Here is a 111,858-nt window from a genome sequence, read left to right as displayed (position 1 = left end):
ATCATTGCCATCACTTACCTGCTGGCCATGGGTGGCCTGGAGTGGGTGACCTTCACCGGCAATATCGGGCTGGTCAACAGCTTCCATCGCCTGGGTCTGAAACCGGTAACGCTGTGCGCCGCCGACCCGGAACGCCTGGGCGATGACCGTCACCACTGGGGCAGTTACTACGAAAGCAAACCCTGGGTGCACGTGGGCAATATCCGCGCCGGTTTCATTCATCTGCGCAACATCGGTCTGTTCAGCCGGCTGGGATTGCCGACGTCTGTCGAAGGAGCCTGCCATGTCGCTTGAACGGCAACGATTCCAGGAAACCCTGCGCAGCCATGCAGGGCGCAATGACAACGCCCTGGCGTTGTGGGGCGACACGCTGAAAATCAGCTACACGACGTTGTACGCCGAGGTGATGTACCGCCAGCAGCGCTTGCGCGATGAAAACGTGAAGGTTATCGCCCTGGCGCTGGACAACGGCGTCGAAGCCATACTCTGGGATCTGGCGGCGTTGTTTGAAGGTCTGGCCTGCGTGACGCTGCCGCCCTTTTTCAGCCCCGCGCAGCGTGCCCATTGCCTAGAGCAAAGCCAAGCCGAGCGAGTGATCGCCGAACCGGAGTTGGAGCCAGAATTGCTCGCCGCCGGTTATGAACAACGCGGTGAATTCTGGTGCCGCACTTTTGAAGGCCCGAACCGCCTGCCAGTCGGCACCGCCAAACTGACGTTCACCTCCGGCACCACCGGTACACCGAAGGGCGTGTGCCTGAGCGCCGACAGTCTGCTGCGGGTCGCTCGGGAGCTGGAAGAAGCCAGCAAACCCACAGCCCCTCAACATCACGTGGCGTTGCTGCCGCTGGCGATCCTGCTGGAAAACCTCGGCTGTTACGCGGCGCTGTACGCCGGCGCGACGCTGAGCGTGCCGAGCCAGAAAACCCTGGGCATCCAGGGCGCCAGCGGCGTCGATCTGCCGCGCTTGCTCGGTTGCCTGGCCAACCGAGCGCCCGAGAGTCTGATTCTGGTGCCGCAATTGCTGTTGTTGCTGGTCAGCGCCGCCGAACAGAAAGCCTTCGATCCGCAATCGCTGCGATTTGCCGCCGTCGGTGGCGCACGGGTTTCCGAGGATCTGCTGCACCGCGCGCAACGGGTCGGTCTGCCGGTCTACGAAGGCTACGGCCTGTCCGAGTGCGCCTCGGTGGTCTGTCTCAACCGGCCCGGGGCCCGGCGTCCGGGCAGTGTCGGGCGACCCCTGCCCCACGTCGACGTGCGCCTGGCCGAAGACGGAGAGGTGTTGATCAAAGGCTCGACCCTGCTCGGTTACCTTGGCGAACCGGCGTTCAGCGATGAATGGTGGCCCAGCGGCGATCTGGGGGAGTTCGACCCGGAAGGTTTTCTCTACCTCAAGGGCCGCAAGAAGCATCAGTTCGTCACCAGTTTCGGGCGCAACGTCAACCCGGAATGGGTCGAGTCCGAACTGACCCAGCGCCAGCACATTGCCCAGGCCTTTGTGTATGGCGAGGCCTTGCCGCACAACCACGCCCTGCTCTGGCCGCACCGTCCGGACTGCACCGATGCACAGCTGGCCGCCGCTGTCGCCGCTGCCAACGAGGCTTTGCCCGATTACGCCCAAGTGCATCACTGGACACGTCTGCAACAACCTTTTACCGCCGCCAACGGCCTGCTCACCGCCAACGGTCGCCCGCGCCGCGATGCCATCGTTGCGCAGTACCGCACCGTGCTCACCGAATCCGTCCTTTGCGAGGAATCCGCACCATGAGTTTTTTCGACACCCTGCAAGAAGCCACACAACAGGAACGCCACGAGCTGTTCAACCTGCCGATCATCCTCGATGCGCTGCAAGGCAAGGTCAGCCTTGAAAGCTATCGCGCGTTTCTCGCCCAGGCCTACTACCACGTTCGTCACACCGTACCGTTGATGATGGCCTGCGGCGCGCGCCTGCCGACGCACCTGGAATGGTTGCGCAAAGCCGTGTGCGAATACATCGAGGACGAATACGGCCATGAGCAGTGGGTACTCGACGACATCGAGGCCTGTGGTGGTGACCGGAATGCAGTGCGTGACGGCCAGCCGTCGCTGCCGATCGAGCTGATGGTCAGCTACCTCTATGACCTGATCGCCCGGGGCAACCCGGTCGGCCTGTTCGGCATGGTCAATGTGCTCGAGGGCACCAGCATCGCGCTGGCCACCCATGCGGCGGGCAGCATCCGCGATCGTCTGGCCCTGCCGGAAACGGCGTTCAGCTACCTCAGCTCCCACGGTTCGCTCGACATCGAGCACATGCAAACCTATCGCCGGCTGATGAATCAGCTGGAAGATCCGGCCGATCAGGCGGCGGTGATCCATGCCTCGAAAGTCGTCTATCGGCTCTACACCGACATGTTCCGTGGCCTGCCCCGCGACGCGGAGGCACACCATGCAGCTGCATGAAGCCCGTGTGGTGCTGACGGGTGCCAGCGGTGGCATCGGCTTGGCCATCACTCAGGCCCTGTGCGCCGCCGGAGCAACGGTGCTGGCGGTGGCGCGGCACCAGGAATCGCTGCGTCCGCTGCTCGAACGTTACCCGCAGAACCTGCGCTGGGTCGCCGCCGACCTGACATTCCTCAGCGACCGGCGCAACGTATTGGCCGCCGCCGAGGCCATCGGCGGCATCAACCTGCTGATCAACGCCGCCGGGGTCAATCACTTCGCGATGCTGGAACAGCTCGACGACAGCGACATCAATGCCATGCTCGCGGTGAATATCAGTGCACCGATCTGCCTGACCAAACTGTTGCTGCCACTGCTCAAACAGGCCGACAGCGCCATGGTGGTCAACGTCGGCTCGACCTACGGTTCGATCGGTTATCCCGGCTATGCCAGTTATTGCGCCACGAAGTTTGCCTTGCGCGGGTTTTCCGAGGCCTTGCGCCGGGAACTGGCGGACACCCGGGTCGGCGTGCTGTACGTCGCGCCGCGCGCCACCCGAACGACCATGAACAGCCCCGCTGCCCAAGCGTTGAACGATGCGCTCAAGTCTAGCGTCGACGACCCGCAAGCTGTCGCCGCCGCTGTGATCCATGCGATTGCCGGTGATCGACGCGACCTTTATCTGGGCTGGCCTGAGCGTTTTTTCGTGCGCCTCAACAGCCTGCTGCCCAATCTGGTGGATCGCGGTCTGCGCAAACAATTGCCGTTGATCCGTCGCCTGAGTGAAAAACCCGCAAACGAGACGCCAAAACCATGAAAAAACTCTTCGCCTGCCTGCTGCTGGGCGCCCTCAGTCAAAGTGTCTGGGCGCTGGACGCCGCCGATCAGCAACGCCTCAACAGCATCCAGCAGAGCTGGGCGCACATCCAATACGAGACCCCGGAAAAACAGCGGGCCGCTGCGTTTGAACAATTGGCCACCCAGGCAACGCACTTTGCTACCGAACGTCCGGCTGTCGCCGAGGCCTGGATCTGGAAAGGCATCGTCACCAGCAGTTGGGCCGGTGCCGAGGGCGGATTGGGGGCTTTGGGCAAAGCCAAGGACGCCAAGGCTGATCTGGAAAAATCCCTGACCCTCGACCCCAAGGCACTGCAAGGTTCGGCCTACACCAGCCTCGCTGCGCTGTACGACCGGGTGCCGGGCTGGCCGATCGGTTTCGGCGACAGCGACAAGGCTGAGCAACTGCTCAAACAGGCCCTGCAACTCAACCCCGAAGGCATCGACAGCCTGTACTTCTGGGGCGATCACCTTTACCGTCAAAAACGCTACGCTGAAGCCAGGGCAGCGCTGCAAAAAGCCCTGCAGGCCGCGCCGCGTCCGGGCCGGGAAAGTGCCGATGCCGGGCGTCGCAAAGAGATCGCCGCGTTGCTGGTGGACGTGAACAAGAAACTCGACTGACAGGAGTCCGTGTGCGTTTATTACTGATCGAGGATGACGTGGCCCTCGGCGAGGGCATTCATCAGGCGCTGGGGCGCGAGGGCTACACCGTCGACTGGCTCAAGGACGGCAGCAGCGCTCTGCACGCCCTGCTCAGCGAGACCTTTGATCTGGCGGTGCTCGATCTCGGCCTGCCGCGCATGGACGGGCTCGAGGTGTTACGTCGGCTGCGCGCCAGCGGTTCGAACCTGCCGGTGTTGATTCTCACCGCCCGCGATGCCACCGAAGACCGCATCTCCGGGCTGGACGCCGGCGCTGACGACTACCTGATCAAGCCCTTCGACCTGGCCGAGCTCAAGGCCCGTCTGCGCGCCCTGCTGCGGCGCAGTGCCGGACGCGCGCAGATGCTGATCGAACACGCCGGCATCAGCCTCAACCCCGGGACCCAGCAAGTCAGCTATCTGGGCCAGCCGGTGGTGCTCACGCCCAAGGAATATAAATTGCTGCACGAACTGCTGTCGCCGCCAGGCCGGGTCATGACCCGCGACCACCTGACACAACTGCTCTACGGCTGGAACGAAGAAGCCGAAAGCAACACCCTGGAAGTGCACATTCACCACCTGCGCAAGAAATTCTCCACCGACCTGATCCGCACCATCCGTGGCGTGGGCTATCTGGTGGAGGAGCGTCGATGACCTCGATCCGGCGCCGCACCCTGACCCTGATCATCGGCCTGATGCTCGCCGGACTGATGGTGCTCAGCCTGTTCAACCTGCACGACAGCAACCACGAAATCGCCGAGGTCTACGACGCGCAACTGGCGCAGAACGCGCGTCTGCTGCAAGGCGTGATGCGCATGCCGTTGCCGGGGCAGGAACACGCGGATCTTTATCGGGCGTTCAACTCGGCACTGGCAGAAGCCGTGCCCAAGGGGGACGGCCATCCCTACGAAAGAAAACTCGCCTTTCAGGTCTGGAATGCCAAGGGCGAAGTCCTGGTGCATACCGCCAGCGCGCCCTCTTTCAGCGCACCGCCGATCCAGCCCGGCTTCAGCGATGTGGTGGATCTGAACAAGCGTCACTGGCGAGCGTTTGTCCTGGAAGACAGACAGAACGGTTTGCGCATCTGGGTGGGTGAGCGCGGTGACGTGCGGGCGGATCTGGTTGACCGGATCGTCCGTCATACCCTGTGGCCGAACGTGATCGGCAGCCTGATCCTGGCGGCGATGATCTGGCTGGCCATCGGCTGGGGGCTCAAGCCCCTGGCCAACATGGCGGCGACCTTGCGCGCCCGGCACAGCGGCTCCCTCGAACCGCTGCAATTGACACCCCTGCCCAGCGAGCTCGAACCGATGCAGGCTGCGCTCAACCGCATGCTTGCGCAGATCCAGGAAGTACTCGGTCGTGAACGCCGTTTCATCGCCGACGCCGCCCACGAAATGCGCACCCCGCTCGCAGTGTTGCGGGTGCATGCGCAAAACCTGCTGGAGGCCGGCACCGAGCGGGAACGTCGTGAATCACTCGAGTTTCTGATCGCCGGCGTGGATCGCACCAGCCGTCTGGTCAATCAGCTGCTGACCATGGCGCGCCTCGAACCCACGGCCAACGCGCCTGCCAGGCAGCGTATCGACCTTGGCGAAACCGTGCGCAACAGTCTGGTGCAACTCACGCCATGGCTGCTGAGCAAGCATCTGGAACTGGCCTTCGACGTCAGCGACCAACCTTTCCCTGCGCTCGCCGATGCCGCCACCATCGATATTGCCCTGAACAACCTCATCACCAATGCCGCCAACTTCTCGCCCGAGCATGGGGTGATCAGCGTGCAATTAACCCAGGCCAACGGGTTCTACCACTTGAGTGTTGACGATCAGGGCCCGGGTATCGATGAAGCGGACCGGGCGCGATTGTTCGAGCGGTTCTACAGCCGGGGCAATCCCGAGGGCGCGGGTCTGGGGCTGACCATTGTCAATACCATCGCGACCCGCCTGGGTGGGCGGATCACACTGCAGAACCAGGTTGAGGGTGGCCTGCGGGCGACGCTGTCGATTCCCGTCGGCTGAACAGCTTCTGCGACCGTTGAGTCAAGGCGCAACCATCGGTGGCGCCTCGTTTTGCAGTGCCATCGAATGGGCATTGGCACCCGACACCGTCTCCGGCACTGCCACCCAAAGCAGCACCAGCGCCGCCATCGCCACCGCCGCCAACGTCAAAAACGCAGCGCTGTATCCCGCCTCCTGAACCACGATACCCGCCAGGCTGTTGCTCAACGCCGCCCCCAAACCAAACACCGTCGAAATCGCCCCGAGGCTGACATTGAAATGTCCGGTCCCCTGCGTCAGGTCTTTCACCACCACCGGAAACAGCGCGCCGAAGATCCCCGCGCCGATGCCATCGAGCAACTGCACCGAAACCAGCCACCAAGGATCGTTCGACAGCACATACAACACGCCGCGCAACGGCAGGATCAGAAACCCCGCCAACAGCAACGGCTTGCGGCCCCAAGGATCGGCCTTCGCCCCCACCAGCAGCGCGACCGGCACCATCACCAGTTGTGCCGTGACGATGCAGGCGGACGTGAGCGGCGTGGCCATCTGCAGATTGGCCTGCGCCAGTTTCTGACTCACCAGCGGCAACATCGCCGCGTTCGCCAGATGAAACAGTGCGCAGCAAATCGCGAACATCAGCAGCGGTCGGTTGGTCAGCAATACGGACAAGCCCGAAGGCTGCTTGCCCTGCCCCGTTTTGCTGGGTTCCAGGCCTCGGGCGAGATCATGGTCAATGGCGTCGGCCGATACGAACGAGACGGCAATCACGCTGGCCAGCGCCATGACCGCCATCAAATAAAACACCGCGACCGGACCGAACAGGTACGCGGACAAACCGGCCAGCAACGCGGCGCAGGCGTTGCCGGCGTGATTGAAGGTTTCGTTGCGCCCGGTCCTTCGCGTGAAGGCGCGCGGCCCGGTGATGCCAAGCGTGATCGCGCAGATGGCGGGCGCGAAGATCGAAGCGGCAACGGCGCTGATCGCCTGCGTCAGGGCCACCAGACTGAACGACGTCACAAACGGCAGCAGCAGACAACTCCCGGTGACCACCAGCGCAGCAATCGCGATCAGCGCCCGTTTGAAGCGCGTGCTGTCGACCAGTGCGCCTGCCGGGGTCTGCGTGATGAGCGCGGCGATCCCGGCCATCGTCATCACCAGTCCGATGCTCGCCGGCTCCCAGTGGTGAACCGCCAGCAGGTAAATCGCCAGATAGGGACCGAGCCCGTCACGCACGTCGGCGAGGAAGAAATTCAGGCTGTCGAGAGACAGGTTGTTACGGCGATCGAGGTGAGTGGCCACGGGTAACGTCTTCGTTGTCGAGGTTCTGCGAAATGACTCAACCTCCGCAAATCGAATGACCTTTTGCCGGGCGTTTTAGTTGCATGAAACAGCCGTCCGTTACTGCCCCATCAATAACTCGCGCTCGCCTTCACACAAACCCACGACGTAATCCCAGACCACCCGCAATCGCACCGACTTGTGCAACTCGCGCCGCGTACTGATCCAGTAACTGCGCTCGATGCTTTCATCCGGCAGCAGCGCCACCAGCTCCGGGTCCGACGCCGCCATGTAGCAAGGCAGTACCGCAATCCCCAGCCCCGAGCGCGCCGCCTGCTGCTGGGCAATCACACTGGTGCTGTGAAACACCACCCGTGGATTGCGGCAGAAACTGTTGAGGAACATCAGTTCCTGACTGAACAGCAAATCATCGACATAGCCGATCCACGCATGCCGGCCTAGATCTTCGCGGCTGCGCAGTGGCGGCGCATGGTCGAGATAGGTGCGGCTGGCATAGAGCGCGAGCCGGTAATCGGTGAGTTTGCGAGTGACCAGCATGTCCGCCGCCGGCCGTTCCAGATGAATGCTGATTTCCGCCTCGCGGTTGAGGATGCTGACGAAGCGCGGCACCGCCACCAGTTCCACTTCCAGACCCGGATAGCGCTCGAACAGCCCGATCATGCGACTGGCGAGAAACATGATGCCCAAGCCTTCGGTGACGCCAACGCGGATCTTGCCCAGCGGCGCCGTGGACTGGGTGATCTCTTCCTGAGCCAGCAGCGCGACGTTTTCCATGGCTTCGGCGTGTTTGAGCAGCGCCTCCCCCGCCGGGGTCATTTCGTAGCCCTGGGCGTGCTGGACGAACAGCGCGGTGCCGAGGCTTTTTTCGATGGCCTCGATGTGCCGGGCAACGGTGGCGTGCGTAGTGTTCAAGCGGCGGGCAGCGGTCAACAAGCGGCCGCTGCGCTGCAACTCGAGAAAGAATCGCAGGTCGTTCCAGTCGAACATGGCGTGTCCTTGTCGGCTATCGTCAGGGAGCGCTGTTTGAAAACGCACAGCGGCTGCGCAAAAACTAACATTCTTTTGACGAAAGCTAACAACTAGGATGACCGACAACAAAAACAATAAGCGAGGTCAGGGAATGCAGGCTTCCCTCGATGAATTCGATTACATCGTGGTCGGCGCCGGGCCGGCCGGGTGTTTGCTGGCCAATCGGCTGTCGGCCGATCCCCGGCAGCGCGTGCTGTTGCTGGAGGCCGGCGGGCGCGACAACTATCCGTGGATTCATATCCCCGTGGGTTACCTGTTCTGCATCGGCAATCCGCGCACCGACTGGTGCTTCAAGACCGAAGAACAACCAGGCCTCAATGGCCGCGCGCTCAGTTATCCGCGCGGCAAAGTCCTGGGCGGCTGTTCGTCGATCAACGGCATGATCTACATGCGCGGCCAGGCCAACGACTATGACGGCTGGGCTGCAGAAGGCAATCCGGGCTGGGCCTGGAACGATGTGCTGCCGCTGTTCAAGCAGAGTGAAAACCACTTCGCCGGCGCGGCGGCGTTTCATGGCGACCAGGGCGAATGGCGCGTCGAACGCCAGCGTCTGTCGTGGCCGATTCTCGATGCCTTTCGCAGCGCTGCCGAACAGAGTGGAATCGCCAGCATCGATGACTTCAACCAGGGCGACAACGAGGGTTGCGGCTACTTTCAGGTCAATCAGAAGGCCGGCGTGCGCTGGAACGCGGCGAAGGCGTTTCTGAAGCCGATTCGCAATCGGGCCAATCTCACGGTATTGACTGAAGTCGAAGTGGATCGTGTTCTGTTCGAAGACGGCCGTGCCTCGAAGGTCAGTACCCGTTGGCAGGGTCAGCAAAAGAACTTCAAGGCGCGCAAGGAGATCGTGTTGTGCGCCGGCGCCGTGGGCTCGCCGAGCATTCTGCAGCGCTCCGGAATCGGCCCGCGGCCACTGCTGGAAAAGCTCGGCATCGGTGTGGTGCATGAGCTGCCGGGCGTCGGCGCCAATCTGCAGGATCACCTGCAACTGCGGCTGATCTACCAACTGGAAAACGCCCGCACCCTCAACCAGATCGCCGGCAGCGTGTGGGGCAAGATGGGCATGGGCCTGCGTTATCTGTATGACCGCAGCGGGCCGTTGTCGATGGCGCCGAGTCAACTGGGCGCGTTTGCCCGCTCCGGGCCGGAACAGACCTCGGCCAATCTCGAATACCACGTGCAGCCGCTGTCGCTGGAGCGCTTTGGCGAACCGTTGCACAGCTTCCCCGCGTTCACCGCGTCGGTGTGTGATTTGCGCCCGCAGAGCCGGGGCCGGGTCGAGATTCGTTCCGCCGATCCGCAAACCGCGCCGCTGATCCAGCCCAATTACCTCAGCCATCCCGAAGACTTGCGCGTGGCCGCCGACGCGATCCGCCTGACCCGGCGCATCGTCAGCGCCCCGGCCCTGCAAGCCTTCAACCCGGTGGAATACCTGCCCGGTGCCAGCCTGCAAACCGAAGAACAACTGCACCAAGCGGCGGCGAAGATCGGCACGACGATTTTCCATCCGGTCGGCACCTGCCGCATGGGCAACGACGCGAATGCTGTGGTCGATGCGCAATTACGCGTGCATGGGGTGGCGGGGCTGCGGATTGCCGATGCGTCGATCATGCCGCGCATTACCTCAGGTAATACCTGTTCGCCTACGCTGATGATTGCTGAAAAAGCGGCACAGCTGATTCTCAACCCCGGACCAAGGAACATCACACCGAAAACGGAAATGGCCCACACCCTGTAGACATCGCGCATCACCCGGACACGCAACACCAGTGGAAACAACAAAAACAATCACTGTGAGGGATACCGATATGTCAGAACACGTTCAGCCTCTGGACGCCGTGCGCAGCACGGATGCCAGCCCCGATACCCGAAAGGTCATCTTCGCCTCGTCTCTGGGGACGGTGTTCGAGTGGTATGACTTCTTTCTCTACGGCGCCCTGGCGGCGGTCATCAGCAAGCAGTTTTTCGCCGGGGTCAACGACACCACCGCGTTCATCTTCGCGCTGATGGCGTTCGCCGCAGGCTTCATCGTGCGACCGTTCGGGGCGCTGGTGTTCGGTCGGTTGGGGGACATGATCGGGCGCAAATACACCTTCCTCGCGACCATCATCCTGATGGGTGTGGCGACGTTCGCCGTGGGCCTGCTGCCGACCTACGCCAGCATTGGCATCGCGGCGCCGATCATTCTGGTGGTGCTGCGCATGCTTCAGGGCCTGGCCCTCGGCGGCGAATACGGCGGTGCTGCGACTTACGTGGCCGAACACGCGCCGATCGGCAAACGCGGTTTCCACACCAGCTGGATTCAATCCACTGCCACCCTCGGTCTGCTGCTGTCGCTGCTGGTGGTGCTCGGTTGCCGCTACTTCACCGGCGATCAGTTCGAAGTCTGGGGCTGGCGCATTCCGTTCCTGCTGTCGATCGTGCTGCTGGGCATTTCCACCTGGATTCGCCTGAGCCTGCACGAGTCGCCGGCCTATCTGAAGATGAAAGAGGAAGGCAAGACCAGCAAGGCGCCGATCCGCGAATCCTTCGGCAAATGGGAAAACCTCAAGGTCGTGCTGATCGCCCTGTTCAGCATCAACGCCGGCCAGGCGGTGACCTTTTATGCGGCGCAATTCTACGTGCTGTTCTTCCTTACCCAGTTCCTGAAAATGGACCCGGCGGTGGCCAACAGTCTGCTGATCATCAGCGTGGTGATCGGCGCGCCGTTCTTCATCATTTTCGGCTGGCTGTCGGACAAGGTCGGGCGCAAACCGGTGCTGATGCTCGGCCTGCTGCTGGCCACCGCGCTGTACTTCCCGATCTTCAAATCCCTGGCCCACTACGCCAACCCGGCCATCGACCGCGCCAGCCAGCAGGCGCCGATCACCGTTGTCGCAGACCCGGCGACCTGCACCTTCCAGTTCGATCCGGTGGGCAAGGCCAAATTCGACAGCCCGTGCGACAAGGTCAAGACCTTCCTGGTCAAGCAAGGCCTGCCCTACTCCAGCGTCGCCGCCCCGGCGGGCAGCACGGTGCAAGTGAGCGTCGGCGATGTGAAACTCGACGGCTTCGACGAAGCCGCCCTGCGCGGCGCCATCACCCTCGCCGGCTACCCGCAACAGGCCGACATGCAGCAGATCAACAAACCGATGATCGTGGCCCTGATCGTCGGCCTGATCATCATCTCCGCCATGTGCTACGGCCCGCTCGCGGCGCTGATGGTCGAACTGTTCCCGACCCGCATCCGCTACACCTCAATGTCCCTGCCGTACCACATCGGCAACGGCTGGTTCGGCGGTTTTCTGCCAACCGTGTCGTTCGCGCTGGTGGTGTACACCGGGGATATCTTCTATGGGCTGTGGTATCCGGTGCTGATAACCGGGGTGAGCCTGGTGGTGGGGATGATCTGTCTGCGTGAGACGAAGAATATCGATCTCGACAAGAACTGATTGATAGACGTGTGGCGGGGGCGCAATGCCCTCGCCACACGGCTGGATCTCAAACCTCCGCCTCCAGCAATTCAAACTTCACCTGATCGGGATAAAACGCCACATAGTCCTTGATCTGACTCACCGAAATCTTCGGATTTTCATACGTCCATACCGCGTTCGCGCTCTCATGTCCCGGCACTTGCAGACTGAAATAGTTGGCATCGCCCTTGTACGGGCAGTAGGTGGTGTGATCAGTGCGGGCGAAATATTTTTCGTCGATGTCCTCGCGGGGGATGTAGTAGACCGGCGGGTAATTGGCTTCGAGCAGCACCAGCGCTCGGGCCGACGCGGCAACCTGTATACCGTGAAATTTCACAAGCAGGCAGCCTGGCTGCTCGGCGATGGTGATAACGGGACTGGGACCGGACGTTTTCATCGGTTTCTCCTGACGGCGGCGAAAGCACCGGTTCAGGTATAACCCATGCGGGCAAATCTCGTCAGGTTCGCAGCCGAACGGCTTTTCCGCTTACACCCTGGAGGTGTTCGAGCAGCATCAGGACATCTGGCTGCAGCCTCTGCGCATCGCTTTCAGGCATATCCGCGAACGGGCGGCGCTGAAAAAAATCATCACGCTGGCAGTGGGGGTCAACCTGATTGTCGGGGTTACCCTGGCCACTTCGGCGGCCATGGTGCTCGGTCAGTACCGCGCCGGCAAGGACGACTACGCTGTGCTGCAAGCGGCTGGTGCGGTGACCACCATCGTGATTCTGTTTTTCCTCGCCCGGGTGGTATTGCCGTTGCGCGTACTGGGTGGGGTTGCCTATACGATGCTCGCCGCCGGCGCCTTCATCAGTGCCCTGAGCCCGAACCTGACGGGTTATGTACTGGGTTTCCTGCTGATTGTCGGCTTCGACAAAATGTTCAACGTCTACATGCGCAGCATTCGCCAGCGAGTCATTCCCCCTCAGGACTTCGGCAAGACCGTGGGCGTGATCACCCTGCTCAACAACTTGTCGCAACCGCTGGCCGGTCTGTTGGTTGCGCTGCTCGCTGCGCCGTTGGGAGCGCAACGTGTAATCCTGATCCTGGCCGTAATGGCGACGCTGCTGGGCGTGACGGCTCTCTGGTGGTTTGCCAGAGTACGTAATACATCCGCCGCTTCGATCCTCGAAACCGAGCAGTAGCGGACTCCACTGTCATAGAGTGATATCCGAAAACAAAAAAAACCGCAGCCTGTGAAGGACTGCGGTTTTTTCACGCTCAGATTACGCGACGATATCGCTCGCCACGGCCTGCCCCACCACACCCACGGCGAAGTCCACCGAACCCTGGCCCGTGAGGTCGATCATCAGGCTGGTCTGGTTGGTCTGTTCGAAGTAAGTAAGGATCGCGTCGCCGGCATGCCCGGTGAAGCCGCTGACGAAGTTCAGCGTGGCCGCGCCGGTAGCAAACCCGGCGATGCCCGACAGGTCGATCTTGTCCAGGCCGCTGGTGAAATCCATGATCCAGTCCGGCGCGGTCATGGTCGAGTCGCTGGCCGCGCCGAACACGAAGGTATCCGCGCCTTCACCGCCCCACAGCGAATCACCGCCGCCACCGCCGTAGAGGATGTCGTTGCCCGCGCCACCGATCAGGTCGTTGGCCGCCGCGTTGCCGATCAGCAAGTCATTGCCCGAGCCGCCAATGGCGTTTTCCACGGTCACGCCGTGAGCGATGGACACGTTGCCCACCAGCCCGCCGACATCGGAGAACGAACCTTCGTTAAGGTTGATCTTCTGGTTCTGGCTGAAGCCGGAGAAATCCAGGGTGTCGTTGCCGCCGCCATCCCACACCGAGAACACCACTTTGGAAGTGTTCGACGTGGCGCTGTAGAAATCGCGATCGGTGTTGGAGTTGAAGCCGTACACGGTGTTGTCGGCGCGGGTTTCGACGTTGGCGCCGTAGAGTTTCTGCACCGCGACGATGTCGTCCAGCAACGGCGCGGAGGCGTAGGCACCACTGCCGTCCTTGCTGAAGTTCTGATCGGTGTTGGCTTCGCTCCAGTAGCTCATCAGGCTGTAGCCACGGGTGTCTTCGGCGTATTTGGCGTCACCGTAGGTCGGGTTGCCGTTGCCGGCGTTGTAGGCGCCCGGGTGCGACAGGCCGAGGGTGTGGCCGATTTCGTGGGTCAGGGTCTGACGCCCGTAGTTATTGGTGTCCGGGGTCTTGTTGACCTGGTACTGATCGTTGATCAGGTACCACGACTGGCCGTCGTAGCTGCTGCCCTGCGGCAAATAGGCGAACGCCGCGCCACCGGTGCTGACGTCGTAGTTGCCGAAGGTCATGTGACCGTCGCCGCCCTTGCCTTCGGTGAAGGTCACGTTGGCCACGTCCGACCACGATTGCATCGCCAGCACGGCCTGGGCCTTTTGCTGGGCGCTGAACTCGCTGAAGTTGCCGAGTTTCGGGTTGTAGTTCGACGGCTTGTCGGTCAGGAAGGTGTAGGTCAGATCAATCTTGCCGTCGGCATTCTTGTCCTGCCACGACATGCCCTTGCGCAGGATTTCGTCGGCGGCCTGGTCGGCGGTGAACGACGGCTTGCCGTTGACGGTTCCGGTGCCCCGGTCATACAGGTGGCTGAAGGTGTCGACCGCGGTGAAGGCGCTGCTGGTCTGGGAGGAAGGTTGAGGCATGGTGTACGTCCTTGTTTTTAAAGAGTCAGTGTCAGACAGAAAAGCGGCGATCTTCTGGCGAGATCGTCCTGTCACTCGCCCTGGTAGGCAGATTGAACCTGCCACAGCCGCCAACGAGGGCGCTAATCAATTTCTCGATAGCGTCCCGGTTTGTCCCGACGCGCGCGGTCATGAACGGCAATCCTTTTATCTGTATATCCATACAGATAAAAGTTGCCCGATCGCCCGAGTCAGGCCATCCTGTGCGCCTCTTCGGGCAATGATCGACGACGGTGGTTATGCGGCTGTACCTCTGTGAAAAACCCTCCCAGGCCAAAGACATTGCGGCCGTGCTCGGCGCAAAGCGTCGGGGTGACGGCTGCTGGCTGGGAACGGATGTCACGGTGACCTGGTGCATCGGCCACCTGCTGGAAACCGCGCCACCGGACGCTTACGACGCTCGCTACAAGCGCTGGGTGCTGGCCGACCTGCCGATCATCCCCGACAAGTGGAAAATGACCGTCAAGCCGCGTACCGCCAGCCAGTACAAGGCGGTGAAGCGCCTGCTCGGCGAAGCCAGCGAACTGATCATTGCCACCGACGCCGACCGTGAGGGCGAGATGATTGCCCGGGAACTGGTCGAGCATTGCCGCTATCGCGGGCCGATCCGCCGCTTGTGGCTGTCGGCGCTGGACGAAGCGTCGATTCGCAAGGCGTTGGCGACGCTCAAACCGGGCGCCGAGACCTTCAGCCTGTATCACTCGGCATTGGGGCGCTCGCGGGCGGACTGGCTGATCGGGATGAACATGAGTCGCCTGTTCACCCTGCTCGGCCGGCAGTCAGGCTATCAAGGCGTGCTGCCGGTGGGCCGGGTGCAGACACCGACTCTGCGACTGGTGGTGGATCGCGACCGCAGCATCGCCGATTTCGTGCCGGTCGCGTACTGGGCCATCGACGTGCAACTGTTGCACGGAGGCACGCCGTTCACCGCGCAATGGCGTGCACCGAACGATGCCTGTGACGATCAGGATCGCTGCCTCAATCAGGCCCTCGCCCGGCAAGCGGCCGCCGCAATCGGCAGCGCTGCCAGCGCCCGGGTGGTCAAGCTGCGCACCGAGCGCATGCGTGAGGTGGCGCCCCTGCCCTTCGATCTGGGCACCTTGCAGGAAGTCTGCTCGAAGAAACTCGGCCTCGGCGCCCAGGAAACCCTCGACATCGCCCAGGCCCTCTATGAAACCTACAAGGTCATCACCTACCCGCGCAGCGATTGCGGCTACCTGCCCCTGAGCCAGCACAGCGAGGCGCCGGGGATTCTCGCGGCGCTGCGTCAGGCCGATCAGAGTCTGGAAACCTTGCGCGAGCATCTGGAGCCACAGCGCCGCTCCCGCGCGTGGAATGACGCCAAGGTCAGCGCTCACCACGGCATCATTCCGACCGCTGCCGCGAAAAATCTGGAGCGCCTGACCGGCAAGCACCGCGCGGTCTACACGCTGATTCGCGCGCGGTACCTGGCGCAGTTCCTGCCCAATCACGAATACGACCGCACCCAGGCCGATTTCGATTGCGCCGGGCAAGCCTTGCGCGCGGTCGGCAAGCAGATCATCGAGCCGGGCTGGAAACGCGCACTGCCCGAAGCGCTGGCCCCCGCCAAGGGCCGTGAAGCCCCCGCGCCGCAAACGCTACCGCCACTGACCCAAGGCGCCGAGTGTGCGATTGCTGACGTAAAGCTCAAGGACCTGTGGACGCAACCGCCCAAGCCCTACACCGAAGGCGACCTGATCAAGGCAATGAAGAACGTCGCCAAACTGGTGGAAGATCCGCTGCTCAAGCAGAAACTCAAGGACACCACCGGCATCGGCACCGAAGCCACCCGCGCCTCGATCATTCAAGGGCTGCTGGATCGCGGATATCTGGTGAAGAACGGCAAGGCGCTGTCCGCCACGCCTGCTGCGTTCAGCCTGATCGACGCCGTGCCGCGCGCGATTGCCGACCCCGGCACCACGGCGATCTGGGAGCAGGCGCTGGACATGGTGCAGAGCGGCGAGATGAGTCTTGAAGAATTCGTCACCAAACAGGCGGCGTGGATGAGCAAGCAAGTGACTCGTTGTGCTGGGCTGAGCCTGACCATCAGCGGCCCGCCGCCCGCCGGCAAGGCCGCTGCGCCGTGGAAGAAAAAGCGCAAGACCACACGGCGCAAAACCACCGGGACCAGCAAGCGCGCGGCGAAACCGGCAGCCAACTAGCCCGCTGCGCGCTACTGTTTCCGTAGTGATGGTCAGGAGGCAGCGGCATGTCTGTCATCGAACTGCGCGTCGCCCGGCGCGACGAACTGGACACCCTCGAAAACCTGATGCAGTTCTACACCTATGACTTCAGCCAGTGGCTGCCGCTGAAGCTCGGCGGGCATGGTTTCTTCCCGATCCAGTTGGAGGACGATTACTGGCGCCAGCCGGCAACCCGGCCGTTCCTGATCCACGTCGACGATGAGCTGGCGGGGTTCGTGACCGTGGATGACCACCTCCTCATCGAAGGCGCCGACTACAACATCGGCTATTTCTTCGTCAGCCGGCGCTGGCGTGGCCAAGGCGTCGCGCAGTTTGTCGCTTCTGCCCTCTTGAGCCACTTGCCCGGTCGATGGCAGATTTTCCATGTCGACGCCAACCTGCCTGCACAGCGGTTCTGGGCCCGACTCATCCCCGAGCTGAGCGGCGGCGACTTTACCCGCCAGACAAAAACCGTGGACGGCTATCCCTGCACGTTCTACTGCCTGCGCAGCCTTTCTCCCGCTGCCTGAAGTTCCCTTTTTTCATTCCAGAATGACTTTGTCCGACAATATGTAGTGAGCAAAAATAATCACTACAAAACCGTTGACGGCGTCGTTGGGCTTTTGCATGATGCAGACGTCTCCCCGATCGGGAGCACTGGCAACACGCTTGAGCAAGCTCGTCTGACCGCCGAGCTGTTTTTTCCGGATACACGCTGCCCACAAGGCAGATTGAAGAAGCTGACCTGGCCTGAACGTCCAGTACAAGGACGAGAAGCGCTGGCGAAAATTCTCAAGACGCTTGTGGTCGACACTGAAAACGTCGTCAAGGAGCCTCCCGGTTTTCGCTGCTTCTCCTCGTTGTGACGCTATTGCGTAGCAGTTATTCAACACGACTACATGCAACAGACGCATGACCCCGTGCTTCACACGGGCGACCGCTGACGTCCTGGTTTCGGTGCCAGGGATCAACTAACCGATGGGCTACCTGTATTAGCGAATCAACTTTGAAAGATCACCAGACTGGTCAAGGGGCAATATCATGAATCTGAACAATCAACCTACTATCGAAGAACTGGCTCGTATGTTCGCGGCACAAAAAGACAGCCACGACAGCCATATTCTGTGGATCAGCAAGTCGGGTCAGGTCCATATCGACTGCCTGTCGCCCCATGCTGGTGAAGAAGAGTTCGACCGGAACAACCAGAACCTGCTGGCCCGTCTGAAGATGTACCGCCGCGGCCACGGCTATGTCGGCAAGAAAGCCGCGGCCGACAAGGACTTCATCGGTAATGTTCTGCAGACGCTGAAACAGGCGTGGGACTCGATGCAGAACAAAAACGAAGTTCGGGTGATTGACCGGTTCTGCTAAGTTAAAAGTTCGATAAACAAAAGGGCCTGCGTCCGATAAAGACGCAGGCCCTTTTTATTGATCGTAAACCATGTTCATGAGCGGGTTTCCAGCACCAGCTTCATGAACGCCTCAGCCGCCGCACTGTGATAGTTATTCTGGCGCCGCAACAACGCCGCTCCCCGCTGCGGCGCCTCGCTCTCGATACGCAAACGGCGCAGTGCCCGGTCCTCGGTCGCAATCGCCTCCGGCAACATGGTCGCAATCGGCGAATGCCGGATCACTTCCAGCAACGTGCTCACCGAATTCACCTCGATCTGCACCTTGGGCGTGATGCCGTGCTGGCGGAAATATTCATCGATCGACAGGCGCGTGAAAAAGTCCGGCGCCAGCAAGGCGAAATCCAGTTGCGCAATGTCATCTGGCTTAAGCACCGATGAGCTGTCATACAGCGGGTGTTCACGCCCGACCATCACCCCCAACGTCTCGACAAACGCGGGTATGCACTCAATGTCCGGATGGCGCACCGGGCTAAAGGCAATCGCGATATCCAGCGAGTCATCCGCCAGCCCGGCCTCGATGTCATCCATCGACAACTCGAAAATCTCCAGGTGAATGCCCGGATACCGCGCCACGTAATCGCGCACCAATGGCCCGACCAGGTACGCCATGAACGTCGGGGTCATGGCCAGCCGCAGCGAGCCTCGGGACAGATCCTTCACGTCATGCAACGCGCGCTTGCCCGCCTCCAGCTCCACCAGCACCCGTCGGGCACATTCGATATAGGCCTGACCGGCATCCGTGGGTTTGACCGAGCGCGAGCTGCGATCAAACAGATCCACACCGAGGCTTTCTTCCAGTTGGCGGATCTGTTGCGACAGGGTCGGCTGGGACACATGCAGCGCCTCGGCCGCCCGGGTAAAACCGCCGTGATCGGCCACGGCCAGCAGGTATCGCAAATGTCGCAGCAACATGGGGACGCTCCATCTATAGGCAGTGCTTATGCTTTGCATTGTATATCGGTCTTGGACGCTATGGATAAATCGGCAGAAGATCAATCCCACACAGCAAGCCAACCCCGAAAGGAGAAGCACCATGCAATCCCAAGCCTACAACGACAGCCGCATTGCCCTGACCACCCGCGCCCTGGATGCCAAGGCACAGAAAAACCTGTCGTGGCAGGATCTGGCCGACGGTACCGGTCTGAGCCTGGCCTACGTCACCGCCGCCCTCCTCGGCCAGCATCCATTGCCGAAAGCGGCCGCCGAAGTGGTCGGCGACAAACTTGAGCTGAGTGCCGAAGACGTCGCCGCCCTGCAAATCATCCCGCTGCGCGGCAGCCTCGACGGCGTACCGACCGACCCAACCATCTACCGCTTCCACGAGATGATCCAGATCTACGGCACCACCCTGAAGGCGCTGGTTCACGAGCAGTTCGGCGACGGCATCATCAGCGCAATCAACTTCAAGCTCGACATCAAGAAAGTCGAAGACCCTGAAGGCGGCTCCCGCGCCGTGGTCACCCTCGACGGCAAGTTCCTCCCGCTGCGTCCGTTCTGATCCCTCCGGGCCCGCACACCGCGTGCGGGCCCATCCAAACCTCAATTGCCAAGTCGTCACCCCATCTGTCTGGAGGCTGCCCCATGCAAAAAATTCTGTTGACCCTGGCCCTGCTCGCCGGCCTTGCCGCCCAGGCCCAGGCTGATGAAGAGGCCGTCGCCTATCGCTACGGCATGTCGCTGGATATCGCTGAAGTCGTGAGCATCACCCCGGTCGCCGACGTCTGTGGCGTGGTGCCGGTCGAGATGACTTACCTCGACAGCCACGGCGTAAAACACATTCTTCAATACAGCGAATTCGGCACCGGCTGTTCGAACTGAGAGGACTACACCATGAAAAACCTGATCGAAGGCTTCCTGAAGTTCCAGAACGAAGCGTTTCCACAACGCACCGAGCTGTTCAAACACCTGGCGACGACCCAAACCCCAGGCACCTTGTTCATTACTTGCTCCGACAGCCGCGTCGTCCCGGAACTGCTGACCCAGCAAGAACCCGGCGAGCTGTTCGTGATCCGTAACGCCGGCAATATCGTGCCGTCCTACAGCCCGCATCCGGGCGGGGTTTCGGCGACGGTGGAATACGCGGTGGCCGTGCTCGGTGTGACCGACATCGTGATCTGCGGCCACTCCGACTGCGGCGCCATGACCGCCATCGCCCAGTGCAAGTGCATGGATCACCTGCCCGCCGTCAGCGGCTGGCTGCAACACGCCGAGTCGGCGAAAGTGGTCAACGAATCGCGGCCGCACGCCAATGACGCGGCCAGGCTGAGTTCGATGGTGCGGGAAAACGTGATCGCGCAACTGGCGAATATCCAGACGCATCCGAGCGTGCGCCTGGCCCAGGAGAAAGGCCTGCTGAACCTGCACGGCTGGGTGTACGACATCGAGACCGGCTCGATCGACGCGCTGAGTGCCGACCGTCGCACCTTTGTCTCGCTGGCCGAGCAACCGTCGACGTGCGCGGTGTACGGTCAGGCAGTCGATGCTGCTTGAAAACACAACGCCGCGCCCGTCATTGCGACGGACGCGGCGTTGTTCTGTTCAGCGTTTTACGCCCAGATCGAGTTGCGTCATGCGGCTGCGTACGGTGAACACACCGTCGCCGGAGAGGATCGCGCTGCGGGCAAACAACCGGCCGCTTTCCCAGTTCGAAAGCCCCAGTTCCGGCTTGTTCAGCGCGTATTGGCCATCGACCCAACGGGTAATGCCGTTACCCACGAACGGCGCGTTGACCGCGCTGTAGAAACGCTCCTGAACCGCCGCGTCTTCACTGATCAGCGACACCGTGAACTGCGGGCTGTAACGGTTGAACAGCGCAATCGCTTGATCCAGATCGTCGACGATCATCAGGCTGGTTTCAGGGGTTTCTTCCCATTCCCACTCGCGGCCCAGTTGAGCTTCGGGCAGCGGCTCGGCCAGGGCTTCGGTCTGGTAACCCTCGGCGCGATAGACCTCAACCGTCGCGTTCTGCCAGTCACTCGGCAGAACGCTTTCGCTGCCTTCGACAATGTGCAATTTGCAGCCCTGACCGCGTGCTGCACCGGCCTGTTGCAAGGCATCGAGGAACAACGGCACCAGTTCGGCAGCGCGGTCGCGCTGGATCAGGCAGACGTTCAGCGTGTTGCAGACCTTGCGATCCAGCGAGTTGCGCACCACGGCGGCGAAGCGTGTGGCGTCGGCATCGCGATCAGCAATCAGCCATGCGCCACCGGTGCCGTGCAGGCTGACGGCGGTGCCGGCCTGCTGGGCGATGCTGCCCAACTGGCTGACCGCACGCCCCGAACCACGGGCCACCGCCAGCGACAGACGCCGGTCGGCGAACATCGCCCAACCGGCGGCGTGATTGACGCTCTCCACCAGCGACACCGCACCCGCCGGCAGACCGGCATCGGCCAGCGCCGGGTTCAGGGCGTGGGTGACGATGGCTTGCGCGGTACCCAGCGCATCGCTGCCAATACGCAGCACGGCGGTGTTGCCGGTGCGCAACACGCCTGCGGCGTCGGCGAAGACGTTTGGCCGACCTTCGAACACGAACGCGACGATACCCAGCGGCGACACCACTTGCTCAACCTTCCAGCCGTCATGCTCGACGCAGCTGATCACCTCGCCGCGGGTGGCCGGTGCATCACGCCAGGCGCGCAGGCCGGCGATCATGTCGCGGCGCATGCGCTCGTCGGCGAGCAACCGGGTGGTGGAACGACCGCGCGCCTTGGCCCGTTCGATGTCGGCGAGGTTGGCGGTTTCAATCAGCGCCCAGGCGTCCGGGTTTTCCAGACGTTGAGCGAACAGATCGAAGAAGCGGCTGATGGCCTCATCCGGCACCGCAGACAACGCGGCAAACGCCGCCGCTGCACGCTCGATCGCCACCGACGCGGCCTGCTGATCCACGACCGGAATCAGCAACAGCTCGCCACTCACCTGCTCCACCAGCAGGTGGTCGCCGGGTCGGAAACGCTCGGCCAGTTCGGGGCTGACCACGGTGACGCGGTTACCGGCGAAAGGGATGGGCGTGCCAGCGACGAGACGTTCGAGCGCGAGAGACATGGAGCGGATTCACCATATTGAGGGCGGCCGGAAAATGTATAGGTTGGCCTCCCGCAAAGCAACACGGGCTCAGAACACCGACCAGCCAATCCGCGAACTGAGCATTTCCAGGGCCGCCATCCCCGCCAGCGAGTTGCCCGCCGTGTTCAGCTCCGGCGACCACACGCACACCGTGAACTGCCCCGGGACCACCGCAACGATGCCGCCACCGACACCGCTCTTGCCCGGCAGGCCGACGCGGTAGGCAAAGTTGCCGGCCTCGTCGTAGAGACCGCTGGTGGCCATGATCGAGTTGACTTGCTGGGTCTGGCGGCGGGTGAGGATCTGTTCGCCGCTGTGTTTGCAGAAACCGTCGTTGGCCAGGAAGCAGAACGCCCGGGCCAGGTCGATGCAGCTCATGCGCAACGCGCAGTGGCTGAAGTAGCTGCGCAGCACCGCTTCGACGTCGTTGTGGAAATTGCCGAAAGATTGCATCAGGTACGCCATCGCCGCATTGCGCGCACGGTGCTGGTATTCGGAGTCGGCGACCTTGCCGTCAACCATCACCTGCGGATTGCCCGACAGCCGCCGCACGAAGTCACGCATCGACAAGGCCGGTGCGGCAAAGCGCGACTGGTTGATGTCGCAGACCACCAGCGCCCCGGCATTGATGAACGGATTGCGTGGACGGCCGCGTTCGAATTCCAGCTGCACCAGCGAGTTGAACGGCTGGCCGGACGGCTCGTGGCCCAGGCGTTCCCAGATCGCCTCGCCGGAATGTTCGATGGCCTGCACCAGGCTGAACACCTTGGAAATACTCTGCACCGAGAACGGCGTCTCGGCGTCGCCGGCGCAATACATTTCGCCGTCGTTGCCATACACGGCGATGCCCAGTTGATTGGCCGGCACGGTGCCGAGGGCGGGAATGTAGTCAGCCACTTTGCCCTGCCCGATCAGGGGCCGGACCGCGTCAAGGATCTCGTTCAACAGCGCTTGCATGCCGGGTCTCGAAGTCTCGCCCCATGGGATTGCGGGGACACGGTGGCTAGACGCTGCGCCCGGCGATCGAATCACACCGGTTCTGTGTATCGCAGTGTGTACGGCCCGAGGTCCGACACATCCCGCGCACAAATCCGGCCCTTTGCGACACATCCGCGATACAGCCCGACGTTCAAATGAACCTGTCGATCGGCAACCCCGATCAAGCCTTTGAACTCACCTCTCACATCGGAGATTCACCATGACCCAGCGCTCGAAAACCTCCCTGACCGTCGGCCTGCTGCTTGCCGGTGGCCTGGCCCTGTCCAACGCGGCTTCGGCTGCCGAAACGTTCAGCGTCAAGCAACTGGATCACGGCTACAGCCAGACCCAGGCCAAGGCCGACACGGCGGAAAAAACCTCGGAAGGCAAATGCGGCGAAGGCAAGTGCGGCGCCGGTGAATAACCCTTTTCACGGGGCACTTACACGCCCCGCTTTCCCCTGAATGAATGGAGCCTTGCCATGACCACAGCTCTCTCGTCGGCCGTCAAAGGCCTGCACTGGAACCTCGACCGCGCCGGCCAGTGGCTCGCGCCGCTGACCTTGCGCCTGTTCATCGCCTGGGAGTTTTTCGAATCGGGGCTGGAGAAGTTCAACGGCCAGAACTGGTTCGAAGACATTCAGGAGCGGTTCCCGTTTCCCTTCGATCGTCTGCCGGCCTCGCTGAACTGGGAGCTGTCGATGTGGGCCGAGCTGATCTGCGCGCTGGCCATCCTGATCGGATTCGGCACGCGGATTTCGGCGATTTCGTTGATTGTCGTGACCGTTGTTGCCACCGCTGCCGTGCACTGGCCGGCGCACTGGTCATCGTTGAGTGAGCTGGCCCAGGGTTACGCGATCACCAACAAGGGCTTCGGCAACTTCAAGCTGCCGGCGATTTATCTGGCTGCGCTGGTGCCGCTGGTGTTTGCCGGGGCCGGCAAGTTGAGCGTGGATGCGTGGCTGGCGCGGTTTTTCTGGAAACGCGCCAGCCACTGAGGATCAATGCGCCCGGTCCAGCCCGGCCAGCAACGCACTGTCACGGCTGTAGATGTCCGGCGCGTAGAGCACACGCCCCTGGCCATCGACCTCGGCCGTCCAGTAAGTCATGAGGATCGGCACCGGATTGCTCAGGCGGAATTCATGGGTGGTGCCGGTGGCCAGCAAGGTGTCGGTGCGCGCCTTCTCCGCCGGACTGAGCAGGAAATCGCGCAGCTTCATCGGATGCTCGACTCGCACACAACCGGAGCTGAACGCCCGTGGCCCCTTGTCGAACAGCGCCTTGCTCGGCGTGTCATGCAGATACACCGAGAACGGGTTGGGGAAACGAATGACCATTTGTCCCAGCGGGTTGCGCGGCCCGGCGTCCTGGCGCAAGAGGATGTTGCCGGGGTTGTCCCAGTCGATGTCGGCGGCGGCCAGCGGCTGGCCGTTGGCGTCGAGCACTTGCAGGTTCTGGCGGCTGAGAAAGGTCTGGTCCTTGCGGATTTCCGGTAGCTTGTCTTCCTTCCAGATGGTCGGCGGCACGGTCCAGGTCGGGTTCAGGGTCAAGCGTGTGACCCGGGATTTGAGCAGCGGGGTCTGGCGTTCGGCGCGCCCGACCTGGGTGCGGGTCTGCCACACCGGCAAGCCGCCCTGATAAAGCGTCAGCTCGGCCGCGGCGACGTTGACCAGCAAACCGTCCGGCTCCATGTCCTGGGCCATCCAGCGGAAACGTTCGAGGTTGACCCGCAACTGTTCGCGGCGGGTCAGCGGACTGATGTTGAGTTCGGCAATCGTTCCCGGCCCCACCACCCCGTCGGCCTGCAACGAATGGCTGGCCTGAAAACGCTTCACCGCCTCCACCAATACGCCGTGATAAGCGTTGTCCGGGGTGCCGACCACACTGCTCAGGTAGCCTTCGCCGTACAGCCGCCGGGCCAGGTCCGGCACACGCTTGTCTTCCATGTCTGGACGCAGCGCCGGCCCGTTACCCACTGTTGTCCATTGGGGCAAGGCTTGCAGGCGTTGAGCTGCATAGTGATGACGCAGATTCTGGTACTGCGCCAGCTGCGGCCTAGCCAGATCGAAGGCGGCCGGGACGTTGTGCACGCCCGGCACGGCGATGGCGAGCAATTCGGCCTGACGGTCGCGCGGCGTTTGGTCGGCATGCCACAGGGGTTCGAAATGCGATTGCAACAGGCGGCCGTAATGCAGATCCTGCAGGGCTTGCAGGTAATAGCGGCTGATCTCGATGTCGGCGCACAGTTCGCCGTCCTGCGGGGCAGTGAGCGCCACCGGGTAGCGTTTCGGGTCAAGGCCATCGTCGGCCAACAGCTGCAATTGCGCATGCAAGGCCGGCAATTGCCCGCCATCGGCCCACACCGGCAGCCAGTCCTGCTGCTGGTAGAACGCCCGCAACTGATCCAGCGCCGGACCATTGAGGCGGGTGCCGATCGTCGGGCACGCCTGAGGCAGGCTGATCAGCGCAGCCTGCAACGGGCTCTGCGGTTCGATGGGCATTTGTGTCGGCACGGGCGGCAGCGTCGGGAGCCCCGGCAACGGCTCTTCGGCGCAAGCGACAAACGGCGCAGCGAGCAAACAAATGCTCAAGTAGCATGCGTACTTTTTGAACAACTGCTTTACTCCAATCCATGGCCGTCTTGATTGACGGTCAACCTTACCTCAGGTGCGGTGAACAGTCAGGCCCGATTCGCGGGCTTGCCGGGGATGACTGGACGTCAGGAGCCTAAGTGCCAAACAAGTAGCAAGTGGAGACTCACCTTAAATGTTGACGTTTTTGCGCCGACTTCTGCTGACTGCCACCGCCCTTGGCGTGCTGACCAGCCCAGCCTTTGCCGCCGGCACCTCTTCGCCGGTTCTGTACACCAGCCTCGCGCACGCCGCTCCGGAACTCAATCCCCAGGCGCTGAAAGGTGCCTTGAGCGCCATGCAATGTGCGATCAACAACGGCGCGAAGCGGTCTCGTCATCTGGCGATCATCGACTATTCGCAGCCCTCCACCGAGCGCCGGTTGTGGATCTTCGACCTGACCCGGAAAAAACTGGTGCTGCGCGATCTGGTCGCCCACGGTTCGAACTCGGGGGAAAACTTCGCCACCCGGTTCTCCAACCGTGAAGGCAGTTTTCAGTCCAGCCTCGGCCTGTTCCGGACCCAGGAAAGTTACCAGGGCACTCACGGTTATTCGCTGCGCATGGACGGTCTGGAACCGGGCATCAACGACATGGCCCGCGACCGAGCCATCGTGATCCACGCCGCCGACTACGTGAACCCGTTCTGGAGTAAACGTACGGGCCGTCTGGGCCGCAGCCAGGGTTGCCCGGCCGTGCGACCGCAAGTGGCCAAACGGGTGATCGACAGCCTGAAGAACGGCCAGTTCATGTTCTCCTGGTACCCGGATCAGCAATGGCTGAAATCCTCGCCGTACCTCAACTGCCAGCCACAACAGATCGCGAGCATTCTCAGCACCCACGCCAGCTGAACTCCCTGTGGGAGTGCATTGGCTCCCACAGATTCGGTTTATTACAGATTTGTCATCGAGTTGTCGGTTTGCCGAGCGGATCGCCCGGTAGCTTGAAGTTGTCCCGGCCAGAACGCCGATCAACTTCAACGACTCGAGTGACCCATCATGAAAACCCTGATCCTCGCCTTCACCGCCCTCCTCGCCACCGGTTCCGTGTTCGCTGCGCCTGCGCCGGACGCCGCCGTCATTCATGACAAAACCGGTTTCTTCGTGCACCTGGATGTCGACAAAGTCCTCTCCAGCACCGATATTTCCCAGGCTTGCGGCGTGATCCCCGCGCAGCTCAATTACCTCGACCACCAGGGCCGCGAACATGTGCTGGACTATCAAGTGCAAGGCAGCGGCTGCATCAATGACAATTGAGGCACAGTGCCCATGAATATCCTTGTTGTCGAAGACGAACCCAAGGCCGGCAATTATTTGCTCAACGGCTTGCAGGAACTGGGCTACAGCGTGAGCCTGGCCCGGGACGGCGCCGACGGTCTGCACCTGGCGCTGGAATTCGACTTCGACGTGATCGTGCTGGACGTGATGATGCCGAAAATGGATGGCTGGGAAGTGCTGCGCCGGCTGCGCAAGGAAACCGACACGCCGGTGCTGTTCCTCACCGCCCGCGACGACATCGCCGACCGGGTCAAGGGCCTGGAACTGGGTGCCGACGATTACCTGATCAAGCCGTTTTCCTTTGCCGAACTGGTGGCGCGCCTGCGCACCCTGACCCGGCGCGGGCCGATCCATGAAGAAGAGCAATTGCAGGTGGCCGATCTGCAGATCGATGTGCTCAAGCGTCGGGTCAGCCGCGCCGGCAACCGGATCACCCTGACCAACAAGGAATTCGCCCTGCTGCAATTGTTCGCCAGCCACACCGGGCAAGTGCTGTCGCGCTCGCTGATCGCCTCGCGGGTATGGGACATGAATTTCGACAGCGACACCAATGTGGTCGATGTCGCCGTGCGCCGCCTGCGGGCGAAGATCGACGATCCGTTCCCGCTCAAGCTGATCCACAGCGTGCGCGGCATCGGCTACCGCTTCGATACTCAGCCATGAAAATCGCCGGCACGTATTCCCTGACCTTGCGTCTGGCACTGGTCTTCGCCGTGCTCGCCTTCGCCGCGCTGGCAGGCCTGGGCGCCGCGCTTTACAACCAGCTGGAAACGCAGTTGATTCGTCGTGACGACATTCAACTGGTCAGTCGTGTCGATCAGTTGCGCACCTTCCTCAACGACAGCAACACCCTGGAGCTGATCAAGAACAAGCCGGCGCTGTTTCAGAACATGCTCGGTAACCGCGAAGCCTTGCTGACCATCGGCGCACCCGGCCAGCCGCCGTTGCTGGTGGTCAACCCCGGCAACCTTGCCACCCCGGACTTGCCCGCCGTACCGATCGATCATCCGATGGCCCTGAGCGATGTGCAGCACTTGCCGAGCGTCGACGGTGTGCCGTTTTCGGCGGTGGCGGCGACCATCGACTCGGGCGATCTGGGCAACCTGCAGGTGCTCACCGGCCGGCTGATGACCGAGCGCACGGCAATGCTCGCCAATTACCGGCTCAGCGTTTACGGCCTCGCTTCATTGGCAGCGGTCGTGTTGGCGCTGGTCGGCTGCCTGCTGGTCTATCGCGGCCTGCTGCCGCTGCGGCGGATTGCCCGGCATGCCCACGGAATCGGCATCGCCAACCTCGGCGAACGCCTCGATAGCCAAGGTACGCCTCGTGAATTGCAGCCGATGATCGAAGCCTTCAATGCGATGCTGGACCGGCTCGACAGAGGTGTCGCGCAATTGAGCCAGGTCTCCACCGACATGGCCCACGAACTGCGTACGCCGATCAACAACCTGCTCGGCGAAACCCAGGTCGCCCTGCAACAAAACCGCAGCGTTGACGCCTATCAACAGTTGCTCGCCTCCAACGTCGAAGAACTCGAACGCCTGGCGCGCATGCTCGACAACATGCTGTTTCTCGCCCGCACCGACCCGGCCAGCGCGCTGAGCCAGCGTCAGGAGCTGGACGCCGGCGATGAGATGCAGCGCATTGCCGACTACTTCGAAGGTCTGGCCGCCGACGTCGGCGTCACCATCGAGGCGAAAGGCAGCGGCGTCATCTGGGCCGAGCCGATGCTGCTGCGGCGGGCCCTGGCCAATCTGTGCGCCAACGCGATCAAGTACGGTGCCGCAGATTCGACGCTGCAGGTCGAGGCCATCGCCGAAGCGGACGGCAGCTATCTGCGGGTGCGCAATCGGGGCACGACCATTCCTGCCGAGCATCTGTCGCGCCTGTTCGAGCGTTTCTATCGCGTCGATCCGTCCCGTGAACGTTCGGCCCAATCCAACGGTCTGGGCCTGTCGATCGTGGCGACCATCATGCAATTGCATCAGGGTCGCTACAGCGTCAGCAGCGCTGACGGCATCACCTGCTTTGAACTGTTCTTTCCGGCACGGGAGACGCGAGACGCGGGTGTGTGAAGACGGCCAGCGCAAACGCCGCGAGCATCAACACCGTGGCCACACCGAAGGTCAGGTGCAACCCGCCCGCGATGACTGCGGCCGGCGCCAGGGTCGGATCGTCCGTGGCCAGGGCAAACACCGCGCCCATCGCCGCCGCCCCGGTAATCAACCCCAGATTGCGCGACAAGCCCAGCATGGCCGAGACCACACCGCGTTGATCCTGCGCAACGCCGGCCATCAACCCGGTGTTATTGGCGGCCTGGAACAGCGCATAACTCAAGGCCACCACCGTGATCGGCAGCACATACGCGAGCACTCCGAAGCTCATCGGCAACAGCGCCAACAGCGCGCAACCGCACGCCAGGCCGAGTAGCGCACCCGGCACCATCCGCCGCGCGCCGAAACGATCGACCAGACGCCCGGCCGGTACGCCGCTGAACGCCGCCAATAACGGCCCGACCGACAACACCAGGCCGACCTGCGTGCTGGTGAGGCCCAAGCCTCGGCTCAGATAAAACGGCCCGACCACCAGCGTGGTCATCATGACCGTCGTCACCAGCAAGGTCAGCGCCAGACTGCCGCTGGTGCGTCTGTCGGTGAACAATGACAGGTGAATCAGCGGCGCCTTGCTCCGCTTCTCGACCAGAATGAATAACCCCGCACCGAACAGGCTGATCAGCAGCAACGCCTGTTCGAATCCTTCAACCGTCATCGCCAGGGCATAGGCCGCCAGTGTCAGCATCAACACGGCGGTGCCGGGATAATCAAACGCAACACTTGTACATGCGGTTCGATCCTTCGGCAGGTAGCGATACACCAGCCACGCATTGAGCAAGCCCAACGGCACGTTGATCACAAAGATCGACGGCCAGCCGACATGCGCCATCAACAGCCCACCCAGCGACGGCCCGAGGGTGGTGCCGGTGGCCGACATCGTGGCCAGCAAGCCCATCGCGCTGCCGGCCCGGGATTTGGGCACCGCATCGGCCACCAGCGCCACGGTCAGCGCGAACATGATCGCCGCGCCGAGGCCTTGCACCGCCCGCGCACCGATCAGCCAGGCAAGGCTCGGCGCCAGTGCACACGCCAGCGAAGCAGCGGTGAAAATGCCGATGCCGATCAACAGCAAGCGCCGCCGCCCGACGCCGTCACCCAATCGCCCGACGCTGACAATCAGCGTGGTGACCGCCAGCAGATAGGCCAGAACGATCCACTGCACCTGTTGAAACGTCGCATCGAACGCCGCCGCCAGCGTGGGCAATCCGGCATTGGCAATGCTGGTGTCGAGTGACGGCATCAACATCGACAGCGCCAGACTGGTCAGCGCCCAGCGGGCGGGAGTGCTCAGGGGTTCTCGGGGCATGGGGTGGCTCACACGGCAGAGGTCATGGGACATAGCCTGAGCCTCGACAATACAAGGCGCAAGACGCATGCTTTGCACTTGATACCTGCATGGAACGCCATGTCATGAATACTCCGGATCTGAATCTGTTGATCACCCTCGACGTATTGCTGAGTGAAGGCAGCGTCGCTCGCGCCGCCGAACGCCTGCGCCTGAGCCCTTCGGCGATGAGTCGGGCGCTGGCCCGGCTGCGCGAAACTACCGGGGATCCCCTGCTGGTGCGCGCCGGTCGCGGTCTGGTGCCGACCCCGCGTGCGCTGGAGCTGCGCGACCGGGTCAGCTATCTGGTGCAGGAAGCCGAAGCGGTTTTGCGCCCGGCAGAAGTGCTTGATCCCGGCCAGTTGCAGCGCACCTTCACCCTGCGCAACACCGACGGATTTGTCGAAACCTTCGCCGCCGCCCTGCTCGCCCGCATCGCCGAAGAGGCGCCGGGCGTGCGCCTGCGCTTTGTGCAAAAGGCCGACAAGGACAGCACGCTGCTGCGCGAAGGCCGGGTGGATCTGGAAACCGGTGTGGTTGACGACAGCACCGACCCGACGCTGCACAGCCGCATCCTGTTCCGCGATCAGTGGATTGGCGTGGTGCGTGAGGGTCATCCGTTGAGCAGCGGCAAGGTCAGCGCCAAACGCTTCGCCGCCGGCCAGCACATTCTGGTGTCACGGCGCGGGCGCAGCAGTGGCCCGGTAGACGAAGCGTTGCTCGCCTTCGGCCTGACGCGAGACATCGTCACTTCGTTCGGCGGGTTTTCGGCGGCGCTGACGCTGGTCCGCGAATCGGACCTGATCGCCACCGTTCCGGAACGTCACACCAGCAAGCTGCGAACGGGCCTGCACAGTTTCTCCCTGCCCTTGCGCATGCCGGACATCAGCGTGTCGATGCTCTGGCACCCGCGTACGGACGCCGATCCGGCACATCGCTGGCTGCGCCATTGCGTGCGGGAAGTCTGCGCCTAACGCGCATCCCCGCCAGCGGGTTTATAGAACAGAAATTTCCTGGTCTCGGCGGTCTTGGTGTATTCCTTGGCCCAGCTCGGATGTACGTTGCGGTCGTGGAAGTACAGCGCGCCGTGAGTGCGATCGGTGAGCTGGCGGTTCAGCGCCTTGCCGGCGATTTCCTTGGCCAGGGCGTATTCGGCATCTTCCTTGACCTGATCCGGACGCCCGTCGCACCACCAGGAAAACTGGCAGCTCCTGGTTTCCGAGCCCTGCTTGACCACCTCGCACACCGTGCCGGGAAAGCCGTCATGCCCGAGGCGATTCATCACCACACTGGCCACGCCTTCCATGTCGGCAGTGTCCTTGCCCTTGGCTTCCCAATAGATACTGCGCGCCAGACAGGTGATCGGATCGTCCAGCGGTGCGGCGCCGGCGGGGTCGACCGCCTGCGCTTCGGTCGGGGTGATGGCTTCGGATTTGGGTGCAGGAGGTGCATCGGGTTTGTCGGCGGCCTTCTCTTCCAGTACCTCGGCTTTCGCTTCGGCCTTTTCCTTGATCGGCGCCTGATCGGTGGCCAGCGCCGTGCCGCTCAACAGGGTCAATACAAGACAGCAAAGCAACCCGTTCAATCCCATGATCATTCTTCCGGCAGGGCCCGCTGCGGGCAAAGTATTACGTGGTTGAGACGCCCGGTTTCCGGGGCCTTCGCAGAGTGTAGACGGCAAATTGCATGGAATCGTTCTGTAGAAAAAGCAGCGTCGTGAAGAAAAAGACATTGCACGAACCGGGGCCCTTTCGCGCATGATGTGCGCACTCAGCCCAAGGGAGATTTCCATGCGCTTCATGCCATCCTTTCTGCGATTCGCCGCGTTGTCCGTGGGCCTGACGCTGGCCACTTCGGCCATGGCCGCCGACGAGTCGCAATTGATCGAATCGATCAACAGCTACCGCAGCCAGCCGCAGCGTTGTGGCAGCCAGGCGTCCAGCGAATTGCCGCCGCTGTCGGCCGATCCGCGCCTGATTCTGCCGGCCAGCGGCGTGGTGGATTTGCAGCAGGCGATGTCCAGCGCTCGCTACCCGATGGTCAACGTGCAGGCAATCACCCTCAACGGCCCCCGGGATGCGGCGTCGGCGATGAAGGCGATTCAGGAGAGTTTCTGCCAGGTGGTGCTGGATCCGCAGTTCGTCGATATCGGTGTCAGCCGCGCCGACCGTGACTGGCGCATCACCCTGGCCCGACCACTGCTCTCCGCCCGCCTCGGCGACGGTCAGGCTGAGGGCCAGAAACTCCTCGAACAACTCAACGCGGCCCGCGCCCAACCGCGCCAGTGCGGCGGTCAGGCGTTTGCAGCGACTGCACCGCTGGCATGGAACGCGGTGCTCGGCGGCGTAGCCCAGGAGCACAGCCGCGAAATGGCCAACAACAATTATTTCGACCACAAGGACCGCAACGGCGGCACTCCCGGCGACCGCGCCGAACTGGCCGGCTACAGCGGCCAGCAGGTCGGCGAGAACATCGCTGCGGGACAAGACTCCGTGCAGAAAGTCGTGGCCGGCTGGCTTGCCAGTCCTGGGCATTGCGCCAATCTGATGAACCCGCAGTACCGCGAATTGGGCGCCGCTTACGCAGTCGATCCGAAGAGCAGCGCCGGCATTTACTGGACGGCGATGTTTGGCGGAGAGTAAACCTCAAGGCATCCTTCCATTGCCGCGCAGCCAATGCCTGGCCGCCGAAGCGCCGACAAAGAACGCCGTAGCAACGAACACGGCAATCGCCTGCAGCCAGTCAAAAAAACGAAAGGGTTGGATCGCGTGGTTCGGTCAGGTCACCAACTTAAACCCTTAAAATCCGGGCACTTGCAAAACCAAGAAGCGATAAATCCGAAATAACCATTTGGTCATCGACAGCATCAATCGGCCGTTCATTAAGAGTGATTGGACGCTGTTCAAAGTTGCTCATAACCTGCACCGCCCCGATCCCTTCAATAGTGGATTTCACCCCAGCGAGGCTGTCATGTCAGAGCGCGTCTTGATCGATGGTTACAACCGCCGCGTCGACTACCTGCGCATGTCGGTCACCGACCGCTGCGACTTTCGCTGCGTGTATTGCATGGCTGAAGACATGCAGTTTTTGCCGCGCCAACGGGTGCTGACGCTGGAGGAGATCTATCAACTGGCGCAGAGCTTCGTTGCGCTGGGCACCCGCAAGATTCGTCTGACCGGTGGCGAGCCGCTGATTCGCCCCGGCGTCGTCGGTTTGTGCAAACAGATCGCAGCCCTGCCCGGCCTGCGCGAACTGTGCCTGACCACCAACGGCTCGCAACTCGGCAAACTGGCCAGCCCGCTGTTCGACGCTGGGGTCAAACGCCTCAACGTCAGCCTCGACAGCCTTGATGCCGAGCGCTTCAAGCAGATGACCCGCACCGGCGACCTGGCCCAGGTGATCGACGGCATCGACGCCGCGCGCGCCGCCGGATTTACCCGCACTAAACTCAACTGCGTGGTGATGCAGGGCCGCAACGATCACGAGATCAACGATCTGGTGCAGTTCGCCATCGAGCGGGATCTGGATATTTCCTTCATCGAGGAAATGCCGCTGGGGATCATCAGCGAACACAGCCGCGCCGAGTCGTTCTTTTCCAGCACCCAGGTGCGCGAAAAGATCGCCGAGCGCTACACCCTGATCGACTCCGCCGAATCGACCCAGGGCCCGTCGCGTTACTGGCGGCTGGCGGAAGCACCGCACATCCGGCTGGGGTTCATTTCGCCCCACAGCCACAACTTCTGCGGCACCTGCAACCGGGTGCGGCTGACCGTCGAGGGGCGTTTGCTACTGTGTCTGGGGAACGAGCACTCGGTGGATCTGAAAGCGGTACTGCGCGCCCATCCGGGTCAACCGGAACGGCTCGAGAAAGCCATCATCGAAGCGATGAAACTCAAGCCTTACCGGCACAACTTTGAAGTGAACGACGACGTGCAAGTGGTGCGTTTCATGAACATGACCGGCGGCTGATCCGCCACGTTTTCAAGGCAGAAAGCCGCATGATCATTCGACCCAAGGTCAATCAATTCGCCATCCTCTTCACGCTCAAGGGCTCGATTGCCAAGCGCATCGCCTTGCGCGCCCTGATGGTCACGCTGCTGGCGTCGGTCATCGTGCTGGTGGAAATGCTCCACCCAAACAACTTCACCAAGGTCAACGCCACGCCGTTCACCCTGCTCGGCCTGTCGCTGTCGATCTTCATGAATTTTCGCAACAACGCCTGTTACGACCGCTGGTACGAAGCGCGCAAGGCCTGGGGCGAAGTGATCGTGCAGGTGCGCTCGGTGATCCGCGAAACCCATGTGATCCGCGAGTCGGCACAACGCCGCCTGTTGCTGCTCAACCTCTGCGGCTTTGCCCACGCGCTGAATGCGCGACTGCGCCGGGAAGACGAAGCCGCCGCCAGCGCCCAATGGATCACCCCGCAGCACGATGCGCGAGTGCCGGATTACAGCGGGCGGATTCTACAAACGGTGGGGCAGCAATGTTCCGATCTGCATGAGTCAGGCGCACTCAGCGAATGGCGCTACATGCTGCTGGCCAATCACCTGACCAGCCTGACCCAGGCGCAGGCGGTGTGCGAGCGGATCAAGAACACGCCGCTGCCCTTCCCTTACACCTTGCTGCTGCACCGCACGATTTATCTGTTCTGCATCCTCCTGCCGTTCGCCATGGCCGAACCGCTGGGCTGGCTGACGCCGTTGTTCACGGCGATTGTCAGCTACACCTTTTTTGGTCTGGATGCGATTGCCGATGAACTGGAAGACCCGTTCGGCCGGGATGAAAACGATTTGCCGACCGATGCGCTGGTGCGTGGTATCGAGCGGGATATTCTCTCGGCGCTGGGGACTGAGCCGTTGCCGCCGGCGCTGAAACCGGTGGACTACGTTCTCAGTTAATCGACTGCCGCCCTCTTCGGAGGAGGGAACGTTATCAATCCAGATGCGCCCAGGTCATGCGAAACGACGCCCCGCCCCATGGTGAATCGCCGACTTCGACCTGCCCGCCATGGGATTGCGACACCCGCCGCACCAGCGCCAGACCGAGGCCGAAACCGCCCGTGCGGCGGTCGCGGCTGGCGTCCAGGCGCGAGAACGGTTCGAAGATTTTCTTCCGGCCTTCCAGCGGCACACCCGGCCCGTCGTCGTTGACCTGCACTTCGTACTGATCGCCGATGCGCACCAGCGACACCTCGACCCGCTGCTCGGCATAGCGAATGGCATTGCGCAGCAGATTGATCACCGCCCGCGCCATGAAGCGTGGTTCGATCCGCACTTCATCGACCCGGCAATCAACGATCAGCAACTGCACCCCGGCCGCCTCGGCCTCCAGGGCTACGCTGCCGACTACGCTGTCCAGCCAGTTGGCAGCCTGAATGTTCTCGCGGGTAATCACCGTCGCGCCGCGTTCGAGGCTGGCGTAGGTCAGCAGCTCGGAAACCATTTCTTCCAGCTCGCCGAGGTCGGCGTACATGTCGGCGATCAGTTCGCGGTGCTGGCTGGCATCCGGTTGCTGCTTGAGCTGATCGAGTTCGAACGACAACCGGGCAATCGGCGTACGCAATTCGTGGGAGACGGCGTTGGTCAGCTCGCGCTGGTTGGCGATCAGCCCCTCGATGCGCGCCGCCATCAGGTTGAAGTGACCGGCCAGGTCGCGGATGTTCGAGCGTTTGGACAGCTGGATCCGCACCGAGAGGTCGTTGTCGCCGAAACGCTCGGCGGCCAGCCGCAGTTTTTCCAGATCGCGCCAGTGCGGGCGAACCCAGAAGTACAGGACGATGCCCAGCAGCACCGCCAGCATCAGGTAGGCCCCGGCAATGTAGAACGGCATCAGGCTCGGCTCGGGCGGCAGCTTGATGCTGAGCAACTGCGAACCACCGTCAATGTCGCTGATGAACTGCGTGTAGTCATCGCGGATCACCAACAGATCCTGAGCCAGTTCGGCTTTCTCCTGATCGTTGAGATTCAGTTGGTCAGCCTCGACCAGGCTCAACGTCAGCCCGTAGTGCGGACGCAACGCCTCCAGTTGCGCCTCGCGCGCCGCGCCCTGCTGGTCGCGCATGTGTTCGACCAGCGACCAGGCCTGACCGCGCACCGCTTCACGGTTGTAGGCCTGCATCTGGTTGTCGAGCAAGGCGTTGAAGGTGTGTTCAACTGTTTGCAGCGCCGCCACCAGCCCGACGGTCATCACCAGAAACAGCCCGAGAAATAACCGCAGCATCTACAACTCCCACGCGAACGGATTGAACAGGTAACCCTTGCCCCACACGGTCTTGATGCAGACCGGCTCGCGAGGGTTGTCCTTGAGTTTGTTGCGCAACTTGCTGATGTACACGTCGACGCTGCGGTTGAGGCCATCGAACGCGATGCCGCGCATGCGGTTGAGAATGTCATCGCGCGACAGGATCTTGCCGGCGGCGCTGGCCAGCAGCCACAGCAGCTCGAATTCCATGGTGGTCAGTTCGATCAGCTCGCCCGTCAGACGCACTTCGCGGCAACTGCGATCGATGATCAGGTTGCCGAATTCCAGCGAACTGACCACGCCGCTGTCCGGCACCTGCCGGCGTTGCAGGGCCCGCAGGCGTGCGAGCAGGACGGGCGGCTTGATCGGTTTGATCACGTAATCGTCGGCGCCGGACTCCAGGCCCAGAATATGGTCGAGGTCGTCTTCCTTGGCCGTCAGAATGACAATCGGCGTGTCCGACACGCTGCGGATTTCCCGGCACACGTGCAGACCACTCTGCCCCGGCAGCATCAGGTCGAGCACCACCACTTTGGGCCTGAATTCAAGAAACGCGGCCACGGCCAGGTCGCCGCGATGCACCGTGCGGACCTCATAGCCGTGTTGTTCGAGAAAGTGGGCGATCAGCGCGGCCAGTCGCTCATCGTCTTCCACCAGCAGGACTCTGCCAAAACCCAGGTTATCCATAACAACCGCCGCCAACCGCTTTGTGAAGTGGGCGCCATTATGGCGGCATTCGCGGGCGAGTCGTTTATCGCAGGCAGCAAAAACCGGCCTCCGGGGCCGGTTTTCGTTGATGTTTCATACTCTTAAGAGTTTTTAACAATTCATGCCGCGACAGGTACGCCGCTGTGGAAACGGAATTCCTCGTCCGGCGATTCGATCAGCTCCTGCTCGGCGGCGCGCACTCTCTCGATCACCTGGGCGATGTCCTTGGCGTCACCGTACTGGTAAGCCAGTTTCAGGTAACCCTGAAAATGCCGGGCCTCGCTTTTCAGCAGGCCGAAGTAGAACTTGCCGAGTTCTTCGTCCAGATGCGGCACCAGCGCTTCGAACCGCTCGCAACTGCGCGCTTCGATAAAGGCGCCGACCACCAGGGTGTCGACCAGTTTCACCGGTTCGTGGCTGCGCACGACTTTGCGCAGGCTCGAGGCATAACGGCCGGCGTGCAGCTGGCGCAGTTCGATCTTGCGCCGTTTCATGATGCGCATCACCTGTTCGTGGTGCACCAGTTCTTCCCGGGCCAGACGCGACATCATGTTGATCAGATCGACATGGGAATGGTATTTGGCGATCAGGCTCAACGCGGTGCTGGCGGCCTTGAACTCGCAATTCTTGTGGTCGATCAGCAGGGTTTCCTGATCGGCCAGCGCGGCCTGGACCCAGGCATCAGGCGTGCGGCAACCAAGGAATTCGTGGATTTCGGGAAGGATCATGGGGCTCACGGTCAAAAGGTGTTCGAGCGAAGGGCGCCGATTATACCGGCCTGTCCGCAGACCACCAGCGGCCTGGATTGATATGCATCAAGTCGCAGGCACGGCCGCAGCAACTATAGTTGTGCAACGCCGTGCCTTTTCATTGCTGGAGACTCCGCTCATGCAAGCCATTCGCAGCATTCTGGTGGTCATCGAACCCGAACACGCGGAAAGCCTGGCGCTCAAGCGCGCCAAGCTGATCGCCGGTGTGACCCAGGCCCATCTGCACCTGCTGGTCTGCGACAAGAAGCACGATCACGCCGGCATGCTCAGCGTGCTCAAGGCCGCGCTGCTGGCGGACGGCTACAGCGTCACCACCGAACAGGCGTGGAACGAGAGCCTGCACGAAACCATTATCGATGTGCAGCAGGCTGAAGGGTGCGGGCTGGTGATCAAGCAGCACTTCCCCGACAGCCCGCTGAAAAAGGCCCTGCTGACCCCGGCAGACTGGAAACTGCTGCGCCACTGCCCGACCCCGGTGCTGCTGGTGAAAACCGCGGGCTCATGGAAGGACAAGGTGATTCTGGCGGCGATCGACGTGGGCAATGCCGACGGCGAACACCGTCATCTGCACACCACCATCATCGACCACGGCTATGACATCGCCAGCCTGGCCAAAGGGCATCTGCACGTAATTACCGCCCATCCGTCACCGATGCTCTCGGCGGCCGACCCGACGTTCCAGCTCAAGGAAACCATCGAGGCGCGCTATCGCGAGCAATGCCGGGCGTTTCAGGCTGAATTCGATGTCGACGACGAGCATCTGCATGTCGAGGAAGGTCCGGCGGACGTGCTGATTCCATTCATGGCGCACAAGCTGCAGGCGGCGGTGACCGTGATCGGCACCGTGGCGCGCAGCGGCGTGTCCGGTGCGTTGATTGGCAACACGGCCGAACAGGTGCTGGATCAGCTGGAGAGCGATGTGCTGGTGCTCAAGCCGCAGGAGGTTGAAGACCATTTGGTCGAGTTGGCGGTGAAGCATTAAGCACTGTTGTCATCCGGTGGCGAGCATGCTAGCCACCGGAAATGCTCACTCGCCCAGTGCATCCTTCAGAAAACCTGGCGCAATGTAGCGCTGATAGTGCGCTTCCGACAGCAGGAAGAATTCCCGATCAATGGCATCGCGCAGTTCCGGCAGGTTCCAGTCGCGAAACTCCGGCAGCAGCACCATCCCGTAGGCTTCCAGATTAATGATCACCCGCGCGCCCCGGGCGATCAGCTGATACGCCCAGCAATATTCCGACTGATGCGGCACGAAGCGGATCTTGCGCTGTTCCAGCTGATGGCGCAGTCGCGCCGGATCGAAGACCTCGACCTTGCTGGCCATCACTTGTGACAGCAATTGCTCAAGACGCAGCCACACCGCGCGCTTTTCTTCCTCGTTGTAACCGTTCCAGTGGATCACTTCGTGGTGGAAACGCTTGCAGCCACGGCACACCAGATCACCGTAAACGGTGGAGCAGAGGCCGACGCAGGGGGTCTTGATGGTCTGATTGGGCATAAATGGGCAAAACACTTGAAACGCGGAACAGGTCGGCATGTTAGCCCTTTGTCCGGCATTCATCACCCCTCAAACGTCAGGGGCAAGCGCTGGATCAGGGTTGGCCCCGCCCGCGCACAACGCAACCAAAGTCCAATAGAGCGCGACTTACCTTTAAATTTTTTTTGCCGTAGAATCAGCCAGCCTTTTTAGGCGCCAATGTCCGTTAGAAGCTGTTTTCAAAGCGTCACGAGCACAGTCGTTCCTTCAGAGCGGTGTTGGCGAAGGGTTTTTCCAGCGGGGAAAAGCCCAGCGCCAACCCTCATCAGCTCCCCGTTCTGCAGGCGTAAAACTTTGAAAGCAGCTTCTGTAAGGAATTGCCGGTAATTCTGGCCGAACGACCCACAACGTCGTGAGGAGCATGAGTACGGCAATTTCGGGATGAGCGTCCCGGACACCCATTTGGGACCACTGATGAGGGTAATAACTGTGCTTGAAGCCTACCGCAAACATATCGAAGAGCGTGCAGCCCTGGGTATCGTTCCCCAGCCGCTTAACGCCGAACAAACTGCAGGCCTGGTCGAGCTGCTGAAGAATCCTCCGGCTGGCGAAGAAGCTTTCCTCGTTGACCTGATCACCAATCGCGTACCACCAGGAGTGGACGAAGCCGCCTACGTCAAGGCCGGTTTCCTCTCCGCACTGGCCAAGGGCGAAGTCTCCTCCCCTCTGCTGGACAAGAAGCGCGCTGTAGAACTGCTCGGCACCATGCAGGGCGGCTACAACATCGTGACCCTGGTCGAACTGCTGGACAACGCCGAGCTGGCGCCAGTGGCTGCCGAGGAACTCAAGCACACCCTGCTGATGTTCGATGCCTTCCACGACGTGGCTGAAAAAGCCAAGAACGGCAACGTTCACGCCAAGGCCGTGCTGCAATCCTGGGCTGACGGCGAGTGGTTCAAGAAGCGCCCTGTGCTGGCCGACAAGATCAGCCTGCGCGTCTTCAAGGTGACTGGCGAAACCAACACCGACGACCTGTCCCCTGCGCCAGACGCCTGGTCGCGTCCAGACATCCCGCTGCACGCCCTGGCCATGCTGAAAATGGCCCGTGACGGCATCGTTCCGGACGAGCAAGGCAAGACCGGCCCGATGAAGCAGATCGAAGAGATGCGCGGCCAGGGCTTCCCTATCGCCTACGTCGGTGACGTGGTCGGTACCGGTTCCTCGCGTAAATCGGCGACCAACTCGGTCCTGTGGTTCTTCGGCGACGACATCCCTTACGTGCCGAACAAGCGTGCTGGCGGTTTCTGCTTCGGCAGCAAAATTGCCCCGATCTTCTACAACACCATGGAAGATGCCGGCGCACTGCCGATCGAGTTCGACGTGTCGAACATGAACATGGGCGACGTGATCGACCTGTACCCGCACGCTGGCAAAGTCTGCAAGCACGGTACCGACGAAGTCATCACCACCTTCGAAATGAAGACCCCGGTTCTGCTGGACGAAGTCCGCGCAGGCGGCCGTATCCCGCTGATCATCGGCCGTGGCCTGACCGAGAAGGCTCGCGCCGAACTGGGTCTGCCAGCGTTCGACCTGTTCAAGAAACCTGAAGCTCCGGCTGAAAGCACCAAGGGCTTCACCCTGGCGCAGAAAATGGTCGGCAAGGCGTGCGGTCTGGCAGAAGGCAAAGGCGTTCGTCCTGGCACCTACTGCGAACCGAAGATGACCACCGTAGGTTCTCAGGACACCACCGGTCCAATGACCCGTGACGAACTGAAAGACCTGGCGTGCCTGGGCTTCTCCGCTGATCTGGTGATGCAGTCCTTCTGCCACACCGCGGCGTATCCGAAGCCGATCGACGTGACCACCCACCACACCCTGCCTGACTTCATCATGACCCGCGGCGGCGTTTCCCTGCGTCCGGGCGACGGCATCATCCACTCGTGGCTGAACCGCATGCTGCTGCCGGACACCGTGGGTACCGGTGGTGACTCGCACACCCGTTTCCCGATGGGCATCTCGTTCCCGGCCGGTTCCGGTCTGGTCGCGTTCGCCGCCGCCACCGGTGTCATGCCGCTGGACATGCCGGAATCGATCCTGGTGCGCTTCAAAGGCAAAATGAAACCTGGCATCACCCTGCGTGACCTGGTTCATGCCATTCCTTACTTCGCCATCCAGAACGGTCTGCTGACCGTCGAGAAGAAAGGCAAGAAAAACGCCTTCTCCGGCCGCATCCTGGAAATCGAAGGCCTGGAAGGTCTGACCCTGGAACAGGCGTTCGAACTGTCCGACGCCTCGGCCGAACGTTCGGCTGCCGGTTGCACCATCAAGCTGTCGAAAGAGTCGATCACCGAGTACCTGCAGTCCAACATCACCCTGCTGCGCTGGATGATCGGCGAAGGCTACGGCGATGCGCGTACCCTGGAGCGTCGTGCCCAAGCGATGGAAGCCTGGATCGCCAACCCGCAACTGATGGAAGCCGATGCCGACGCCGAATACGCCGAAGTCATCGAAATCGATCTGGCGGACATCAGCGAGCCTGTACTGTGCGCGCCGAACGACCCGGACGACGCCCGTCTGCTGTCCAGCGTTGCTGGCGAGAAGATCGACGAAGTGTTCATCGGTTCGTGCATGACCAACATCGGTCACTTCCGTGCTGCCGGTAAACTGCTGGATCAGGTCAAGGGTCAGCTGCCAACCCGTCTGTGGCTGTCGCCGCCGACCAAGATGGACGCTCACCAACTGACCGAAGAAGGCTACTACGGCATCTACGGCAAGGCCGGCGCCCGCATGGAAATGCCAGGCTGCTCGCTGTGCATGGGTAACCAGGCACGCGTTGAGCCGAACAGCACCGTGGTGTCGACCTCGACCCGTAACTTCCCGAACCGTCTGGGTGACGGCGCGAACGTCTACCTGGCTTCGGCTGAGCTGGCGTCCGTTGCCTCGATCCTGGGTCGCCTGCCGACCGTCGAGGAGTACATGGAATACGCTGGCAAGATCGACAGCATGGCGGCCGACGTTTACCGCTACCTGTCCTTCGACCAGATTGCCGAGTTCCGTGAAGCGGCTGCGAACGCCAAGATTCCGGTCGTTCAAGCCTAACGCTGCAACGCAATGAAAAACGCCGCCCATCGCGAGATGAGCGGCGTTTTTTTATGCCTACCGGAGGGGGCCTCGCCCCGCGCTGATCGTTCCCACGCTCCGCGTGGGAACGATCATCTTGGGAGCGAACCTGCCCGCGAAGATCGCAAGCACAAAAAAGGCCGACCTGCGAGGCAGATCGGCCTTTGTGTTTCACAAGATCAAACGCAATCTTGTGTTGGATCTCACGCCGTCAGCGAATAAATCAACGCCGAAATCGCCACCAGACCCACAGCGGTGACAAACACGTTCGACATCTGCCCACGATAACGGGCCATCGCCGGCACTTTGCGGATCGCGTACATCGGCATCAGGAACAGGATCGCTGCGATGACCGGGCCACCGATGGTTTCGATCATGCCGAGAATGCTCGGGTTCAGGGTCGCCACGATCCAGCACACCACCAGCATGAACGCCGCCACGATGCGGTCCAGCGCCTTGGCACCCGGACGCTTGCCGCTCTTGACGATCAAACCCTTCAGGCCTTCGCTGGCACCGATGTAGTGGCCGAGGAACGACTTGGAGATCGCCACGAACGCAATCAGCGGTGCCGCGAACGCGATGGTCGGGTTGCTGAAGTGGTTGGCCAGGTACGACAGGATCGACAGGTTCTGCGCCTTGGCTTGCGCCAGTTGCTCCGGCGACAGGGTCAGTACGCAGCTGAAGACGAAGAACAGCACCATCACCACCATCAACAGATGGGCGCGGGACAGTATCTGCGAGCTACGCTCATCCGCGTGGACGCCGTATCGACGCTTCTGGTCCACCGCAAACGCCGAGATGATCGGCGAGTGGTTGAACGAGAACACCATCACCGGAATCGCCAGCCACAGCGTGTGCAGCAGCGCCGACGGCGCCGGCACTTGCGAAGCCGTGGTCAGGATGCCGCCGTTCCAGTGCGGAATCAGGTACACCGCCAGGAACAGCAGCGCGACGATGAACGGATACACCATCAGACTCATGGCCTTGACGATCACCTGTTCGCCGCAACGCACCACGGCCAGCAGACCAAGAATCAGCACGAACGACAGCAATGCACGCGGTGGCGGCGTGATGTGCAATTGGTGTTCGAGGAAACTGGCGACCGTGTTGGTCAGGCCGACGCTGTAGATCAGCAGGATCGGGAAGATCGCGAAGAAATACAGCAGGGTAATCAGCGCGCCGGCCTTGATGCCGAAATGCTGTTCCACCACGTCAGTGATGTCGGCGCCTTCGCGACCGGAGAGCACGAAGCGGGTCAGGCCGCGGTGTGCGTAGAACGTCATCGGGAAGGCCAGCAGCGCGAGGATCACCAGCGGCCAGAAGCCACCCAGACCTGCGTTGATCGGCAAAAACAGGGTGCCGGCGCCGATGGCCGTCCCAAACAGTCCCAACATCCAGGTAGTGTCATGGCGATTCCAGCTCGACAGTTCGGCTGGTGCCGCCGCTTCAAAGCGTTGTTCGACGCTATTGGCCTGATCATTCATCCGGTCGGATCTCCGCATTCCGGTCACTTGCCACTCGGTCAGGACGCGTCGGAAAAAACCGACAGACATGCTCCGGCCGAAACAGGGGCGCGATTCTCCGCGATAAATGAACAGAAGCAAAGACTTAGCTGAGGAATGGTTGTGCGGAGCAGATCGGAGGCTTGTCGTTTTTGGGAAAAATACTGTCGGCGCCAGATACGCCATATGTCGCTTTATGGCATGTACCGGCGCCGAATAAACCATGGGAAAGCCCGATCAGATCGATCGGGCCAATATGAAGCCGAGGAACATGCAAAAGATGCCCAGCCCCAGCAACCCCCAGATCGGGCGCATTTCTTTCCGGTTTTTGATGCGTATTTTTTCGGCCCACTCATCGTGTTCCCGTTCCAGTTGTTCCATTCTGGCTTTGGCGTCATAGGTGCTCATATGGATTTCCTTTTGGGTCATGTGTCTGAAGATTGCGAAAACGAACGCTCAAAACTTGAAAAAGACGCCTGCCAATGCCGCGCTTGCCGTCAACACGCCGGCCACCACCGCGACTGGATAAAAATACGTCTCCCACTTCAGCTTCTTCTGTTCCGCCAGAAGCTTCTGCCGCTCAGCTATCAGTTTTCGCGTTTCGTTATGCAGCCTGTCGAGTTCCAGGTTTTCACGGTTGTTCTGAAGCATTGGCCTTCCTTGGCTGATGGCAATTTCCGTCCGGGTTGCCGCTCCGTCCTGAAGAGCGCATCACGTCATGCTCTCTATGGTTTCGCGTTTCTCACCCCGCCGTATAGCGGATGAATCCGGCAGCACGCGTAGGCAACATCCGTAAATCCCGCAGGACGGTGCGTCCATTTCCTAACACTTTTAAACAGCCCCACCGACCGGCATTTTTCGGCTATACCCAATGGCGAATTGACTGACATCCCCGTCCAGTCCCCTTCGCCTGTGGAGCCATCCCATGCCCCTCGTCCGCGTCGACATCAAGAAAAACCCGGACCCGACGTTCGCCAAACGCATTGGCGAAGTGATCTACGCCGCCCTGCGCAGCGAGATCAATGTGCCGGAACATGACAACTTTCAGGTGCTGGCCGAGCACGACGACCAGCACTTCGTCTATGACCCGCAATATCTGGGGATTCAGCGCAGCGACGGCATCGTGTTCATCCAGCTGACCATCAGCGAAGGCCGCACCGTGGAGATGAAACAACGGCTGTTCCAGACCATCGCGCGCAACTTGAACCAGCAACTGGCCGTGCGCCAGGAAGACGTGTTCATCAATCTGGTGGAGGTGAAAAAAGAGAACTGGTCGTTCGGCAACGGCATCGCCCAGTACGTGACGTGATTCAGTGACCGCCAGCGCCGGCGTCACCTTCTGACGAAGCACCCGCGCACTCCCCGCCTCAGCTCCTACACTGCCTGATGCGGGGCCGTGCCAACCATTGCCAATGCGCTCTGGAATCAGCACTCTGAACCGACTTTTGCGCCCGAAGACCGACGATCACAGGAGCCGAGCAATGCCCGCCACCGTTCTGGTACTGGTTGAAACCATCAATGACTATTTACCGATTCTCGAACGACAGGGTTTTCACCTGATTCTCGCGCCGACCCCTGCCGAACGCGCGCAAGCCATCGCCACCCACGGGGCGCGGATCGACGCGGTGCTGACCCGTGGCCCGCTGGGTTTATACGCTGAAGAGATCGCCGCATTACCCGCGCTGAAAATCATCTGCGTGATCGGCGCCGGTTACGAACAGGTCGACCTGCAAGCCGCCAGCGACCGGGGCCTGACCGTGACCAACGGTGCCGGGGTCAACGCTTCGTCGGTGGCTGACCACGCCATGGCCATGTTGCTGGCGCTGGTGCGTGACATACCGCGCTGTGATGCCGCCGTGCGTCGGGGCGAGTGGCCGAAGATCATGCGCCCGTCGCTGGCCGCCAAGCGCCTGGGGATTCTCGGGTTGGGCGCGGTCGGGATGGCGATTGCCAAGCGCGCAAGCCTGGGCTTCGACATGGAGATCAGTTACCACAACCGCCAGGTGCGCAGTGACGTGCCCTACGCCTTCTGCTCGACGCCGACCGAACTGGCCCGGGCCTCTGACTTTCTGGTGGTCGCCACGCCTGGCGGCATCGGCAGCCAGCATCTGGTGACCCGCCCGGTGCTCGATGCCCTGGGGCCCAACGGTTTTATCGTCAATATTGCCCGCGCCAGCGTGATCGCAACCGCTGACCTGATCAGCGCTCTGGAACAGCGGCGAATCGCAGGTGCAGCGCTGGACGTATTCGACCACGAGCCGCAAGTGCCCGATGCGCTGAAAAACCTCAGCAATGTGCTTCTTACCCCTCACGTCGCCGGCCTGTCTCCGGAAGCCACCCAAGGCACCGTTGAGCTGGTGGGCAAAAATCTGGTGGCGTTCTTCTCCGGCCAACCGGTACTGACGCCGCTCCAACTACCGCCGAAACTGAACAACCAGCGCGTGCACTAAAGCACGCCGAGCAAGGTCCACAGACGCCGGGATTCGGCGTCTGCCGAAATCAGCTCGCCAAGCAACTCGCTCAGCGGCTTGTTGCCCCACTCGACGCCGCGCCGGATCAGATACGGCACCGGGCTGTGGGGTTCGGTGCGGGCCAGGTACTCGGCGATCAACAGCAATTGCCGATAAGCCTCTTCACGACTGGCCGGTTCGCGCTGCACTGGCGCGGCTTCGGGCGTGACCTTGACTGACGCGTCAACCGGCGAGACCCCGTCCGGCGCAGGCGTCGGTGCCGACAATGGCTGTTGTGGGTGCATGGCGATGAACTCTTGAATCAGTGTCAGCAACGCTTGAAGGGTGTCCTGCAACGGCCCGAGCCCAGGCCCCTGATCCCCCAGATAAGCATCGCACCAGGCATCCAGCCGCTGCAGGTGTTGCAGGCTCAGCAGCAGATTGCCTTGATGGCGCAGCCAGAAAGCCATGGGCGTGGCCCGCACCTGCTCGATGAGTTTCTTGTGTTCGCTGCGCGCGCTTTCGGCCGATGCCTTGGCGCCTTTGGAGTCGTTGGCCTGCACCTGCTGCACCTGAATCCGTCGCCAGGTTTCGAGGGTGTAACCCTCAAAATCGCTGTTATTGGCTCCGAATAAAGGCACCCGGGTCAGCAGCACTTCGCTGTAGCGACGCACCAGCCACTCCAGCGGAATCGTCCGCCACGACGGGTCACCGTCGTCGGCCTGCGGGTGCAACTGTTCGGGATAGCGCTCACACAGGCCGGCGATCAGCGCCAGACTGCCCGGCAGTCCATCGAGTCCCTGCAGATGCAGCCAGGCCTCGCCCAGCCACGCGCTGAGCATCAGGTCCTTGCTGCGTTCGAGCAATAACGTGGTGGTCAGCCGCTCGACTTCCGGCCAGTTGGCCCGTTTCAGGGTCGACTGCCAGACGCCGGTGGGCAGACTCGCGTCGTCCTCGCGGCGCAGGTCGCGCAACAGGTCGTACTCACGTTCGTAGCGCAGGTCCGCCCCACAGGGCGCGTCGTCGCTGATGGGCGCGAGCAACTGATCGATCAGGTCCGGCAACGGGGTCGAGGGCAGGCTCACAGATCCTCCTTCTTTGATTCAAGGGCGGCGGTGGTGCCGGTCACCTGAAACGGTGAACGCGGCGCGCGGGTCGGCAACGGCGGAATCGACAACGGCAGTTTCGAGCCCTGACTCATCAGCGAAACGCGCACGAACATCCGGGTGAATTCGCTGGTGACGCTGTCGTTCTGAGCAGTGACCGGCAGGCGCAGGCTCAGCGGAAAATCGGTGTAATCCATGCTCGGCTGACGCTGTACCGAAAAGTGCGCGCGCATCAGGCGCAGCAGTGACCAAGGCCCGCCATACTCCCAACCGGCCTCCAGATCGCGCACCACCAGGTTCGGTTGCAGCGGATCGTTGACCGGACGTTCCTTGCCGTTGCGCGCCCAGCGCAGGGTCAGGCGAATCGGCTGACCGAGCATCCAGCGCAGGTTCGGTTGATCGGCGGCGGGATAACTGATCTGCTGATTGCCGGCCTGCAGGCCCCAGGCGATCACCTGATCGGCCCCCTTCTCTTCTTCACGATCGGTGCGCCAGCGCACGTCCAGTTCAACGCCGAGAATGCCACTCTTGTCGCGCACGAACAGTGGGGTCAGCCAGACGCTGGCCTGCTTCACCCGGTTGAGAAAGTCTTCCGCCGCCAGCCGCTCCGGTGTCTGACTCAGGACCAGGCCGGCCTGGGCCACCGGCAAGCGCTTGTCGATGATGTCCAGAAAGTGCCGGACCCGCGCGGGGTCAGCATCCTGAGCCTGCACGCCGTTGGCAAACGGAAAGCGCTCGGCCAGGTACTGATTGAAATAGCCGGCCAGCTCGTTCCACGCGGCAGCCGCCTGTTGCTGTTGCAAAAACTGGCAGCGTTGCAGGGCCGACTGTTGCAGCTCCACCGCGCGCATCGCCAGAGTGCCACGCCCGCCGGTCACATTGGCCGTCTGCAACATCTGCACGCAGGAACCGGTGTCCATTTCGATAAAATCACGGCTGACCAGTTGTTCGATCTGCGCCGGTGAACTGGTAGGGTTCGAGTCCTTGTACTTGAGCAAGTCCTCGTTGAGCGCGCTGAATTGGGTCACACGCTCGTAATCGAGCGCCGACAGACTGCCCTGCTGGGTCTTCAGCCATTCCAGGGCCGGGGCACGACGCTCGATGATGCCGAGCATGGTGTTGAATTGCTGCTTGAGACTCAGCTTCAGCTCCTGCACGTCACTGGCGCCATAGAGTTGCAAACCGAGGTTTTTCGATCCGTCCCACTGGCTGATTTCCGTACGGCCTCCGAACAACGGCTGCTCGGTAATCTCATTCAGACCGCCGACAATCTGCGCCATGGCGCGGCGGTTCAACGCGCCCTGCAAAAGCGCCGCCAGATCGGCACGATGCACCTCGACAAAAGCCTTTTGCAGGTTCATCGCCTGCACGGCCTGCACGTTGAACACCTCATAGGGATGAGTCCGGTCATCGTGATCCTTGAGACTCAACCACATCGCCTGCGCGGCGGCGGTTTCGGCCGCTTTCAGCAGTGCTTCGCGATAATCCGGCGGAATGCGCGGCAGCTCTTCGGCGACATAGCTCTTGTAACTGGCGAAATAATTCAGTGACTCATTAAGGTCATCACCATCCACCGTCTGGCCTTGCCGGTTGACGCTGTCCTGGCTCGCCCGTAGCGCAATCGAGACGAAGTCACGCTTGAACAGCGCGTGCACGGCATTGTCGAGCTTGACCACCTGGTCCTGCAGCGCCAGCTGGCCGCTGCCCTGCTGCACCAGCAGATTGCCCCGCGCGCCCACCTGAGCGATCCATTGATCGCGAAAACTCTGCTGCAATTTACCGGCCTGCGCATCGAGTTGCTGTTCGACCGCAGGTCCCAGCAATGAACTCTTGCGCACCTTGTCGAGAAACTCGCGATACCCCGGCACCAGTTCCTGGCCCTTGCCGCGACTCCAGGTCGAGTTGGTCAGGGCAATCGCCGCTTGCAGGTCATCGATCAGTGCACGCAGGTCTTCCAGCTCGGGCAGGTTGTTGCCACTTCCAGCTTCAAGCCGTTCCAGGTGCAGTTTGAGGTAACCGGCCTTGCTGACGAAGTTGTCGGCCAGAAAATACTGATCGAGCCAGCGCTCCATCAGCCCGGTGAAATGGCTCACGATCAGCGGCCGTTCAACACTCAGATCCAGCGCCTGCAAGTCACCGCCATCATTGGCCGCGAGCAGCCGGTTGTAGTAGGCGGCGTGGGGCAAAGTCGCGGCATTGAGGTTGAGCGACAGCGCGCTGTTGCTCAGTTGCGCCAGGTCTTCCAGCGGCGCTCGCTGATTGTTCTGCACTTGGGCGAACAACTGGTTCTGCTGTTCAAGCCGCAAGGCTCGCTCCACCAGATCTGTGGCCTTCTGGTAATTCTGCCACTGCGCCGGGTCTTCGCTTTCGACGCTCGCGCGCCGGTCGGTGGCGCGGATTGCCTTGATTTTCGCCAGTTCCGCGACCAGCAAATCGTGCAGCGGTTGCAGCATGTGGCGTTGGGTCGATCTGAACACTTCCTGCTCGAGTCGCACGTCCAGCGAGGACAACCACGACGTCGGAAAAGCCAGCGAAACGTAGTGCCAGTGCGGCGCCCGCTCCAGCACTCGCCAGAAGTTCTGCACGTTGCGCCGGGTCGGCTCGACCCGATGCTCGTCGTCGATGACTGCCACGTAATTCTTCTGCGCGCCTTGCAGCAGCCGCGCCAGTTCGTGGGCGTCCTTGACCGACGCCTGCCAGACCCAGACCATCGCCACCGCCCACACCACGCCGACCACCAGCGCTACCCCGGCGGTCACTCGCTGCCAGCGCTGACGCAGGCGCAACAGGCGCGGCACGCCCTGGGCCAGTCCGCGCTCGCCGACTATCCGCTGGCGCCACAACTGACGGACAAACGCACTTTGCTGCAAGCCGCTGTCATCGGCAGAAAAACCGTCCAGCGCATCCTCGGCCGGCTGATTGGCCGTCAGGTAAACGCCTCGAAAACACGGTGCCTCGCCCTGAGCATTGCCTTGAAACACCGGTTCCAGCACGGTCTGCAAACCACGACGCAGCGTTTCCAGACGCTCCGGCAAGGCATACAGATCCGCACTCAAATGACCGGACAAGGTGCCGATTTCGATCACGGCTTCCGCCACCGCGCGGTGCAACCGATTCAGCGCCTGATCGCTCCATTGCCCCTGCCACACCGCATCGCGGGCATAGGGCGACGACCAGCCCAGGGTGCGCTCGCGGGCCTCTTCCGGCAAGGCGCTGATCAGCTCCTGAAATCCCGGCAGTTCTTCCAGCCCGGTGATGACCACGTACACCGGCAGGCTCAGACCAAAGCGCTGCAACAGATCGATGAAGCGCCGACGCGCCGCCAGCCCCAGTTGCGTGGCCTGTTCCAGATGGCTCAACCGATTGACCGGCACGGTCCAGATCACTCCGTCCAGCGGCCGCTTGCTGCGCAGGCGCAGGATCAGCCCGAGCAGGCGCCACCAGCCGCCGCGTTGCAGGTGCATGCCGTCTTCCGGCAGAAACAGCGCCTGGGGCACCACCAGCACCGCGCCTTCGGAGTCCGACCACCAGCGGCCGAACCACGCCGGTTTGTCGGTGGGTTGCAGACGCCACTGAGTGGCAAGTTGCGCGCCCTGGGTTTCATCGCCGAGCATCAGCAGCCACGGCATCTGATAACGGTCGTGGGCGCCCTGCTCCTGTTCCATGTGTCGCACCGCGGCGTAGAAACTGCGGATCGCTGCGCCGCTCCGGGTGCGCAACCACCACACTGCCACCGCGATGATCACCAGCAGCAAAAGAATGGCGACCACCCAGGCCACGATCGTCAGGGTACTCATGAGTCTTGCTCCGGCACCGTCAGGGTGTCGGGTGCCTGCAGCACCGGCTCCAGTTCCTGACGGATGTCGCGCCACAGAAACTGCCCGAGCCCGGTCAGCAGCAGCATCATCGCCAGAATGCCCAGCGCCAGGCGAAAGCCGTCGGGCAACGCCGTGCGCAGCGGCAACTGCAAGGGTGTCGCCAGCGAAGGCTGTACCAGACGCTGGCTGACACCGGCGTAATCGGCCTCGTCCTGCCAGGCAAACGTGAACAGGGCCCGCCGCCACTTTTCCCGTTGTACCTGGCCCTGCTCACCGCGCAAGCGTCCCTGGAAACCGAGGATCAGGCACTGCAAATAGACGTTGGCCAGATCGCGGGTGGTGGGCTGTTGTTCATCAAGCAGGGTCTGGATCGCCGCCGGCACTTGCTCGCCGGCCTGACGGCTGGAATACAGTCGCGACTCCAGGGGTTTTTCCTGCCAGGCGCTCTGGCCCGGCCACGGGCTGAACAGCAGGGTTTCATCGACCAGCGCGACGAAGGCATACACCAGCGCCTTGACCTGTTCGGTCGCCGAATCGCCCACCCGGGCAAACGCCGTGCGCCACAACCGTTGCGAAGCCTGGGTCGAGAGTTCGACCACGGTTTCGACCAGCGCCGCCTCGTCCTCGCTGTCCTTGGACAACTGGCTCCAGTCCTGCGACCACTGCTGCCACGCCTGACGGAACGCACTGCTCAGCGGAGCGTCCTGCAATCCGAGGCTGGCGGCACTTCCTTGCGACATACGACGTTCCTTGTGTGATCAGGCACGTTCACTGTTCTGGGCGACAAACAGCACCACTTGCCATGGACTGCTGGTCAGCTTGGTGGCCGGCGCGGCGATCATCAGCGGCAGTTGCGCGTCGAACCAGCTGCCTTCGGCGGTCACCACGAACAGCCGGGTGTCGTCGCCGACGCTGTAGGCCACCTGCTCGCTGCGGCTCATGGCCTGATGCGTCAGACCGCTCATGCGCTGGCGGCTGAGCAACGCAATGTGCGGCGCCGAAGCGATGATCGCGCCCCGCAGCCATTCGCCGGCCGCCTGCTCGCTGGCACCGTTGGGCATGCGCAGGCCGATGACCAGACGCTGACTCGGTTGCTCGTCCGGCAACTGAATGGAAAAACTCTGCTCGCTGCGCTCGAACGCGATGCTGCGGTAACCGGCGCGGATCAGTTCCAGGGTGTTTTCCAGCCAGTCGAGCAGCGGTTCATAACCGCGCTGCAATTCGAGAAAATCCAGCGGCGCGAACGCCGGCACGCCCGCCAGCGGATCGAGCGCCGACCATGCGCCAGCCAGTCCCAGCAGTTGCACATAAATGCTTTGCGGATGAGCGACACGACTGATCAACGCCCCTTCCACTTCAGGCAACCGCGCCCACAACGCGGTCATCTGCCGACGAATCTCCAGCGCGTCGTCCTGATTGCCGGCCTGCTGCGCCTGGCGCAATCGCCCGCCGAGGAACAGGCACTTCTCCCGCGCCCGGGCGCAGAGCCCGGCCACCCGCCGACCCAATGGCGACTCCGGCAGCAGGACCGGTGTCGGCGGCGTGTACGGCAACGGCAGGAAACCGCCGCCCTCCTTGCGAATTTTCAGCAGCGGCAGGCAGATCGAATCGGCTTTGTTCAGTTGCGTACACAGCCGTGGATTGGGGCGCCACACCGTAATCGATTCGGGGAATTCACCGCTGGTAAGATCCGGCAATGCCTCGCCGACCACCGATTGCAGACGTCCCTTGAGCGGGAGCAACTGGCCGGCGCGCCACAACGGACTGATCGCCAGATAGACCGTCACCGTCGCATCGTTCGTGGCGTCGATCGCGGCAGCGACGTCCAGTTCCAGCGTCGGATCGACGCCGACTTGCAGATTGACCGGCAGGCCGTCCGGCATCGTCCCTTGCAACGACAGCACCCGCACCACCCCGGCGCTCATCGCCGACGGGTCGAACTCCATGTGGCTGACGCCAAAAAACCACGGGTTGCACGCCTGAGCCAGATGCGCGCCGAGCGCCTCGGCCCGCAGGCCCTGTAACTGAAAATGCTGTGGCAGCAATTGCATGCCTTCATGCCAGCAGACCGCGTCAGGTAGCAGACTCATACGACTCCCTTCGACTGCACCGCGAACCGGCGGCGGACGGTGTGTTTCAGTTTTCCTTGCTGACCAGGCTCATCTCGCGACTGTCGAACTTGAGCCAGGCGTCGCTCTGATCGTCCAGCCGCAGGCGGTGCGCTCCGGGAGTGTTATAGCTGGCGAAGACCAAAAGTCCAGCCGCCCGCTTGCCCCCCAGAGGGAACGGCTGGCGGTCGATGAATTGCCCCGGTACCAGCTCCAGCCCCCACACGCTCATCAGTTGACGATAGTCGCGTTGATACTGCTCGCGCTCGGCAAACCACTGGCGGGCAGTGATGCCCGACAGTTGCTTGAGCAGATCCGGATCGTTGACCGCGATAAAGTCCACGGCGATCGGAGTGTCGTCATTGGCCTTGGGAGCGACGTCGAGGGTCAGGCTGTCGAGATCGACTTTCGGCCCGAAAAACGAACAGCCGGCGAGCAGCGCAAACCCGATCGTTAGAAAAAGTCGTGCAGACAAAATGAATTTTCCTTTTCGCCATTCAGTCCAAAAAAGTTTTTCGCTTGCATTTTTATAGACCTGTTCTAGCGTCTTGGGTAGTTCGGTTCCTACAGCCGAATGAGGAAGGTTTGTCAAAGGAACGACAGGTCATCTGCCACCCTTTCTAACCTGTGGTCCAGCAAGGGAAAGCGATGAACGGGCCTCCCCGATGCATTGCGCCCGCCCATCGCATCGGAGTCCGCCGACATGGCAGAAAGTACCCAGCACAAGCTCGACCGGGTTCGCCCGCCCCGCGTGCAAATCACCTACGACGTCGAAATCGGCAACGCCATCGAGAAAAAGGAACTGCCGCTGGTGGTCGGCATCCTGGCCGATCTCTCGGGCAAACCACTCGAGCCGTTGCCAAAACTGAATGAACGGCGCTTCACCGAAATCGACCGCGACAACTTCAACGACGTCCTCGCCTCCATCGCCCCCCGCGCCACGCTGCAAGTCAACAACACCCTCAGCGGGGACGACAGCAAGCTCAACATCGAACTCAACTTCAAGCACATCGACGACTTCGACCCGGTCAAGGTGGTGGAGCAAGTCACACCGCTGCGGCGCCTGTTCGAAGCCCGCCAACGTCTGCGCGACCTGCTGACCAAACTCGACGGCAATGACGATCTGGACAAGCTGCTGCGCGACGTCATCGCCAACACCGAAGGCTTGCAAGAGATCAAGTCGGCCCGCCCGGACACCGCTGTCCCGGCCGCTGATGCCGAAGCTCCGGCCGAACCGCAAGCCTGATCGTCCACCTGACCGAGGAAGAATTCGCCATGCCCGCCGCCGCCCAGAATCAAGCCAGCGAAAATGCTGCTGCCGAGACTTTATCCCTGCTCGATCGAATCATCGCCGAGGGCCGCATGGCCCATGACGACAGTCAGCAGGACTACGCCCGCGACATGCTCGCGGAGTTCGCCACCCAGGTGCTCGACGAAGGCATGGCCATCGACAAGGACACCGTGGCGATGATCAACGACCGCATCAGCCAGATCGACGAGCTGATCAGCGCTCAGCTCAACGAAGTGCTGCATCACCCGGACCTGCAAAAACTCGAAGCGTCCTGGCGTGGCCTGCACATGCTGGTGCAAAACACCGAAACCAGCACCCGGCTGAAACTGCGTCTGCTCAACGTGACCCAGAAGGAGCTGCAGAACGATCTGGAAAAAGCCGTCGAGTTCGACCAGAGCGCGCTGTTCAAAAAGATCTACGAAGAAGAATACGGCACCTTCGGTGGCCATCCGTACAGCCTTTTGGTCGGTGATTACACCTTCGGCCGCCACCCGCAGGACATCGGCCTGCTGGAGAAACTGTCGAACGTCGCCGCCGCTGCCCACGCGCCGTTTATTGCCGCCGCCAGTCCGCGTCTGTTCGACATGAACAGCTTCACCGAGCTGGCCGTGCCGCGTGACCTGTCGAAGGTGTTCGAAAGCCAGGAGTTGATCAAGTGGCGCTCGTTCCGCGAAAGCGAAGATTCGCGCTACGTCTCGCTGGTGCTGCCGCACTTCCTGCTGCGCCTGCCTTACGGCCCGGACACTTCGCCGGTGGAAGGCATCAACTATGTCGAAGACACCAACGGCACCGACCACAGCAAATACCTGTGGGGCAATGCCGCGTGGGCGCTGTCGCAACGCATCACCGAAGCCTTTGCCAAATACGGCTGGTGCGCGGCAATCCGTGGTGCTGAAGGTGGCGGCGCCGTGGAAGGTTTGCCGGCGCATACCTTCCGCACCAGCTCCGGAGATCTGTCGCTGAAGTGTCCGACCGAAGTGGCGATCACCGACCGCCGCGAGAAGGAGCTCAACGACCTCGGCTTCATCGCCCTGTGCCACAAGAAAAACAGCGACATCGCGGTGTTCTTCGGTGGCCAGACCACCAACAAATCCAAGGTCTACAACACCAACGAGGCCAACGCCAACGCACGAATCTCGGCGATGCTGCCCTATGTGCTCGCCGCCTCGCGTTTCGCCCACTACCTGAAGGTGATCATGCGCGACAAGGTCGGCAGTTTCATGACCCGCGACAACGTGCAGACCTACCTCAACAACTGGATCGCCGACTACGTGCTGATCAACGACAACGCGCCACAGGAGATCAAGGCGCAATACCCGTTGCGTGAAGCCCGGGTGGACGTCACCGAAGTCGCCGGCAAGCCCGGTGCCTATCGCGCGACAGTGTTCCTGCGGCCGCACTTCCAGCTCGAAGAGCTGACTGCGTCGATCCGCCTGGTCGCGACCCTGCCGCCACCGGTCGCCGCCTGACCCGTACACGCCCGCAGGGTTCCTTGCGGGCGTTTCCCTGTTTGCCTGGCACGACACCTTTCAGGAGTTTCAAGCGATGGATGCAATCATTCTCGACCTCGGCGGCGACATCAAAGGCGACAGCCTGCTCGAGGGCTACAAGGACAAGATCGAAGTCATGTCTTTCAGCCACAACGTGGCGATGCAGGTGACCAACGACGTCAGCAACTCGGAGCGCACCTCCGGTCGGCCGCACATCGGTGAATTTACCCTGACCAAATTCATCGACAGTTCGACCCCCTCGCTCAACGAGTATTGCTGCGCCGGCAAGCCGATCCCGGAAGCCAAGATCACCATCGGTCGCAACGCCGCCGAAGGCAGCGGGCAGATCATGCCGTTCATCATTTACACCCTGACCAACGTGGTGATCTCCAACGTCAGCGTCAGTGGCGGCACCGGTGGCAAGCCGGTAGAGACGCTGTCCCTGAACTTCACCAAGATCAAATGGGAACTCACCGCGCAGAAAGACGACGGCACCAAGGAAGGCACCGCCGGCACGGTCTGGGACCTGGCCGCGAACAAGGCCAGCAAGTAACCGGACGCAACGGCCATGGCAGGCACGGGGATGCTCCCGCCGCTGTTCGAACGCCTCGCGTGCAGCGAGGCGGACGGCGTGCAGGTGTTCGATCGTCAGGACCTGCTCGATTCGGTGCACACCGAACTGGCGCGCCTGTTCAACACCCGCCGTGGCCCGCGCGCCCTGACCTCCCCGCCCAGCGTCATCGACTACGGCATCGCCGACTGGAGCGCCCTGCAACAACAGCGCAGCGATGACCGGCGTCGGCTGGCGCGGGACATTCGCGAAGCCATCACCCATTTCGAACCGCGCCTGCTGCTGGGCGAGGTTCAGGTCAATCCCCTGCCCGAGCACCCGCAGCGCCTGAGCATTCGCCTGCTCGGCGAATTGCACAGCGGTTCGCAGCACTGGCCGGTGGCCTTTGTCATCGAGCCCGGCAACGAAGGGCTGGAGGTGCGCCATGAGCGACTCGATTGACCCGCAACTGCTCGACTACTACCAGCGCGAACTGACCTGGCTGCGTCACGCCGGCAGCCAGTTTGCCGAGCGCTATCCGAAAGTCGCGCGGCGCCTGGAGCTGTCCCCCGGCGAATGCCCCGACCCGCATGTCGAACGCTTGCTGGAAGGTTTCGCCCTGCTCGCGGCACGTCTGCAACGACGACTGGATGATGACTACGCCGAGTTCAGTGATGCGCTGCTTGAACAGCTTTATCCCTTGGCCATGCGCCCCTTGCCGTCCTGCGCCATCGTCCAGTTCGAGCCGGACCCGAGCAAAGGCAACCTCGACGGCGGCTATTCCCTGCCCCGGGACACGCCGTTGTTCGTCACCACCGGCAAGGGCGAAAGCATTCACTTTCGCACCAGCGCCGCCGTGCGCTTGTGGCCGATCGAAGTCAGCGAAGCCTTGTTCCTCGGCAGCGATGAAGCCCAGGCGCTGACGGGTGTGGCGCAGTCCCGTTCGGCGCTGCGCCTGAGCCTGCGTTGCCTCGGCGACAGCCAATGGTCCGAACTGGGTATCGAACAGCTGCGTATCCACCTGGCCGCATCACCGGTGATCAACGCCAGCCTCTATGACCTGCTCGGCGCTCACGCGGTGCAGGTACTGGCCGGCTCACCGGGGAGCATTCCCGTCAGCGTGAAAGGCCTGCCGAAGATCGTCGGTTTCGCCGACGACGAGGTACTGCTGCCGGACGAAGACGGCGTGCATCCGGGCATGCGCCTGCTGGCCGAGTACTTCGCATTCCCGGACAAATTCCACTTCTTTGATCTGCCCCTGTCCGGCGTTTCGAGCGACAGCCAGACGCTGTATCTGTACGTCGTTTTCGACCGGGCCCCGGCGGGTCGCCTGCACTTGCAGGCCAGCGATATCGCACTGGGCTGCGCGCCGGTGATCAACCTGTTCCCGCGGACCTCGGAGCCGCTGCGCCCGGACGGAACCCGCAGCGAGTATCGACTGGTCGCCGACAGCCACCGGGAAAACAGCGTCGAGATCCACAGCATCCGCAGCCTGCGCGCCAGCTCCGCCAGCGGCGTACAAAGACTGCCGGCGTATTACGGCAGCCAGCACAGCAGCGGTGACCGGCAACGTTACTGGCATGCGCGACGGGTCAACGGGCAGACGCCGAACCGGCTCGGCAGCGACCTTCTGGTCAGCGTCGTCGACACCCGTCTCGAACCGCAGACCGACCTGCCCGATTACAGCCTGACCGCCGAACTGCTGTGCACCAATCGGCATCTGGCCCAGAGCCTGCCTGCCGGCACACCACTGGGTTTCGAACGACCAGGCCCGGTGGCGTGGGCCCGCCTGCGCAATCCACCGAGCCCACAGAGCCTGCCGCGTCTGGACGGTGATTCGCGCTGGCGGCTGGTGTCGCAATTGACCCTCAATCATCTGTCGCTGGTCGAAGGACCGCAGGCGCTGGATGCACTGAAGGAAATCCTGACCCTGCATAACCTGCGCGATGAGGCCAGCGCCCTGCGCCAGATCGAAGGATTGTCGAGCCTCGGTTGCGAACGGGTGATCGGCCATGTCGGCGCCGACGCCTGGCGCGGTTGGCGCAATGGGCTTGAAGTGCAACTGCAGCTCGATCCACAGCATTTCGTCGGCAGCAGCGCCGTGCTGTTTTCGGCGGTGCTCGCGCAATTCTTTTCGGTGTACGCCACGGCCAATCGCTTTGTGCGCACGGTACTCATGCAGGCAGACAAGGAGGTCAAGGCATGGCAACCCCAAGCCGGCATGCCCCTGTCGCTCTGACCCTGAGCCAGCGCCTGCGCCGCGATCCGCAGGCGTTCGAATGGTTGCAGGCGTTGCTGTTGCTGGAGCGCGAACAGCCGCAGGCGGACAGTCTTGGTACAGGTTCATCGCCACAGGCCGAAGCGCTGAAGTTGCGCGGGCCGCTGACGCCGGTGTTCGCCGCCAGTCAGATCGAGCGCCTGGAGGAAAAACCCGGTGAACCGCTGACCCTGAACACGCCGATGTTCGGTCTCGGCGGCCCCGACGGTCCGTTGCCTTACGCCTATCAGGAATGGCTGCAACAACGGGCGCGGGCCAAGGATCACGCGCCCGCCGAGTTCCTCGATCTGTTCCAGCATCGGTTGCTCAGCCTGCTGTACAAGGTGCTGCGCAAACACCGGATCGCCCTCGGATTTACCACCCCGGGGGCCTCACCGGTGCAGGCGCAATTGCGGGCGCTGACCGGGTTGTTGCCCAGGTCCCTGCAAGAGCGCCAGGCGATTCCCGACTGCGCCGTTCTGGCCTGCACGGCGTTGTACGCCGATGGCCGCCGCTCGTTGGCAGGGTTCGCGGCGATTGTCCGCGAGCAATTTTGCGTGCCGGTGGAACTCAGTGCCTATGCAGGGGCCTGGCGCGAGATCCCTCGGGCCAGCCGCAGCGTCATGAAGGCTGGCGGACGCAATTTGCAACTCGGACGCACGGCCGTCGCCGGTACTCGCGTCTGGGACGAACACGCCGGTATTCGCCTGACGCTCGGGCCCTTGTCTTCGGCGCAGGCCGGACGTTTTCTGCCGGACGGCGAAGCGCATCCGGCACTGGCGAGCCTCGCAGCGTTGTATTTCGGTCCGGATCTGGACGTGAAACTGGTGCTGCTGGTGCGCGGTGCCGGGCCCCTGCAACTCGACCGACAAACCCCGGCCCTGCTCAGCTGGAACGGTGGCCTGCAACGGCAGAGCAGCCTGGCCGTGCAACGGATCGAAACCCGCTTGCGTCAGTTGGAGATCACCTGAAATGGAACTGGCCAGCCTGATCGGACGCCTCAACCCGGATAACCGCCGCGCCCTCGAGCGTGCCGCGCAACGGTGTTTGCAGCGCGGGCATCACTTTGTCGAGATCGAGCATCTGTTGCTGGAGTTGCTGGAGATCGAGGGTGGCGATTTTGCCTTTCTGCTGCCGCGTTTCGGACTGGAACGAGATGCACTGACGGCGGAGATCAACAAGGCGCTGGAGCTGTTCAAGGCTGGCAGCACGCGCACACCGGCGTTGTCTTCGCACACGTTGGGGTTGCTGGAGGACGCGGTGGTGCAGGCCAGTGTGCTGGGCGTCGACAACATTCGTTCCGGGCTGCTTTTATTGGCGCTGATTGATCGCGACGAGCGCCGCAGCCTGCTGCTCAACAGTGCATCGTCATTGCTGCGGATTCCAAAAGAAGCCCTGCGTTCAAACCTGCTGGAGTGGACGGAAAACTCCCGCGAACACGTTGGCCCGCGTTCTGTGTCTTCTGCAAATCCAGCGCCACGGCAGGACTCGGTACTCGATCAATACACCCAGGATCTGACCGCCGACGCTCACGCCGGACGCATCGACCCGATCGTCGGTCGCGATGGCGAAATCCGTCAGTGCATCGACATTCTTTTAAGACGCCGGCAGAACAACCCGATTCTCGTCGGCGCACCCGGCGTAGGCAAAACCGCCGTGGTCGAAGGCCTGGCGCTGCGCATCGCCGCCGGGGATGTGCCGCCGTCGTTGCAGGAAGTCAGTCTGCGGGTGCTCGACCTCGGTTTGCTGCAGGCCGGGGCCGGGGTCAAAGGTGAATTCGAACAGCGGCTCAAAGGGGTGATCGACGCGGTTCGCAGTGCGGACAAACCGATCATCCTGTTCATCGACGAGGCACACACCCTGATCGGCGCTGGCGGTGCCGAAGGTGGCAGCGATGCGGCCAACTTGCTCAAACCCGCGCTGGCCCGGGGCGAACTGCGCACGTTGGCCGCGACGACCTGGATGGAATACAAAAAATATTTCGAGAAAGACCCGGCCCTCGCCCGCCGCTTTCAGCTTGTGCAGGTCGAGGAACCGGACGAAATCACCGCCGTGGAAATGCTCCGTGGCGTCGCCGCCAAACTCGAACAGCACCACGGCGTGCAGGTGCTGGATGCGGCAATCCACGAAGCGGTGAAACTCTCGCACCGCTACATCTCTGGCCGCCAGTTGCCGGACAAAGCCATCAGCGTCCTTGACACCGCCTGCGCTCGGGTCGCCCTCGGCCAGCACGACGTGCCGCCACCGCTGGAGAGCCTGCGCCACCGTCAGCAAAGCCTCAAAGAAGAAGTCGAGCGCCTGCGCCGCGAACAGGCCACGGGGCTGGATCACCGCGAGCGCATTACCCTGCTGGAAAGCGAATCGAAGACCAATGTCCAGGCCATTCGCGAACTGGAAACCCGCTGGAGCGAAGAGCGCGTCGCCGTGCGCGAACTGCTCGACACCCGCCGCGAGTTACTGACGTTGAGCGAAAGCGCCGACAGTGACAGGCCCGATGAAGCCACCGACAACCGCATCGATCATCTGGCCGCCGAACTTATGCGCCTGGAAGCCGGGCTCGATGCGATCCGCCAGGACGATCCGCTGGTGCCTGAACAGGTCGACGGCAAAACCGTCGCCGCCGTGATCGCCGGCTGGACCGGTATCCCCGTCGGCAAAATGCTCGCCGACGAAGCCCATGCCGTGCGTACCCTCGGCACCCGCATGGGCCAGCGGGTGATGGGCCAAAGCACCGCGCTCAACACCATCGCCCAGCGTTTGCAGGCCTACCGTGCAGGTCTGACCGATCCGCAAAAACCGGTTGGCGTGTTCCTGCTGGTCGGCCCCACCGGCGTTGGCAAAACCGAAACCGCGTATGCGCTGGCCGACGCGCTGTACGGCGGTGAGCGCAACCTGATCAGCATCAACCTCTCGGAATATCAGGAAGCCCACACCGTCAGCCAGCTCAAGGGCGCTCCGCCCGGTTACGTTGGTTACGGCAGTGGCGGCGTGCTCACCGAAGCGGTGCGGCGCAAACCGTATTCGGTGGTGTTGCTGGATGAAATCGAGAAGGCGCATCCGGATGTGCTCGAAGCGTTTTACAACGTGTTCGACAAGGGCTTGATGGAAGACGGGACCGGGTTGGTGGTCGACTTCAAGAACACCGTGATGCTCGCCACCAGCAATGTCGGCGCTGAGTTATTGCTCGATACACCGACTGCACAACTCGGCTCGGAAGCCTTCAACGAAGCGCTGCACAAAGTTCTGCTGCGAGCTTTCCGCCCGGCCTTTCTGGCGCGCATGACGGTGGTGGCGTATCGCCCGCTGGATGAGCAGACGCTGGAAGGCATCGTGCTGGCGAAGCTGGAGAAACTGCGCGGCCGCTACAAAGCGGCGACCGGCAAACCGTTCGAGTTCGATGCGGGCATCGTCAAAGCCGTACTCGCCAAATGCAGCGCGGCAGGCGCGCGGGATGTCGAGAACGTATTGATGACACAGGTGACAGGAAAGTTGGCCGAGTGGGTGCTGGAATAGGGAAACGCTATTAGCCAGTAACCGCATTGCAGGCACAGTTTTTTACTGATGCCAGAGAGAAGGCGACACGCGCATGGAGCTGAGCAACCAATACGATCTGGCCAAGATCTCAATCATTCTGGGCTCGCTCGCCAGCGGGCAAAACTGGGTCACCCATGCTTATGAGCAATCCAGGGCTTTTGATATCCAGGAAGTGCAGTGCGCGTTCTTTCAGGGTGAGGAGCGTCTTTTTATTGCAGCAAACCCACGTGAGCACACGGGTGTCCTCAATATGCTCAATCGTTGCGGCGTCACCAATCTCAGCAGCCTGATGCAACTCTTGTATAAAGCGCACAAGATTTTCAGTGCACCGAGTGTGACCTTGCACTCGCTGGGGATGGCGTACTTTTACTCGGCCCAGGATCGAGACGGCTACAGTGCCGTCCACACCGTCAATGCATCATTCAACCCCGCCCCCCTGACCGCAGAACAAACGACCAAGATCAAAAAAATTGTCGATATTGAAACAAAGCTGCCAAAAGACATCGAGGCTCCGCATGCCTGGCTGTATAAAAAACTGGCGGGCAAAAGCATTGATCCCAAGAAACTGAACACCACCACCGGCAGCCTTCACCTTGTGACTTCGTTAGCCAGCATCGGTACGCAAACCGTCAACGTGATCGAAAACAATGAAGAGAACGTTCACGCTGAATTGGCGCTGCTCAAATTTTTTACGAAGGGCATGGTCGAGGGTCATTTTTCAAAGAGCAAAATCTTCCTCGGTGGCAAAAAAGCCGCCTGTGAGAATTGCCAGAAATGGATTGATCACTACAAGAAGATTCTCGTGAACGGCGCCTCACTTCATACCCCGGAAGATGCCCGCCCATCGACTACCGCGACCGATTCCACCTGCCCTTCAGAGTTCATACCAGCCCTCGTGGCGCCTGGAGGCTGCAAAGTCGACACCGCTGATCCTCGTTTTAATCTGCTGTTCAGCGGCAGCAGAGTGGATGCAGTCACCTGGCCTGCGCCCGTTGTCGCCGTGCCCGTGGCCGTCGGGGCGTAACGGACGACAGGAAATTAACGGTTATTCCCCTCCAGCCGTGCAGTGAGGGGCTGCTGTTTCATGTTCAACGAGTGCGAAGGAGTGCGTATGTACCGGACCGTTCTATATCGAGGCACCACTGAACTATGGGAGCAGGCTGTTATTGAAGCCAGCCTGCCACCGATCAATGCTCCGGTTGCCGTAGGCAGCTATCTGCAGAAGGTAAAGATCATCAAACCCAATCTGGAAAACGAAATACGCACCCGGATCGCGCAGAAACCTTGTTCGACATTGCGCAGCGGCAAGGAAATCATCCTCGGAAATGTTCCTGTCCCGTTAGATCAATTGAACGCCCAGCAAATCAATCAAGAGATTGTTGCTCGGGTGGGTGTGGAAACGGCTTTCGGTACGCCCAATTACTACAGTCATTTTGTGCCGTGCGGGACTTACTCCGGTATTTCCGAGAATTTCGGTCACGGCGGTTACTACCGGTTCGAGATTCAGGGAAAGATTTACGGCCCCACCCTGCAAGAAATCGAAGAATACGTCGCCGAACGCCATACGCTGCCTTCCTATGTCGTCCCGTTGTTTCGGGGTGGCAGTAACGAAGTGCTTGCCTATACCGGAAGCCTGATTACTTCAGTGGTTTTGATGCGCGGCAGCGATGTGTATCGAACGGTTTTGAACTCACTCGATTAGTCGTAAAGAGGTTGCACAAGGAGCGTTGCATGTACTCGATCATGATCTGGAATACCCAGCACTTCGATAATCAGCGGGCCAAGCTCTCCAGTGCGTATTCGGATAAAAAGCAGTTTCTGGACTATTTCATCCAGCAAAAGAAGCCAGACATTATTGCTCTGTTTGAAGTGGGCAAAACCGGATCGATCAATGAAAGTCTGGTCAGCGACTTGATGGGCAGCTACACCCTCGCCTCAGTGCTCGCGCAGGAAGGAGGCAAGAAGAAGCACACCACCCTCGGTTCCATGGTGCTGATTCGCGATGCTATCGCCAAAGAGTTCGACGATGTCACCGAGCGTTACATTCTGTCGGACACCGAACAACGCGCACCGCTGATCATTCGCCACAAAGCGTCAAGTTATGGTTTTGCGTTCTATCACGCCAACGCGTCCTACATGGCACCCGGCAACATTCTCGACACCATCGGTTTCATCGAAAGCAACGCCGATAACCTGGGTATCAAACAGTTGCTGTTTTTTGGCGGCGATCTGAACGTGAATGCCGTCGAAGGGCCCGAGACAATGCTCGGCATGAGCAGATTGCTGCCCAAAGGTGCCGGCTATACCCATTTGAGCGTGCGTAATGTCACCTTGCAGCAGGCGACGAACGAACTGCGCCTGCGCCAGGAATTCGGGTACGACATGAACCATACGCCGCATTCCTATCTCGAACACTACATGAACATGGAAGCCATCGAGCGTTGCGAAATACTGCCTATCCTGTTGATGCTCGACTACGCCTATGTTCATGCCCCACACGCTTGGGAGGCGAGCTGCGACGGTAGCGTTCAAATCGAAAGCGACATGGATGGAAACACCGTCAGCATCTCGCCGCGCTGCTTGGGCCAGACCATTCGCAGCGACCATTTCCCGGTGTTGTTCACGCTCAAGGCTACACTCGAATAACTCTCGTAAAGGTCGCTCAATGCCCCGTTCCACCGACAGCAACACTACGCTCTCCCTCACCGCCACCTCGCTGTCGGCGCTTTATCCTGAGTCACTCTCCGGTGAGGAAGCCCTGAACACCCTCGGCGTTCAAACCCTCAACGGATTGAACGACGGTACCTCGCTCACCCTCACCAGCGCCATCGCCACCCACGTCACCACCACCCTGCACAACGACGCGCAACTGCGCCCCTTCGACGCACTGGTGGCCGAGATCCGCCAGCTCCCCGCCGACGCCACCGCCGAGCGCTATCAACTTTTATTAAGACCGTGGCTCTGGTGGCTGTCTCTGGCCAGCAACAACCGCGTGTTCCAGAACCTCGCCACTTCGGACATCGTCACCACAATCTTCAAGGCCCACGGTTTCACCGATTTCAAACTCTCGCTGACCGGCAGTTACACCCCGCGCGAATACTGCGTGCAATACGGCGAGACCGATTTCGCCTTCGTCTCGCGGCTGCTGGAAGAAGAAGGCATTTTCTGGTTTTTCACCCACGAGGACGGCAAGCACACACTGGTGCTGGGTGACAGCAACGACGCCTTCGTGCAGATCCCCAACGGGCCGAAGGTCAAGTATCTGGGCCAGCAAATGGGCGGGCGCGAGCTGCACGGCATCCGTTCGGGCCAGGTGTGCCTGCAAGCCGTGGCCGGGGTGTACAAGGCAACGGATTACGAGTTCACAACGCCGACCACTTCGCTCTTCGGCCAGGCCGAGGCCGTGGCCGGGCCGCGATCGATCTATGAGCATCCCGGCGGCTACAACGCCAAGGCTCGGGGCGATGCCTTGACCAAACAACGGGTCGACGGGCTGCGCAGTGAAGAGAAGCGTTTTGTTGGCGAAAGCGACTGTCGCTGGCTGATTCCGGGGCACTGGTTCACCCTCGAAGGCCACGAAGATGCGACCCTGAACATCGATTGGGTCGTCACTCGGGTCACCCACGACGCCAGCCACGAAAGCTATCGCAACCGCTTCGAAGCGATCCCCAGGGCCACGCCATTTCGTCCGCAACGCCTCACGCCAAAACCGCGCATGCATCCACAAACCGCCGTCGTGGTCGGCAAGTCCGGCGAAGAAATCTGGACCGACGAATACGGCCGGATCAAGTTGCAGTTCCCTTGGGATCGCGATGGCAAAAATGACGAAACCAGTTCCTGCTGGGTACGCGTCGTGCTGCCATGGAGTGGCAAGGGTTTCGGCATGCAGTTTGTGCCGCGGATCGGTCAGGAAGTCATTGTGACGTTTATCGACGGTGATCCGGACCGGCCGCTGGTCACCGGTTGCGTGTACAACGGCGACAACGCCCTGCCCTATGCCTTGCCGGCGAACCAGACCCAGTCGGGGATCAAGACTCAATCGTCCAAGGGCGGCGGCGGGTTCAACGAGCTGCGTTTCGAGGACAAGAAAGATGCCGAGGAAGTGTTCCTGCAGGCGCAGAAAGACCTGAAGATCAACGTGCTCAACGACACCACCGCCACGGTCGGCCACGACGAAACCCTGACCGTACAAAACGCCCGCACCCGCACGGTCAAGGACGGCGATGAAACCGTCACGCTGGAGAAAGGCAAACGCAGCGTCACGATCCAGACCGGCAGCGACAGCCTCGATGTGAAGGACAGCCGCACCGTCAAGGTCGGCGCCGACCAGAACCACAGCACCGGCGGCAACTACACCGACAAGGTCACCGGCGATTACAGCCTGACGGTGGACGGCAACCTGACGATCAAGGTCAGCGGCACCCTTACCCTGCAAAGCGGCGGCAGTTTCACGATCAAGAGCGGCGCGGATCTGGCCACTTCGGCCAGCACGTCGATCACCCAGAAGGCCGGCACCGCCATAACCAATCAGGCCGGGACTTCGCTGGACAACAAGGCCGGAACCACGCTGACCAACGACGCGGGGATCAGCCTGACCAACAAGGGCGCGGCCTCACAGACCGTGGACGGCGGCGGCATGCTGACCATCAAGGGCGGGCTGGTGCAGGTCAACTGACAAGGAGAAACCATGGCGATCACACCGCTGGATTGGCAGCAGGATGAAAAACACCTCAAGGGCCGCCTGCAGGACGGCCAGCTCGACGGCCCGTTGAACATCAAGGATGACGGTCGCCCGCAGGCGGATCTGAATTACAGCCAGGGCGAATTGCAGGGCACGTCCCTGCTCTACCATCCCAACGGCAAGGTCTCGGCGCAGATGCCGTTCGTGCGCGACAGGCTCCAGGGCATCGCCAGTTTTTATGCGCCCGAAGGCTGGTTGCAGCGTAAGGCCACCTACCGGCGCGGGCTGTTGCATGGCGAGGCGTTCAATTACTTTCCCGACGGGCAAGTGGCGGAAGCCGAGTTCTATCGCGATGGCGTGCGTGAAGGGCGTTATCAGCGCTTTCATCCCAACGGCAAACCGGCGGTGGATGCGCGTTATCTCAATGGCCAGTTGATGGAGCCGGAGCAAGGGTTTGCCGAGGACGGGCGACCGCTGGATGCCGATGGCAAGCCGATTTCCCGGGTGCGCTGGTGGTTTCGCAAGTGGACGGATCCGGCGCAGGCCTGATTCAGGGAATCAACATCTGCATCTGCCCCGGCATCACGATCTTGATCACCCCCGCCCAGTTGCACATCAACGTACTGTTGGCATCGATCGCCGGCATCCCGCCCAGCAGCAGGGTCGGCGCACCGCCGGGGATCCACGGCGTGGCGGTGGCGGGAATGCAGGGCATCGGCGTCAGTACGCCCAATGCCGCAGCCGTGGCAGCGGCGACCATCGGGTTGGCCAGGCTCATGCACATACCGAACGTGGTGACGTTGACCAGCGGAATGTGATCCATGATGTTCGCCGCCGGCATCCCGCCGGTCAGCGTGCGGTTGACCGGCAGCACGTTGAGCACCGCCGGCGCGGCGCCGAAACTGCATTGCAGGGTGGCGCTGGCACAGACTTGCGGGCAGCCCATTTCAAAGCTCCTTTGTGAACAAGGCATACGCGCTAAACCTTAGTCGCCAGCGGCCCGACGCGCACATTCCCAAAGGTGATTATCGTCCAACACGCTAACCTATAAGACCGAACCGCGCTTGTGACGACCCGAGCGCGCCATTAGATTAGCCAATGATGTCTGGCCTCCAAAATAAGCAGAAGGGATAAGCATGGCGCTTACTGACCAGTCCACCCGTATCCGCTCTGGCGAAGAACTCGATGCCAGCCTGATCGATCCGTACCTCAAGGCGCACATTCCGGGCCTGACCGGCACGCCGCAGATCAGCCAGTTTCCCGGCGGTGCGTCGAACCTGACCTACCTGCTCGAATACCCGGACCAGGAATTCGTTTTGCGTCGTCCGCCGTTCGGCCACAAGGCCAAATCGGCCCACGACATGGGCCGCGAATTCCGCATCCTCAACCAGTTGCGCGACGGCTTCCCGTACTGCCCGAAAGCCTACGTGCACTGTACCGACGCATCGGTGATCGGCGCCGAGTTCTACGTGATGGAACGGGTCAAGGGGATCATCCTGCGCTCTGACCTGCCACCGGAGCTGGGCCTGGACTCGGCAAAAACCGAGGCGCTGTGCAAGAGCTTCATCGACCGCTTCGTCGAGCTGCACCGGGTCGATTACAACGCCTGCGGTCTGGGCGATCTGGGCAAACCGCAAGGCTACGTCGCCCGCCAGATCAAAGGCTGGAGCGAGCGTTACGAAAAAGCCCTGACCCCGGACGCACCGCACTGGGAACAGGTCAAAGCCTGGCTCAACGACAAGATGCCGGCCGATCACCCGAACTCCAGCATCGTCCACAACGACTACCGCTTCGACAACGTCATCCTCGACCCGAACAACCCGATGCAGATCATCGGTGTGCTCGACTGGGAACTGACCACCCTCGGCGATCCACTGATGGACCTGGGCAACACCCTCGCCTACTGGATCCAGGCCGACGACCCGGCACCGGTACAACTGATGCGCCGCCAGCCAAGCCACGCGCCGGGCATGCTGACCCGCCGCGAATTCGTCGACTACTACGCCGAGCGCTCGGGCATCCAGATCGACAATTTCGACTTCTACTACACCTACGGCCTGTTCCGCCTGGCCGGCATCGTGCAGCAGATCTACTACCGCTTCTTCCATGGCCAGACCCAGGACAAACGCTTCGCGCAGTTCATTCACATGAACAAACTGCTGGAGCAGATGAGCCTGCAGGTCATTGCCAAATCCAGCCTCTGATGACGGCGTTATAACAAGGCTTACTACAAGGGAATCCCATGTCCAAGACTCAGTTGTTCGACCTCGACGGCAAGATCGCTTTCGTCTCCGGCGCCAGCCGCGGCATCGGTGAAGCCATCGCCAAACTGCTGGCCCAGCAAGGTGCCCACGTCATCGTTTCGAGCCGCAAACTTGAAGGCTGCCAACATGTGGCCGACGCCATCATCGCCGCCGGCGGCAAGGCCACCGCCATTGCCTGCCACATCGGCGAAATGGAACAAATCAGCCAGGTCTTCGCCGGCATCAAGGAACAGTTCGGGCGCCTGGACATCCTGGTCAACAACGCCGCGACCAACCCACAGTTCTGCAACGTGCTGGACACCGACCTCGGCGCCTTCCAGAAAACCGTCGACGTGAACATCCGCGGCTACTTCTTCATGTCGGTGGAAGCCGGCAAGCTGATGCGCGAAAACGGCGGCGGCAGCATCATCAACGTGGCGTCGATCAACGGCATCTCGCCGGGGATCTTCCAGGGCATCTACTCGGTGACCAAGGCCGCGGTGATCAACATGACCAAAGTCTTCGCCAAGGAATGCGCCCAGTTCGGCATCCGCTGCAACGCCCTGCTACCGGGCCTGACCGACACCAAATTCGCCTCGGCGCTGGTGAAGAACGACGCGATCCTGAAACAGGCCCTGACACAGATCCCGCTCAAACGCGTGGCCGACCCGAGCGAAATGGCCGGCGCCGTGCTGTACCTGGCGAGCGATGCCTCGAGCTACACCACCGGCGTGTCGCTGAACGTGGACGGCGGTTTCCTGTCCTGATCCGTTTCTGACGCAAAACTAAAGGCAGCCCTGGGCTGCCTTTTTCATACCTCCAGAACCTTCGGCAACTGCCAGCCGAAATGCACCGACAACAACCGCAACGACAGACACGCCGCGCCCGCCAGCAACGCGGCCGCCACCGGCGGCACACCCAGCCTGCGTCCGACAATCAATACCGCAGCCCCGACAAACGCCGAGCTGGCATACAAATCCGCCTGCAACACGACCGGCACCCGCGCCAGCACAATGTCACGCAGCACCCCGCCACCGACCCCGGTGATGGTGCCCATCAACATGGCCACAAACGGCGATATCCCGAAATTCAACGCCTTTTGCGCCCCGGCCACGGCAAACAACGCCAACCCCGCCGCGTCCAGCACGATCAGCGTCGAACCGGACCAACCCAGCACCCACTCATGAAAAACAAACGCCACCCCGCCCATGGCAAATGCCAGCGCCGGATAGCGCCAGTCCGCCACTGCCTTGGGCGGCGTGGCACCGATCAGCAGATCACGGGTCACCCCACCGCCCAGTGCGACGATGAACGCAATCACCATCACCCGAGCAGATCGAGCTGACTGCGCATCGCCGCAATCGCGCCTTCAACCGCAAACACCGCTGTGCCGACCAGATCGGCCACCAGCACAGTCCACTCGACCCGCGCCTTCAACGGCGCCCGGCTTATTGAGTGACGCAACGGGTCTTGGTGATGTGTCGAGTCACTTGCCCGTCGGCATAGGCATCACCGGCGACCTCGGTATTTTCCATGACCTGACACGTGCGCTCAGGTGGCGGAGGCGGTGCCGCCGGCGGAGGGGGTGGAGGACTGGCGCAACCACTGAGCAGCACCAGACCGAAAGCCGACAGCAGCGAAGAACCCACGCGTTTCCCAGGATTGTTCATAGGATGACCCGCGATAAATGGAAGAAAACTCCCGTCGCCGAGCAGGACAACGCCCGGCTATGGAAACCGAACCACTCATTCCTTATAGACCAGTGGACTGCAAGTGCCAGTGAAATGGTGGGATTGGGGGGAATTGGCTGTCGATTTTCTGAATGAGTCAACTAATCCATCGCCACCGCCGACAAGCCATCACTCACAGGTGAACGTCGGATTGGGACGCAGAGCGTCCCGGGCTGCATTCCCACGCGGAGCGTGGGAACGATCAAAATCGACCCTACGCTCCTCGCTCCTCACCACTCACCATGATGAGCGTTAGCTCGAGTACCGCTTTTGACGTGCTGGCCCCGTCGGCAGGCTGAGTGGAGGGATTGATCCGGGGTGGGAGCGCAGCGACCGTTTGGCGAAGCCAAACACATCGAGAGGAGGTGCAGCGAAGCAAACCGTAGGCGATGCCCCCGGATCAATCCCGGAGCGAAGGAACACCGAGCCAAAGCGAGGGGCCGAACGCCGGGGCCCAGCCTTTTGGTTCCTTTTTGCTGGGCCGGCATTCCGGCGTTTGAAAAAGGGACTCGCCGTAAGGGCGAAACCGCCAGAGGCAACACCCGCAGCAACGGATATTCACCCAAACCGAACAAGAACCTGGTCGGCCCAGAGGCCGCCAAGTTCAACTGGGCGACCGCAGAGAATTACTCTCAAGCTCATACTGCAATTCATCGATCAAAGCATCCACCGCCTCATCCGTACGCAAGGCATCCAGACTCAAACCACTGATCACCAGATCAACCTGCCCGGAAGCCGGGTGATAGAGCTTCACCGTCAGCGAATGATCCCCATCCACCACACATTCACATGCCAACGGCGAAAAACTGTGCTCAAGCCGCGCCCGCAACTGCGCCAGATAAATCATCGCGCCAACTCCGACAATCGGCGCAACACGCCAGGTTCAATGACAAATACATTCATGGGCTGATCCATAAGCAACGACGAAAGGAATACGATCACGAACAAAACCCGCACCGCATCTCATCAGCCTAAGAACAGCCTGCCCTGTCAGACACCCGAATTTGCACCCCCTGAACTAGTGCATTTGCACCTTACCGCTGCCCCCTGCTACTGCCCGAGAACAACCCGCGCTCGCGAGCCCAGACAATCGCCTCGCTGCGACTGTGCACATCAAGCTTGGAATACACCGTCGCCACATGATTGCGCACCGTGTTCGGCGCCAGTTTCAACCGTGCGGCGATCTCCTTGTCCGCCAGTCCTTCGCAGATCAGCCCCAGCACATCACGCTCGCGGGCGGTGAGATCGGTGAAGGACACCGACGGCAATTGCGGCGAATTGACCTTCTTCACATTGGCCAGTTTTTCAATCAGCGTACGGCTGAACCACGACGCATCCTTCATCACCTCTTCAATCGCCGCCACCAGCTCAAGCTCGGTGCGCTTGCGCTCGGTGATGTCCATCAGCACCAACAGGTAACACGCGGCGTCCTGGATGTTGACGGTGTCGGCGGAGACCGCGCATTCCAGCAGTTCGGCGTCCTTCCTGCGCACCCGCACATCGACACGATCGACCCGGCCGTTTTTCTCCAGCGCCGCCAGCAATTGCGCCCGTGCCGCCGACTCATCAATGAACTCAAGCTGTGTGACAGTTTTTCCAAGCACTTCATCGCTGTCGTAGGCCAGGGTATCGAGGAACGCCTGATTGACGTCGATCACCCGCTGTTGATCGGCATTGCAAATCAGGATCGGCACCGGGGTCAGACGAAAAGCCTTGGCAAACCGTTCTTCACTCTGGCGCAGGGCGACTTCGGCCTTGTGCCGTGGCTCCATATCAACGAACGAAAACAGCATGCAATCCTCATCGTTGAGTACCAGTGGCTGGCCGGCGACGATCACCTGTTTGCTGCCACCGTCCGGCAGGCGCAACTCGGCCTGCATCTGCGGAATCGTCGCGACATCGCGCAGGCGCTGGATGGCCAGGTCCTTGCGCTCGGCCTGTTCAAGAATATCCAGCTCATAGGTCGAGGCGCCGATCACCTGATCGCGGGTATAGCCGGTCATCTCCAGGAACCCCGGATTGACCTTGATGTAACGCAGATCGCTGAGGCGACAGATCACCGCCGGCGCCGGGTTGGCGTTGAAGGTTTTTTCGAAGCGCTGCTCGGCGTTGGCCCAATCGGTGAGGTCGCTCATGATCAGCACCAGCGACTCGACCTCGCCATCGCGATCGGTCAGCACCATGCTGCGCACGCTGTGTACCCAGGTGCGTTCCTCGTCGCTGCACGGGGTGACTTCGACCAGCACGTCGCTGAAGGTTTCGCCGGCAGCCACACGGCTGATCGGGTATTGCTCCGGGGTCAGCGTGTGGTTGTTGCGATACCGCAGGTTGAAACGCTCGACGTATTCCCCGGCGTTGTTGCCCAATTCACCGATGCGGCTGACGCCATGCATCGCCAGCGCCGCCTCGTTGGCCCAGAGAATCGTCTGGTCAATCTCCAGCAGAATCACCCCGTCGGACAGCCCGGCAATGATCTGCTGCAACTGACGGCGATTGGTTTCGGTGGTCAGGACGTCCCGGCTCATTGGTTCTCCACAAGTTCGCGCATGTGAAGATTACGACCGCAGGCTGTTGCGATCGTGCCGACGACCTCGGGAGCGTCGCAGAGCCGATGATCAAGACAGGCCTGCGGGGCATTCGCGCACCGGCAATTTCTCGACTAACGTTAGTACCTCATCGGATTGAGCCACTGCCTGCCAGCGGGCTCTTGATCAAGGAGAGACTGATGACATCCAGCCACATCGAAAAGACCTATCGCACATGGTCCAGCCCCATTCTGCTGGAGCTGAAAAAGCGCGAGCACCAGATGGCGCCGGCCGAACGCCAGGCGCTTGAAAAAGTCCTGGTGGAAAGAAGGTTGCTGGACATTGGCAACCCTGACGGTCCTGATCGACGTCAGGGCAAGGCAGGCCTTTAAGGCTGCGATCTACACTGCCAGCCATGGAGTCCGGACTTACACCTTTGAATGATCAGGTCTGCCACTCCAGCCATGATCCTGGAGTTCATGCAATGGAGCGATGGCACCCGTGCCAGGGCAAGCACCCGGCACGCCTCCATTCTTCATTGCAGGTCCATGGCTCAGCCATGCGGCCGGTGCGGCGATGGAAGCCTGATCGGCCTCCAGCCATTTGATGAACAGCTCTTGCATCGCATCCTCGGCTTCCGCGCGGGAACCCAGAATGCGATACGCCAGCCCCAGCAGAAAGGGTCGTCGCTGTTCGAACACAGCGACGGATTTTTCAGCGAAGTTGCCCATGATGGAAAAGAATCCGATGACTGTCCGATTGTGCTCTAGAGTTGATTAACAGGCGCAACCCCGTGACTCATACGTGGGCACGCTTGATACCGACTCCAGCAGTGTCCGGTCCTGACTTTTTGAAAGTTCAAGGTTTGCATCATGACACTGCCCTGCGATCCAACCCGAACAGCACTGTATCCGCCCGGACATCCTGAGCGCGCCTTTTTCGTCGTGGCCCTCTGCGCCTTGAAACGCCGCAGTGAAGCTGCGCGTCTGGCTGCGTTGTGCGTGTTCGACTGCATTGCGTTCAACCCGGCCCGGGCTTTCCGGCAAGGAGATCAACGATGATTCTGATCGCGCGCCCACTGCTCAGCTCCCCACAGGCACCCGATATTCTGCGCCTGTGGGTGGGCGTGTTTGGTGTCGCCAATCCTGCGCCGCCTGCCTTCGCGTCAGGTTCGAAACCTGACGCCTTGAAAACGCTGGGGCCTGGTCCTTTCGGGCAATGGTTCGCCATCCGCGATGGCGTCACCAACGGCAGCGGTCAGGCACTCAATCATCAGGGCATTTTCAAATTGCCGAGGATCGGTCCCGGCGAGTCTCACGTGATTCGCATCACAACAGGCGCGCTGAGCAAGGATTTCACGTTCATCTCGCAGCCCGACCAGGTACCACTGAGCGCCCCACTGAATCTGTTGCTTGGTTCCTGTTACTACCAGCCCAATGACGACGGCGGCCTTTTGACCTCCAGGGTTCGCCGACTGCCAACCCAGTACCGCCCCCACCTGTCTTTGCTGGCCGGCGACCAGGTTTATCTCGATGTTCCGGTCGTCGGTTCATGGCGGCTCACGCTGGATGCGATCAGGCAAATGATCGGTGACAAGTACTTCACGAACTGGTGCTCCGATCATTTGCACGTGTCCGGACTGCAGACCCTGTTGCAAACCGCGCCCACCGCGTGCATCCCCGATGATCACGAATTCTGGAACAACTACCCGCTGTTCCAGGCTCAGGTCATTCCGCAGCTCTGGATAAACAACGGCCAGTGGTCCGCCACGGCAATGGCGCTGTACGAGGACTATCAGCTGGGCGATCAACATCCTCAGATACTCGACATGGATAGTTTTCAGCGCATCGAGATCGATCCGCTGAGCATCCTGATGCTCGACACCCGCAGCCGTCGGGACGACAAGTTCGATCAACTGATGCCTCCGGCGGCCGAGGCGGAACTTGCCCGATGGGGCGAGGACCTGATCAAGGCCAAGCAAAACAACACGCCCAAAGTGGGCGTTCTTTCGGCCGGTCAGCCGCTGTTCACCGACCCGCCCGGGGTTATCGGCCGACGTTTCATCGATGGTGATCTGGCTAACTACCGTCAGTTCGAAAAAATCGAAGCGCAACTGGTCAACCTCGCCAGCCACGGTATTCCGGTCGTATTCCTCACCGGCGATGTTCACTGGAGTCGTGTCTGCGTGGCGCGCTACGGAACCTTCCCGACCCCCATGCTGTTTGAAGTGATCTGCTCGCCATCCACGCTGATCCCTCGTGACAGCCTCAGGGACATTGCATGGGACACCCTTCGTGGCGAAGCCTGGCCGGGTTACCCCGACCCTCTGGAACCCCTGCCAAAATTCGGGCGAAACAACAGTTTCAAGATCTCCAAATCAGAAGATGACGGTTACTTTTCCTGCAAGGGAAACCAGATTTCAGTCCTGCAGTTCAAGCGCGCCGGTGGAGGTCTGGACATGACCGTGAATTTCTTCGATGTCAGCGATGAACCACGTCTGCAAAAAACCAAGAGCACCCAGCCCTACAAACTTCGCTTCTATTGATCGCGTCCACAAGGAGACTCGTCATGGCGCATGCTCATAATTCTTCGGCAGAAAAACCCAATCCGAAATTCAAGGAGCTCAAACGCAACAAACAGGAAAACAATGAGGAGTGGATGCAGCGTGCGATTCAGAAGCTGGGGCTGAGTCTGGAAAAATGGTCATTCATTGCCCTGTTCGGCGCCGATGACACCCTGGCGTTCAGACTACGGGTCGCGCAGTCGCATTTACGTAATGACCTGCTGCCTTCCTATTGGTCCGATGCAGCCTTGATCAAGGTCGACGAGAAGGACTCCACGCATCTCAAGGTCATTCACGTGCCGTTGTTCCAGCCGGAAAACGCGGAATTCGCCACTAAGCGCAATGGTGTGATCGAGCAGTCTCTCAGGCATTTCACCAACCCCGAGCGCTGGCAGAACGTCTGTGTCATTGCCCTGCCGGTCGCACAGGCCACGGTGCTTGAGCTGGTCGAACACTTCAAGACCGCCCGCACACCAGTGGACAGTCTCGATTACCTGCTGCGCTGGCTGGCGTTCGCCTGGGGTGCCGGACGCACGTCCAACCCGATTCATGAGGGCATCGGCCTGCCTTCGGCCACCATGCTTGAAGTGGTGTACAACAATGCACAGTTCGATTTGACCCCGGGGCTCGAGTCGCGCGCGTCCTGTCCCGAATACCTGTGGATCATGGCCAAGTATTGGTATCCGTACTACGAACAGGTCGGTGCTCGCGAAATCCCTCGAGGCTTTTTCCATAAGCCGCAAGACTTCATGATCCATGAGCGCAATTGAATAAGGTTCAGTGGCCGGACCTGCCGTCCGGCCACCTCGATGCCGACATCGCGAGCCCCAGTGCAAGGATCTCCTTGCGCAATTTTGAACGCTCGGCAACAGCCACTCCCGCACGCCACTCAAGCGCCAGTAACCGGCTGAGCGTCTGACGGCTGACGATGACTTTGATGGGCGACATTACGCGTCCCTGGCTTCCATTACAGGGGCGGCAACGTCGCACATTTTCATGAACGATTTATGAACATCACGCAGCGCGTTGTCCCCCGGCCACCGCCGCCGAAGCCGCCAGCATTGCCCGCAGCAACACCGCACAGCCGGCCGCCAGATCGTCCGGCGCGGCGTTTTCGATTTCGTTGTGGCTGATGCCGCCTTCGCACGGCACGAAGATCATCCCGGCCGGGCCGAGTTCGGCGAGGAAAATCGCGTCGTGGCCGGCGCCGCTGACGATGTCCATGTGCGACAGGCCCAGACCTTGGGCGGCGCCGCGCACGGCTTCGACGCAGCCTTTTTCGAAGTACAGCGGCGGGAAGTCCGCGGTCGGGGTCAGTTCATAGGTCAGGCCATGTTCTTCGCAGGTCGCTTCGATGACTTGCCTGACCTCGGCGATCATCGAGTCGAGGCGTGCCGGTTCCAGATGCCGGAAGTCGAGGGTCATGCGCACTTCACCGGGGATGACGTTGCGCGAACCGGGATAGGCTTGCAGGCAACCGACGGTGCCGCAGGCGTGGGGTTGATGGCCGAGCGCAGCGCGATTGACCGCGCCGACGATCACCGAAGCGCCGACCAGCGCGTCCTTGCGCAGGTGCATCGGGGTTGGCCCTGCGTGGGCCTCAACGCCGCGCAGTTTCAGGTCGAACCACTTCTGCCCCAGTGCGCCAAGCACTACGCCGATGGTTTTCTGTTCGTCCTCCAGGATCGGGCCTTGTTCGATGTGCGCCTCGAAATAGGCGCCGACCTTGTGCCCGCTGACCTTGCGCGGTCCGGCGTAGCCGATGGCGTTCAGCGCTTCGCCGACCGTGACGCCGTCGGCATCGACCTTGGCCAGGGTTTCTTCGAGGGTGAATTTTTCCGCGAACACGCCGGAGCCCATCATGCACGGGGCGAAACGCGAGCCTTCTTCGTTGGTCCAGACCACCACTTCCAGCGGGGCCTCGGTTTCCACGCCGAGGTCGTTGAGGGTGCGCAGCACTTCGACCCCGGCCAGCACGCCGAAGCAGCCGTCGAACTTGCCGCCGGTGGGCTGGGTGTCGATGTGGCTGCCGGTCATCACCGGTGGCAGGTTCGGGTTGCGACCCGGGCGACGGGCAAAGATGTTGCCGACTTCATCGATCGTGACGCTGCAACCGGCGTCCTTGCACCACTGCACGAACAGGTCGCGGGCCTGGCGGTCGAGGTCGGTCAGGGCCAGTCGACAGACCCCGCCCTTGACGGTGGCGCCGAGCTTGGCCAGCTCCATGAGCGACGCCCACAAGCGGTCGCGGTTGATGTGCTGATGGGTCGATTGCAGAACGTCTACGGCTGCGTTCATGGGGATCTCCTCAGGCAGTTCTTATGGGAATTACAACGGCGATTTAGCGGCCACCGGCGTCGCACGCATCGCGCACAACCCGTAATAGATCAACCCGCCCAACGCCGAGCCGGTGAACCAACCGTAGCTGTAGAACCAGCTGAACGCGCTGCTGCCCAGCGACAGCAGGGTCAGCACCACCGGTACGCCGAAGGCGATGAACCCGGCCCGGTTCCACGCCGGGTACACGTCGTCGCGGTACAGGCCGGCCAGGTCCAGCTGTTGTTTCTTGATCAGGAAATAATCCACCACCATGATCCCGGCGATCGGCCCGAGCAGGCTGGAATAGCCCAGCAGCCAGTTCGAATACACGGTTTCCAGGCTGACATCGGAGACGATCAACCCAAGCTTTTTCAGCAGCTCATGGCCCATCAACGCCAGCCCGACGAACCCGGTGAGAATTACCGCTTTGGTGCGGTTGATCACCTTGGGCGCGATGTTCTGGAAATCGTTGGTCGGCGAAACAATGTTCGCGGCGGTGTTGGTCGACAGCGTGGCGATGATGATCAGTGCCATGGCCACCGCGACCCACACCGGGCTCTGGATATGGCCGATCAGCGTCACCGGATCGGAAACGCTGACACCCACCAGTTTCACCGAGGCGGCGGTCATCACCACACCCAGCGCGGCGAACAGGAACATGGTGAGTGGCAGGCCGAAAATCTGCCCGAGGATCTGATCCTTCTGGCTGCGGGCGTAACGGCTGAAATCGGGAATGTTCAGCGACAGGGTGGCCCAGAAACCGACCATCGCCGTCAGCCCGGCGGCGAAGTAACTGACCACACTCGCCCCCTCGGGACGTTTTGGCGGGATCGCCAGCAACTCGGTCATCGACACATTGGGCATGGCCCACACCAGCAACCCGATGCCGACCGCCACCAGCAGCGGTGCCGACAGGGTTTCCAGCCATTTGATCGACTCGGCGCCGCGGATTACCACCCATAGATTAAGCGTCCAGAAGATCATGAAGCCGATCACCTCCCCCGTCCCACCGAGGGATTTCCAGCCCTCGAACACCGAACCGAGAAACAGGTGAATCGCCAGCCCGCCGAACATCGTCTGGATGCCGAACCAGCCACACGCCACCAGCGCGCGAATCAGGCATGGCACGTTGGAGCCGAGGATCCCGAACGATGAGCGCAACAACACCGGAAACGGAATCCCGTACTTGGTGCCGGGAAAAGCGTTGAGTGTGAGGGGAATCAGGACGATGACGTTGGCAACCAGAATCGCCAGCAAGGCTTCGCCGACGCTCAGGCCGAAATACGCGGTGAGGACGCCGCCGAGGGTGTAGGTCGGCACGCAGATCGACATGCCGACCCACAGCGCGGTGATGTGCCATTTGTTCCAGGTTCGTTCGCGCACCTTGGTCGGTGCCATGTCGTGGTTGTAACGGGGACTGTCGAGGACGTCGCTGCCGGCTTCGAGTTCGAACAAGCCGTCGCGCTCGGTCACTTGCGATCTGTTCTGTTGCATGGCCGCTCCACTGTTCTTTTGATTATTTTTTGCTCATCAGGCGGCTGCACACGCAGGTGCGAACCGGACGATGGCCGGAGGAACTGACAACTTTCATGCACCGGCCATGGTGTCAGCGGCGGCATCAATAAACGTGCCGGGGGAACCGCTTGGCGCCAGGGCCGTGCTTCGATCGTTTTGTAACTGACTGATATTGATCAGTTTTAATTATTCACCTTATGAGGCCGCGAAAACTTGACTGAACACTCAGGCCAAATGCCAGGCAAGTTGTCCGAACTGTCAGGACTCAATCTGGTGCACTGCATTATTTTTTCTTCAGGACGCCTCACTCTCCGCTCAACTTCAAGCGGCTGATTTCACATAGGAAATCTTGCTCATATTTCCAACCTGTCAAGTGCGTCAAAATGGTGAAGCACCTCACCATTTTGGTGATTTTGCACTTTTATCGTTATTTTTCAGCTACTTAAAACAATCATAAGCTTATGAAAAATAATCTTGATCAATTGCATAACTGCGACTAGCGTCTATTCCTGACAGCGCTGACAAGATTACGCATTTAGCGCCGCAAACAATAAAACACTAGAACCGGCACAAGTCGGTCATGCCTGCGAGGAACTCGGAATGTCTCTGTTGATCCGTGGCGCCACCGTTGTTACCCATGATGAAAGTTACCGCGCCGATGTTTATTGCGCTGACGGCGTGATCAAAGCCATTGGTGAAAACCTGGATGCCCCGGCCGGCGCCGAAGTGCTCGACGGCAGCGGTCAATACCTGTTGCCCGGCGGCATCGATCCGCACACCCACATGCAACTCCCGTTCATGGGCACCGTGGCCAGCGAAGACTTCTACAGCGGCACCGCTGCTGGCCTGGCCGGCGGCACCACCTCGATCATCGATTTCGTGATTCCCAATCCGCAGCAGTCGCTGCTTGAAGCCTTTCACCAATGGCGTGGCTGGGCGGAAAAATCGGCGTCCGACTACGGCTTCCACGTCGCAATCACCTGGTGGAGCGAGCAGGTGCGTGAGGAAATGGCCGAGCTGGTCAGCCATCACGGGATCAACAGCTTCAAGCATTTCATGGCCTACAAGAACGCGATCATGGCCGCCGACGACACGCTGGTGGCGAGTTTCGAGCGCTGCCTGGAACTCGGCGCCGTACCGACCGTGCACGCGGAAAACGGCGAGTTGGTCTATCACCTGCAACGCAAGCTGATGGCCCAGGGCATCACCGGGCCGGAGGCGCATCCACTGTCGCGGCCATCGCAGGTCGAAGGCGAAGCCGCGAGCCGGGCGATCCGTATTGCCGAGACCATCGGCACACCGTTGTACCTGGTACACGTCTCGACCAAGGAAGCCCTCGACGAAATCACCTATGCCCGCAGCAAGGGCCAACCGGTCTACGGCGAAGTGCTGGCCGGGCATCTGCTGCTGGACGACAGTGTCTACCAGCACCCGGACTGGCAGACCGCCGCCGGTTACGTGATGAGCCCGCCGTTCCGTCCGCGCGGACATCAGGACGCGCTGTGGCACGGCTTGCAGAGCGGCAACCTGCACACCACCGCCACCGACCACTGCTGCTTCTGCGCCGAACAGAAAGCCGCCGGCCGCGACGATTTCAGCAAGATACCCAACGGCACCGCCGGCATCGAAGACCGCATGGCGGTGTTGTGGGATGAAGGGGTGAACTCGGGACGTTTGTCGATGCAGGACTTCGTCGCCCTCACCTCCACCAACACCGCGAAAATCTTCAACCTCTATCCGCGCAAGGGCGCGATCCGCGTCGGCGCCGATGCCGACCTGGTGCTGTGGGACCCGCAAGGCACCCGCACCATTTCCGCCAAGACCCACCATCAGCAGGTGGACTTCAACATCTTCGAAGGCAAGACCGTGACCGGCGTGCCGAGCCATACCGTCAGCCAGGGCCGGGTGGTCTGGGCCGACGGCGACCTGCGCGCCGAGCGTGGAGCGGGCCGGTATATCGAACGGCCGGCGTATCCGGCGGTGTTTGATTTGCTGAGCAAGCGGGCGGAATTGCACAGGCCTGTGGCCGTCAAGCGCTGATCCCGGATCGTTCTCACAATGATCTTTCCCACGCGGACGGTTCGACGCCTCGACGTGGGAACGATCAAAAAAACCACTGCCCGACAGAGGCAGAAAACCTCAATTAACCGTGAGGCAAAAAACCGTGATCGAGACCCTGAACCATCTCCCGCACCCGCACGAAAGTGCGGCCGCCCTCGCCGGCCACTTCACCGATCTGGCGCCGCCGCTCAACGCCCGACAGGCGCACCTGGAAGCCTCGCGCTGCCTGTATTGCTACGACGCGCCGTGCGTGAATGCATGCCCGAGCGAGATCGACATTCCGTCGTTCATCCGCAATATCCACCAGGACAACGTGCCCGGTGCGGCGCAGAAAATCCTCTCGGCAAACATCCTCGGTGGCAGTTGCGCGCGGGTCTGCCCGACCGAAATCCTCTGCCAGCAAGCCTGCGTGCGCAACAACGCTCACGAGTGCGCGCCGGTGCTGATCGGTCTGCTGCAACGCTACGCCGTGGACAACGCGCACTTCACTGAACATCCATTCCAACGCGCCGCCGCGACGGGCAAACGCATCGCCGTGGTCGGTGCCGGCCCGGCGGGTTTGTCCTGCGCACATCGCAGCGCCATGCACGGGCATGACGTGGTGATTTTCGAAGCGCGGGAGAAGGCTGGCGGGCTCAACGAATACGGGATCGCCAAGTACAAACTGGTGGACGACTACGCGCAGAAGGAGCTGGACTTCCTCCTGCAAATCGGCGGCATCGAAATCCGCCACGGCCAGAAACTCGGCGAGAATCTGACTTTGAGCGAATTGCATCAACAGTTCGACGCCGTGTTCCTCGGTCTCGGCCTGAACGCCAGCAAGCAGCTCGGTCTGGCCCACGAAGAGGCCCCCGGCCTGCTCGCCGCCACCGACTACATCCGCGAACTGCGCCAGGCCGATGACCTGTCGCAACTGCCGCTGGCCGATCACTGCATCGTCCTCGGCGCCGGCAACACCGCCATCGACATGGCCGTGCAAATGGCCCGCCTCGGTGCCCGCGACGTCAACCTGGTTTATCGCCGTGGTGCGGCGGACATGGGCGCCACCGGCCACGAACAGGACATCGCCAAGGCCAATCAGGTGCGGCTGCTGACCTGGGCGCAACCGGACGAAGTGCTGCTCGACGCTCAGGGCAAGGTGCGCGGCATGCGTTTCGCCCGCACCCATCTGGTGGACGGTCGCCTGCAAACCACTGGCGAAACGTTCGAGCTGGCCGCCGATGCAATCTTCAAAGCCATCGGTCAGGCCTTCGACGGCAGCGCCCTCGCCGACCCGCTGGCCCGCGAGCTCAAGCGTCAGGGCGAACGCATCCAGGTCGATGAGAACCTGCGCACCAGCCTCCCCGGCGTGTACGCCGGCGGCGACTGCACCAGCCTCGATCAGGACCTGACCGTGCAAGCGGTGCAACACGGCAAGCGCGCCGCCGAGGCGATCAACGCTCAACTGATGCTCAATGTGGAGGCTGCGTAAATGGCCGATCTCTCGATTGTCTTCGCCGGTATCAAAGCCCCCAACCCGTTCTGGCTGGCCTCCGCGCCGCCGACCGACAAGGCCTACAACGTGGTCCGCGCCTTTGAGGCCGGCTGGGGCGGCGTGGTCTGGAAAACCCTGGGTGAAGACCCGGCGGCGGTCAACGTGTCGTCGCGTTATTCGGCGCACTACGGCGCCAATCGTGAAGTGCTGGGCATCAACAACATCGAACTGATTACCGACCGCTCGCTGGAAATCAACCTGCGGGAAATCACCCAAGTGAAAAAGGACTGGCCGGACCGCGCGCTGATCGTGTCACTGATGGTGCCCTGCGTCGAAGCGTCGTGGAAACACATCCTGCCACTGGTGGAAGCCACCGGCGCCGACGGCATCGAGCTGAATTTCGGCTGCCCCCACGGCATGCCTGAACGCGGCATGGGCGCGGCGGTCGGTCAGGTGCCGGAGTACGTCGAGCAAGTCACGCGCTGGTGCAAGACCTATTGCTCGCTGCCGGTGATCGTCAAGCTGACGCCGAACATCACTGACATCCGCGTGGCCGCCCGCGCTGCGCACCGGGGTGGCGCCGATGCCGTGTCGCTGATCAACACCATCAACTCGATCACCAGTGTCGACCTCGAACACATGGTCGCCCTGCCCACTGTCGGCAGCAAAAGCACCCACGGCGGTTATTGCGGTTCGGCGGTCAAACCGATCGCGCTGAACATGGTCGCGGAAATCGCCCGTGACCCGCAGACCCAGGGCCTGCCGATCTGCGGCATCGGCGGCATTGGCAGTTGGCGCGACGCAGCGGAGTTCATCGCCCTGGGCAGCGGCGCGGTGCAGGTGTGCACGGCGGCGATGCTGCATGGTTTCCGGATTGTCGATGAGATGAAGGATGGCCTGTCGCGATGGATGGACAGTCAGGGCTACGCCAGCATCGCCGAGTTTTCCGGACGTGCGGTGGGCAATACGACCGACTGGAAATACCTGGATATCAACTATCAGGTCATCGCGAAAATCGACCAGGCGGCGTGCATCGGTTGCGGGCGTTGCCACATTGCCTGCGAGGACACGTCACACCAAGCGATCAGCAGCCTGAAACAGGCCGATGGCACGCACAAATACGAAGTGATCGATGACGAATGTGTGGGCTGCAATCTGTGCCAGATCACCTGCCCGGTGGCGGATTGCATCGAGATGGTACCGATGGAGACGGGCAAGCCGTTTCTGGACTGGAATCATGATCCGAGGAATCCGTATCACGTCAGTGCCTGAATGATCGTTCCCACGCTGAAAGATCGTTCCCACGCTCCGCGTGGGAACGATCGGTTACGAGGCTCAAGGTTCTAATCCGATCCCCCGCAAAATCACGCTGGTCACCGTCTGCACCGCCCGCTCGAACTGCATGTCCGACAACGGCTGGTGCTCATTCAGAATATTCACCTGATGATCGAAGTCGGCATAGTGCTGGGTCGACGCCCAGATCATGTACAGCAGACTCGATGGTTCCACCGGCAGAATCCGCTTGTCCTCCACCCACTGGCGGATCTTCGCCTCTTTCATCTTCGCCCAGTCGTACAGGCTCACGTCCAACGCCTCACCGAGGGTCGGTGCGCCGTGGATGATTTCGTTGGCCCAGACTTTCGAGCCGTAGGGCCGGCTGCGCGAGTGGTTCATCTTGGCGCGGATGTAGCTGCTGAGCACCACGCGCGGATCGTCGAACATCTCGAAGCACAGCGCGTCCTGCTTCCACACTTCCAGCAGGTCGAACAGCACTGCGCTGTACAGCTCGCTTTTGGTCGAAAAGTAGTAATGCAGATTGGAGCGTGGCAGCTGCACTTCAGCGGCGATGTCCGCCATGGCGGTGCCGCCGAAACCTTTTTCGGCGAAGACTTTTTCCGCCGCCAGCAGAATCTTATCGACGTTGGTGCGGCGGATTTCGATCTTGTGATTGCCCATGAGGGCTCCCTGAGGACAACGTGGTTGAAGACTAGCATCCGCTCTCGGCAAGGGCACGCCCTATACCGTGCGCCGTCACTCACGGAAAAGGGATTTCCCATGAGGCTGGAAAACCTGCTCACCGCCGGCGAATACAAGGTCGAATGGCACGCGGTGTCGGTCGACATGCACAAGAGCGGAGCGCTGGCGCTGTGCCGGTTCCTGCATTTCGTCGTGGTGTTGATGCTGTTCGGGGCCTGGCTATTCCGGCAAGGGTGAAGCGTCGGCGCTGGATCGGCGCCGTAGCGGCGGTGTCCGTGCTCGGTACCCTGCCGCCGATGATCGCCGCCTGAGGTCAATGTTTCTGGGTGTCGCCCGCCGCTGTATCAATGCTGACCACCACCGACATCCCCGGTCGCAGGCGCTCGCTCTCCTGCTGATCCGGATCGATGGTGATGCGCACCGGCACCCGCTGGGCGATTTTCACGAAGTTGCCGGTGGCGTTGTCAGCCTGCAACAACGCGAATTCGGAACCGGTGCCCGGCGAGATGTGCTGCACATGGCCGGTGAATGTGCGGTGGTTCAAGGCATCGACGGTGAAGCTCACCGGTTGCCCGACCCGCACGTTGTTCATCTGAGTCTCTTTCATGTTGGCGATCACCCATTTCTGGTCCGGCACCAGCGCCATCAACTGCCCCCCGGAGTTGACGTAAGCGCCCAGGCGCACGCCGATCTGCCCCAGTTGGCCGTCACGCGGGGCAACGATCCGGGTGTTGGACAAGTCGATTCGCGCCAGTTGCACCGCCGCCTCGGCACTGGCCACCGCCGCCTCCAGCGAACCGCGATTGACGATCACCGTTTGCAGATCCTGCCGGGCGATTTCCAGATTGGCCTTGGCCTGCGCCACCGCCGCAATGCTTTGCGCGTTGGCAGCCAGCGCCACGTCCATCTCACGCTTGGACACCGAGCCATCATTGACCAGAGCCTTGTTGCGTCGCAGATCCGCCTCGCTTTTGCGCAGCTGCGCTTCGCTGTCGGCCACCACCGCCTGCCGCAGCTTGATCGTCGCCTCGGCGCTGTTGCGCTGCTGCACCACATTGGCCAGCGAGGCTTTCTGCACCGCCAGTTGCGCCAGCGACTGGTCGAGCCGTTGCTGGTAGATACGGTCATCGAGACGCACCAGCAAATCGCCCGCCTTCACAAACTGGAAATCCTGCACCGGCACTTCAAACACATAACCGCTGAGCTGCGGGCCGATGATCGTCACTTGACCGCGCACCAGCGCGTTTTCGGTTGTTTCCACCGCGCTGCTGAACGGCGGCAGTTGCCAGGCGTAAAGCACGATCAGCACGCCGACGATGGCAATCGCGGCAAACCCCAGCGACGAGATGATCCGCACCCGCAGCGAACGCGGCTCGGTGTTCGGTGATGACGGCGGCGCCACGCCCTCAGGGGTGGCGGCGATGGCATTGGTGGTCGTAGTGGTCGGTTCGGTCATGAAGAAGTGGCACCGCTGGAGGGTACGGAAGGTGTCGGGGCGACGGCTCTGGTGGTACTGATCAGCCACAGCGCACGGATGGAAATCCAGATCATGGTCAGGATCGCGATCACCGCAATCAGCATGAACACATCGTTATAGGCCAGCACGTTGGCTTCGCGGGTGGCGGCGTTGGCCAGGCTGCGGATCCCCGCCAGATGACGCAGGCTCGGATCGGCGATCAGCGAGCCAACCGCCGAGCCCCCGCTTTGCACCCGGGCGGCAACACGCGGGTCGGACATTACCAGTTGCTCGACGATATGGCTGGAATGAAATTTCTCGCGCACGATCTGGAAAGTCCCCAGCAATGCCGCGCCGATCAGGCCGCCGAGGTTGTTGCAGATCCCGAACAACACGGAAAAGCTCACGAGGTTGCGCGGGTTGGTCAGCACGTTGCGCGTGCCCAGCACCATGGTCGGACCGAGGAAGAAGGTACTGCCGAACGCCAGCAGGAACTGGCTGAAATACAGGTTGCCGGGGCGAGTCAGGTTATTTGATGAGCTGTCCATGATCGAGCCGGTGGCCATCAACGCCAGCGAAATGATCAGGGGCATCAGCAAGTGTTGCGGGTTGATGGTCAGCGCACTGGTGAGCAGCCCGGCAACGCTGCCGATCAGCATGACCACATACAGGCTGTGCAACTGCTGGCTGCTCATGTTCAGGTTTTGCATGAAGCCCACGGCGCCGGTCGATTGCTCCGAGGTCACCATGCGAATCAGGATCACCGCCAGCGCCAGGCGGATCATCACCCCGCTGCCGAGCCAGCGGGTCATCAGCATCGGGTTGCTGCGGTTATGTTCAATGGCCAGCCCCGCGAGTATCAGGACAATCGACGCGGCCAGGGCGATGCCGATCCAGTCGGCTTCCAGCCACCAGTCGATCCGGCCCAGGGACAACACCGCACACAACAGCGCCACGCCGGTGGCAAGGATGGCGAAGGTCAGAAAGTCGAGGGGTTCGAAGGTCTTGAACCGGTCACCCGGCGGCAACTTGAGCATCAGGACGCAGCCCAGCGACAGCAGCGCCATGCCCAATTCGAACAGGTACAGGCCGCGCCATTCGGCAATCTGCAGCAAGTCTTCGGAAAACAGCCGCGCCAGCGGCAAGGCCAACTGCGAGGTGCCAAGGCCCAGTACCAATGCCTTCAACCGCCATTTGGCCGGGAACGCCTGCACCATGTAATACAGGCCCAGCGAGCTGAGCGCCGCGCCGACCATGCCGTGGGCCGCGCGCACCGCGACCGCCGAATTCAGGTCATTGACGAACAGATGGCCGAAGGTCACCAGCGCATACAGCACCAGAAACACCTCGGTGAATGCCCGCAGGCCGAACTGCTGGCGAAATTTCACCAGCAGCAGGTTCATCGAGACGTTGGTCATCACGTACGCCGCCGGCAGCCAGGCCATCTCCGCCGTGGTCGCTCCAAGCGCACCTTGCAGGTAAGGCAGGTTGGCGACCACCAGCGAATTGCCCAGGCCACCGGTCACCGCCACCAGCAACCCGACCAGCGCATAGGCCAGGCGCTTGGGGTTGGAGTGCAGCGGCGTCGAGGGGGAACCGGGCAGACTGGGCTTCTCGTGCGGCTGCCAGTTGCGCGGGGCGTATTGGTTCATTGGTTGGCCTTGTGCCGGAGATGGCACCAGTTTGCCGGGGTCGCCGGGATTCGTAAATTTTGTTTAAAGGTCATCTCGCCCGCAACGGATGTTTCCCGGGCCTGGCCAATGCCAACCTTGCAGCACTTCTCAACCTGCAAGGTGTCCGATATGACCACTCCCCGCTGGCAGCGCTCCCCGCGTCTGCTGAAAAACCTGCTGGCCACTGCCCTGTTGCTGCCCGCCCTCGCCTTCGCCCAGGAACGCCCCTGGCCGGACGGCTCGCAACTGGTGATTTCGGTGTCGATGCAATTCGAAACCGGCGGTCAGCCCGAGGGCGCCGAAAGTCCGTTCTCCGGTACACCGCTGCCAAAAGGTTATCCGGATCTGCCGGCGCAGACCTGGTTCGATTACGGGTACAAGGAAGGCCTGTGGCGCATGCTCGACCTGTGGGATCGCACCGGCATCAAAGTCACCTCCCACGTGGTCGGCGAAGCGGCGCTCAAACACCCGGAACTGGCCAAAGCGATTGCTGAGCGCGGTCATGAACTGGCAGCCCACGGCATGCGCTGGGCCGATTCGTACAACATGAACTACGCCCAGGAAAAACAGTTCATCGGTGATGGCGTCGCGGCGGTGGAAAAAATCACCGGCCAGCGCTCGGTCGGCTACAACGCCAACTGGCTGCGCCGCAGTCCCAATACGCTGAAGGTGCTGCAGGACCTGAACTTTACTTACCACATCGACGATGTCAGCCGCGACGAGCCCTTCGTGACCATGGTCCGTGGGCGAAAATTCGCCGTGGTGCCGTACACCCTGCGCAACAACGACATCGTACTGGTCGAGGGCCGGCACTTCTCCGCCGAGCAGTTCTATCAGCAACTGGTGCTGGAATTCGATCGCCTCTACGCCGAAGGCGCGAGCAAGCGGCGGATGATGTCGGTGAGTCTGCACGATCGCATCGGCGGCACACCGGCGATGGTCGAAGCCATGGAACGCTTCATCCGGTATGCCCAATCCCATCCGAAAGTGAAATTCATGCGCAAGGATCAGATCGCGCAAATCGTGCTGACCGAAAAAAACCCACTGATCGATAACACTGAAGCGCTCTACAACCAGTAAACGTTCCGAAAGCAGCCCTCTTCACAGCGCTTTGAGGGCTGCCCGCTCACCCAAAGTCATCGTACGACGCCCTGTTGACTTTTCCGGAAAACCTCGCAAATATTCGCCCCCATGTTGTACGACGACGTATGACAAATAATAAAAACAACAACCGAAACAGGGAGCGTCACAGTGAGCACACTCGACTGCAATTCCGTCCGCACGTCCCGTTTTTCCGGCCCCCGCCCGCGTTCCACCTTGAGCCTGATCGGCTGCGGCAGTCTCGCCCTCGTCCTGCCGATGAGCGCCAATGCCGAGGGTTTCCTCGAAGACAGCAAAGCCACGCTGAACCTGCGCAACGCCTACTTCAATCGCAACTTCGTCAACCCGAACCATCCGCAGGGCAAGGCTGAAGAGTGGACGCAAAACTTCATTCTCGACGCCCGATCCGGTTTCACCCAGGGCACCGTCGGGTTTGGCCTGGACGTGCTGGGCATGTACTCGCAAAAACTCGATGGCGGCAAAGGCAGCGGCGGTACGCAGCTGTTGCCGATTCACGATGACGGGCGTCCGGCGGACAACTTCGGGCGCCTGGGTGTCGCGCTCAAGGCCAAGGTGTCGAAGACCGAATTGAAGGTCGGTGAATGGATGCCGGTGCTGCCCATCCTTCGCTCGGATGATGGCCGCTCCCTGCCGCAGACGTTTCGCGGTGGCCAGGTCACATCCACCGAAATCAACGGCCTGACCCTCTACGGTGGCCAGTTCCGTGGCAACAGCCCACGCAACGATGCCAGCATGGAAGACATGTCGATGAACGGCCGAGGCGCCTTCACCTCCGACCGTTTCAACTTCGGCGGCGGCGAATACACTTTCAACGATAAACGCACACTTGTCGGTCTGTGGTACGCCGAACTCAGCGACATCTACCAGCAGCAGTATTTCAACCTCAGCCACAGCCAGCCACTGGGCGACTGGACACTGGGCGCCAACCTCGGTTTCTTCACCGGCAAGGAAGACGGCAGCGCCCAGGCCGGCGACCTCGATAACAAAACCGCGTTCGCCCTGCTCTCGGCCCGGTACGGCGGCAACACCTTCTACATCGGCCTGCAAAAGCTCAGTGGCGACGATGCCTGGATGCGCGTCAACGGCACCAGCGGCGGCACACTGGCCAACGACAGCTACAACGCCAGTTATGACAACGCGCAGGAGCGCTCCTGGCAGATCCGCCACGACTACAACTTCGTCGTCCTCGGCGTCCCCGGCCTGACGCTGATGAACCGCTACATCAGCGGTGACAACGTGCACACCGGCACCCTCACCGATGGCAAGGAATGGGGTCGCGAGTCGGAACTGGCCTACACCGTGCAGAGCGGTCCGCTGAAGAACCTCAACGTCAAATGGCGCAATGCGACGATTCGCCGGGACTTCAGCACCAACGAATTCGACGAAAACCGGATCTTCATCAGTTACCCGATTTCGCTGTTGTAAACCCCGACGAGACAGAAACGGAAGGTGAATCGGGCCTTCCGTCACTTACACCGAAAGTCGCGTTGACAAGTTCCGGAAACCCTACCGATACTTCAGCGAAGTCATACGACAACCTACAACAACCCTAATAACAACGTATAAGGGATTGCCATGACGTCCACCTCCACCGCCCTCACTCCCTTCAATCGCCTGCTGCTGACTGGCGCCGCCGGTGGCCTGGGCAAAGTTCTGCGCGAACGTCTGCGCCCCTACGCCAATGTGCTGCGCCTGTCGGACATCGCCGCCCTCGCCCCGGCCATCGATGACCGGGAAGAAGTCGTGCTCTGCGACCTCGCCGACAAAACCGCCGTGCATCAACTGGTGGAAGGCGTGGATGCAATCCTGCACTTCGGTGGCGTCTCGGTGGAGCGTCCCTTCGAAGAGATACTCGGCGCCAATATCTGCGGTGTGTTCCACATCTATGAAGCGGCACGCCGACACGGCGTCAAACGGGTGATCTTCGCCAGTTCCAACCATGTCATCGGCTTCTACAAACAAGACGAACACCTCGACGCCAGCTCCGCTCGCCGCCCCGATGGCTACTACGGTTTGTCCAAGTCCTACGGTGAAGACATGGCCAGTTTCTACTTTGATCGCTATGGCATCGAAACCGTCAGCATCCGCATCGGCTCGTCGTTTCCCGAACCGCAGAACCGCCGGATGATGCACACCTGGTTGAGCTTCGACGACCTTACCCAATTGCTCGAACGTTCGCTGTACACCCCCAACGTCGGCCACACCGTGGTCTATGGCATGTCCGCCAACAAGGACGTGTGGTGGGACAACCGCTGCGCCAGCCACCTCGGTTTCGAGGCCAAGGACACCTCCGAAGTGTTTCGCGAACAGGTCGAAGCGCAGCCGATGCCCACCCGCGATGACCCGGCGCGGATCTATCAGGGCGGAGCCTTCGTTGCGGCCGGCCCGTTTGGCGATTGAGCGCTGCGCTGGTCCGTCTCCAAAAGAACAAACCAAGGGAATGAGTATGCAAGCCGAATTGATCGTCGATGCGCGCAACGCCGTGGGTGAAAGCCCGGTCTGGGTATCGCAGGAAAACGCCTTGTACTGGGTCGATATTCCCAACCGTGGCCTGCAACGCTGGAGCGCCGACACTGGCCACGTCCACGCCTGGAAGGCTCCCGAAATGCTCGCCTGCCTCGCCCGCCACAGCAAGGGCGGCTGGGTTGCCGGCATGGAAAGCGGGTTCTTTCACCTGCAACCGCACAGCGATGGCAGCCTCGACAGCGACCTGCTGGCCCCGGTCGAACACAGCCGCCAGGACATGCGCCTGAACGACGGTCGCTGCGACCGTCAGGGCCGGTTCTGGGCCGGCAGCATGGTACTGAACATGGGCCTGAATCTGCCCGAGGGCCGGCTCTATCGTTACGGTGCCGGGCAAACAGGCGCGACCGAGGCACAGCTTGATGGCTTCATCGTGCCCAACGGCCTGGGCTTCAGCCCGGACGGCAGAACCCTGTACCTGTCGGATTCGCACCCGAACGTCCAACTGATCTGGGCTTTCGATTACGACACCGAGACAGGCACACCCTCCAACCGACGGGTGTTCGTGGACATGAACCATTTTTACGGCCGCCCCGACGGCGCTGCCGTGGATGCCGATGGCTGCTACTGGATCTGCGCCAACGATGTCGGCCTGATCCATCGTTTCACCCCCGAAGGTCGCCTTGACCGCTCGCTGTCGGTACCGGTGAAAAAGCCCACCATGTGCGCCTTCGGCGGCAGCCGGATGGACACCTTGTTCGTGACCTCGATCCGCCCCGGCGACGACCAGGATCCGCAGTCCCTGGCCGGCGGCGTGTTCGCCCTCAACCCCGGCGTCAAAGGCCTGCCGGAGCCCATGTTCGACGACCTGCTGTAACCCGCCCTTGCTGCATTGCTGTGCCTTGAACACAAAAATAACAAGACTGGAGAACCCCTGATGGACTTCAAACGCACGTTGCTCGCCGCCGCACTCCCCCTCGCGCTCACCTTCGGCAGCGCGGCCCAGGCGCTGGAAATCAAATTCGCCGACATCCACCCCGCCGGTTATCCGACCGTGGTCGCCGAAGAACAGCTGGGCAAGACCCTGGTTGCCGAAAGTGACGGCAAACTGACCTTCAAAATGTTCCCCGGCGGCGTACTCGGCTCGGAAAAGGAAGTGGTCGAGCAGGCCCAGGTCGGTGCCATCCAGATGGCCCGCGTCAGCCTCGGCATCGTCGGCCCGGTGGTGCCGGACGTGAACGTGTTCAACATGCCGTTCGTGTTCCGTGACCAGGCGCACATGCGCAAGATCATCGACGGTGAAATCGGCGACGAAATCCTCGACAAGATCACCAACTCCGAATTCAACCTCGTCGCCCTGGCGTGGATGGACGGCGGCACGCGCAACATCTACACCAAGAAACCGGTACGCAGCCTCGAAGACCTCAAAGGCATGAAAATCCGCGTGCAAGGCAACCCGATGTTCATCGAAACCATCAACGCCATGGGCGGCAACGGTATCGCCATGGACACCGGCGAAATCTTCAGTGCCCTGCAGACCGGCGTCATCGACGGCGCGGAAAACAATCCGCCGACCTTGCTTGAACACAACCACTACCAGAACGCCAAGTACTACAGCCTGACCGGACACCTGATCCTGCCAGAGCCCATCGTGATGTCGAAAATCACCTGGGACAAACTCACGCCCGATCAGCAGACGCTGGTGAAAAAAGCCGCCAAGGCCGCGCAAGCCCAGGAGCGCACGCTGTGGGACGCCAAGTCCGTCAGCAGCGAGGCAAAACTCAAGGCGGCCGGCGTCGAGTTCATCACCGTCGACAAGAAACCCTTCTACGAGGCCACCGCCTCGATCCGCGAGAAGTACGGCGCACCCTACGCCGACCTGATCAAGCGCATCGAAGCCGTTCAGTAACCCTCCCAGACCTCTGCAAAAGGCCCGGCAGCGCTGGCGTCGCTCGACGTCCGCGCCTGCCCGGTTACGGTGGAACCCGATGAAGAATTTGCTGCTGCGCATCAATGACCGGATCTACATGGCCTGCATCTGGGTCGCCGGTCTGTCGGTGCTGACCATAGCCCTGATCATCCCCTGGGGCGTGTTCGCCCGTTACGTCCTCGGCACCGGCTCAAGCTGGCCGGAGCCCACCGCCATCCTGCTGATGATGGTCTTCACCTTCATCGGTGCCGCCGCCAGCTACCGCGCCGGGGCGCACATGGCGGTGGCGATGGTCACCGACCGCCTGCAACCGAAGATGCGCCGAACCATGAGCATCGTTTCCCAAGTGCTCATGGGCATCATCTGCCTGTTCATGACGATCTGGGGCACGAAATTATGCCTGTCGACGTGGAACCAGTTCATGAGCGCCCTGCCGACATTGCGGGTCGGCATCACTTACATGCCGATCCCGGTTGGCGGTGCGCTGACGCTGGTTTTCGTACTGGAAAAACTCTTGCTCGGCGATCAAAGCAATCGCCGCGTGGTGCGATTCGACCTGGTTGAAGAAAACGAAGGGGCTGCCTGATGGACGCATTGATTCTGCTGGGCAGTTTTATCGCACTGATCCTGATCGGCATGCCGGTGGCCTATGCGCTCGGGCTGTCGGCGCTGATCGGCGCGTGGTGGATCGACATTCCGTTCCAGGCTTTGATGATTCAGGTGGCGGGCGGGGTGAACAAATTCTCCCTGTTGGCGATTCCGTTCTTCGTGCTGGCGGGCGCGATCATGGCCGAGGGCGGCATGTCGCGACGGCTGGTGGCGTTCGCCGGGGTGCTGGTGGGGTTCGTGCGTGGCGGGCTGTCGCTGGTCAACATCATGGCCTCGACCTTTTTCGGTGCGATTTCCGGCTCGTCGGTGGCCGACACCGCGTCGGTGGGTTCGGTGCTGATCCCGGAAATGGAGCGCAAGGGCTACCCTCGGGAATTCTCTACGGCGGTCACCGTCAGCGGTTCGGTACAGGCCCTGTTGACCCCGCCCAGTCACAACTCGGTGCTCTACTCGCTGGCGGCCGGCGGCACCGTTTCCATTGCTTCGCTGTTCATGGCCGGCGTGGTGCCGGGCCTGCTGATGAGCGTGTGTCTGATGGCGCTGTGCCTGATTTTTGCGCGCAAACGCGACTATCCCAAGGGGGAAGTGATCCCGCTGCGCGAAGCCCTGAAGATCTGCGGTGAAGCGTTGTGGGGGCTGATGGCGATGGTGATCATTCTCGGCGGGATTCTGTCTGGGATCTTCACGGCCACCGAGTCGGCGGCCATCGCCGTGTTGTGGTCGTTTTTCGTCACCATGTTCATCTACCGCGACTACAAATGGAGTGAACTGCCGAAACTGATGCATCGCACGGTGCGCACCATTTCCATCGTGATGATCCTGATCGGCTTCGCCGCCAGCTTCGGCTACATCATGACCCTGATGCAGATCCCGGCGAAGATCACCACGCTGTTCCTGACCTTGTCCGATAACCGCTACGTGATCCTGATGTGCATCAACGTCATGCTGCTGTTGCTCGGCACTGTGATGGACATGGCGCCGCTGATCCTGATCCTCACGCCGATCCTGATGCCGGTGATCCTCGGTATCGGCGTCGACCCGGTGCAGTTCGGCATGATCATGCTGGTCAACCTCGGCATCGGCCTGATAACGCCGCCGGTAGGGGCCGTGCTGTTCGTGGGTTCGGCGGTGGGCAAGGTCAGCATCGAAAGCACCGTCAAGGCGCTGATGCCGTTCTACGCCGTGCTGTTTCTGGTGCTGATACTGGTGACCTACGTTCCGGCGCTGTCGCTGTGGTTACCGCATCTGGTGTTGTAACACTGTGCTGTGGCGAGGGCGCCTGCTCCCTCGCCACAGGTGTTGTCTCACGCCCGCAGCAACATGTAAGCGGCGACCACCAGACATACGCTGGCAAACCCCACCTGCAACGTCCTCGCCGGTACTCGCGCGCAGAGTTTACGACCGATGATCATGCCGACGATGCTGGCCACGATAAACGATGCGCCCAGATGATCGATCCGCACCCCGGCATGGAACGCGCCAATCACGCCGATGGCGGAAATCAGGCTGATGACCATCAGTGAAGTGGCGACGATGCCGCGCATCTGCACATCGGTCAGTTGCCTGAACGCCGGCACGATCAGAAACCCGCCCCCCACCCCCAGCAACCCGGACACCACACCCGTGACCGCGCCCAGCACCGCGAGGGTCGCGGTGCATTTGGCGGTCCAGTCGAAACGGCCGGTCTGCTCGTTGAGCATGCAGTTTTTCTGGCCCCAACTGGCGTGGCCATGGTCGCTCGGTCCTTCCTGCTGGCGTTCGCGTCGCAACATGCGCCACGCCACCATCACCATTAGCAGGCTGAACAGGATCATCAGGACCTTTTCCGGCAACTGATGGGCAAAGTAGATGCCCACCGGCGAAAACACCGCGCCGAGCGTTGCAATCAGCAGCGCCGCGCGATAACGCACCAGACCGTGGCGCAAACCATCGATCGCGCCGACCGCCGCCGCGCTGCCCACTGCGAACAACGCCACCGGCGCGGCCTGCGTCATCGTCCAGCCCAGCCCCAACACCAGCGCCGGCACGGCGAGAATCCCGCCACCCGCCCCGGTCAGACCGAGGATCAATCCCATCACCATGCCAAACAGACTTGCCAGCAACATAAAGTGTTCTCAGTCGACCCTGGACAGGCTCGTCAGCCATTCGCGTCCCTTGAGCATGCCGTTCCAGTAAAACCACGGCAGCAGCGTCGCCTTCAGCCACCAAGCGGAACGGCGCGGCACGGTCGGGTCGAGAGGAAAGGTCGGCAGCAGTTTTCCGCCGTAGCCGAACTCGGCGAGGATCACCTTGCCCTTCTCCACCGTCAGCGGGCAGGAACCGTAGCCGTCGTACTTCAGCGGCAGTGCCAGATCCTTGCGCAGGGCCAGCAGGTTTTCCGCCACCACCACGACCTGCTTGCGCACGGCCGCGGCGGTTTTCGCATGGGTGGTGCCGCAGATATCGCCCAGGGCAAACACGTCGGGATAACGCGGATGTTGCAGCGTGTGCGGATTGACCTCGCACCAGCCAGCGGCGTCGGCCAACGGACTCTGCGCGATGAAATCCGGCGCAACCTGCGGCGGGACGACGTGCAGCAGGTCGAAGGTCTTTGCCTGTCGGGTGACGTTGCCGTCCGCATCCTTGACGTCGAACCAGGCGGTTTTCGCCGGGCCGTCCACCTTTACCAGATTCGAATTGAACGCCAGCCGAGCGTTGTATTTTTCGATGTACTTCATCAGCGGCGGCACGAAAGTCGGCACACCGAACAGCGCGGCACCGGCCAGATTGAACTCGACGTCGACCTTGCTCAGCACGTTGCGTTTGAGCCAGTGATCGCAGGACAGGTACAGCGCCTTTTGCGGCGCGCCGGCGCACTTGATCGGGATCGGCGGCTGGGTGAACAGGGCTTTGCCGCCGCTCAGCTTTTGCACCTGATCCCAGGTGTATTGCGCGTGCTGGTAGCTGTAGTTGGACGTGACGCCGTGCTGGCCGAGGCTTTCCTGCAGGCCTTCGATCTTCTCCCACGCCAGGCGCAGACCGGGGCAGACGATCAGGTTCTGATAGGTGACGCTGCGTTGGTCGTTGAGGGTGAGACGGCGCTGGTCGGGGTCGATGCCGGTCACTGCCGCTTGTATCCAGTTGGCCTGGCGCGGCATCACCTTGTTCATCGGTCGGGCGGTGTCTTTGGCATCAAAGGCGCCACCGCCGACCAGCGTCCACGCCGGCTGGTAGTAATGCAGGGTGCTCGGTTCGATTACCGTGATGTTCAGGCCGGGATCGCGCTTGAGCAGGCTCGCGACAAAACCGATGCCGGCAGTGCCGCCGCCGATGACCACGATGTCCGCACTGATGGAGGGGCCCCAGTGTTGATCGTTCATTGTTTGTTCCTTATGGCTGCACGCAAGGATGGCCGGGTCTATTGCGCCCAGCTTTTGAGCACGGCTCCGCAGTAGAGTCCCGAGAGGGTTTTCATCACCTGGATCACTTCGTGACTGGCCAGACCGTAAAAAATGTACTTGCCTTCACGTCGGGTCGCGACCAGCCCTTCGTCACGCAAGATGCCCAATTGCTGGGACAGGGTCGGCTGCCGCACGCCGGTCATTTTCTCCAGCTCGCCGACGTTGCGCTCGCCCTGGGTCAACTGACACAGGATCAGCAGCCGATCCTCGTTGGCCAAGGCCTTGAGCAAAGAACAGGCCTTGGAGGCCGAGGCGCGCAGTTGCGCCACTTCACATTCGGTCAGACTGGATTGCATTTGCAGGATGCCTTCAACGTCACTTAAGCTGCGGACATTATGTGTTTACATAAAGTGTTGCAACCCTGACTTTCCACCTCCCCCACAGGACCGTTTTCATGCCCGCGCTGATTGAAGCTTTCCTCGACCCCGCCTCTTCGACCTACAGCTATGTGGTCTACGAGGCCGACGGCGGTCAGTGCGCAATCGTCGATCCGGTGCTCGATTACGACGGCGCCGCCGGCCGCACCTGCACGGCTCAGGCGGACAAGATCATCGCCTTCGTCCGTGCCCATCATCTGCAAGTGCAATGGCTGCTGGAAACCCATGCCCATGCCGATCACTTGTCCGCTGCGCCCTACCTGCGCCGGGAACTGGGCGGAAAAATCGCGATTGGCGAATCGATCAGCAAAGTTCAGAACGTGTTCAAGGCGCTGTTCAACCTGGAACCGGAATTTCGCGTCGACGGCTCGCAGTTCGATCACCTGTTCGCACCGAACGAGTCCTTCCGAATCGGCAATCTCAAAGCCACCGCCCTGCACGTCCCCGGCCACACCCCGGCGGACATGGCTTACCTGATCGACGGCGAACAGATCCTGGTCGGCGACACGCTGTTCATGCCCGACGTCGGCACCGCCCGTTGCGACTTTCCCGGCGGCAACGCCCATCAATTGTTCAATTCGATTCACAAGCTGCTGGCCTTTCCCGCCAGCGTGAAGCTCTACGTCTGCCACGACTACCCGCCGCAAGGTCGCGACTCGCAGTGCCAGACCACTGTAGGCGAGCAGCGTAAAAGCAATATCCATGTGCATGATGGCGTCGACGAAGCCGCGTTTGTCGAGATGCGCACACAACGTGATGCAGGGCTGGGAATGCCGACGTTGCTGCTGCCGGCGATTCAAGTGAATGTGCGGGCGGGAAATTTGCCGCCGGCGGAAGACAACGGTGTGACGTACCTGAAGATTCCGATCAATTCCCTATAAGAAACGGCAGCGTAAGTCGGGTTGACGGAAAGCTTTCCCACGTAACGCGTCGATAGCGGTGAACTGGCGCTTCTCCAGCAAACAGGCAGACTTCATTGGGCAATCAACCAATGGAGTTTGTGCAATATGGATATTCGCCGTAACCATCGGGATCTGTCACCGCAGCAGAAATCCGCATTTGTCGAGGCGGTGCTGAGGCTGAAAAACAACGTCAACAGCGTGCTGCGTCCCGGGCAACAAAGTCGCTACGATGACTTTGTCCAGATCCACAAGAATTCGATGGGGCGTGGCAATCCGCTCGTCCCCAATCCGCACCGCAGCACCCTGTTCTATCCGTGGCACCGGATCCTGATCCGCCAGTTCGAACTGGCGCTGCAAGCCGCCGTCGATGACCCGCGCATCACCCTGCCCTACTGGAACTGGCAGCTCGGCGGTGCCGACAATCCGTTCACCTCGGACTTCATGGGCGGCAACGGTGACAATACCCAGAACCAGCTGGTAACCACCGGCCCCTTTTCCAGCAACCAGTCGCCATTCATTGTCTCGGTATGGGACGAGGGATTCGGTAACGCCGGCGTGCGCCGCAATCTCGGGGCTGCAGGTGCCTTGCCGTCACCAGAAACCGTCATTTCGGCGCTCAACAGAACGCCCTACTGGATGGAGCCGGGTGGTTGGGAAAACTTTTCCGAGCGTGAGCTGCACAATCCGGTTCATGCCTGGATCGGGGGCAACATGATGGAGGCCTCTTCTCCCAACGATCCGATATTCTTCCTGCATCATTGCTATCTGGACCTGCTCTGGGAACGCTGGAGAAACCTGCATCCGAACGTCCCCTCATTCCCGCAGGACGACCTGAGCAACTCGACACTGGTCTTCCACCCGGAAAACGAAGTTGCGCCCTGGCCTCAGAGCTTCACCGCTCAGCAGACACTTTTTACCGAAGAACTGGGTTATCGCTATGAATACCTGTGACCTGCGCCGAGCTCAGTTGCCCAGCGTCAGACCGTTCGCCGGCAGCGGCAACGCCGTTTTATAGCGAACCTGCTTGAGCGCAAAGCTTGACCGGATATTGGCCACGCCCGGCACCTTGGTCAAAAAGTCCATCATGAAGCGTTCAAGCGCCTGAATGGTCGGCACCAGCACCCGGATCAGATAGTCCGGGTCGCCGGCCATCAGGTAACACTCCATGACCTCCGGGCGATCGGAAATCGCCTCTTCGAAATGCTGCAGCGCTTCCTCTACCTGCTTCTCGAGACTGACGTGAATGAACACGTTGACGTGCAGACCGAGCAGATCGGCATCCAGCAGGGTCACCTGCTCGCGGATCAGCCCCAGCTCTTCCATCGCCTTGACCCGATTGAAGCACGGCGTCGGCGACAAATTGACCGAACGGGCCAGATCGGCATTGGTGATGCGCGCGTTCTCCTGAAGGCTGTTGAGAATGCCGATATCGGTACGGTCCAGTTTGCGCATGAGACAAAACCACCTGTTTTTTATGTTTATGCAGATTTTCTATCTGCAAATGATCGCCAGCGCAACGAAACAGAGAGAAATATTCTTCTTGCCCGGGCCTATGATTGTTGTAGGACAGGATTTCTTTTATCCAAGAATGACTGCCAGCTCACTACAAGAAATTCACAAGATCGAGCGTAGAAGCCATGACCCAAGCGTATGAACCGCTGCGTCTGCACGTCCCTGAACCCTCGGGCCGCCCAGGCTGCAAAACCGATTTCTCCTACCTGCATCTGACCGATGCCGGCACGGTGCGCAAACCTTCCATCGACGTTGAACCGGCCGACACCGCCGACCTGGCCCGAGGACTGATCCGCGTGCTCGACGATCAGGGCAATGCGCTCGGCCCATGGGCCGAAAACGTGCCGGTCGAGATCCTGCGCAAAGGCATGCGCGCCATGCTCAAGACCCGGATCTACGACAACCGCATGGTGGTCGCCCAGCGTCAGAAAAAAATGTCGTTCTACATGCAGAGCCTCGGCGAAGAAGCCATCGGCAGCGCCCAGGCCCTGGCCCTGAACATCGACGACATGTGCTTCCCGACCTACCGCCAGCAAAGCATCCTGATGGCCCGCGACGTGCCATTGGTCGACCTGATCTGCCAATTGCTGTCCAACGAGCGCGATCCGCTCAAGGGCCGTCAGTTGCCGATCATGTACTCGGTCAAGGACGCTGGTTTCTTCACCATTTCCGGCAACCTCGCCACCCAGTTCATTCAAGGCGTGGGCTGGGGCATGGCCTCGGCGATCAAGGGCGACACCAAAATCGCCTCGGCCTGGATCGGTGACGGCGCCACCGCCGAATCGGACTTCCACACCGCCCTCACCTTCGCCCACGTTTACCGTGCACCGGTGATCCTCAACGTGGTCAACAACCAGTGGGCGATCTCGACCTTTCAGGCCATTGCCGGTGGTGAAGCCACCACCTTCGCCGGACGCGGCGTCGGTTGCGGCATCGCCTCGCTGCGGGTTGATGGCAACGATTTCTACGCGGTTTACGCCGCCTCCGCCTGGGCCGCCGAACGCGCCCGCCGCGGCCTCGGTCCGACCATGATCGAATGGGTCACCTATCGCGCCGGCCCGCACTCGACCTCCGACGATCCGTCCAAATACCGTCCTGCCGACGACTGGAGCCATTTCCCGCTGGGCGACCCGATTGCCCGCCTGAAGCAGCACCTGATCAAGGTCGGCCACTGGTCGGAAGAAGAGCACGCCACCGTCAGCGCCGAGCTCGAAGCCGAAGTGATTGCCGCGCAGAAACAGGCCGAGCAGTACGGCACCCTTGCCGGCGGCCAGATTCCAAGCGCCGCCACCATGTTCGAAGACGTCTACAAAGAGATGCCGGAGCACTTGAAGCGCCAGCGTCAGCAGTTGGGGATCTGACATGAACGATCACAACAACAATATTCAGTTGGAAACCGCCATGACCACGACCACCATGACCATGATCCAGGCCCTGCGCTCGGCCATGGATGTGATGCTTGAGCGTGACGACAACGTCGTGGTGTTCGGCCAGGACGTCGGCTACTTCGGCGGCGTGTTCCGTTGCACCGAAGGCCTGCAGTCCAAGTACGGCACCTCGCGGGTGTTCGACGCGCCGATCTCCGAAAGCGGCATCGTCGGCGTTGCCGTGGGCATGGGCGCTTATGGCTTGCGTCCGGTCGCTGAAATCCAGTTCGCCGACTACGTGTACCCGGCGTCCGACCAGATCATTTCCGAAGCCGCCCGCCTGCGTTATCGCTCGGCCGGCGAGTTCACCGCGCCGATGACCCTGCGCATGCCGTGCGGCGGCGGCATTTACGGCGGCCAGACCCACAGCCAGAGCATCGAGGCGATGTTCACTCAGGTCTGCGGCCTGCGCACCGTCATGCCGTCCAACCCGTATGACGCCAAAGGCTTGCTGATTGCCTCCATCGAAAACGATGACCCGGTGATCTTCCTCGAGCCCAAACGCCTGTACAACGGCCCGTTCGACGGCCACCACGACCGCCCGGTGACCCCGTGGTCGAAACACCCGGCCGCACAAGTGCCGGACGGTTACTACACTGTGCCGCTGGATGTCGCTGCCATCACCCGTCCGGGCAAGGACGTGACCGTCCTGACCTACGGCACCACCGTGTACGTGTCGCAAGTCGCCGCCGAAGAATCCGGCGTGGACGCTGAAGTCATCGACCTGCGCAGCCTGTGGCCGCTGGACCTGGAAACCATCGTCAAATCCGTGAAAAAAACCGGCCGTTGCGTGGTGGTTCACGAAGCGACCCGCACCTGCGGTTTCGGCGCCGAACTGGTGTCGCTGGTGCAGGAGCATTGCTTCCACCACCTGGAAGCGCCGATCGAACGCGTCACCGGTTGGGACACTCCCTACCCGCACGCGCAGGAGTGGGCGTATTTCCCTGGGCCGTCCCGAGTGGGCGCGGCGCTGAAACGGGTCATGGAGGTCTGAATGGGCACGCACGTTATCAAGATGCCGGACATCGGCGAAGGCATCGCAGAAGTCGAACTGTCGCAGTGGCACGTCAAGGTCGGCGATCTGGTCGTTGAAGATCAGGTGCTGGCGGATGTGATGACCGACAAGGCCATGGTCGATATTCCCTCGCCAGTCCATGGCAAGGTGATTGCGCTGGGCGGCCAGCCAGGTGAAGTGATGGCGGTCGGCAGTGTGCTGATCAGCATCGAGGTCGAAGGCGCCGGCAATCTGAAGGAGTCCGACAAACCGGCGCCTGTTGCGGCGAAAGAAACGCCCGTCGCGCCAAAAGTTGAAGCTGTCGTTGAAAGCAAACCCGCCGCGCCGCGTACGACGCCGGTTTGCCAGGGCCCGATGGTCGCCCGCGAAGCCGATGAGCGCCCACTGGCCTCGCCGGCCGTGCGCAAACATGCGCTGGACCTGGGCATTCAATTGCGTCTGGTGCGCGGTTCCGGCCCGGCCGGTCGCGTGTTGCACGAAGACCTCGAGGCCTATCTGGCGCAGGGTCAGTCGAACGCTTCGGCGCCGGTTGCCGCCGCGTACGCCCAGCGTAACGATGAAGAACAGATTCAGGTTATCGGTATGCGCCGCAAGATTGCCCAGCGCATGCAGGACGCGACTCAGCGTGCGGCGCACTTCAGTTATGTCGAGGAAATCGACGTTACTGCAATCGAAGAACTGCGCGCCCACCTGAACGAAAAGCACGGTGCCAGCCGTGGCAAGTTGACCTTGCTGCCCTTCCTGGTGCGCGCGCTGGTGGTCGCCCTGCGCGACTTCCCACAGATGAACGCCCGTTACGACGACGAAGCTCAGGTCATCACCCGCCTCGGCGCGGTGCATGTCGGCGTCGCCACCCAAAGCGATGTTGGCCTGATGGTGCCGGTGGTGCGTCACGCCGAGGCTCGCAGCCTGTGGGACAGCGCGGCGGAAATTTCCCGCCTCGCCACCGCCGCGCGCAATGGCAAGGCCAGCCGCGATGAGCTGTCCGGCTCGACGATCACCCTGACCAGCCTCGGCGCCCTTGGCGGCATCGTCAGCACCCCGGTGCTGAATCTGCCGGAAGTAGCGATCGTCGGTGTGAACAAAATCGTCGAACGCCCGATGGTCGTCAAAGGCCAGGTGGTGATCCGCAAGATGATGAACCTCTCCAGTTCCTTCGATCACCGCGTGGTCGACGGCATGGACGCGGCGCTCTTCATCCAGGCCATTCGTGGCCTGCTCGAACAACCCGCGACCCTGTTTGTGGAGTGATGGCATGCAAACTCTGAACACCACGCTGCTGATCATCGGCGGCGGTCCTGGCGGTTACGTAACGGCCATTCGTGCCGGGCAACTGGGCATTTCGACCCTTCTGGTCGAGGGCCAATCGCTGGGCGGCACCTGCCTGAACATCGGCTGCATTCCGTCGAAAGCGCTGATCCATGTGGCCGAGCAGTTTCACCAGACGCAACACCACAATCAGCATTCGGCGCTGGGCATCAGCGTTTCGGCGCCGACCCTCGACATCACCAAGAGCGTCGAGTGGAAGGACGGCATCGTCGATCGCCTGACCACCGGCGTCGCCGCGTTGCTGAAGAAGAACAAGGTTCAGGTTATCAACGGCTGGGCCAAGGTCATCGACGGCAAGACCGTGGAAGTCGGCGACACCCGCATCCAGTGCGAACATCTGGTGCTGGCCACCGGTTCGAAAAGCGTCAATCTGCCGAGCCTGCCGATTGGTGGGCCAATCATTTCGTCCACCGAGGCACTGGCACCGAAATCGGTGCCGAAACGCCTGACCGTGGTTGGCGGTGGTTACATCGGTCTGGAGCTGGGCATTGCCTATCGCAAGCTCGGCGCCGAAGTCAGCGTGGTCGAGGCGCAGGATCGGATTCTGCCTGCTTATGACGCCGAACTGACCCAACCAGTGCACGACGCGCTGAAGCAACTGGGCGTGAAGCTGTACCTGAAGCACAGTGTGCTGGGCTTCGACGGCACGTTGCAGGTGCGCGATCCGAACGGCGACACCCTGAATCTGGAAACCGATCAGGTGCTGGTGGCCGTCGGTCGCAAACCCAATACCCAGGGCTGGAACCTTGAAGCGCTGAACCTGGACATGAATGGTTCGGCGATCAAAATCGACAGCCGCTGCCAGACCAGCATGCGCAACGTCTACGCCATCGGCGACCTGAGTGGCGAGCCGATGCTGGCCCACCGCGCCATGGCCCAGGGCGAGATGGTTGCCGAGCTGATCAGCGGCAAGACCCGCGAGTTCAACCCGACCGCCATCGCTGCCGTGTGCTTCACCGACCCGGAACTGGTCGTTGTCGGCCGTACGCCGGATGAGGCCAAGGCGGCGGGACTGGACTGCATCGTGTCGAACTTCCCGTTTGCGGCCAATGGTCGAGCGATGACCCTGGAATCGAAAACCGGCTTCGTGCGGGTGGTCGCCCGTCGGGACAATCATGTGATTGTCGGCTGGCAGGCGGTGGGTGTTGGCGTATCGGAACTGTCGACTGCGTTCGCGCAAAGCCTGGAAATGGGCGCACGCCTGGAAGACATCGGCGGCACCATCCATGCACACCCGACCCTGGGTGAAGCGGTGCAGGAAGCGGCGTTGCGTGCGCTTGGGCACGCGTTGCACCTGTAAAAAACCGACGCGGGGGAGTTTTTTCATAAGCAGGCTAATAAATCTGCTGCTCCCCCCATCGCCCGGGCTGCGAAACCGCTCAAGAATGAAGTATTGTTGTGCCCATCCAAAAAAACGTCAGAAGCCTTGAACCGCTTCGGCGGTTGTTCAGTGATAGAGGGTGTCATGGGTAACGAAAGCATCAACTGGGACAAGCTGGGTTTTGACTACATCAAGACCGACAAACGCTATCTGTCGTACTTTCGCAATGGCGAGTGGGACAAAGGCACCCTGACCGAAGACAACGTGCTGCACATCAGCGAAGGCTCCACTGCCCTTCACTATGGCCAGCAATGCTTCGAAGGCATGAAGGCCTATCGTTGCAAGGACGGCTCGATCAACCTGTTCCGCCCGGACCAGAATGCTCTGCGCATGCAACGTAGCTGCGCGCGCCTGTTGATGCCGCAAGTCGACACCGAGCAATTCATCGAAGCCTGCAAAGCAGTCGTTCGTGCCAACGAACGCTTCATCCCGCCTTATGGCACCGGCGGCGCGTTGTACCTGCGTCCGTTCGTGATCGGCGTAGGTGACAACATCGGTGTGCGTACCGCACCCGAATTCATCTTCTCGATCTTCTGCATTCCGGTTGGCGCCTACTTCAAGGGCGGCCTGACCCCGCACAACTTCCAGATCTCCAGCTACGACCGCGCCGCCCCACAAGGCACCGGCGCTGCCAAGGTCGGTGGCAACTACGCCGCCAGCCTGATGCCTGGCTCGAAAGCGAAGAAAGCCAACTTCGCCGACGCGATCTACCTGGACCCGATGACCCACACCAAGATCGAGGAAGTCGGTTCGGCCAACTTCTTCGGGATCACCCACGACAACAAGTTCGTGACCCCGAACTCGCCGTCAGTACTGCCGGGCATCACCCGTCTGTCGCTGATCGAACTGGCCAAGTCCCGCCTGGGCCTGGAAGTGGTCGAAGGTGATGTGTTCATCGACAAGCTGTCGGACTTCAAGGAAGCCGGTGCTTGCGGTACGGCTGCGGTAATCACCCCGATCGGCGGCATCAGCTACAACGACCACCTGCACGTGTTCCACAGCGAAACCGAAGTCGGCCCTGTGACCCAGAAGCTCTACAAAGAGCTGACCGGCGTGCAGACCGGCGACGTTGAAGCGCCAGCCGGCTGGATCGTCAAGGTTTGACCTGACGGCCAGATGCACAAAAGCCCCCATCGAGTGATCGATGGGGGCTTTTTCATTCGCCTCGCTCGCCGGCCTTCATGGCAATCCGCTTGCCCGCGCGACCGGCAATCCCGCTCGCCTGCCCATTCTGCTGCTTGCCCATTCGGGCCTGGGTAATCAATCCGGGAATCAGCTCCCCCTCCGGCAGGTTCTTCCAGAACCGCGTCGGCAAGTGCCCCTGCATGACCTTCTCGTTCAAACGCGCCGGGTTGAAGATGTGGCTGTAGTACGTCAGCCATAAATCACCGTGGGGATCGTCGACGTTCTGCGCCAGTTGCTGCCATTCCACCGGGCACTGGCGTTGATGGATCAGTTGTTCGCCATCGTAATAAACCCCGTCGCGGGGCGTGGCAATCAGCCAGCGGTGCCGGCCCATGCGCCCGATGAAGTGTTCGCTGGCACTGCGCAGGATGTCGTGGGCCGGTTCGTGCCACGCCACGTATTGCGGGCCCGGCAATTCGGGCGGGCGCTCAATGAAACGCACGAATGCATGCAGATGATGGGCTTCGCGCTGCACCTGCTTGATCCGCCGCTGCAACTCGCTGCCCAGTTTGTCGCCGGCCATCATTGCCGTGCGATCACCGTGGCTGACCCGCCACAGCACCTCATACAGCAGACTCCAGCGCTGATCACCACGGTAGCGCGACGCTTGTTCCAGGGTGTCAAGCAACGCACGCGGAATACGCGCCTGAAACGGCCCCTGCCCTTCGGGCACCGACACGTCACTGGCAAACAGATCACTCACGCCTTCCGATGCCCAGCTCACCAGGCTCGGATCGATTTCATGGCTGAGCAGCCAGCGTGCCTGCTGACGCCAGGTGTCGAACAGGTCGTCGCAATTGAGGTTGATCATCCCCACAGCCCCATCTGCTGCGGCATCGGCCGATCGCGCAGCTGCTGATAAAGCATCTGGCTGGTGACCTCGGCCTGCTGCGGGTGGTAATCGCTGGTGATGATGAACGGCTTGGCTTTGGCCAGCACACAGCGCATGCGCGCCACATCTTCGTAGCGAATGCGCCGCTGCCGACGCAGCTCCACCAGACGTTCGGTGGTGCGCAGGCCAATGCCGGGGATACGTGAGATCAGCGCCGGTTCGGCGCGATTGAGATCCAGCGGAAATACCTGGCGATTCTGCAGCGCCCAGGCCAGTTTCGGGTCGATGTCCAGCGCCAGATTGCCCGGCCCCTGAAGCAACTCACCGGCGCTGTAGCCATAACTGCGCAATAGAAAATCCGCCTGATACAAGCGGTGCTCGCGCATCAGCGGCGGCGCGGCCAGCGGCACGCTTTTCGGGCTGTCGGGGATCGGGCTGAATGCCGAGTAATAGACCCGGCGCAGACGGAAGTTGCCGTACAACGCCTGGGCACTGTGGAGGATGGTGCTGTCGTCGGTGTCATCGGCACCGACGATCATCTGCGTGCTCTGCCCGGCCGGGGCGAACTTCGGAGCGCGAGGTTCATTGAGCACGGTCTGCACGCCGGTGTAGATGGTGCTCATCGCCTGCTTGATCGAACCGATGTGCTTCTCCGGCGCCAGGGTTTGCAGGCTGGCATCGGTGGGCAATTCGATGTTGACACTCAAGCGGTCGGCGTAACGCCCGGCCTCTTCGATCAGCGCGGGATCCGCATCAGGGATGGTCTTGAGATGAATGTAGCCTCGGAACTCATGCTCTTCGCGCAACAGCTTCGCGACACGCACCAGTTGCTCCATGGTGTAGTCCGCCGAACGAATGATCCCCGAGCTGAGAAACAACCCGCTGACGCAATTGCGCCGGTAGAAATCCAGGGTCAGCGTCACCACTTCCTCGGGCGTGAAACGCGCACGGGGCACATCGCTGGAGCGGCGGTTGACGCAGTATTGGCAGTCGTAGAGGCAGAAGTTGGTCAGCAAAATCTTGAGCAGCGACACACAGCGCCCGTCCGGCGTGTAGCTGTGACAGATGCCCATACCATCGGTCGAACCCAGCCCGCTCTTGCCCTCGGAACTGCGCTTGGGCGCACCACTACTGGCGCAGGAGGCGTCGTACTTGGCGGCGTCGGCGAGGATGCTGAGCTTGTCGATGATTTGCATGGCACGGACTCAATACTGTTCGCATATACAGTATAGAGGGCGATTGGCGCGCACAAGACGCAATGCCGCTCTTCGTCGGAATGTCGAGCCGCACCAGTCAGGTCAAATTGACTCATAAGCAGTCAGATTGACTCGAGTCCATAAGCGTCATAATGACTATCAACCCTGCACAGCCCTTGATATTCAAGGCTGCCCGGCATGGCCCGAAAATTGACTGACTCTCCGTAGCCATTTGGCTGAAGACCAAAAACGGGAGTCGAACATGGATCATGTTTTTCAGGGCAAGCTTGCGGTCGTCACTGGCGCCAGCTCCGGCATAGGCCTGGCCGCCACCGAACGCCTGCTCAATCAAGGCGCACGCGTATTGGCCATGTCGCGAAAGCTCGGCGCACTGGCCGAACTGCTTGAGCGGTATCCGCAGCACCTGGTGTGGCAACCTGGCGATGTCACACAAGCCGCCGACCTTGCTGCTTTGGCCGATCAGGCTGCGAGTCTGGGCCCGGTCAGTTTCGTGGTGCCCAACGCCGGTATCGCCGAACTCGCCGACGGGCTCGACAGTTCGGCATTCGATCGCCAATGGGCGGTGAACGGCGCCGGCGCCCTGAACACCTTGGCCGCCCTGCGCCCGCACCTTGCAGACAACGCGTCAGTGGTGTTCATCGGTACTTTTCTGGCCGGCATCAGCTTCGCCGGACTGTCCGCCTATATCGCGTCAAAAGCAGCATTGATCGCCCACGCCCGGACCCTCGCGGTCGAGCTGGCGCCCCACGGCGTGCGCATCAATTGCGTTTCCCCCGGCCCGACCGAAACGCCGATCTGGTCGACACTGGGGCTGAGTGACGAAGCGCTTGGAAACGTCGCCCAAGGCGTCAACAAACGACTATTGGGCGGACAATTCCTAGAACCTGCGGCGGTGGCCGACGTCATTCTTTTCCAGTTGGGCAATGGCGCACGCGGCGTCGTTGGGCAGGATTGGGTGGTCGATAGCGGATACACCCTGAGCTAACGAACATGCACCGAACCGGGCGTGGATTCAGTCAGTTGGCGAACCGACGATTCCCGCCCGGACCCGGGCAAAATCAGTCCCCAGCGCGACGCCAGTTCCCGGCGCCCCTGCACCGTCAACGTCAAAGCCCGACTGTCCAGATCCTGCGTCACCCATTTGCGCTTCAGCGCCGTCTGCAACAACGCCGCCCCGAGCGAACCGCCCAGATGTGGCCGACGCATGCTCCAGTCCAGACACGGGCAGGCGAACCGTCGGCGCATCGTCGACAGATCCTTGACCTCGATACCTAACCCTTCAAAAACCGCCTCGCCACTTTCACTGAGGCGATAAACCTGTTCATCGGTTTCCACCAGCCATCCCGCCTCGAGCAAGCGGTCATGCAGCAACACCGCCAGCGTTCCGGCCATATGGTCGTAGCAAGTGCGGGCGAATTGCAGGCGATCCGGCGTGTGCGGTTTGAAGGTCGGCGCGGGGTGCTGACCGATCACCATCAGCGCTTCCAGCGCCTGGGCCACGCGTTTGTCGGCGAGGCTGTAATAACGATGGCGGCCCTGCACATGCAGGCGCACCAGCGCCAGATCCTTGAGCTTGGCCAGATGCGCGCTGGCGGTCGAGGCGCTGACGTCGGCGAGGGTCGCCAGCTCCGTGGCGGTGCGGGCGTGGCCGTCCATCAGCGAGCACAGCATTTTGGTCCGCGCCGGTTCCGCGATGGCGGCAGCCACTTGCGAGACGCCGATGTCTTGATGTTCTGCGTGCATATTTCGCTCTCTAACGACCCACGGCCATGTCGTACTAAAGATCGTAGCAATCGCCCTCTAGATCTACAAACCGCGCGCTTTCTAGACCAACAGTCGCAAGAAGCCGCCTAAATCCGTCCTCCCCTGTCAGAAATGACAGTAGCAAAAACGATCAAACGAGCATTGTATTGGAATACTGTGATTGCCAAATCATTTGCCTTCACGCCAACCACCTTCGGAGAAAAAAAATGTCTACGCCAATTGTTACGACGACAAAAAAAGGAACTGTCGCATCGGTTTCCAATTACATGAATTATTGGAGCGTCAGCGTACTGTAGTGGTCTAATGAAACCGGACACCCATTTAGGCGAGAATGCTCGCCAGATCGAGGTGTCAGATGACCAAACAAC

The 111,858-nt window shown here is 61.5% G+C and carries 106 protein-coding genes and 3 pseudogenes (1 of these 109 only partly in view); 66 read left to right on the top strand and 43 right to left on the bottom strand.

Annotation, left to right across the window (positions count from 1 at the left end):
* The 7 genes in view from ACKJSM_RS21620 to ACKJSM_RS21590 are tightly spaced (at most 11 nt apart) and all read left to right on the top strand, a layout consistent with a single transcriptional unit that may run on beyond the window.
* Nucleotides 1-294, top strand: partial view of a thermostable hemolysin gene (locus ACKJSM_RS21620; protein WP_236177726.1) — the final stretch only. Its footprint begins 384 nt before the window's first position; 294 of the gene's 678 nt are visible here — the last part of the coding sequence; the start codon falls outside the window, past its left edge; it ends in the stop codon at nucleotides 292-294.
* Entirely contained in the window at nucleotides 284-1,765 is a 1,482-nt protein-coding gene (locus ACKJSM_RS21615; protein ID WP_339487928.1) for an AMP-binding protein, read from the top strand. Before ACKJSM_RS21620 ends, ACKJSM_RS21615 begins: the two co-directional genes overlap by 11 nt.
* Nucleotides 1,762-2,436 carry a TenA family transcriptional regulator gene (locus tag ACKJSM_RS21610; RefSeq protein WP_236177724.1) on the top strand — a complete coding sequence of 225 codons (675 nt, stop codon included), beginning with the start codon at nucleotides 1,762-1,764 and terminating at the stop codon, nucleotides 2,434-2,436. Before ACKJSM_RS21615 ends, ACKJSM_RS21610 begins: the two co-directional genes overlap by 4 nt.
* Nucleotides 2,423-3,232, top strand: a complete 810-nt coding sequence (locus tag ACKJSM_RS21605; protein ID WP_410238788.1) for an SDR family oxidoreductase — start codon at nucleotides 2,423-2,425, stop codon at nucleotides 3,230-3,232. Before ACKJSM_RS21610 ends, ACKJSM_RS21605 begins: the two co-directional genes overlap by 14 nt.
* Nucleotides 3,229-3,873: a tetratricopeptide repeat protein gene (locus tag ACKJSM_RS21600; RefSeq protein WP_410238787.1), complete on the top strand. Its 645-nt coding sequence runs from the start codon at nucleotides 3,229-3,231 to the stop codon at nucleotides 3,871-3,873. The genes ACKJSM_RS21605 and ACKJSM_RS21600 overlap by 4 nt, the downstream gene beginning before the upstream one ends.
* Before the next feature lie 11 nt (nucleotides 3,874-3,884).
* Complete coding sequence (locus ACKJSM_RS21595) at nucleotides 3,885-4,547, top strand: response regulator (protein WP_410238786.1); 663 nt, start codon at nucleotides 3,885-3,887, stop codon at nucleotides 4,545-4,547.
* Nucleotides 4,544-5,911 (top strand): ATP-binding protein, encoded by a 1,368-nt coding sequence (locus ACKJSM_RS21590; RefSeq protein ID WP_410238785.1) that lies wholly within the window; start codon nucleotides 4,544-4,546, stop codon nucleotides 5,909-5,911. The genes ACKJSM_RS21595 and ACKJSM_RS21590 overlap by 4 nt, the downstream gene beginning before the upstream one ends.
* A 21-nt stretch (nucleotides 5,912-5,932) precedes the next feature.
* On the opposite strand, the gene ACKJSM_RS21585 is transcribed toward ACKJSM_RS21590, so the two are convergent.
* Both ACKJSM_RS21585 and ACKJSM_RS21580 read right to left on the bottom strand, forming a co-directional pair.
* Nucleotides 5,933-7,195 (bottom strand): MFS transporter, encoded by a 1,263-nt coding sequence (locus ACKJSM_RS21585; protein WP_410238784.1) that lies wholly within the window; start codon nucleotides 7,193-7,195, stop codon nucleotides 5,933-5,935.
* A 99-nt stretch (nucleotides 7,196-7,294) separates the two neighbouring features.
* The gene (locus ACKJSM_RS21580; RefSeq protein ID WP_410238782.1) at nucleotides 7,295-8,182 is read right to left on the bottom strand and encodes a LysR family transcriptional regulator; all 888 of its coding nucleotides are present in this window, start codon (nucleotides 8,180-8,182) and stop codon (nucleotides 7,295-7,297) included.
* Nucleotides 8,183-8,315: 133 nt separating this feature from the next.
* On the opposite strand from ACKJSM_RS21580, the gene ACKJSM_RS21575 reads away from it, so the two are divergent.
* Together ACKJSM_RS21575 and ACKJSM_RS21570 are read left to right on the top strand one after the other, a co-directional pair.
* Nucleotides 8,316-9,962, top strand: a complete 1,647-nt coding sequence (locus ACKJSM_RS21575; protein WP_410238781.1) for a GMC family oxidoreductase — start codon at nucleotides 8,316-8,318, stop codon at nucleotides 9,960-9,962.
* 70 nt (nucleotides 9,963-10,032) lie between these two features.
* Complete coding sequence (locus ACKJSM_RS21570; RefSeq protein ID WP_410238780.1) at nucleotides 10,033-11,655, top strand: MFS transporter; 1,623 nt, start codon at nucleotides 10,033-10,035, stop codon at nucleotides 11,653-11,655.
* A gap of 49 nt (nucleotides 11,656-11,704) precedes the next feature.
* On the opposite strand, the gene ACKJSM_RS21565 is transcribed toward ACKJSM_RS21570, so the two are convergent.
* The gene (locus tag ACKJSM_RS21565; RefSeq protein WP_410238778.1) at nucleotides 11,705-12,073 is read right to left on the bottom strand and encodes a DUF427 domain-containing protein; all 369 of its coding nucleotides are present in this window, start codon (nucleotides 12,071-12,073) and stop codon (nucleotides 11,705-11,707) included.
* Nucleotides 12,074-12,164: 91 nt separating this feature from the next.
* On the opposite strand from ACKJSM_RS21565, the pseudogene ACKJSM_RS21560 reads away from it, so the two are divergent.
* Nucleotides 12,165-12,821, top strand: a pseudogene (locus ACKJSM_RS21560) (MFS transporter); the annotation flags it as partial.
* An 81-nt stretch (nucleotides 12,822-12,902) separates the two neighbouring features.
* On the opposite strand, the gene ACKJSM_RS21555 reads toward ACKJSM_RS21560, so the two are convergent.
* A complete protein-coding gene (locus ACKJSM_RS21555; RefSeq protein WP_410238777.1) occupies nucleotides 12,903-14,309 on the bottom strand; it encodes a serralysin family metalloprotease in 1,407 nt (468 codons plus the stop codon).
* Nucleotides 14,310-14,587: 278 nt separating this feature from the next.
* Here ACKJSM_RS21555 and ACKJSM_RS21550 point away from each other — a divergent pair, with 278 nt between their 5' ends.
* Entirely contained in the window at nucleotides 14,588-16,531 is a 1,944-nt protein-coding gene (locus tag ACKJSM_RS21550) for a DNA topoisomerase III (RefSeq protein ID WP_410238776.1), read from the top strand.
* A gap of 47 nt (nucleotides 16,532-16,578) precedes the next feature.
* Complete coding sequence (locus ACKJSM_RS21545; RefSeq protein ID WP_339487951.1) at nucleotides 16,579-17,082, top strand: GNAT family N-acetyltransferase; 504 nt, start codon at nucleotides 16,579-16,581, stop codon at nucleotides 17,080-17,082.
* 12 nt (nucleotides 17,083-17,094) lie between these two features.
* Here ACKJSM_RS21545 and ACKJSM_RS21540 read toward each other — a convergent pair whose 3' ends face one another.
* Complete coding sequence (locus ACKJSM_RS21540; RefSeq protein WP_410238775.1) at nucleotides 17,095-17,466, bottom strand: hypothetical protein; 372 nt, start codon at nucleotides 17,464-17,466, stop codon at nucleotides 17,095-17,097.
* A gap of 127 nt (nucleotides 17,467-17,593) precedes the next feature.
* Between ACKJSM_RS21540 and ACKJSM_RS21535 the strand changes: the two genes are divergently transcribed.
* Complete coding sequence (locus ACKJSM_RS21535; protein ID WP_047293552.1) at nucleotides 17,594-17,923, top strand: hypothetical protein; 330 nt, start codon at nucleotides 17,594-17,596, stop codon at nucleotides 17,921-17,923.
* 74 nt (nucleotides 17,924-17,997) lie between these two features.
* On the opposite strand, the gene cynR is transcribed toward ACKJSM_RS21535, so the two are convergent.
* On the bottom strand, nucleotides 17,998-18,876 hold the full coding sequence (gene cynR, locus ACKJSM_RS21530; RefSeq protein ID WP_410238774.1) for a transcriptional regulator CynR: 879 nt from the start codon (nucleotides 18,874-18,876) through the stop codon (nucleotides 17,998-18,000).
* 121 nt (nucleotides 18,877-18,997) lie between these two features.
* On the opposite strand from cynR, the gene cynS reads away from it, so the two are divergent.
* The 3 genes from cynS (at nucleotide 18,998) to ACKJSM_RS21515 (ending at nucleotide 20,454) form a co-directional block, all read left to right on the top strand.
* Complete coding sequence (gene cynS / locus ACKJSM_RS21525) at nucleotides 18,998-19,462, top strand: cyanase (RefSeq protein WP_011334741.1); 465 nt, start codon at nucleotides 18,998-19,000, stop codon at nucleotides 19,460-19,462.
* A gap of 83 nt (nucleotides 19,463-19,545) precedes the next feature.
* Nucleotides 19,546-19,782, top strand: coding sequence for a DUF2790 domain-containing protein (locus tag ACKJSM_RS21520; RefSeq protein ID WP_236177709.1), 237 nt, complete (start codon nucleotides 19,546-19,548; stop codon nucleotides 19,780-19,782).
* 12 nt (nucleotides 19,783-19,794) lie between these two features.
* Nucleotides 19,795-20,454 carry a carbonic anhydrase gene (locus ACKJSM_RS21515; protein ID WP_039767103.1) on the top strand — a complete coding sequence of 220 codons (660 nt, stop codon included), beginning with the start codon at nucleotides 19,795-19,797 and terminating at the stop codon, nucleotides 20,452-20,454.
* 48 nt (nucleotides 20,455-20,502) lie between these two features.
* On the opposite strand, the gene ACKJSM_RS21510 is transcribed toward ACKJSM_RS21515, so the two are convergent.
* Together ACKJSM_RS21510 and glsB are read right to left on the bottom strand one after the other, a co-directional pair.
* Nucleotides 20,503-22,005 (bottom strand): aldehyde dehydrogenase family protein, encoded by a 1,503-nt coding sequence (locus tag ACKJSM_RS21510; RefSeq protein WP_410238772.1) that lies wholly within the window; start codon nucleotides 22,003-22,005, stop codon nucleotides 20,503-20,505.
* Nucleotides 22,006-22,074: 69 nt separating this feature from the next.
* Nucleotides 22,075-22,983: a glutaminase B gene (gene glsB / locus ACKJSM_RS21505; RefSeq protein ID WP_410238771.1), complete on the bottom strand. Its 909-nt coding sequence runs from the start codon at nucleotides 22,981-22,983 to the stop codon at nucleotides 22,075-22,077.
* 241 nt (nucleotides 22,984-23,224) lie between these two features.
* Between glsB and ACKJSM_RS21500 the strand changes: the two genes are divergently transcribed.
* Nucleotides 23,225-23,428: a hypothetical protein gene (locus tag ACKJSM_RS21500; protein ID WP_236177707.1), complete on the top strand. Its 204-nt coding sequence runs from the start codon at nucleotides 23,225-23,227 to the stop codon at nucleotides 23,426-23,428.
* Nucleotides 23,429-23,485: 57 nt separating this feature from the next.
* Nucleotides 23,486-24,001 (top strand): DoxX family protein, encoded by a 516-nt coding sequence (locus ACKJSM_RS21495; RefSeq protein WP_410238770.1) that lies wholly within the window; start codon nucleotides 23,486-23,488, stop codon nucleotides 23,999-24,001.
* 3 nt (nucleotides 24,002-24,004) lie between these two features.
* Here the strand turns inward: ACKJSM_RS21495 and ACKJSM_RS21490 are convergent, their stop codons facing one another.
* Complete coding sequence (locus tag ACKJSM_RS21490; RefSeq protein WP_410238768.1) at nucleotides 24,005-25,618, bottom strand: murein L,D-transpeptidase; 1,614 nt, start codon at nucleotides 25,616-25,618, stop codon at nucleotides 24,005-24,007.
* A 151-nt stretch (nucleotides 25,619-25,769) separates the two neighbouring features.
* Between ACKJSM_RS21490 and ACKJSM_RS21485 the strand changes: the two genes are divergently transcribed.
* The 4 genes from ACKJSM_RS21485 (at nucleotide 25,770) to ACKJSM_RS21470 (ending at nucleotide 28,984) form a co-directional block, all read left to right on the top strand.
* The gene (locus tag ACKJSM_RS21485; protein ID WP_236177704.1) at nucleotides 25,770-26,483 is read left to right on the top strand and encodes a murein L,D-transpeptidase catalytic domain family protein; all 714 of its coding nucleotides are present in this window, start codon (nucleotides 25,770-25,772) and stop codon (nucleotides 26,481-26,483) included.
* Between the two features lie 147 nt (nucleotides 26,484-26,630).
* Entirely contained in the window at nucleotides 26,631-26,888 is a 258-nt protein-coding gene (locus ACKJSM_RS21480; RefSeq protein ID WP_007950580.1) for a DUF2790 domain-containing protein, read from the top strand.
* A 12-nt stretch (nucleotides 26,889-26,900) separates the two neighbouring features.
* On the top strand, nucleotides 26,901-27,572 hold the full coding sequence (locus ACKJSM_RS21475; RefSeq protein ID WP_339487977.1) for a heavy metal response regulator transcription factor: 672 nt from the start codon (nucleotides 26,901-26,903) through the stop codon (nucleotides 27,570-27,572).
* Nucleotides 27,569-28,984 carry a heavy metal sensor histidine kinase gene (locus tag ACKJSM_RS21470; RefSeq protein ID WP_236177702.1) on the top strand — a complete coding sequence of 472 codons (1,416 nt, stop codon included), beginning with the start codon at nucleotides 27,569-27,571 and terminating at the stop codon, nucleotides 28,982-28,984. Before ACKJSM_RS21475 ends, ACKJSM_RS21470 begins: the two co-directional genes overlap by 4 nt.
* On the opposite strand, the gene ACKJSM_RS21465 is transcribed toward ACKJSM_RS21470, so the two are convergent.
* Complete coding sequence (locus ACKJSM_RS21465; protein ID WP_410238767.1) at nucleotides 28,929-30,329, bottom strand: MFS transporter; 1,401 nt, start codon at nucleotides 30,327-30,329, stop codon at nucleotides 28,929-28,931. The two genes, ACKJSM_RS21470 and ACKJSM_RS21465, sit on opposite strands and share 56 nt — an antisense overlap.
* Before the next feature lie 104 nt (nucleotides 30,330-30,433).
* On the opposite strand from ACKJSM_RS21465, the gene ACKJSM_RS21460 reads away from it, so the two are divergent.
* Nucleotides 30,434-31,321 carry a LysR family transcriptional regulator gene (locus tag ACKJSM_RS21460; protein WP_236177700.1) on the top strand — a complete coding sequence of 296 codons (888 nt, stop codon included), beginning with the start codon at nucleotides 30,434-30,436 and terminating at the stop codon, nucleotides 31,319-31,321.
* Here ACKJSM_RS21460 and ACKJSM_RS21455 read toward each other — a convergent pair.
* On the bottom strand, nucleotides 31,318-31,938 hold the full coding sequence (locus ACKJSM_RS21455) for a cell wall hydrolase (RefSeq protein WP_410238765.1): 621 nt from the start codon (nucleotides 31,936-31,938) through the stop codon (nucleotides 31,318-31,320). The genes ACKJSM_RS21460 and ACKJSM_RS21455 overlap by 4 nt on opposite strands.
* Nucleotides 31,939-32,137: 199 nt before the next feature.
* On the opposite strand from ACKJSM_RS21455, the gene ACKJSM_RS21450 reads away from it, so the two are divergent.
* The 3 genes from ACKJSM_RS21450 (at nucleotide 32,138) to ACKJSM_RS21440 (ending at nucleotide 35,245) form a co-directional block, all read left to right on the top strand.
* Nucleotides 32,138-32,989 carry a CAP domain-containing protein gene (locus ACKJSM_RS21450; protein ID WP_410238764.1) on the top strand — a complete coding sequence of 284 codons (852 nt, stop codon included), beginning with the start codon at nucleotides 32,138-32,140 and terminating at the stop codon, nucleotides 32,987-32,989.
* Nucleotides 32,990-33,317: 328 nt separating this feature from the next.
* Entirely contained in the window at nucleotides 33,318-34,316 is a 999-nt protein-coding gene (gene moaA / locus ACKJSM_RS21445) for a GTP 3',8-cyclase MoaA (RefSeq protein ID WP_064600882.1), read from the top strand.
* Nucleotides 34,317-34,345: 29 nt separating this feature from the next.
* The gene (locus ACKJSM_RS21440; protein WP_410238763.1) at nucleotides 34,346-35,245 is read left to right on the top strand and encodes a bestrophin family protein; all 900 of its coding nucleotides are present in this window, start codon (nucleotides 34,346-34,348) and stop codon (nucleotides 35,243-35,245) included.
* A gap of 34 nt (nucleotides 35,246-35,279) precedes the next feature.
* Here ACKJSM_RS21440 and ACKJSM_RS21435 read toward each other — a convergent pair whose 3' ends face one another.
* The 3 genes from ACKJSM_RS21435 to ACKJSM_RS21425 all read right to left on the bottom strand — a co-directional run bounded on the left by ACKJSM_RS21435 (nucleotide 35,280) and on the right by ACKJSM_RS21425 (nucleotide 38,023).
* A complete protein-coding gene (locus ACKJSM_RS21435) occupies nucleotides 35,280-36,566 on the bottom strand; it encodes an ATP-binding protein (RefSeq protein WP_410238762.1) in 1,287 nt (428 codons plus the stop codon).
* The gene (locus ACKJSM_RS21430; protein WP_339487992.1) at nucleotides 36,567-37,274 is read right to left on the bottom strand and encodes a response regulator; all 708 of its coding nucleotides are present in this window, start codon (nucleotides 37,272-37,274) and stop codon (nucleotides 36,567-36,569) included.
* Between the two features lie 140 nt (nucleotides 37,275-37,414).
* Entirely contained in the window at nucleotides 37,415-38,023 is a 609-nt protein-coding gene (locus ACKJSM_RS21425) for a tRNA-(ms[2]io[6]A)-hydroxylase (protein ID WP_236177693.1), read from the bottom strand.
* A gap of 160 nt (nucleotides 38,024-38,183) precedes the next feature.
* Here ACKJSM_RS21425 and ACKJSM_RS21420 point away from each other — a divergent pair, with 160 nt between their 5' ends.
* A complete protein-coding gene (locus ACKJSM_RS21420) occupies nucleotides 38,184-39,047 on the top strand; it encodes a universal stress protein (RefSeq protein WP_236177692.1) in 864 nt (287 codons plus the stop codon).
* Between the two features lie 45 nt (nucleotides 39,048-39,092).
* Here the strand turns inward: ACKJSM_RS21420 and ACKJSM_RS21415 are convergent, their stop codons facing one another.
* On the bottom strand, nucleotides 39,093-39,563 hold the full coding sequence (locus ACKJSM_RS21415) for a DUF1289 domain-containing protein (protein ID WP_248740837.1): 471 nt from the start codon (nucleotides 39,561-39,563) through the stop codon (nucleotides 39,093-39,095).
* A 468-nt stretch (nucleotides 39,564-40,031) separates the two neighbouring features.
* Between ACKJSM_RS21415 and acnB the strand changes: the two genes are divergently transcribed.
* On the top strand, nucleotides 40,032-42,641 hold the full coding sequence (gene acnB / locus ACKJSM_RS21410; protein ID WP_039767143.1) for a bifunctional aconitate hydratase 2/2-methylisocitrate dehydratase: 2,610 nt from the start codon (nucleotides 40,032-40,034) through the stop codon (nucleotides 42,639-42,641).
* Nucleotides 42,642-42,865: 224 nt separating this feature from the next.
* On the opposite strand, the gene ACKJSM_RS21405 is transcribed toward acnB, so the two are convergent.
* The 3 genes from ACKJSM_RS21405 to ACKJSM_RS21395 form a co-directional block, all read right to left on the bottom strand.
* Nucleotides 42,866-44,146, bottom strand: a complete 1,281-nt coding sequence (locus ACKJSM_RS21405) for an HAAAP family serine/threonine permease (RefSeq protein WP_064380500.1) — start codon at nucleotides 44,144-44,146, stop codon at nucleotides 42,866-42,868.
* Between the two features lie 255 nt (nucleotides 44,147-44,401).
* On the bottom strand, nucleotides 44,402-44,572 hold the full coding sequence (locus ACKJSM_RS21400; RefSeq protein ID WP_236177690.1) for a hypothetical protein: 171 nt from the start codon (nucleotides 44,570-44,572) through the stop codon (nucleotides 44,402-44,404).
* A gap of 48 nt (nucleotides 44,573-44,620) precedes the next feature.
* Nucleotides 44,621-44,815: a hypothetical protein gene (locus ACKJSM_RS21395; protein WP_039767148.1), complete on the bottom strand. Its 195-nt coding sequence runs from the start codon at nucleotides 44,813-44,815 to the stop codon at nucleotides 44,621-44,623.
* Nucleotides 44,816-45,089: 274 nt separating this feature from the next.
* On the opposite strand from ACKJSM_RS21395, the gene ACKJSM_RS21390 reads away from it, so the two are divergent.
* Nucleotides 45,090-45,473, top strand: a complete 384-nt coding sequence (locus ACKJSM_RS21390) for a tautomerase family protein (protein WP_007958838.1) — start codon at nucleotides 45,090-45,092, stop codon at nucleotides 45,471-45,473.
* Between the two features lie 172 nt (nucleotides 45,474-45,645).
* Nucleotides 45,646-46,614: a 2-hydroxyacid dehydrogenase gene (locus tag ACKJSM_RS21385; RefSeq protein WP_236177689.1), complete on the top strand. Its 969-nt coding sequence runs from the start codon at nucleotides 45,646-45,648 to the stop codon at nucleotides 46,612-46,614.
* On the opposite strand, the gene tssA is transcribed toward ACKJSM_RS21385, so the two are convergent.
* Genes tssA through ACKJSM_RS21360 form a run of 5 tightly spaced genes read right to left on the bottom strand, consistent with a single transcriptional unit; the run spans nucleotide 46,611 to nucleotide 54,121 of the window.
* On the bottom strand, nucleotides 46,611-47,699 hold the full coding sequence (gene tssA, locus ACKJSM_RS21380; protein ID WP_410238761.1) for a type VI secretion system protein TssA: 1,089 nt from the start codon (nucleotides 47,697-47,699) through the stop codon (nucleotides 46,611-46,613). The two genes, ACKJSM_RS21385 and tssA, sit on opposite strands and share 4 nt — an antisense overlap.
* Nucleotides 47,696-51,517 carry a type VI secretion system protein gene (locus ACKJSM_RS21375; RefSeq protein WP_410238759.1) on the bottom strand — a complete coding sequence of 1,274 codons (3,822 nt, stop codon included), beginning with the start codon at nucleotides 51,515-51,517 and terminating at the stop codon, nucleotides 47,696-47,698. The genes tssA and ACKJSM_RS21375 overlap by 4 nt, the downstream gene beginning before the upstream one ends.
* Nucleotides 51,514-52,278 (bottom strand): DotU/TssL family secretion system protein, encoded by a 765-nt coding sequence (locus tag ACKJSM_RS21370; protein ID WP_236177686.1) that lies wholly within the window; start codon nucleotides 52,276-52,278, stop codon nucleotides 51,514-51,516. The genes ACKJSM_RS21375 and ACKJSM_RS21370 overlap by 4 nt, the downstream gene beginning before the upstream one ends.
* Before the next feature lie 18 nt (nucleotides 52,279-52,296).
* Nucleotides 52,297-53,628 carry a type VI secretion system baseplate subunit TssK gene (gene tssK, locus ACKJSM_RS21365; RefSeq protein WP_236177685.1) on the bottom strand — a complete coding sequence of 444 codons (1,332 nt, stop codon included), beginning with the start codon at nucleotides 53,626-53,628 and terminating at the stop codon, nucleotides 52,297-52,299.
* A 46-nt stretch (nucleotides 53,629-53,674) separates the two neighbouring features.
* On the bottom strand, nucleotides 53,675-54,121 hold the full coding sequence (locus tag ACKJSM_RS21360) for a type VI secretion protein (protein WP_410238758.1): 447 nt from the start codon (nucleotides 54,119-54,121) through the stop codon (nucleotides 53,675-53,677).
* 228 nt (nucleotides 54,122-54,349) lie between these two features.
* Between ACKJSM_RS21360 and tssB the strand changes: the two genes are divergently transcribed.
* The 12 genes from tssB (at nucleotide 54,350) to ACKJSM_RS21300 (ending at nucleotide 67,998) form a co-directional block, all read left to right on the top strand.
* On the top strand, nucleotides 54,350-54,892 hold the full coding sequence (gene tssB / locus ACKJSM_RS21355; protein ID WP_236177683.1) for a type VI secretion system contractile sheath small subunit: 543 nt from the start codon (nucleotides 54,350-54,352) through the stop codon (nucleotides 54,890-54,892).
* A gap of 29 nt (nucleotides 54,893-54,921) precedes the next feature.
* Entirely contained in the window at nucleotides 54,922-56,406 is a 1,485-nt protein-coding gene (tssC, locus tag ACKJSM_RS21350) for a type VI secretion system contractile sheath large subunit (protein ID WP_236177682.1), read from the top strand.
* A 76-nt stretch (nucleotides 56,407-56,482) separates the two neighbouring features.
* Complete coding sequence (locus tag ACKJSM_RS21345; protein ID WP_236177681.1) at nucleotides 56,483-56,980, top strand: Hcp family type VI secretion system effector; 498 nt, start codon at nucleotides 56,483-56,485, stop codon at nucleotides 56,978-56,980.
* A gap of 15 nt (nucleotides 56,981-56,995) precedes the next feature.
* Entirely contained in the window at nucleotides 56,996-57,439 is a 444-nt protein-coding gene (gene tssE / locus ACKJSM_RS21340) for a type VI secretion system baseplate subunit TssE (RefSeq protein WP_236177680.1), read from the top strand.
* The gene (tssF, locus tag ACKJSM_RS21335; RefSeq protein WP_410238757.1) at nucleotides 57,423-59,216 is read left to right on the top strand and encodes a type VI secretion system baseplate subunit TssF; all 1,794 of its coding nucleotides are present in this window, start codon (nucleotides 57,423-57,425) and stop codon (nucleotides 59,214-59,216) included. The genes tssE and tssF overlap by 17 nt, the downstream gene beginning before the upstream one ends.
* Complete coding sequence (gene tssG, locus ACKJSM_RS21330) at nucleotides 59,180-60,205, top strand: type VI secretion system baseplate subunit TssG (RefSeq protein ID WP_410238755.1); 1,026 nt, start codon at nucleotides 59,180-59,182, stop codon at nucleotides 60,203-60,205. Before tssF ends, tssG begins: the two co-directional genes overlap by 37 nt.
* A 1-nt stretch (nucleotide 60,206) precedes the next feature.
* Nucleotides 60,207-62,747: a type VI secretion system ATPase TssH gene (gene tssH, locus ACKJSM_RS21325; RefSeq protein WP_410238754.1), complete on the top strand. Its 2,541-nt coding sequence runs from the start codon at nucleotides 60,207-60,209 to the stop codon at nucleotides 62,745-62,747.
* A 73-nt stretch (nucleotides 62,748-62,820) separates the two neighbouring features.
* Nucleotides 62,821-63,792, top strand: coding sequence for a hypothetical protein (locus tag ACKJSM_RS21320; protein ID WP_410238753.1), 972 nt, complete (start codon nucleotides 62,821-62,823; stop codon nucleotides 63,790-63,792).
* A gap of 87 nt (nucleotides 63,793-63,879) precedes the next feature.
* Nucleotides 63,880-64,470, top strand: a complete 591-nt coding sequence (locus ACKJSM_RS21315; protein WP_410238752.1) for a hypothetical protein — start codon at nucleotides 63,880-63,882, stop codon at nucleotides 64,468-64,470.
* A gap of 29 nt (nucleotides 64,471-64,499) precedes the next feature.
* Nucleotides 64,500-65,414: an endonuclease/exonuclease/phosphatase family protein gene (locus ACKJSM_RS21310; RefSeq protein WP_410238751.1), complete on the top strand. Its 915-nt coding sequence runs from the start codon at nucleotides 64,500-64,502 to the stop codon at nucleotides 65,412-65,414.
* A gap of 19 nt (nucleotides 65,415-65,433) precedes the next feature.
* Nucleotides 65,434-67,443, top strand: a complete 2,010-nt coding sequence (gene tssI / locus ACKJSM_RS21305) for a type VI secretion system tip protein TssI/VgrG (RefSeq protein WP_410238750.1) — start codon at nucleotides 65,434-65,436, stop codon at nucleotides 67,441-67,443.
* Nucleotides 67,444-67,455: 12 nt separating this feature from the next.
* Nucleotides 67,456-67,998, top strand: coding sequence for a toxin-antitoxin system YwqK family antitoxin (locus tag ACKJSM_RS21300; protein WP_410238749.1), 543 nt, complete (start codon nucleotides 67,456-67,458; stop codon nucleotides 67,996-67,998).
* A 1-nt stretch (nucleotide 67,999) separates the two neighbouring features.
* Here the strand turns inward: ACKJSM_RS21300 and ACKJSM_RS21295 are convergent, their stop codons facing one another.
* Entirely contained in the window at nucleotides 68,000-68,395 is a 396-nt protein-coding gene (locus ACKJSM_RS21295; RefSeq protein WP_236177672.1) for a DUF4280 domain-containing protein, read from the bottom strand.
* Between the two features lie 190 nt (nucleotides 68,396-68,585).
* Here ACKJSM_RS21295 and ACKJSM_RS21290 point away from each other — a divergent pair, with 190 nt between their 5' ends.
* Both ACKJSM_RS21290 and ACKJSM_RS21285 read left to right on the top strand, forming a co-directional pair.
* A complete protein-coding gene (locus tag ACKJSM_RS21290) occupies nucleotides 68,586-69,653 on the top strand; it encodes a phosphotransferase family protein (protein WP_410238747.1) in 1,068 nt (355 codons plus the stop codon).
* A 38-nt stretch (nucleotides 69,654-69,691) separates the two neighbouring features.
* Nucleotides 69,692-70,459: an SDR family oxidoreductase gene (locus ACKJSM_RS21285; protein WP_064380507.1), complete on the top strand. Its 768-nt coding sequence runs from the start codon at nucleotides 69,692-69,694 to the stop codon at nucleotides 70,457-70,459.
* 44 nt (nucleotides 70,460-70,503) lie between these two features.
* Here the strand turns inward: ACKJSM_RS21285 and ACKJSM_RS21280 are convergent, their stop codons facing one another.
* The 5 genes and pseudogenes from ACKJSM_RS21280 to ACKJSM_RS21260 form a co-directional block, all read right to left on the bottom strand.
* Nucleotides 70,504-70,902 carry a trimeric intracellular cation channel family protein gene (locus ACKJSM_RS21280; RefSeq protein WP_410238798.1) on the bottom strand — a complete coding sequence of 133 codons (399 nt, stop codon included), beginning with the start codon at nucleotides 70,900-70,902 and terminating at the stop codon, nucleotides 70,504-70,506.
* A 33-nt stretch (nucleotides 70,903-70,935) separates the two neighbouring features.
* Nucleotides 70,936-71,045, bottom strand: a pseudogene (locus ACKJSM_RS21275) (TRIC cation channel family protein); the annotation flags it as partial.
* Nucleotides 71,046-71,140: 95 nt separating this feature from the next.
* Nucleotides 71,141-71,362, bottom strand: a complete 222-nt coding sequence (locus tag ACKJSM_RS21270) for a hypothetical protein (RefSeq protein WP_236177669.1) — start codon at nucleotides 71,360-71,362, stop codon at nucleotides 71,141-71,143.
* Between the two features lie 664 nt (nucleotides 71,363-72,026).
* Entirely contained in the window at nucleotides 72,027-72,269 is a 243-nt protein-coding gene (locus ACKJSM_RS21265; protein WP_410238745.1) for a DUF1652 domain-containing protein, read from the bottom strand.
* Between the two features lie 187 nt (nucleotides 72,270-72,456).
* Nucleotides 72,457-73,947, bottom strand: coding sequence for a helix-turn-helix transcriptional regulator (locus ACKJSM_RS21260; RefSeq protein ID WP_410238744.1), 1,491 nt, complete (start codon nucleotides 73,945-73,947; stop codon nucleotides 72,457-72,459).
* A 200-nt stretch (nucleotides 73,948-74,147) separates the two neighbouring features.
* Here ACKJSM_RS21260 and ACKJSM_RS21255 point away from each other — a divergent pair, with 200 nt between their 5' ends.
* Complete coding sequence (locus ACKJSM_RS21255; RefSeq protein WP_230731522.1) at nucleotides 74,148-74,339, top strand: hypothetical protein; 192 nt, start codon at nucleotides 74,148-74,150, stop codon at nucleotides 74,337-74,339.
* 159 nt (nucleotides 74,340-74,498) lie between these two features.
* Here the strand turns inward: ACKJSM_RS21255 and ACKJSM_RS21250 are convergent.
* Nucleotides 74,499-74,678: pseudogene (locus tag ACKJSM_RS21250) on the bottom strand (sigma factor); the annotation flags it as partial.
* A 326-nt stretch (nucleotides 74,679-75,004) separates the two neighbouring features.
* Here ACKJSM_RS21250 and ACKJSM_RS21245 point away from each other — a divergent pair.
* Together ACKJSM_RS21245 and ACKJSM_RS21240 are read left to right on the top strand one after the other, a co-directional pair.
* On the top strand, nucleotides 75,005-76,492 hold the full coding sequence (locus ACKJSM_RS21245; RefSeq protein WP_410238743.1) for a hypothetical protein: 1,488 nt from the start codon (nucleotides 75,005-75,007) through the stop codon (nucleotides 76,490-76,492).
* A 23-nt stretch (nucleotides 76,493-76,515) separates the two neighbouring features.
* Entirely contained in the window at nucleotides 76,516-77,280 is a 765-nt protein-coding gene (locus ACKJSM_RS21240; protein WP_230731526.1) for a hypothetical protein, read from the top strand.
* A 7-nt stretch (nucleotides 77,281-77,287) separates the two neighbouring features.
* Here ACKJSM_RS21240 and ACKJSM_RS21235 read toward each other — a convergent pair whose 3' ends face one another.
* From ACKJSM_RS21235 to ACKJSM_RS21225, 3 genes are all read right to left on the bottom strand, one after another.
* Nucleotides 77,288-77,458: a hypothetical protein gene (locus ACKJSM_RS21235; RefSeq protein WP_410238742.1), complete on the bottom strand. Its 171-nt coding sequence runs from the start codon at nucleotides 77,456-77,458 to the stop codon at nucleotides 77,288-77,290.
* A gap of 66 nt (nucleotides 77,459-77,524) precedes the next feature.
* Nucleotides 77,525-78,808: a Zn-dependent hydrolase gene (locus ACKJSM_RS21230; protein ID WP_410238741.1), complete on the bottom strand. Its 1,284-nt coding sequence runs from the start codon at nucleotides 78,806-78,808 to the stop codon at nucleotides 77,525-77,527.
* A gap of 30 nt (nucleotides 78,809-78,838) precedes the next feature.
* Nucleotides 78,839-80,323 (bottom strand): NCS1 family nucleobase:cation symporter-1, encoded by a 1,485-nt coding sequence (locus tag ACKJSM_RS21225; RefSeq protein WP_236177653.1) that lies wholly within the window; start codon nucleotides 80,321-80,323, stop codon nucleotides 78,839-78,841.
* A 621-nt stretch (nucleotides 80,324-80,944) separates the two neighbouring features.
* On the opposite strand from ACKJSM_RS21225, the gene hydA reads away from it, so the two are divergent.
* The 3 genes from hydA (at nucleotide 80,945) to preA (ending at nucleotide 85,151) form a co-directional block, all read left to right on the top strand.
* Complete coding sequence (gene hydA, locus ACKJSM_RS21220; RefSeq protein WP_410238739.1) at nucleotides 80,945-82,384, top strand: dihydropyrimidinase; 1,440 nt, start codon at nucleotides 80,945-80,947, stop codon at nucleotides 82,382-82,384.
* Nucleotides 82,385-82,508: 124 nt separating this feature from the next.
* Complete coding sequence (locus tag ACKJSM_RS21215; RefSeq protein ID WP_410238738.1) at nucleotides 82,509-83,876, top strand: NAD(P)-dependent oxidoreductase; 1,368 nt, start codon at nucleotides 82,509-82,511, stop codon at nucleotides 83,874-83,876.
* Nucleotides 83,877-85,151, top strand: a complete 1,275-nt coding sequence (gene preA, locus ACKJSM_RS21210) for an NAD-dependent dihydropyrimidine dehydrogenase subunit PreA (protein WP_236177650.1) — start codon at nucleotides 83,877-83,879, stop codon at nucleotides 85,149-85,151.
* Between the two features lie 63 nt (nucleotides 85,152-85,214).
* On the opposite strand, the gene ACKJSM_RS21205 is transcribed toward preA, so the two are convergent.
* The gene (locus ACKJSM_RS21205) at nucleotides 85,215-85,835 is read right to left on the bottom strand and encodes a TetR/AcrR family transcriptional regulator (RefSeq protein WP_007952885.1); all 621 of its coding nucleotides are present in this window, start codon (nucleotides 85,833-85,835) and stop codon (nucleotides 85,215-85,217) included.
* 99 nt (nucleotides 85,836-85,934) lie between these two features.
* Between ACKJSM_RS21205 and ACKJSM_RS21200 the strand changes: the two genes are divergently transcribed.
* A complete protein-coding gene (locus ACKJSM_RS21200; protein ID WP_410238799.1) occupies nucleotides 85,935-86,093 on the top strand; it encodes a hypothetical protein in 159 nt (52 codons plus the stop codon).
* Nucleotides 86,094-86,169: 76 nt separating this feature from the next.
* Here ACKJSM_RS21200 and ACKJSM_RS21195 read toward each other — a convergent pair whose 3' ends face one another.
* Both ACKJSM_RS21195 and ACKJSM_RS21190 read right to left on the bottom strand, forming a co-directional pair.
* Nucleotides 86,170-87,312, bottom strand: a complete 1,143-nt coding sequence (locus ACKJSM_RS21195; RefSeq protein ID WP_236177649.1) for an HlyD family secretion protein — start codon at nucleotides 87,310-87,312, stop codon at nucleotides 86,170-86,172.
* Nucleotides 87,309-88,964: an MFS transporter gene (locus ACKJSM_RS21190; protein WP_410238737.1), complete on the bottom strand. Its 1,656-nt coding sequence runs from the start codon at nucleotides 88,962-88,964 to the stop codon at nucleotides 87,309-87,311. The genes ACKJSM_RS21195 and ACKJSM_RS21190 overlap by 4 nt, the downstream gene beginning before the upstream one ends.
* Before the next feature lie 150 nt (nucleotides 88,965-89,114).
* On the opposite strand from ACKJSM_RS21190, the gene ACKJSM_RS21185 reads away from it, so the two are divergent.
* The 7 genes from ACKJSM_RS21185 to ACKJSM_RS21155 all read left to right on the top strand — a co-directional run bounded on the left by ACKJSM_RS21185 (nucleotide 89,115) and on the right by ACKJSM_RS21155 (nucleotide 96,366).
* The gene (locus tag ACKJSM_RS21185; protein WP_410238736.1) at nucleotides 89,115-90,065 is read left to right on the top strand and encodes a polysaccharide deacetylase family protein; all 951 of its coding nucleotides are present in this window, start codon (nucleotides 89,115-89,117) and stop codon (nucleotides 90,063-90,065) included.
* A 171-nt stretch (nucleotides 90,066-90,236) separates the two neighbouring features.
* Nucleotides 90,237-91,532, top strand: a complete 1,296-nt coding sequence (locus ACKJSM_RS21180; protein ID WP_410238735.1) for an OprD family porin — start codon at nucleotides 90,237-90,239, stop codon at nucleotides 91,530-91,532.
* Between the two features lie 150 nt (nucleotides 91,533-91,682).
* Complete coding sequence (locus ACKJSM_RS21175) at nucleotides 91,683-92,507, top strand: NAD-dependent epimerase/dehydratase family protein (protein ID WP_236177645.1); 825 nt, start codon at nucleotides 91,683-91,685, stop codon at nucleotides 92,505-92,507.
* Nucleotides 92,508-92,553: 46 nt separating this feature from the next.
* A complete protein-coding gene (locus ACKJSM_RS21170; RefSeq protein ID WP_410238734.1) occupies nucleotides 92,554-93,447 on the top strand; it encodes an SMP-30/gluconolactonase/LRE family protein in 894 nt (297 codons plus the stop codon).
* A gap of 60 nt (nucleotides 93,448-93,507) precedes the next feature.
* Nucleotides 93,508-94,479 carry a TRAP transporter substrate-binding protein gene (locus tag ACKJSM_RS21165; RefSeq protein WP_236177643.1) on the top strand — a complete coding sequence of 324 codons (972 nt, stop codon included), beginning with the start codon at nucleotides 93,508-93,510 and terminating at the stop codon, nucleotides 94,477-94,479.
* 79 nt (nucleotides 94,480-94,558) lie between these two features.
* Nucleotides 94,559-95,086, top strand: coding sequence for a TRAP transporter small permease (locus ACKJSM_RS21160; RefSeq protein ID WP_410238733.1), 528 nt, complete (start codon nucleotides 94,559-94,561; stop codon nucleotides 95,084-95,086).
* Entirely contained in the window at nucleotides 95,086-96,366 is a 1,281-nt protein-coding gene (locus ACKJSM_RS21155; protein ID WP_410238732.1) for a TRAP transporter large permease, read from the top strand. Before ACKJSM_RS21160 ends, ACKJSM_RS21155 begins: the two co-directional genes overlap by 1 nt.
* Before the next feature lie 47 nt (nucleotides 96,367-96,413).
* Here the strand turns inward: ACKJSM_RS21155 and ACKJSM_RS21150 are convergent, their stop codons facing one another.
* Genes ACKJSM_RS21150 through ACKJSM_RS21140 form a run of 3 tightly spaced genes read right to left on the bottom strand, consistent with a single transcriptional unit; the run spans nucleotide 96,414 to nucleotide 98,845 of the window.
* Complete coding sequence (locus tag ACKJSM_RS21150; protein ID WP_236177640.1) at nucleotides 96,414-97,214, bottom strand: sulfite exporter TauE/SafE family protein; 801 nt, start codon at nucleotides 97,212-97,214, stop codon at nucleotides 96,414-96,416.
* Between the two features lie 9 nt (nucleotides 97,215-97,223).
* Nucleotides 97,224-98,468, bottom strand: coding sequence for an FAD/NAD(P)-binding oxidoreductase (locus tag ACKJSM_RS21145; RefSeq protein WP_236177639.1), 1,245 nt, complete (start codon nucleotides 98,466-98,468; stop codon nucleotides 97,224-97,226).
* Nucleotides 98,469-98,506: 38 nt separating this feature from the next.
* Nucleotides 98,507-98,845: an ArsR/SmtB family transcription factor gene (locus tag ACKJSM_RS21140; protein ID WP_007952897.1), complete on the bottom strand. Its 339-nt coding sequence runs from the start codon at nucleotides 98,843-98,845 to the stop codon at nucleotides 98,507-98,509.
* 98 nt (nucleotides 98,846-98,943) lie between these two features.
* Here ACKJSM_RS21140 and ACKJSM_RS21135 point away from each other — a divergent pair, with 98 nt between their 5' ends.
* The gene (locus tag ACKJSM_RS21135; protein WP_410238731.1) at nucleotides 98,944-99,807 is read left to right on the top strand and encodes an MBL fold metallo-hydrolase; all 864 of its coding nucleotides are present in this window, start codon (nucleotides 98,944-98,946) and stop codon (nucleotides 99,805-99,807) included.
* 126 nt (nucleotides 99,808-99,933) lie between these two features.
* Complete coding sequence (locus ACKJSM_RS21130) at nucleotides 99,934-100,779, top strand: tyrosinase family protein (RefSeq protein WP_410238730.1); 846 nt, start codon at nucleotides 99,934-99,936, stop codon at nucleotides 100,777-100,779.
* 12 nt (nucleotides 100,780-100,791) lie between these two features.
* On the opposite strand, the gene bkdR is transcribed toward ACKJSM_RS21130, so the two are convergent.
* Nucleotides 100,792-101,280: a Bkd operon transcriptional regulator BkdR gene (gene bkdR, locus ACKJSM_RS21125; protein ID WP_007952904.1), complete on the bottom strand. Its 489-nt coding sequence runs from the start codon at nucleotides 101,278-101,280 to the stop codon at nucleotides 100,792-100,794.
* Between the two features lie 185 nt (nucleotides 101,281-101,465).
* Between bkdR and ACKJSM_RS21120 the strand changes: the two genes are divergently transcribed.
* From ACKJSM_RS21120 to ACKJSM_RS21100, 5 genes are all read left to right on the top strand, one after another.
* Nucleotides 101,466-102,701 carry a 3-methyl-2-oxobutanoate dehydrogenase (2-methylpropanoyl-transferring) subunit alpha gene (locus tag ACKJSM_RS21120; protein WP_410238729.1) on the top strand — a complete coding sequence of 412 codons (1,236 nt, stop codon included), beginning with the start codon at nucleotides 101,466-101,468 and terminating at the stop codon, nucleotides 102,699-102,701.
* 1 nt (nucleotide 102,702) lies between these two features.
* Nucleotides 102,703-103,761, top strand: coding sequence for an alpha-ketoacid dehydrogenase subunit beta (locus ACKJSM_RS21115; RefSeq protein WP_410238727.1), 1,059 nt, complete (start codon nucleotides 102,703-102,705; stop codon nucleotides 103,759-103,761).
* Nucleotides 103,762-105,033, top strand: a complete 1,272-nt coding sequence (locus tag ACKJSM_RS21110; protein WP_410238726.1) for a dihydrolipoamide acetyltransferase family protein — start codon at nucleotides 103,762-103,764, stop codon at nucleotides 105,031-105,033.
* A 4-nt stretch (nucleotides 105,034-105,037) separates the two neighbouring features.
* Nucleotides 105,038-106,411, top strand: a complete 1,374-nt coding sequence (gene lpdA, locus ACKJSM_RS21105) for a dihydrolipoyl dehydrogenase (protein ID WP_236177635.1) — start codon at nucleotides 105,038-105,040, stop codon at nucleotides 106,409-106,411.
* Nucleotides 106,412-106,576: 165 nt separating this feature from the next.
* On the top strand, nucleotides 106,577-107,596 hold the full coding sequence (locus ACKJSM_RS21100) for a branched-chain amino acid aminotransferase (protein ID WP_236177634.1): 1,020 nt from the start codon (nucleotides 106,577-106,579) through the stop codon (nucleotides 107,594-107,596).
* Between the two features lie 52 nt (nucleotides 107,597-107,648).
* On the opposite strand, the gene ACKJSM_RS21095 is transcribed toward ACKJSM_RS21100, so the two are convergent.
* Both ACKJSM_RS21095 and ACKJSM_RS21090 read right to left on the bottom strand, forming a co-directional pair.
* A complete protein-coding gene (locus ACKJSM_RS21095; RefSeq protein ID WP_410238725.1) occupies nucleotides 107,649-108,488 on the bottom strand; it encodes a TIGR03915 family putative DNA repair protein in 840 nt (279 codons plus the stop codon).
* Nucleotides 108,485-109,705, bottom strand: coding sequence for a putative DNA modification/repair radical SAM protein (locus tag ACKJSM_RS21090; protein WP_410238724.1), 1,221 nt, complete (start codon nucleotides 109,703-109,705; stop codon nucleotides 108,485-108,487). The genes ACKJSM_RS21095 and ACKJSM_RS21090 overlap by 4 nt, the downstream gene beginning before the upstream one ends.
* Nucleotides 109,706-109,967: 262 nt before the next feature.
* Here ACKJSM_RS21090 and ACKJSM_RS21085 point away from each other — a divergent pair, with 262 nt between their 5' ends.
* Nucleotides 109,968-110,711 (top strand): SDR family NAD(P)-dependent oxidoreductase, encoded by a 744-nt coding sequence (locus ACKJSM_RS21085; RefSeq protein WP_410238723.1) that lies wholly within the window; start codon nucleotides 109,968-109,970, stop codon nucleotides 110,709-110,711.
* Here ACKJSM_RS21085 and ACKJSM_RS21080 read toward each other — a convergent pair.
* Nucleotides 110,708-111,469, bottom strand: a complete 762-nt coding sequence (locus ACKJSM_RS21080) for an ArsR/SmtB family transcription factor (protein WP_410238722.1) — start codon at nucleotides 111,467-111,469, stop codon at nucleotides 110,708-110,710. The genes ACKJSM_RS21085 and ACKJSM_RS21080 overlap by 4 nt on opposite strands.
* Nucleotides 111,470-111,858 lie beyond the last annotated feature (389 nt).

This window comes from Pseudomonas sp. PHC1 (assembly GCF_046487845.1).
Taxonomy (GTDB): domain Bacteria; phylum Pseudomonadota; class Gammaproteobacteria; order Pseudomonadales; family Pseudomonadaceae; genus Aquipseudomonas; species Aquipseudomonas sputi.
This window is presented reverse-complemented; position numbering and strand designations above follow the sequence as displayed.

Excerpts from the sequence above, each read along its gene's own strand:
- ACKJSM_RS21615 (WP_339487928.1), top strand. The coding sequence starts at position 284 with ATGTCGCTTGAACGGCAACGATTCCAGGAAACCCTGCGCAGCCATGCA.
- ACKJSM_RS21610 (WP_236177724.1), top strand. The coding sequence starts at position 1,762 with ATGAGTTTTTTCGACACCCTGCAAGAAGCCACACAACAGGAACGCCAC.
- ACKJSM_RS21605 (WP_410238788.1), top strand. The coding sequence starts at position 2,423 with ATGCAGCTGCATGAAGCCCGTGTGGTGCTGACGGGTGCCAGCGGTGGC.
- ACKJSM_RS21600 (WP_410238787.1), top strand. The coding sequence starts at position 3,229 with ATGAAAAAACTCTTCGCCTGCCTGCTGCTGGGCGCCCTCAGTCAAAGT.
- ACKJSM_RS21590 (WP_410238785.1), top strand. The coding sequence starts at position 4,544 with ATGACCTCGATCCGGCGCCGCACCCTGACCCTGATCATCGGCCTGATG.
- ACKJSM_RS21580 (WP_410238782.1), bottom strand. The coding sequence starts at position 8,182 with ATGTTCGACTGGAACGACCTGCGATTCTTTCTCGAGTTGCAGCGCAGC.
- ACKJSM_RS21575 (WP_410238781.1), top strand. The coding sequence starts at position 8,316 with ATGCAGGCTTCCCTCGATGAATTCGATTACATCGTGGTCGGCGCCGGG.
- ACKJSM_RS21570 (WP_410238780.1), top strand. The coding sequence starts at position 10,033 with ATGTCAGAACACGTTCAGCCTCTGGACGCCGTGCGCAGCACGGATGCC.
- ACKJSM_RS21565 (WP_410238778.1), bottom strand. The coding sequence starts at position 12,073 with ATGAAAACGTCCGGTCCCAGTCCCGTTATCACCATCGCCGAGCAGCCA.
- ACKJSM_RS21555 (WP_410238777.1), bottom strand. The coding sequence starts at position 14,309 with ATGCCTCAACCTTCCTCCCAGACCAGCAGCGCCTTCACCGCGGTCGAC.
- ACKJSM_RS21550 (WP_410238776.1), top strand. The coding sequence starts at position 14,588 with ATGCGGCTGTACCTCTGTGAAAAACCCTCCCAGGCCAAAGACATTGCG.
- ACKJSM_RS21545 (WP_339487951.1), top strand. The coding sequence starts at position 16,579 with ATGTCTGTCATCGAACTGCGCGTCGCCCGGCGCGACGAACTGGACACC.
- ACKJSM_RS21540 (WP_410238775.1), bottom strand. The coding sequence starts at position 17,466 with ATGCGTCTGTTGCATGTAGTCGTGTTGAATAACTGCTACGCAATAGCG.
- ACKJSM_RS21535 (WP_047293552.1), top strand. The coding sequence starts at position 17,594 with ATGAATCTGAACAATCAACCTACTATCGAAGAACTGGCTCGTATGTTC.
- cynR (WP_410238774.1), bottom strand. The coding sequence starts at position 18,876 with ATGTTGCTGCGACATTTGCGATACCTGCTGGCCGTGGCCGATCACGGC.
- cynS (WP_011334741.1), top strand. The coding sequence starts at position 18,998 with ATGCAATCCCAAGCCTACAACGACAGCCGCATTGCCCTGACCACCCGC.
- ACKJSM_RS21520 (WP_236177709.1), top strand. The coding sequence starts at position 19,546 with ATGCAAAAAATTCTGTTGACCCTGGCCCTGCTCGCCGGCCTTGCCGCC.
- ACKJSM_RS21515 (WP_039767103.1), top strand. The coding sequence starts at position 19,795 with ATGAAAAACCTGATCGAAGGCTTCCTGAAGTTCCAGAACGAAGCGTTT.
- ACKJSM_RS21510 (WP_410238772.1), bottom strand. The coding sequence starts at position 22,005 with ATGTCTCTCGCGCTCGAACGTCTCGTCGCTGGCACGCCCATCCCTTTC.
- glsB (WP_410238771.1), bottom strand. The coding sequence starts at position 22,983 with ATGCAAGCGCTGTTGAACGAGATCCTTGACGCGGTCCGGCCCCTGATC.
- ACKJSM_RS21500 (WP_236177707.1), top strand. The coding sequence starts at position 23,225 with ATGACCCAGCGCTCGAAAACCTCCCTGACCGTCGGCCTGCTGCTTGCC.
- ACKJSM_RS21495 (WP_410238770.1), top strand. The coding sequence starts at position 23,486 with ATGACCACAGCTCTCTCGTCGGCCGTCAAAGGCCTGCACTGGAACCTC.
- ACKJSM_RS21485 (WP_236177704.1), top strand. The coding sequence starts at position 25,770 with ATGTTGACGTTTTTGCGCCGACTTCTGCTGACTGCCACCGCCCTTGGC.
- ACKJSM_RS21480 (WP_007950580.1), top strand. The coding sequence starts at position 26,631 with ATGAAAACCCTGATCCTCGCCTTCACCGCCCTCCTCGCCACCGGTTCC.
- ACKJSM_RS21475 (WP_339487977.1), top strand. The coding sequence starts at position 26,901 with ATGAATATCCTTGTTGTCGAAGACGAACCCAAGGCCGGCAATTATTTG.
- ACKJSM_RS21470 (WP_236177702.1), top strand. The coding sequence starts at position 27,569 with ATGAAAATCGCCGGCACGTATTCCCTGACCTTGCGTCTGGCACTGGTC.
- ACKJSM_RS21465 (WP_410238767.1), bottom strand. The coding sequence starts at position 30,329 with ATGCCCCGAGAACCCCTGAGCACTCCCGCCCGCTGGGCGCTGACCAGT.
- ACKJSM_RS21460 (WP_236177700.1), top strand. The coding sequence starts at position 30,434 with ATGAATACTCCGGATCTGAATCTGTTGATCACCCTCGACGTATTGCTG.
- ACKJSM_RS21455 (WP_410238765.1), bottom strand. The coding sequence starts at position 31,938 with ATGGGATTGAACGGGTTGCTTTGCTGTCTTGTATTGACCCTGTTGAGC.
- ACKJSM_RS21450 (WP_410238764.1), top strand. The coding sequence starts at position 32,138 with ATGCGCTTCATGCCATCCTTTCTGCGATTCGCCGCGTTGTCCGTGGGC.
- moaA (WP_064600882.1), top strand. The coding sequence starts at position 33,318 with ATGTCAGAGCGCGTCTTGATCGATGGTTACAACCGCCGCGTCGACTAC.
- ACKJSM_RS21440 (WP_410238763.1), top strand. The coding sequence starts at position 34,346 with ATGATCATTCGACCCAAGGTCAATCAATTCGCCATCCTCTTCACGCTC.
- ACKJSM_RS21435 (WP_410238762.1), bottom strand. The coding sequence starts at position 36,566 with ATGCTGCGGTTATTTCTCGGGCTGTTTCTGGTGATGACCGTCGGGCTG.
- ACKJSM_RS21430 (WP_339487992.1), bottom strand. The coding sequence starts at position 37,274 with ATGGATAACCTGGGTTTTGGCAGAGTCCTGCTGGTGGAAGACGATGAG.
- ACKJSM_RS21425 (WP_236177693.1), bottom strand. The coding sequence starts at position 38,023 with ATGATCCTTCCCGAAATCCACGAATTCCTTGGTTGCCGCACGCCTGAT.
- ACKJSM_RS21420 (WP_236177692.1), top strand. The coding sequence starts at position 38,184 with ATGCAAGCCATTCGCAGCATTCTGGTGGTCATCGAACCCGAACACGCG.
- ACKJSM_RS21415 (WP_248740837.1), bottom strand. The coding sequence starts at position 39,563 with ATGCCCAATCAGACCATCAAGACCCCCTGCGTCGGCCTCTGCTCCACC.
- ACKJSM_RS21405 (WP_064380500.1), bottom strand. The coding sequence starts at position 44,146 with ATGAATGATCAGGCCAATAGCGTCGAACAACGCTTTGAAGCGGCGGCA.
- ACKJSM_RS21400 (WP_236177690.1), bottom strand. The coding sequence starts at position 44,572 with ATGAGCACCTATGACGCCAAAGCCAGAATGGAACAACTGGAACGGGAA.
- ACKJSM_RS21395 (WP_039767148.1), bottom strand. The coding sequence starts at position 44,815 with ATGCTTCAGAACAACCGTGAAAACCTGGAACTCGACAGGCTGCATAAC.
- ACKJSM_RS21390 (WP_007958838.1), top strand. The coding sequence starts at position 45,090 with ATGCCCCTCGTCCGCGTCGACATCAAGAAAAACCCGGACCCGACGTTC.
- ACKJSM_RS21385 (WP_236177689.1), top strand. The coding sequence starts at position 45,646 with ATGCCCGCCACCGTTCTGGTACTGGTTGAAACCATCAATGACTATTTA.
- ACKJSM_RS21375 (WP_410238759.1), bottom strand. The coding sequence starts at position 51,517 with ATGAGTACCCTGACGATCGTGGCCTGGGTGGTCGCCATTCTTTTGCTG.
- ACKJSM_RS21370 (WP_236177686.1), bottom strand. The coding sequence starts at position 52,278 with ATGTCGCAAGGAAGTGCCGCCAGCCTCGGATTGCAGGACGCTCCGCTG.
- tssK (WP_236177685.1), bottom strand. The coding sequence starts at position 53,628 with ATGAGTCTGCTACCTGACGCGGTCTGCTGGCATGAAGGCATGCAATTG.
- tssB (WP_236177683.1), top strand. The coding sequence starts at position 54,350 with ATGGCAGAAAGTACCCAGCACAAGCTCGACCGGGTTCGCCCGCCCCGC.
- tssC (WP_236177682.1), top strand. The coding sequence starts at position 54,922 with ATGCCCGCCGCCGCCCAGAATCAAGCCAGCGAAAATGCTGCTGCCGAG.
- ACKJSM_RS21345 (WP_236177681.1), top strand. The coding sequence starts at position 56,483 with ATGGATGCAATCATTCTCGACCTCGGCGGCGACATCAAAGGCGACAGC.
- tssE (WP_236177680.1), top strand. The coding sequence starts at position 56,996 with ATGGCAGGCACGGGGATGCTCCCGCCGCTGTTCGAACGCCTCGCGTGC.
- tssF (WP_410238757.1), top strand. The coding sequence starts at position 57,423 with ATGAGCGACTCGATTGACCCGCAACTGCTCGACTACTACCAGCGCGAA.
- tssG (WP_410238755.1), top strand. The coding sequence starts at position 59,180 with ATGGCAACCCCAAGCCGGCATGCCCCTGTCGCTCTGACCCTGAGCCAG.
- tssH (WP_410238754.1), top strand. The coding sequence starts at position 60,207 with ATGGAACTGGCCAGCCTGATCGGACGCCTCAACCCGGATAACCGCCGC.
- ACKJSM_RS21320 (WP_410238753.1), top strand. The coding sequence starts at position 62,821 with ATGGAGCTGAGCAACCAATACGATCTGGCCAAGATCTCAATCATTCTG.
- ACKJSM_RS21315 (WP_410238752.1), top strand. The coding sequence starts at position 63,880 with ATGTACCGGACCGTTCTATATCGAGGCACCACTGAACTATGGGAGCAG.
- ACKJSM_RS21310 (WP_410238751.1), top strand. The coding sequence starts at position 64,500 with ATGTACTCGATCATGATCTGGAATACCCAGCACTTCGATAATCAGCGG.
- tssI (WP_410238750.1), top strand. The coding sequence starts at position 65,434 with ATGCCCCGTTCCACCGACAGCAACACTACGCTCTCCCTCACCGCCACC.
- ACKJSM_RS21300 (WP_410238749.1), top strand. The coding sequence starts at position 67,456 with ATGGCGATCACACCGCTGGATTGGCAGCAGGATGAAAAACACCTCAAG.
- ACKJSM_RS21295 (WP_236177672.1), bottom strand. The coding sequence starts at position 68,395 with ATGGGCTGCCCGCAAGTCTGTGCCAGCGCCACCCTGCAATGCAGTTTC.
- ACKJSM_RS21290 (WP_410238747.1), top strand. The coding sequence starts at position 68,586 with ATGGCGCTTACTGACCAGTCCACCCGTATCCGCTCTGGCGAAGAACTC.
- ACKJSM_RS21285 (WP_064380507.1), top strand. The coding sequence starts at position 69,692 with ATGTCCAAGACTCAGTTGTTCGACCTCGACGGCAAGATCGCTTTCGTC.
- ACKJSM_RS21280 (WP_410238798.1), bottom strand. The coding sequence starts at position 70,902 with ATGGGCGGGGTGGCGTTTGTTTTTCATGAGTGGGTGCTGGGTTGGTCC.
- ACKJSM_RS21270 (WP_236177669.1), bottom strand. The coding sequence starts at position 71,362 with ATGAACAATCCTGGGAAACGCGTGGGTTCTTCGCTGCTGTCGGCTTTC.
- ACKJSM_RS21265 (WP_410238745.1), bottom strand. The coding sequence starts at position 72,269 with ATGATTTATCTGGCGCAGTTGCGGGCGCGGCTTGAGCACAGTTTTTCG.
- ACKJSM_RS21260 (WP_410238744.1), bottom strand. The coding sequence starts at position 73,947 with ATGAGCCGGGACGTCCTGACCACCGAAACCAATCGCCGTCAGTTGCAG.
- ACKJSM_RS21255 (WP_230731522.1), top strand. The coding sequence starts at position 74,148 with ATGACATCCAGCCACATCGAAAAGACCTATCGCACATGGTCCAGCCCC.
- ACKJSM_RS21245 (WP_410238743.1), top strand. The coding sequence starts at position 75,005 with ATGATTCTGATCGCGCGCCCACTGCTCAGCTCCCCACAGGCACCCGAT.
- ACKJSM_RS21240 (WP_230731526.1), top strand. The coding sequence starts at position 76,516 with ATGGCGCATGCTCATAATTCTTCGGCAGAAAAACCCAATCCGAAATTC.
- ACKJSM_RS21235 (WP_410238742.1), bottom strand. The coding sequence starts at position 77,458 with ATGTCGCCCATCAAAGTCATCGTCAGCCGTCAGACGCTCAGCCGGTTA.
- ACKJSM_RS21230 (WP_410238741.1), bottom strand. The coding sequence starts at position 78,808 with ATGAACGCAGCCGTAGACGTTCTGCAATCGACCCATCAGCACATCAAC.
- ACKJSM_RS21225 (WP_236177653.1), bottom strand. The coding sequence starts at position 80,323 with ATGCAACAGAACAGATCGCAAGTGACCGAGCGCGACGGCTTGTTCGAA.
- hydA (WP_410238739.1), top strand. The coding sequence starts at position 80,945 with ATGTCTCTGTTGATCCGTGGCGCCACCGTTGTTACCCATGATGAAAGT.
- preA (WP_236177650.1), top strand. The coding sequence starts at position 83,877 with ATGGCCGATCTCTCGATTGTCTTCGCCGGTATCAAAGCCCCCAACCCG.
- ACKJSM_RS21205 (WP_007952885.1), bottom strand. The coding sequence starts at position 85,835 with ATGGGCAATCACAAGATCGAAATCCGCCGCACCAACGTCGATAAGATT.
- ACKJSM_RS21200 (WP_410238799.1), top strand. The coding sequence starts at position 85,935 with ATGAGGCTGGAAAACCTGCTCACCGCCGGCGAATACAAGGTCGAATGG.
- ACKJSM_RS21195 (WP_236177649.1), bottom strand. The coding sequence starts at position 87,312 with ATGACCGAACCGACCACTACGACCACCAATGCCATCGCCGCCACCCCT.
- ACKJSM_RS21190 (WP_410238737.1), bottom strand. The coding sequence starts at position 88,964 with ATGAACCAATACGCCCCGCGCAACTGGCAGCCGCACGAGAAGCCCAGT.
- ACKJSM_RS21185 (WP_410238736.1), top strand. The coding sequence starts at position 89,115 with ATGACCACTCCCCGCTGGCAGCGCTCCCCGCGTCTGCTGAAAAACCTG.
- ACKJSM_RS21175 (WP_236177645.1), top strand. The coding sequence starts at position 91,683 with ATGACGTCCACCTCCACCGCCCTCACTCCCTTCAATCGCCTGCTGCTG.
- ACKJSM_RS21170 (WP_410238734.1), top strand. The coding sequence starts at position 92,554 with ATGCAAGCCGAATTGATCGTCGATGCGCGCAACGCCGTGGGTGAAAGC.
- ACKJSM_RS21165 (WP_236177643.1), top strand. The coding sequence starts at position 93,508 with ATGGACTTCAAACGCACGTTGCTCGCCGCCGCACTCCCCCTCGCGCTC.
- ACKJSM_RS21160 (WP_410238733.1), top strand. The coding sequence starts at position 94,559 with ATGAAGAATTTGCTGCTGCGCATCAATGACCGGATCTACATGGCCTGC.
- ACKJSM_RS21155 (WP_410238732.1), top strand. The coding sequence starts at position 95,086 with ATGGACGCATTGATTCTGCTGGGCAGTTTTATCGCACTGATCCTGATC.
- ACKJSM_RS21150 (WP_236177640.1), bottom strand. The coding sequence starts at position 97,214 with ATGTTGCTGGCAAGTCTGTTTGGCATGGTGATGGGATTGATCCTCGGT.
- ACKJSM_RS21145 (WP_236177639.1), bottom strand. The coding sequence starts at position 98,468 with ATGAACGATCAACACTGGGGCCCCTCCATCAGTGCGGACATCGTGGTC.
- ACKJSM_RS21140 (WP_007952897.1), bottom strand. The coding sequence starts at position 98,845 with ATGCAATCCAGTCTGACCGAATGTGAAGTGGCGCAACTGCGCGCCTCG.
- ACKJSM_RS21135 (WP_410238731.1), top strand. The coding sequence starts at position 98,944 with ATGCCCGCGCTGATTGAAGCTTTCCTCGACCCCGCCTCTTCGACCTAC.
- ACKJSM_RS21130 (WP_410238730.1), top strand. The coding sequence starts at position 99,934 with ATGGATATTCGCCGTAACCATCGGGATCTGTCACCGCAGCAGAAATCC.
- bkdR (WP_007952904.1), bottom strand. The coding sequence starts at position 101,280 with ATGCGCAAACTGGACCGTACCGATATCGGCATTCTCAACAGCCTTCAG.
- ACKJSM_RS21120 (WP_410238729.1), top strand. The coding sequence starts at position 101,466 with ATGACCCAAGCGTATGAACCGCTGCGTCTGCACGTCCCTGAACCCTCG.
- ACKJSM_RS21115 (WP_410238727.1), top strand. The coding sequence starts at position 102,703 with ATGAACGATCACAACAACAATATTCAGTTGGAAACCGCCATGACCACG.
- ACKJSM_RS21110 (WP_410238726.1), top strand. The coding sequence starts at position 103,762 with ATGGGCACGCACGTTATCAAGATGCCGGACATCGGCGAAGGCATCGCA.
- lpdA (WP_236177635.1), top strand. The coding sequence starts at position 105,038 with ATGCAAACTCTGAACACCACGCTGCTGATCATCGGCGGCGGTCCTGGC.
- ACKJSM_RS21100 (WP_236177634.1), top strand. The coding sequence starts at position 106,577 with ATGGGTAACGAAAGCATCAACTGGGACAAGCTGGGTTTTGACTACATC.
- ACKJSM_RS21095 (WP_410238725.1), bottom strand. The coding sequence starts at position 108,488 with ATGATCAACCTCAATTGCGACGACCTGTTCGACACCTGGCGTCAGCAG.
- ACKJSM_RS21090 (WP_410238724.1), bottom strand. The coding sequence starts at position 109,705 with ATGCAAATCATCGACAAGCTCAGCATCCTCGCCGACGCCGCCAAGTAC.
- ACKJSM_RS21085 (WP_410238723.1), top strand. The coding sequence starts at position 109,968 with ATGGATCATGTTTTTCAGGGCAAGCTTGCGGTCGTCACTGGCGCCAGC.
- ACKJSM_RS21080 (WP_410238722.1), bottom strand. The coding sequence starts at position 111,469 with ATGCACGCAGAACATCAAGACATCGGCGTCTCGCAAGTGGCTGCCGCC.